Genomic DNA, 115,343 nt, shown 5'->3' with positions numbered 1-115,343 from the left:
GTGATGATGGTGCTGACCGGTGTAGGCGGCGGCATCCTGTATTTGCAGCAGGGATACGCCGTGCGCGAGTTGTTTGCCGACGACAGCTTGCGTGCGGCCTATTTCGCGCGCATCGACCTGTTGACCAATCTGCTGGCTCTGCTGTTGGAGATCTTCCTCGCGCGCTGGGCCTTCACCCGCCTCGGCACTGCGCGCCTGCTGACCCTGATGCCGCTGCTGCTGATGGCCGGGCTTGGTGCGCTGGTGCTGGTCCCCACCGCCTTCATGATCGGCCTGTTCCAGGTGCTGAGCCGCGGCGTGCGCTTCGCCTTCGGCGAGCCTGCGATGGCCAGCTGCTACACCACGCTGGACCGCGAGATCCGCTACAAGGGCAAGGGCTTCATCGACACCTTCGTCTACCGCCTGAGCGACGTTTTCACCCAGTGGTCGATCAAGGGCCTGTCACTCATCGGCGTCGGCACCGGCGGCATCTACGCCTGGGGCGCGCTGATGGCCGGCGTCACCGCCGCGGTGGGTTATGTGGTGGGACGGCAGCATGAGGAGCGGTCGAAGCGGTGAAGCTGGTGTTGGTGTTGGTTGTTGGTGTTGGTTGGAGCGGGGCTTGCTGGAGCCAGTGACGCGCGGCTTCAACCAACACCAGAAACTCATACCAACACCAGACTCAAACCAACACCAGCCATCAGGCGTGCTCGCGGATGAACCCGCGCACTTCCGGATAGACCACTTCGCGCCAGCGGCGGCCGCTGAAGATGCCGTAGTGGCCGGCGCCCTTGACGGTGAGGTGGCGCTTGCGCTCGTCGGCCAGGCCGCGGGTGAGTTCATGGGTGGCCTGGGTCTGGCCGAGGCCGGAGATGTCGTCCAGTTCGCCTTCGATGGTGAAGATCGCGGTGTCCTGGATCTTCTCGGGGGCAACGCGTTGGCCGCGCACGTGCCATTCGCCGCGCGGCAGCAGGTGCTGCTGGAACACCACGTGGATGGTGTCGAGGTAGTACTCGGCGGGCATGTCGAGCACCGCGTTGTACTCGTCGTAGAACTTGCGGTGGGCGTCGGCGTCTTCGAGGTCGCCGCGCAGCAGGTCCTGGTAGAAGTCCCAGTGCGAGCTGAAGTGTCGGCTGGGGTTCATCGCGAGGAAGCCGGCGTGCTGCAGGAAGCCGGGGTGGACCTTGCGCCGGTAGCCCGGATAGTTGCGCGGCACCTCGTGGATCACGCTGTGCTTGAACCAGCTGAGCGGCTTGGTGGTCGCGAGGTCGTTGACCTGGGTGGGGCTCTTGCGCGTGTCGATCGGCCCGCCCATCAGGGTCAGGGTGCGCGGCAGGCGCTCACCGTCGTCGGCCATCAGCGAGACCGCCGCCATCACCGGTACCGTCGGCTGGCACACGCTGACCACGTGCAGGCGCTCCGCGCCGATGTGGCGGATGAACTCGCGGATGTAGTCGATGTAGTCGTCGAGGTGGAAGGCGCCGGTCTCCGCCGGCACCATGCGCGCGTCGACCCAGTCGGTGATGTAGACCTTGTGGTCCTGCAACAGGTGCGCACGGTGTCGCGCAGCAGGGTCGAGTGGTGCCCGGACAGCGGCGCGACCACCAGCACCGGCGGATCGTCCTTGAGGTCCTCGACCGTTTTCGGGTCATCGGAGAAGCGCTTGAACCGGATCAGGCGACAGAAGGGCTTGGCCAGCGCGGTGTACTCGACGATCGGCACCTCATGGCCATGCGCCTCGACCGTCTTGATCCCGAACTCGGGCTTCTCGTAATCCTTGCCGATGCGGTGGATCAGCTCGTAGGTGGCCGCGATGCGTGGCGCGCCGGGGAACTTCGACAGAAACCTGGAGGGCTGCGAATACATCTTCGCTGCGGCGTCCGAAAACGCGATGAAGGACTCATCAGCGAACGCTGCATTTCGTGCAGGTGATAGAGCATCGCGCCGGTTTCCATACGCTGGGCAGTGCGCGCGATGTTGCAGCGCAACAGGCGCGAGCGCCAGTGGACGTTTGGCGCAGTTTGCAACGGGGCGAAGGGCTTTTCGAGGCGCCGAGCCTGTCGCGTCGGTTGGGACCGAGTCCGGTTGCTGGTTGTCGGTTGTTGGTTGTTGGCAGCAATAGCCCGGTGCCGAAGGCCAGTGGGAGCGGCTTCAGCCGCGATCTGTTGCGATGAGCCGGCGGGAAGAGATCGCCGACAGAGTCGGCTCCCACAGGTCTCGCGGTGTGCGCGCGTCGCTGCCAACAACCAACAACCAACAACCAACAAACAGCCGCTCGCCCCAATTCAGGGCGAGCGGCCCGGAATCACCTCACTCTTCGCTCTCGATCACGATGAACAGCGAGCCTTCGCCGCGGCGGACCAGCAGCAGCGTGGGTTCGCCGTCTTCACCGTCGCCGATGGCCTTGCGCAGCTCGGCGATGGTCTTCACGCGCTGGCGGTTGGCTTCGAGGATCACGTCGCCGCGCTGCAGGCCGGCACGGGCCGCGGGACCGGACTGGACTCCGGTGATCAGCACGCCGCCGTCGATCGACAACTGCTCCAACTGCTCCTGGGTCAGCTCCGACAGCGCCAGGCCCAGGCGCGACTCCTTGGCCTCGGCGGGCGCAGAGCTGCCGCCGCGCGGGGTGGCTTCGGCGGTGGCGTCCTCCTCGAGCTTGCCGATGGTGACGGTGAGTTCGCGGGTCTTGCCGTCACGCAGCACTTCGATCTTCGCCTTGGCGCCGACCGGCGTGGCGCCGACCAACGGCGGCAATTCGCCCGAGCTTTCGAGCAGCTTGCCGTTGTAGCTGAGCACGATGTCGCCAGGCTGGACGCCGGCGTCGTCGGCCGGGCCATCCGGCACCACCGAGGCCACCAGCGCGCCGCGCGGGCGGTCCAGGCCGAAGGCGCGCGCATGCTGGCCGGTCACTTGCTGGAACTGGATGCCGAGGTAGCCGCGCTCGACGAAGCCCTTGTCGGCCAGTTGCTCGGCGATCAGGTTCGCGGTGTTGATCGGGATTGCGAAGGACAGGCCCATGTAGCCGCCGCTGCCGGACAGGATCTGCGAATTGATGCCGATCACCTCGCCGCGGACGTCGAACAGAGGACCGCCCGAGTTGCCGGTATTGACCGCGACGTCGGTCTGGATGAAGGGGACGTAGGTTTCGCGCAGCTGGCGCTCGGTGGCGCTGACGATGCCCTGGGTTGCGGTGTAGCTCATGCCGAAGGGCGCGCCGATGGCGAGCACCCATTCACCGACTTCGAGCTGGTCCGGAATTGCCGGGCGCACCACCGGCAGCTTGTCGCATCGATCTCGATCAGCGCCACGTCGGTGCGCTCGTCGCTGCCGAGGACCTTGGCCTTGAACTCGCGGTTGTCGGACAGGGTGACGACGATCTCGTCGGCGTCCTTGACCACGTGGGCATTGGTCAGGATGCGACCATCGGCCTCGATGATGAAGCCGGAACCGGAACCGCGGCGTTCGGGCGCATTGCCGCCGCCGGGCATCCCGGGATGGTTGGGAATGCCAAAGCGACGGAAGAACTCGCCCATCGGGCTGTCCTCGTCGAACTGCTGCTGGAAGCGACGGTCCTCGCCGCGCACCGCGATCTGGACCACCGCATCGCGGTTGCGACGAACGATCTCGCGGAAGTCCGGCAGGGCCATGCCGCTGGTGGACAGGGCGGCCGGCGCTTCCGCCTGGACTGGCGTGCTCGCGGTTGCCGCGTTGTTGCCGGTCTGCGCGTAGAGGCCGGCACCGACGGCCAGCGCGACCAGGGTCAGGACGATGCCAACACGTGCTTGGGACATGGCTGGATTCTTGTGGGGTTGTTGGGGAACTGGACGTTTAGACCGCGAATCCGATGCAGGTTCCGTCGCCATCGGCTGCGATCAGCTGAAATTAACGAACCGGGTGTCGTACGAATGTGGGGGCGACCCGCCGGATTCATCAAGATGCGCCGGCACGTCCAATCGTCGCAATCCGCCAGGCGTCATGTGTGTCGTCAACTCACGCAGACGCATCTCGCGCTATGGTCGCTGCCATGCAAGACACCGTTTTCCGATTGCCCAGGATGCTCCATCGCGCAGCGCGCGCGCTTGCGCTGCTGCTGTGCCTGCACCTCGCCGGCTGCGCCACGCTGTGGGGCGGCGGGAACCAGGAACGGGCGCCGGTCGCGGCCGGCGAGAAGCGCGACCGCAGCCAGCAGCGCGTGCGCATCTTCATCACCGGGGTCAAGGGCGACATGCGCACCGCGGTCTCCGGCGCGCTGGAGCTCAAGGGCCTGATGTCGCGCCAGGACGCCAGCGACGCGCTGGTGCGCCGGGTCCACGCGCGCGCGGCGAAACAGATGGCCAAGGCGCTGCAGCCATTCGGCTATTACCACGCCAAGGTCGACAGCACGCTGGAACTGGAGGGCAAGACCTGGATCGCGCGGTTCAAGATCGACCCCGGCGAACCGACGCTGGTCGCGAGCGCCGACGTCTCGGTCGCCGGTCCGGGCGGCGAGGACAAGACGGTGAAGCGGGCCGTTGCGGCCTTCGCGCCGGCGCCTGAAACCATCCTCGACCACGCGGTCTACGAGGCGAGCAAGGCGAAGATCGGCGACGCGCTGGCTGAGCGCGGCTACCTCGATGCCAATCTGGTGGAAAAGCGCGTCGGCGTGCGCCTGGCGGAGCACAGCGCCCGCATCCGCCTGAAGTTCGAGTCCGGCCCGCGCTTCCGTTTCGCGCAGACGCGCTTCGAGGGTGCGCAATTCCCGGATCACCTGCTGAAAGGTTATCTGCCCTACAAGGTTGGCCAGGATTACCGCCAGGACCGGCTGGTCGAGCTGCAGCAGCGCCTGCTCGACAGCGATTATTTCGGCGAGGTGGAGATCGAGACCGACCAGGCACATGCGCATGACCAGCAGGTGCCGATCGTGGTGCGCCTGCGCCCGGCCAAGCGCACGGTCTACACCGGCGGCGTGTCCTTCGGCACCGACAGCGGCGCCGGCGTGCAGGGCGGCGCCAACCGGCGCTGGCTCAATGATCGCGGTCACAAGGCCAGCGTGCGCGCCGAAATCAGCCAGCGCCTGAACACCCTAGGCGGGCAGTATGTGATCCCGTTGCCCGGCGCGGATCGCGAATCCTGGGTCGCTTCGCTGTCCTATCGCGACGAGACCACCGACACCTCCACGCAGAAGGTGTCCAACCTGTTCCTGGCGCGCCAGCTGGAGCACGAGCACGGCTCCTTCGCCTGGGGCCTGGCGGCGCAGAGTGGCGATTTCGAAGTCGGCGAGCTGCCCGGCAGCAGCACCCTGGTGTACCCCGAGGCCCGCTGGTTCCGCCGGCTGACCGACGACTTCCTCGCGCCGCGCCAGGGTTGGTCGCTGTCGGCGGAGGCGCGCGCGACGCCCGGCGGCGGCGACGCGGCATTCGCCCAGTTCAAGGCCGAGGCCAAGCTGCTCATGCCGCACGGCGACAACCGCTGGCTGGCGCGCCTGACACTGGGCGCGCTGTGGACCGACGATTTCGATGCGATGCCGCCGCAGCTGCGCTTCTTCGCCGGCGGCGACCGCAGCCTGCGGGGTTTCGGCTACCAGACCCTCGGCCCGCCCAATGCGCTCGGCAATGTCGGCGGTGGCAAGTACCTGGCGGTGGGCTCGTTCGAGTACGAGAAGCATCTGTTCGGCGAATTCGGTGTGGCCGGTTTCGTCGACGCCGGCAATGCGTTCAGCGCGGGTGATTTCGAGATTGCCGCCGGCGTGGGCGTGGGTCTGCGCTGGCGCTCGCCGGTGGGCCTGGTGCGGGTCGACCTGGCGCAGCCGGTGGCGGGCGAGGGCGACGGCCTGCGCCTGCACCTGACCATCGGGCCCGAGCTGTGAGGCGGCTCGCGCGCTGGCTGGGCTGGTCGCTGCTGGGGATCTTCCTCCTGCTGCTGGCCACCGCCGTCTGGTTGTTCCGCAGCGAATCGGGCCTCGCCTTCCTGCTTGATCGCGGCCTTGGCGCGGCAGGCGGCAGCATCGAGTACGCCGCGCTGCGCGGCTCGCTGGCGGGTGGATTCGAGATCGACACGCCGCGGCTGGAACTGCCCGGCGTGCGTATCAGCGCGGTGCAACTGGCGATGCAGGTCAAGACCTCGCGGCTGCTCCGCGGCGAGGTGCACATTGCGTCGCTGCGACTGGCCGGCGCGCGCTACACCTTGCTGCCGGGCGAGGACGAGCCCACGCAGCCACCGGCCCGGCCGGGCGTGATTGAACTGCCGGTCGCATTGGTGCTGCGCAACCTCGAGCTGGTGGCCAATGAAATCGACCTCGGCGGCGATCAGCCGCTGGTGTTCTCGCTGGCCGCTACCGAGATCGCCCTGCGCGACGGGAGTATTTCCATCGATGGCCTTGCGCTGCGCCAGGGCGAGTTTGCTGTGCGGGCGCGGGCGGCGGTCGACACCCAGCGCGACTGGGCCGGCGAGTTCGCCAGCGAGGGCGAGTGGACCCTGCCGGCAGTGCTGCATCGCGCGCAGTTGCGCATGGCCGGCGACCTGGACGCGCTGGCGATCGAGCTGGCGCTGGACGGCGGCGGCGAGCTGCGCGTGGCTGCGGATCTCAGCCAGCCGCTCGGTGCCCTCGGTGTCCGCGGCACGCTCGGCGCCAGCGATATCGATCTCGCGAGCTTCGGCGTCGATGCGCCGGTGCGCATGCTCGACCTGGAACTCGCGGTGGACTGGATGGGAGGAAAACTCGGCGTGTCCGGCCCGGTGACCGTCGATGGCCGGCGCATCGATCTGACGCTGCAAGGACTCGAGTTCCTCGAAAACCGCGTCCGCATCGGTGCCCTGGCAGTGGCCTCGCCCGAGATAGGCCGGCTCTCACTGACGGGCGAGTGGCCCACCGATCCGTCCGCCGCAGCCGGTGCCATCGAAGGCAAGCTGGAGAAGCTGTGGGCGGGTGACTGGCGCGAGGCGCCGCCGGAACTGGCGCCGCGCATCAGCGCCGGTCTCCGGCTCGGCGGCCACAGCGCGGCCTGGCAACTGGCCCTGGACGGTACCTGGACGCGCGGCGAACAGAGCGGCCCGCTGCGGCTGGCGCTGTCCGGCACGCCCGCGCGGATCGAAGTGGCGCCCTCGCAGATCGGGTTGGCGCAGAGCCTGCTGGACCTCAGTGGCACGGTCACCCTGGGCGCAGCCACCGGGCTTGGTTTCGACCTCAAGGCCAGCGATGTCGACCCCGCGCTGCTGCTCGCCGACTGGCCCGGCACGCTCGCTGGCCAGATGCGCCTGGATGCCACGCTCGGCGCGCGCGCGGACTGGGCGCTGGCGATCGCAGACCTGTCGGGCGAGTTGCGCGCCGCACCGATCGCGCTGGCGGGCAAGCTGGAAGGTCGCGATGCGCAGCCGCTCGCCGGGCGCATCGAACTGCGCTGGGGCGCCGGCAGCGCAAGCCTGGAAGTGCCCGAGGCCGATGCGCTCTCGCTGGCGCTGAAGGACTTCGACCTGGCACGCCTCGGGCCCTGGCAGGGGCGCGTCAGCGGACGGATCGACACGCGCATGGACGCCGATCCGGTCGCCGCGACCCGCGCGCTGCTGCAGATCGACGATCTGGCCATCGATGGCATCGCGGCATCGCAAATCCGCATCGGCAAGCAGGCCGGCTGGTCGCTGGACGTTGCCAGCGACGACCTTGCGCTCGACGGCAGCCACTTCAAGCCGTTGCGCCTGACCGTGAGTGGCGACGAAGCCGCGCATCGGATCGAACTCAGCACGCGCGAGGCCCGCGGGCGGGTCGAGCTGGCGCTCGCCGGTAGCCGCCAGCTGGATGCCTGGAGCGGCACCCTGGAGCGGCTGGAGCTGACGCCGGCACGCGGCGCGCCGTGGACGCTGGAAGATACCGCGGCGCTATCGATCGGGCCGGCGCAGCAATCCCTCGGCCAGGCCTGCCTGACGGCCGCGACCGCGCGCGCCTGCCTCAGCGGCCGTCGCGACGAGACCCAGAGCGTCGTGTCGATTGCCCTCGATGGTTTGCCGCTCAAGGAGTTGCAGGCCTGGGCCGAGCCCGGCGACTGGCGCGTCGATGGCCAGCTGTCCGGCGGTGGCGAACTGACGCTGGATCCGGATGGCAAACCCGGCGGCGCGCTGCGTTTCGACATCGATGACGGCCAACTGCGCGGCACCGAGGGCTTGGACACGCCGCTGGCCTTCAATGGCCAGCTCGGCTTCGACGGCGCCAGCGCCGCGCTGGATGCCGCCATCGAACTGCCCGGCCATGGCCGCATCGACGCCCGGGCAAGCGGATTCGACCAGCCGGACGGCGAGTTCAGCGCGAAACTCGCGATCACCGACCTCAGTTTCGTCGACGGGCTGTCGGCGGAAGTGCAGGGCATGCGCGGCGGCCTGTCGGGCGAGGTCAGCGCACCGCTGTCGGATCCCACCCGGGTCCGCGGTCTGCTGGAAGGCAAGGAACTGGCCTTCGAGCTGCCGGCGCTGGGCCTGAAGGCGACTGAGAGTACCCTCGGCGTGCTGCTGGAAGGCGACGGGCTGGTGCGCGTCGACGGCGCCTTCGCGATCGCCCCGGGCCATGTGCGCATCGACGGGCTGGTGGGCCTGGGCGACAGCGACGTCTCGGAGGTGCGCATCCGCGCCGACAACGCCGGTTTCGTCGACCTGCCGGCGGTGCGCCTGGCCGGCGATGCGAATTTCCTGGTCAAGCGCGGGGCCGAGGGTTTCGCCATCGACGGCGGCATCCTGTTGCGCCAGGGCAAGATCGACCTCGACCGCTTCCAGCCCGCCTTCCCGGCGTCCGAGGACGTGGTCATCGAGGACGCGCCGCCACCACCACCGCCGCTTCCCATCAGCGCCGAGGTATCAGTCGCGCTGATCCAGGCGGTGGACCTGCGCGGCTATGGCATCGAGGCCACGCTCAACGGCGGTGTGCACCTGATCCAGCGCCCCGGCAAGCTGCCGCGCGCGACCGGCGAGATGCTGATCGGCGGCATCTATAACGCCTACGGGCAGAAGCTCGACATCGAGCGCGGCCGGCTCGGCTTCGGCGGCGGGCGCGCCGACAACCCCAGCCTCGACATCCTCGCGGTCAAGCGCGTGGACCGCCAGCGCGTCGGCGTGCAGGTGCGCGGCAACGCGCGCCGTCCGGCAATCCGGCTGTATTCGGACCCGGCACTGGACCAGTCGGAAACCCTGTCCTACCTGGTGCTCGGACGGCCGCTCGCCACCGCCAGCGGGGCCGACAGCGAGCAACTCGGCGAATACGCCAGTGCGCTCGAGACCGCTGGCGGCAGCCTGGTTGCCGGCAGCATCGGCAAGAAGCTCGGGCTCGCCGCCGGCGTCGAGAGCTTCGGCTCGGCGATCGGCTCGGCGCTGGTGGTGGGCAAATACCTCTCGCCGCGATTCTTCATCGGCTACGGCACCAGCCTGCTCGACGCCACCCAGCTGGTGATCCTGCGCTACCGCCTGACCGAACATATCGAGTTGGAAGGCATCAGCGGCGCCGAGCAGAGGGCCTCGGCGAGCTGGCGCACGGAGCGCTGACGGCTGCGTGGCGGAGCGGTTCAACGCGCAGACGCCAAGGACGCAGAGGAGCGCAGAGAAAAGCAGAGGGCTCGTCAGTTCATCGCAGGTGAATCGCTGCGGTCACCCGTGCCGAGGGCGGTGACAAGTCGCAGATCCATCACGGACTCCCGCCTGCGGCCGCCGCAGTCAGCTCGGCCGATGCGTCCTCGCAGGCGAGGAACTGCGAATGCCGCAGCCAGGCCTCGTCAGGATAGTAAGCGAACAGCAACTGCCCCTGCTTGAGGGTGTCGATAAGCTCGTGGGCGATCTCGCGGCGCACCGCCGGGCAGCCGAAGCTGCGCCCGAGGCGGCCCTGGCGCAGCGCCTGCTCCGGGTTCACATAGGGTGCGCCGTGCATGACGATGGCGCGTGGCCGCGCGCGGTCGTTGATCCCGGGTTCCAGACCGTCCATGCGCAGCGAATAGCCGTTGCCGCCCTGGTAGGTCTCGGCGGTGCGGAACAGGCCCAGGCTGGACTGGTGGCTGCCCTCGACATTCGAGAAGCGCTGCGCGAGGTTGTCGCCACTGCCGCGACCGTGGGCGACGTGCTCCGAGTAGAGCAGGCGCGCAGGCTCGAGCTCGAACACCCACAGGCGGCGCTCGGTCGACGGTCGCGAGTAATCGATCACCGCAAGGCGGTCGTCCGCCTCCGCCTCGCCGTGCGCCAGCGCGCACTGGCGCGCGCGGAGCGCGAGCTTGATCACAGCCGGATCGGCCTCGGGCGCCAGCCGCGCGAGCTTGTCGCCCAGGTCACCGGCTGCGGCGGCGCCGGCCAGCAGCAGCGCCGGCAGGGCGAAGAACGACATCAGGAAAGTGCGCATGGCCGCAACATAGCCGGCGAACGCGGCCGGCGCAGCCCTCAGCCGTCGCCTTCTTCAGCTGCGTCCAACACCGTTACCTTGCTGCCGGGGTCGACCGGCTCGTCGGTGACGATCACCGTGGCGCCGGGCTCCAGCCAGTCGTGGATCGCGGTCAGGAACGGTGGCGGCAGGCGAAAGGCGCTGACCGCCGCCGCGTCGAAGGGGCGGTGCCCCGGCGGCGCGTGCGCCGGCAGCGCCAGCTCCATCCACTGGTGCTGGCGTCGGCCTGGAACCACCGCGCTGGGCTGGCCGGCATCGCCGTCCAGCATCACCCAGGCATGCAGCCCGAAGCGTACGCCAGGCTCGATGTCGATCCGCGCCCGGGCGATCTCGCTGCCGCCGCGCAGCACCACTACGGCGGCATCGGCGCTGCTGATCAGCACCGATATCGGGCCGCTGGTGGCCAGCCCGGGGCTCAGGTGGTAGCGCTGCGGCGGGCTGTAACGGCGCGGCCGCGGCGCAGCGCCGGCGGCCTCTGTCGGCGCCAGGATGCCGCTGCCTTCCAGGTTGGGCACCGGCGTCGCACCCTCGGCGACGATCACGGTCATGCCGCGCTCGGTCACCGCGAAGAGTTTCTCGGCGAAGGCCTCGGGCAGGCGTACGCAGCCATGCGAGGCCGGACGCCCGGTGACATGGCCGCCGTGCAGCGCCACGCCGTCCCAGGTCAGCCGCTGCATGTAGGGCATCGGCGCGTCGTCGTAGAGGTTGGAGTAGTGCTCGCGACGCTTCTGCAGGATCGCGTACACGCCCGGCGGCGTCTCGTAGCCGCGCCGGCCGCTGCTGATCGTGGTGACGCCGATGCGGATCCCGTTGCGATAGACGCGGGCGCGCTGCTCCGGCAGGCTGACCACGATCACCAGTGGGCCGCCGGGTGCCAGCTCGGGCGTCCACCAGTACTCGCCGGCCTTGAGGCCATCGTCTGGCGTGGCAGCAGGCAGGACCTGCGGCAGGCACACCAGCATCCACGACGAGATCAGGGCGCGCAGCACATGTCGGCGCGTGGGTGAGACCAGCGGTTTGGACGGCACAGCATTCCCGGATCGACCTGCAGCGCCACCAGTTTCGCGACCGGAGCCCGCGGGCGCAAGCCGGGCTACTCGCGCTGGCCCACCTGGCCGAGCACGTAGCGCCAGCCGTCCGCGGTGCGCACGTAGACATCGCTGAACCACAACTTGCGATCGAAGGCCTGGCCCTCGCGGGTGCCCTTGACCCACAGTTTCGCTGTCACCACGGCGGTGTCGCCCCACACGCGGACCTGCTGCTCCAGTTCGTCCTGCTGCTCATAACTGACGCTCGCACTGCGCGCCTCGGCCAGCAGGGCCGCACGGTCGTGCACCGCGCCGTTGCCGGCGACCAACACGAAGTCGTCGGCAAGGATGCGCGCCATGGTCGCGGCATCGTTGTGCTTGACCGCGCTCTGGTACTCGCGGTCCAGCGCAGCGACGGTTTCGGCGTCATCGACCGGCGCCGCCTGGAGCGCAGTGGAGGCGAACAGCGCATTGGCCAGCAGCAGGGCAGGGGTCTTCATCGGCAGGGACTCGTTTGGGGTGCCGCGCAGTGTGTACGCGCGACCATGGCCGGCCGAGAGCCAGTTCGCCCTTTCCCCGGGGAGCCAATCAGGGCAGTGCTGCCGCCTGCTCGTCTGCGTAGATCACGATGCGATCGCGACCGGCACCCTTCGCCAGGTACAGGGCCGCATCCGCGGCGGCATACGCCCGCTGCGGGCTGCATTCGGAAAGGTGCGCGGCTCGGCACAGGCCGCCGCTGACGCTGACGCCGATGCGCTGCCCGCAGGCTTCGACGCACACGTCGTGCACGCAGCGCCGCAAGCGTTCGGCGGCTTCGATCGCCGGCTGCTGCGGACCGTCGGCGAGCAGCACCATGAACTCCTCGCCGCCGACGCGGCTGAGTTCCGCGCCATCGGGCAGCGCCTGCTGCAGCGCGCGAGCGACCGCGACCAGCACCTGATCGCCTATCGGGTGGCCGTGGCGGTCGTTGATCGCCTTGAAGTGATCGACATCGAACAGCAGCACCGCCGGGCATGCGCGACGTTGGCCGCCAGGCGCCAGCCATTCCTGTAGCCGCGCCATGCCGTGTGCGCGGTTGTGCACGCCGGTCAGCCCGTCGGTGATGCTGCTCTGGTACAGCCGCTCGCTCTGCTCGGTCAGTTGCCGGTTGGCCGCCGCCAGCTGTTCCGCCTGGGCCACGACCAACTGGTTCTGCTGGCTCAGCAGGCGGTACAGGCGGCGCGCCGTGACATGCCGCCAGCCCAGCAGCAGCAATGCCAGGGCGATCCCGCCTGCCACAAGGTAGATCAGCTGCAGCTCGCGCCGCTCGGCCTGCAAGGTCAGTTCGGCGACTGCCTTCTCCTGCTCCAGGTGCTCGTTGCGCAGGCGCTCTTCGCTGAGCTCGAAGCGGCTCAGCAGCTCCCCCAGGCGGCCGGTCGCGTTGCTGCCGAGCAGCTCGTCGCGCAGGCGGAAGCGCTCGCGCCCTGCGCGCGCCGCCGAGAGCGGGTCGCCAAGCGCGGTGTGCACCTCTTCCAGCGCGGCATGCACCTTGACCAATCGATGACGATTTCCGAGCGACTCGTAGCGCTGGCGCGCATCCTCCAGGCGCTCGAGTGCCAGCGTGGGCTTGCCCTGCAGCAGCGCGAGTTCACCGCTGCGGAAGATCAGGTGCGCGCTCATGGCCCGATGATCGGCGGCCCTGGCCAGGCCCAGGCCTTCGGCGTACGCGGCCTGCGCGTCATCCAGATGAAGCAGATTCATGTGCGCGCGACCCACCTGCAGCAGCGCGGAGGCGATCTGCACCTGGTCGCCGCCGCGGCGCACCAGGATCAGTGCGCGCTCGGCCATCGACAGGGCCTGCGCGGCGTGTTCGTCGCCAAAGTCGTTCAGGTAGCCGGCAAACGCCGTGAGCACGATGGCGACATTCGCGTCGTCGCCCTCACGCGCGGCCTCATCGAGTGCGTCGGCGTAGCGGCGCCGAGCGTCCTCGTGCAGCTCAAGCTGCTCGTACAGTACCGCGAGATTGAGCAGCGAGCGCCAGACGTTGGGCGGTGGATCGATTCGCCGGCGCATCGCCAGCGCCTTCTGTTCGTCGGTCAGCGCCGCCAGGTAGTCGCCGGCCTGGCGATTTCCGCGGGCCAGTCGCGAATAGGTGTCCGCCGCCTGCGACCAGGCGCTCAGGGATTCGAACAGGGCCGCAGCCTCGCGCAGCCGACGCTCGCCGAGATCGGCCTCGCCGCGGTTGCCGAGCAGGATGCCCAAGTGCAGCGCCGCGTCGGCGCGATGGTCGTCCAGACCGGTACGCGCCGCCAGGGCGTGCCGCGCGGTCTCGACCTCGAGCGCTTCATCGCGCTGGTTGTCGCGCATGGTCTGCTCGGACCAGCCGGCGAGCGCCTGGGCCTCGGCCTCCGGGTCCTGGCAGGCCCGGTGTGCCGCGATCGCCGTCTCCCAAGCAGCGCGCCGGCTCGCTTGCGGACTGGACTGCGCTGCCGCCACCAGTTGCGCGCGCTCAGCCGCCGGTGGACAGCCCGCCGCTGCCGGCGCCATCGCGCTGGCCCAGATCAGCATCGCATGCAGGCATCGCACTGCAGTTCGCTCGCTCATCGCGGACCGCCCCCGTTCGATCCCGCGCAAGATACTCCGGATCAGCGCGCCGCGAGGGGCATGGTCTCGGCGAGGAAGTCGATGAAGGCGCGCACCGCGGGCAGCAGGCCGCGGCGATGCGGGAACACCACATGGAAAATCCCCTGCGGCAGCGACCAGCCGGGCAACACCGGCAGCAGTTCGCCGCGTGCCAGCGCCGCACGCACCGTGGATTCCGGCAGCAGCGCGATGCCAAGGCCCGCGAGCGCCGATTGCAGCAGGACCGGGAAGCTGTGGCAGCAAAGCCGCGGCTGCAGTTCCACGCGTGACTCGCTGCCATCGGCGCCGCGCAGTTCCCAGGCATGCCGTTCGCGTTCGGCGTCGAAGGCCAGGATCTGGTGCATGGCCAGGTCTGCGGGTTTTTCGGGTGCGCCGGTGGCGGCGAGGTAGGCGGGACTCGCCACCAGCAGTTCGCACAACTCGGCGAAGCTGCGCATCACCACGCCATCTTCGCCGCTCGGCGTGGTGCGCACGCGCAGCGCGGCGTCGAAGCCTTCGCCGAGCAGGTCCACGCGGCGATTGCTGACTACCAGGTCGACCCGTACCTTGGGGTGCTGCGCGAGGAAGCGCGGCAACACCGGCGCCAGCATGGTCTCGGCGACCGCCACCGGGCAGGCCACCCGGATGCGCCCGCGCGGCTCGCTGCGGGCGCTTTCGACCACCTCCAGCGCGGCTTCGGCCTCGGCCAGCATGGCCTCGCAGTGGCGGAACAACTGTTGGCCGGTATCGGTGACCACGAAGCGGCGCGTCGAGCGCTGAAGCAGGCGCACGCCGAACTGCTCCTCGAGCGCGTTGACATGCCGCGACAGGCGCGACTTCGGCACACCCAGGGCGCGCCCGGCCGCGGCAAACCCTCCGTGGCGCACCACCATGGCGTAGTAGTAGAGGTCGTCGAGGCGGTTGGGGGGCATGCGGGGCGGGCCTGAGGCGAGCTGGGCGCGGCGGTGAAAGGTCAAACGTGAAACGTCAACCAGGGCCGTACGCCATTGACGTTTCACGTTTCACGTTTGACCCTACCACCAATTGAATCCAAAAACAGGACAAAGTGTCCGAATATCGCCTGATTATCATCCAGAAGGTCCATCCATAGCATCTATCCCATGCGCAATCCGCGCAAACCGACAAGGGAGATGCCATGAACATCCTGCATATCGACAGCAGCATCCTGGGCGAGAACAGCGCCAGCCGCGGCCTGACGCAGGCGATCGTCGACCAGTTGCGGGCACAGCACCCGGGCGCCAGCCTGACCCGCATGGACCTGGACGCCGAGCCGCTGCCGCATTTGTCGTCGCGCTCGCTGGCGGGCGCCGATGCGACCGAGTCCGCGCGTGCCCAGCGCGCGCTGGAGGCCCTGTCCGCGGCCGATGTCGTGGTCATCGGCGCGCCGATGTACAACTTTTCGGTGCCGTCGACCCTGAAGGCCTGGATCGACCGCGTCGCAGTGGCCGGCAAGACCTTCCGCTACACCAGTACTGGCCCCGAGGGCCTGCTCAAGGGCAAGCGCGCGATTCTTGCGATCACCCAGGGCGGCGTGCACGAATTCGGTGGTGCGAGCGAACACCAGGAGTCCTACCTGCGCTTCGTGCTCGGCTTCCTCGGGATCGTCGAGGTCGAGGTGGTGCGCGCGCAGGGACTCGCGATGTCCGCAGAACATCGTTCACAGGCGCTTGCCAGCGCGCGCGCCAGCCTGTCCCATATCACCCAGCTCGCGGCCTGAGGCCGCAGCGCAACCGGAGATCGACATGAGCACCCGCAAGATCGCCCGCGTGGTCCGCGGCATGCCCACCTCGGACGGAGCCGGCGTGCGCCTGACGCGCGTCATCGGCTCGCCGCAGCTGATGGACCTCGACCCCTTCCTGATGCTGGACGAGTTCGGCACCGACCGGCCGGAGGACTACATCGCCGGCTTCCCGGATCACCCGCACCGCGGCTTCGAGACCGTCACCTACATGCTCGACGGGCGCATGCGCCATCGCGACAACCACGGCAACTCCGGCCTGCTGGTGCCCGGAGCGGTGCAGTGGATGAGCGCTGGGCGTGGCCTGGTGCACTCGGAGATGCCGGAGCAGCAGGAAGGCCGGATGCGCGGTTTCCAGCTGTGGATCAACCTGCCGGCACGGCTGAAGATGAGCGAGCCGCGCTACCAGGAGTTCCCGCCGGAGCAGATCCCGAGCGTCGCGCCCGCGCCGGGAGTGGTCGCCAAGGTGATCGCCGGCGAAGTGGGCGGCGTGCGCGGTCCGGTGGAGCAGGCCGCCACCGACCCGGTCTACGTCGATCTGCACCTGCAGGCGGGCGCGAGCTTCGCCCAGCCGCTGCCGGAGCACCACAGTGCCTTCTTGTACGTCTACGAAGGCGCGCTGGCGGTCGACGGCGTGATGCCGGTTCTGGCCCAGCAACTGGCAGTGCTTGGACCTGGCGACTCCGTGGTCGTGCAGGCGACGGCCGAGGGCACTACCCGCGCGATCCTCGTCGCAGGACGCCCGCTGCGCGAGCCGGTCGCCCGTTACGGCCCCTTCGTCATGAACACCCGCGAGGAACTGGTCCAGGCGGTTGAAGACCTGCGCGCCGGGCGCTTCTGACCACCGGGCGGGAGGCCGCGGGCGCGCCCGGCGGCCTCTGCCTCGGGCAATCGGGCATGCGCGGCCGGGAGTGCGCATGGCCGGTCCGCTCACCCCTGGTTTGCGGGCCTACGCGGTGATCGCATTTCACCGCGACGCCGCCCACGGGTATCTTCGGCCTTCATTCCCCTCCCGGCTTCGCGCAGTGACCATCCAGATTCCCGCAGACCACGAACTTCAGGCCGCCGGTGTGGAAATCGGCAAGCTCCTGCTGGCGCGGCGAATGAAGCTGGCGGCGGCGGAGTCGTGCACTGGCGGCTGGCTGTCGAAGGTGGTGACCGAGATCGCCGGCTGCTCCGACTGGTTCGACTGCAGTTTCGTCGCCTACAGCTACGAGGCCAAGGAGTCGATGCTGGGTGTATCGCGGGTGACGCTGGAGAAATACGGCGCGGTGAGCCAGGAAACCGTCGTGGAAATGGTTCGCGGCGCGCTCTCGCGCAGCCGGGCGAATGTCGCGGTGGCGCTGACCGGCATCGCCGGGCCGAGTGGCGGCACGCCGGGCAAGCCGGTTGGCACCGTCTGGCTGGCCTGGGGACGCGGCCACCATCCGCCGGTCACCCAGATGGTCCACCTGCAAGGTGATCGCGACGCCGTGCGCCGGCAGACTGTCGCCGTGGCCTTCGGCGGCTTGCAGAAAATTCTGACAGCGCCACACGAAGCCTTCTGACAGGGCGTTGTCAGGGCCCTGTGGCATCATCGATCCATCCGGCGGTCAGTCTCAATCCCTGAGACGCAGGATCGGGATAACGCCGGCCCACACCCTAACGAAAGGAACTGGATCATGGACGACAACAAGCGCCGTGCGCTGTCGGCTGCGCTTTCGCAGATCGAGAAGCAGTTCGGCAAGGGCACCGTCATGCGCATGGGCGATCGCACGTCGGATGCGATCGAGGCGGTTTCCACCGGTTCGCTCGGGCTGGATATTGCGCTCGGCATCGGCGGCCTGCCGCGCGGTCGTGTGATCGAAATCTACGGTCCGGAATCCTCCGGCAAGACCACGCTGACGCTGCAGGTCGTGGCCGCCGCCCAGCGCGCGGGCGGTACCGCCGCATTCGTCGACGCCGAGCACGCCCTCGATCCCACCTACGCCGAGAAGCTCGGCGTCAACGTCGACGACCTGCTGGTCTCGCAGCCGGACACCGGCGAGCAGGCCCTGGAAATCACCGACATGCTGGTGCGCAGCAATGCCATCGACGTGGTCGTGGTCGACTCGGTCGCGGCGCTGGTGCCGAAGGCCGAGATCGAAGGCGAGATGGGCGATTCGCACGTCGGCCTGCAGGCGCGCCTGATGAGCCAGGCGCTGCGCAAGCTGACCGGCAACATCAAGCGCTCCAATTGCCTGGTGATCTTCATCAACCAGATCCGCATGAAGATCGGCGTGATGTTCGGCAATCCCGAGACCACCACCGGTGGCAATGCGCTGAAGTTCTACGCCTCGGTGCGCCTGGACATCCGCCGTACCGGCAGCGTCAAGCGCGGCGAGGAAGTGATCGGCTCCGAGACCCGGGTCAAGGTGGTCAAGAACAAGATGGCGCCGCCCTTCCGCCAGGCTGAGTTCGAGATCCTCTATGGCGAGGGCATCTCGCGCGAGGGCGAGATCATCGAGCTTGGTGTCGCCAACAACTTCATCGAGAAATCCGGCGCCTGGTACAGCTACAAGGGCGAGCGCATCGGCCAGGGCAAGGACAACGTGCGCCTGTTCCTGAAGGAGCACAAGGACATGGCCCAGGAAATCGAGACCCGCATCCGCGAAAAGCTGCTCGACCTCAAGTTGCCTGCGGTCGCCGCGGCGGATGAAGCCTGACAGCGACAAGCCGCGCCGCAGCGCACAGGCTGCGGCGCTGGCACTGCTCGCCGGGCGCGAGCACTCGCGCCTGCAACTGGCGCGCAAGCTGGCGCAGCGCGAGTACTCCGAAGACGAGATCGCCGCCGCGCTGGATGCGCTCGCTGCCGACGGCTATCTCAGCGACCAGCGCGCGACCACCGCAAAGGTGGCCGCCGGCTTGCGCCGCGGCCACGGCCCCGGCCGCATCCGCAACGATCTGCGCGAGGCCGGGCTCAGGACCGACCAGCCGATCACCGGCGACGACGGCGGCGACATCGACTGGGTAGCCCAGGCCCGTGCCCTCGCCACACGCAAGTTCGGCGACGACCCCCCCGCCGACTACACCGAATGGGCCCGCCGCGCACGCTTCCTGCAGGCGCGCGGCTTCGACAGCGCGACCATCCGCAAGGCGCTGGGGTGAAGCCGGTGTTGGTGTTGGTTGATGGTGTTGGTGAGAGTCCCGGTCGCCCCTGGCCGGTGCGCTTGTTCGCGCATCGAACCGTGACTCTCGCAAGATCGCGGACTGTGTTTTTGGACGCAAAGGACGCAAAGGACGCAAAGGAAATCAAACTCGATACAGCGCTGGGGTATCCCCGGCACTTGCTGTCTTTGCGTCCTTTGCGTCCCTTTGCGTCCTTTGCGTTCTCAATCACAGGGTCGTCATTTCGCACGGGCTGAAAATGTATGAAATTCAACACCTTGGCGCATGTTCGGTGAGAGTCCCCGTCGCCCCTGGCGGTGCGCTTATTCGCGCATCGAACTTCTTCGCGACCCGCGCCACTTTTCTTGTCCGCAAAGGACGCAAAGAACGCAAAGGAAGCGAAAGCGGTTTCCGCTCTTCTTTGCGTCCTTCGCGTCCTTTGCGGACAAAATGCTCTTCAGATCAATGAGTTATCGGATGTTCGGTGAGAGCAACGTGTCGCGGATTGCGGCCTTTCGCTCTGACCAACACCAACAACCAACACCAACACCCGCTCTGCCCCGAGTGACGCCTCACCGTGTAAACGGTTAGATTGATGGGCTCGCTCCGCGCGATCCAATTCAGGTGCATCCGATGCAAACCACCAACGAAATCCGCCAGGCCTTCATCGACTATTTCGTCGGCAAGGGGCACCGGCATGTGGCGTCCAGTTCGCTGGTCCCCGGCGGCGACGGCACGCTGCTGTTCACCAACTCGGGCATGGTGCAGTTCAAGGACACCTTCCTCGGGGCGGAAAAGCGCGACTACACGCGCGCTGCTTCGGCGCAGCGCTGCGTGCGCGCCGGCGGCAAGCATAACGACCTGGATGCGGTCGGCTACACCGCGCGGCATCACACCTTCTTCGAGATGCTGGGCAACTTCAGCTTCGGCGACTATTTCAAGCGTGACGCGATCCACTACGCGTGGGAACTGCTGACCGGCGTCTACCAGCTGCCGAAAGACAAGCTCTGGGTCACGGTCTACCAGACCGACGACGAGGCCTTTGACATCTGGGCCAGGGAAGTCGGCGTGCCGCCCGAGCGCATCGTGCGCATCGGCGACAACAAGGGCGCCCCGTTTGCCTCCGACAACTTCTGGCAGATGGCCGACACCGGCCCCTGCGGCCCGTGCTCCGAGATCTTCTACGACCACGGCGAAGGCATCGAAGGCGGCCCGCCGGGTTCGCCCGAGGCCGATGGCGACCGCTACATCGAGATCTGGAACCTGGTGTTCATGCAGTTCGACCGCTCGGTGCTCGGCAGCGCCGAGTACGCTGACGAGAGCGCCGCACGCGCTGCCTACGAGGCCGCACTGGCCGCCGGCAAGGTGGTCCAGCCGCCGACCGCCACCCGCACGCCGGCGGGCGAACTCAAGTACACCCTGACCGAATACCGCATGGCTCCGCTGCCCAGCCCCTGCGTGGATACCGGCATGGGCCTGGAGCGCCTGACCGCGGTGCTGCAGCACGTCCATTCCAACTACGAGATCGATCTGTTCCAGGCGCTGATCCGCGCCTGCGCGGCGCTGACCGGTACGGCCGACCTGGCCAATCCCTCGCTGCGGGTGATCGCCGATCACATCCGCGCCTGCAGCTTCCTGATCGTCGACGGCGTGCTGCCGAGCAACGAAGGCCGCGGCTACGTGCTGCGCCGGATCATCCGTCGCGCCCTGCGCCACGGCTGGAAGCTCGGCGTGCGCCAGGCCTTCTTCCACCGCATGGTCGCGCCGCTGGTCGAGCAGATGGGCCAGGCGTACCCGGAACTCGCGGCCAAGGCCAAGCTGGTCGACCAGGTGCTGGCGGCCGAGGAAGAGCGCTTCGCCGAGACCCTGGACAGCGGCATGAAGGTGTTCGAGCAGATCGCGGCGAAAGCCAGCGGCACGGTCGCCGGCGCCGATGCCTTCCGGCTGTACGACACCTATGGTTTCCCGGTCGACCTGACCGCGGATGTCGCCCGCGAGCGCGGGCTGAGCGTCGACATGGATGCCTTCGAAGAGGCAATGGCCGCGCAACGCGAGCGCGCGCGCAGCGCCAGCAACTTCGGCGGCGGCGTCCAGGTGACCGCCGAGCACGTCGAGGGCCTCGCGCCGACGGTGTTCACCGGCTACGAATCAGGCGAGTGCAGCGATGCCCGCGTCCTGCGCCTGCTGGTCGACGGCAAGCTGGCGCAGCAGATCGTCGGTGGCGACCGCGCCGTGGTCGTCCTCGACCGCACGCCGTTCTACGCCGAGAGCGGTGGTCAGGTCGGCGACCAGGGCCAGCTCGGGCGGCAAACGCCGCGTTTACGGTCGACGACACGGTCAAGCTCGCCGGTGTGTTCCACGGACACCTCGGCCAGTTGCGCGAGGGTGTGCTCAAGGTCGGCGACACGGTACGTGCGCAGATCGACAACGAGCGCCGCCGCGCGATCGTGCTGAACCACTCGGCCACCCACTTGCTGCACGCCGCGCTGCGCGAGGAACTCGGTACCCATGTGCAGCAGAAGGGCTCGCTGGTGGCGCCGGACCGGCTGCGCTTCGACTTCTCGCATTTCCAGCCGATCACTGCAGACCAGTTGCAGCGTATCGAGCTGCGCGTGAACCAACAGATCCGCGTCAACGCGCCGGCCGAAGTGCATCACATGGGCATGCAGCAGGCGCTCGACTTCGGCGCCATGGCGCTGTTCGGCGAGAAGTACGGCGACCATGTGCGCGTGCTGAAGATGGGCGACTTCTCCACCGAGCTGTGCGGCGGCACGCATGTCGAGCGCGCCGGCGACATCGGTTTGTTCAAGATCGTCAGCGAAGGCGGCATCTCCGCGGGCGTGCGTCGCATCGAGGCGATCACCGGCGCCGCCGCGGTCGCCTGGGTGCAGGAGCAGGAAGGCCAGTTGCGCGAACTGGCGGGCCTGCTCGGCGCTGGCGACCAGGTGATCGCCAAGGTGCAGCAGTTGCTGGACTGCATCAAGCGCGACGAGCGGGAGCTGGCGGCGCTGAAATCGAAGGCCGCCAGCGCCTCGGTGGACGACATGCTTGCGCGCGCCAGCGACGTCGGCGGCGTCAAGGTCCTGGCCGAGCGGATCGAAGGCGTCGATGCCAAGGTGCTGCGCGAGATGCTCGACAAGATCAAGCAGAAGCTGGTCGATGCCGTGGTCGTGCTCGCATCGGCGCAGGATGGCAAGGCGACCTTGATCGCCGGCGTCAGCGGCGCGGCGCTCGGCCGGATCAAGGCGGGCGACGTGCTCGGCCACGTCGCCGCTGCGGCAGGCGGCAAGGGCGGCGGTCGCCCGGACATGGCCCAGGGCGGCTGTCCGGATGTGCCGGCCCTGCAGGCGGCCCTGGCCGGGCTGAAGGAGTTCGTCGCCGCACGTGCATGAGGATCCGACAGAAGGATTGCTCTTCGTCGGTGGACTGCGCTACCATTCTCGTTTCGCGCGCCGACGGATGCAGGCGGCGAATGACATGGACAGTTGCGGGTGCGAGGTTCTGCACTCACGATATCCCGGCCCAGGCCGGGATGGCGGCAGGAGGAATGGATGCTCATCTTGACGCGTCGCGTTGGCGAGGCCCTGATGATTGGAGATCAGGTCTCGGTCACCGTGCTTGGCGTGAAAGGCAATCAGGTGCGCATTGGTATCAGCGCGCCGAAGGACGTCGCAGTACACCGCGAGGAGATTTACCAGAGGATTCGCAAGGAAGACGGCAGCGAGGGCGAGGGCCCTGAAGCCGGTTCCTGACAGTCACGGAGAGATGCCCGAGAGGCCGAAGGGGCTCCCCTGCTAAGGGAGTATGGGTGCAAAAACATCCATCGAGGGTTCGAATCCCTCTCTCTCCGCCAGATTCGACGAAGGCCGCCGCGAGGCGGCCTTCTTCGTTTCTGGCGGAGAGAGAGGGCCGAGAACCCGAGCGGGTTCGACTCGAAAGGCAGGATGCCGGGAGAGCGCGAGCACCGCGCGCAGCGCGGAGCGCAGCCCCGAAGGGGTGCCGGCCATGGATGGCCGGCACAATCGCGGACAGGAGTCCAAAGAACGCGAGCACCGCGCGCAGCGCGGAGCGCAGCCCCGAAGGGGTGCCGGCCATGGATGGCCGGCACAATCCCGTCCCGCCAGAAATGCCGGACAGCCCGCCGCAAGGCGGCCTTCTTCAATTCTGGCGGGTCAAGCGAGCGGGTTCGATTCGTGCGAGGGTCCGTAGCGGAGCTTGCTCCGCTGAAAATATCGCGACACCCTCGTCCGAAAGCCAGCCGAGCAATCTCGGCTCTAAGCCATCGGCGGCCTACCTCGTTGTGGCGTGATGGATCGGCGCGCCGGCGACCTTGCCGTCGTAGGTGCAATCGAATCCGGCAGCATCTTCGGTGATCGACCAGCGCTCTTCCTGTTCCCGGCCGTTGCGCTTGGTGTAGGACACCGTGACTTCGAACTGCTCCGGCAATTCGTTGCGCTGGATGAAAGCGATGATCTCCCCGCCTGTGACCAGAGTGGGATGGGTCTCGTCGATGAAATGCGTGCGGTCCTGGTAATGCCAGTACAGCGACACGCCCCAGATCTGCGCACCGTTGTTCTTGAGCACCAGCACGATGGCGGAATCGCCCATCGAACTCTCCGGCCGTAGGAACAGCCGCGGATCGTCCGCGGCGTACATGAAATCGGGAAGTTGTTCGGCGGGGCTGTTGCCGCGTTGCGCCGACCGCGCGATCTTGGCCATCTGCTCGCGCTGCTCGCGCAGTTCCTCGCGCTGTAACGCCAGTTCGCGGGTCTGGCCTTGAAGCCCGAGCCAGACCAGAACCAGCGCCAGAACCGACGCCATGCTGCCAAAGGTACTGGCTGCCACCGGAATCGAAAAACCCTCGCCGGAGAAGCCGGCGAGCGCCGCCACCACCAGCGAAACTCCAAAACCAGCCGCAATCCACTGATTCGTCGTGAGCATGGTCCAGTGTCCAGAATGCCGACGCGCCATCGTTGCATGTCCGGCGAAACTGCGGAACCCCCGGTCGGCGCGCGCATCCCTGATTGACAATTGCGCCATCGAGGCATTCAGGATGGCATCCAATTGTCTCCTGTGGTCAATTGGGGGCGATTCTCACTCCGCCTCGCTGGCGCCGACCCCCGGCTGACTCTACGATGCCCCGATGCATCGATTCGCGCGAATGGCAGCGGTACTGTGCGCCCTCTGGGCGAGCGCGCTGCACGCACTGGATCAGGTGGATCCCTATTTCGAATCGGTAGGCAGCACCGAGTCGATTCCCGACAACAACGTATCCGCGCTGGCGCAGGATTCGTCCGGTTTCTCTGGATCGGTACCCCCGACGGACTGATCCGCTATGACGGTTATCGCTTCGACTATTTCGATAACGATCCCGAGGATGCGGGTTCTCTGGGCGGCGACTTCGTCCGCGCCCTGGCGGCCGCGGCGGATGGCCGGCTGTGGGTGGGCACCAATGCCGACGGCGTCACCATCCTCGACCCGCAGGATGGCAGCATCGTGCGCCTGCGCGCAGGCTCCGGAGCGACCGATCTGGCCAGCAACACGGTGCGCGCACTGGCCGCTGATGCCCGTGGCGGCGTCTACATCGGTACCCGGGATGGCCTGGACTACTGGGATGCGAAGTCCAGGACGATCGAGCACCTGCGCCGGCGCTACGGGGACGGCACCACGGCCGATGACGAGCACGTGGTGGCGCTGCGGGTCGATCGCCACGGCAATGTGTGGATCGGGAGCTGGGGCGGCCTCGGCGTTCGTCGTGCCATCGGCGATGCCTTCGAACGCATCACGCTCGCGAGCGATACCGGGCGTAGCCTGGTCGGGGAGCAGGTGCAGGCGCTGATCGAGCGCGAACAGGGTGGCATCGTGATCGGCACCTCGCGCCGCGGCAGTTTCGTGTTGGACACCACGGCGACGACGCTGCGCCAGATTCCGGCGGATCCGCTAGGCGTCGCGGGTGACGACGTGCAGCCCTCGGTTCTGGCACTCCTGCAGCCCCGCGCCGACATCCTCTGGATCGCTGCATTCGGCGGCATCGACGTGGTCGACGCCGAAGATTTCCACCTGGTTCGGCGCATCCGGCCAGATCCGGCGGTCAGTTCCAGCCTGGCGCACGACCAGGTGCGCGCGATGCTGCGCGACAATGCCGGCCAGATCTGGATCGGCGGCTACGGCGGTGGGTTGCAGCGCCACGACCCGGCCAACGATGCCATCGGCGTGTTGCGCCATAGCCCCGGGCGCGCGCATACACTGAGTTCGCCGAGCGTCAGCAGCGTGCTCGAGGTCGATCCGGGAACGCTCTGGATCGGAACCCGTGGCAACGGCATCGACATCTGGGATCGCCAGCGCGGCGTGATCGCCGGCCATCGGCCGGATCCCGCTGATCCGGAGGCGCTGCGCAACGGTGTGATCTCGGGCCTGGCGAAAACCGGCGATGGCAAGCTGTGGGTCGCCACCGTGGACGGCCTGCATCGCTACGATCGCGACGCCGGCACCTTCACCCGTTTCGGAGTCGAAAGGGGCTTGCCCGATATTTACGTGCGTCGCTTGCTGGCAGCCCGCGAAGGCGGGTTGTGGATCGGCACCGACGCGGGACTCGCCCGGATGGCGGCGGGCTCGGACATCATCGAACGCCCGCCCGGCGCAGACCGCAAGCCGATCCGGGAGGACGTCAACGCGCTGGTCGAATCGGGCGACGGCCGGCTTTGGGTGGGAAGCTCTTCCGGACTGTACACGCTGACGGCAACCGATCCCGTCCAGCGGCGCGTCGCTTTGGTCGCCGGCCAGGACAATGTTCCGGTGAATGCGGGCGTGGTGGGCCTGTTGCTGGATCGGTCGGGCCAGTTCTGGGTCGACACGCCGGCTGGCCTCCATCGTGCGACCGGATTCGACGGACGTTCTGCGCGGCTGGAGCCCGTCAGTGCGCGCCTGGGTGCGGTTGGCGTGCCGTTCGGCGCGAACCTTCTGGAAGACGCGCAAGGCCGCATCTGGAGCCAGCGTTTCGTCTACGACCCGAGTCAGGACTCGCTGTACGAACTCGGTCGCGCGGATGGCGCCGACCTCGGTACGGCATGGTTCCGCGCCTATGCCAGTACCCGCGATGGGCTGCTGCTGTTTGGTGGCAGCAAGGGTCTGATGGTGGTCGATCCCGCGCGTTTTCGCCCCTGGGACTACACGCCGCCGCTGGTGGTGACCGACATCCAGGTCGGTGGTGCGCCGATTCACCTGACCAATACCGCCGAGGGCTTCGATGTCCTGCCGGGCCAGAGAGGATTCAGCGTCGAATTCGCCGCGCTCGATTACACCGCTCCACTGCGCAACCGCTACCAGTACCGCCTGGTGGGGTTCGACAGCGAATGGATCGACAGCGACGCGACCCGGCGCGTGGCCAGCTATACCCGCCTGAGTCCCGGTCGCTACACCCTGCAGGTCCGCGGCAGCGGGCGCACCGGGGTATTCAGTACCAGCGAACTGGCCATTCCGGTGCGCGTGGTGCCCGCGTTCTGGCAGACTTGGTGGTTCCTGGCGCTGGCCTCGGTGGTCGCCGGGCTGGCCATCTGGCTCGGTGTGCACCTGTACAACCTGCGCATTCAGCGCCGCGCGGAACAACTTGAGCGACTGATCGACCGGCGCACGTCCGAACTGACCCAGGCCAAGGACAGCGCCGAGCGCGCGTTGCGGCAACTGCAGAGCGCGCAGGACGAACTGGTCGCGCGCGAGAAGATGGCTTCGCTCGGCCAACTGGTGGCCGGCGTGGCGCACGAGATCAATACCCCGGTCGGCGTGGCGCTGACCGCGTCCTCGTATCTCAGCGAGCGCAGCGATGCACTGCGCGCGGCGCTCGCCGCGGGCAAGCTCAGCCGCAGCGAACTGGCGGAATTCATCGAGCAGACCCATGAGGCATCGACGATGGTCGGCCAGAACCTGGAGCGCGCATCCAGCCTTGTGCGCAGTTTCAAGCAGGTGTCGGTGGATCGCAGCAGCGACGACCGACGTCGCTTCGACCTCGGCGACAACCTGCGTGCCGTGGTCAGCAGCCTGGAGCTGACCTGGAAGCGCCGCCCGGTCCAGCTCGCCTTGAGCTGCGAGGAACGGATCGAACTCGAGAGCTATCCGGGGGCGCTTGGTCAGGTGGTCACCAACCTGATCCAGAACGCCCTGCTGCATGCCTTCGATGGCGCGCGCGGCGGCACCATGCGCCTGTCAGCCGCGCTCGCCGACAGCGAGCGTGTGCGCATCGTTTTCGAGGACGACGGCCTCGGCATCGGCAAGGAAGCTCTGGCGCGCGTGTTCGAACCCTTCTTCACCACCCGCCGCTCGCAAGGCGGCAGTGGACTCGGCCTGCACATTGTCTACAACCTGGTGACGGTCAAGCTCGGCGGCCGCATCGAGGCGCAGGGCGAACCGGGCGCCGGGATGCGTTTCGTGCTGCTGCTGCCGCTGCGGGCGCCACTGTAAGGGGTACGGGGCAGGGGCACGGGGCACGGGAAGACGTCGGGCCAGCTTCTGGTTTGAGCCAGGGTCGCGGAATTCGTCGAAGCAGTTGGTGGGCTCCGCCGGCCTTGCCGCGTGCCCTGCCCCCGCCGGCGTTCGCCGCCCTGCGGTGCATCGGCTCGCGCAGCGCGACCGGTCCGCACCCCCCGTGCCGCTATCTCCGTACCCCGCTGAAGGCCCCACGCTCGGTGCAGTTCGCATTGACCGACGGATAACTGGTGCTCGCGCGCAGGTTGATCACGACTGTCTTGTCGATGATGCGCATCTCGTCAATGGTGTAGGTCGCGGTCATGCGCGATTGGTTGGACGCGTTGCGGCAAATCCAGGTTCCGCTGCCCGTAAGGATGCCGCCTGATTGAGTCAGCGGGCCGGTGAGGTCACAGGTCAGTGCCTCGCCCAGCAGCGAGCCGCCGGTCTGGACGCGCAGCACCAAGGCCTGGTCGGTGCCGCCGATGATGATCCGGGAAGTGAAGGTGAAGGTGTCGATGTCCGGGAATCCCGCGCAGCTTGCATAGCCGGCGTAGGACCCAAGGTATTCGGCGATCAGGCTGGGCGTCTGGAAGGTGATGCGCTCGATGACCTTGCTCGCGCTCTGCCCATCGATGGTGTAGCTGACGCTGCCTGCTGTGAGCGAGCTGAAGTTGAGCGTCATCGTGCCGACATCGCGCACGGCGACCGTGGTCGGGTCGAAGGCGCCGAACAGTGCTGGCCCGCTGGTTTCGAACAGCGTTCCGGAGTAGCTCTCACCGTTGCCGCGCGGCGCGTTCGACAGCAGGTACCACACCGGCTTGCGATCCGGGCGATAGTGGAACATGACAGCCGAAATGACCTCGCCCTGCTGCAGCACCATCACGCCCCAGCCGCTTTCGCTCGGGCGCCACCACATGTCCTGGTAGTTGGCGGCAGCCGAAGCCGATGCCGCCGTGAGGAACAACCACGCGGCCAGCAGTGTGCGAAGGAATGCGGTCATCGGTCACCCGTCCGGTCGGAAAGCGCCGATGCTACGCGCGCCACGGATCTCGCGGGCCACCCGCGGATACACTCGGAACGCCCGACCAAGGAGTCCTCATCTTGCGCAAGTTCGTCTCCTGGCTGCCACTGGCGCTCTGTCTACTGTATGGCTGTAGTCCGGCTGGAATGCCTGCGCAGGAAGCGGCGCCGGACCAGCCCGTCTTGCCAACGGTCGCTCCAGCAGCGTTGCCGCGCGCGCAGGAACCGGAAGCCCCGTCGCCCCAGAGTGAAGCCCAGGCCTATCTCGACCGGGCGCGGGAGGCCGCTGAACAGCGGCATCGCGATGCGATGGCGAGTTGCGAATCGGCGTCCATCGATCGGCGAGATCTGTGCATCCAGAGCGCCGAAGACGGCTTGCTGGCCGAGATGCGCGCCGCACGCGTCGAGTACGATGCGCGAATGTCCCAGCCGGAATGAGCCGATTCCGGCGCGTTACATGCTGACGCATCTTCTTCGCGAAAGGGGCTTGACGGATGCTTATTCGCCGGACATACTTTCCTTTCTACGCGCCCGTAGCTCAGTTGGATAGAGTACCTGGCTACGAACCAGGTGGTCGGAGGTTCGAATCCTTCCGGGCGCGCCATTGCAATGAGTCGACGCCCGAACCCGTTTCGGGCGTCGATGTTTAGGGCTGGAGCAGCGGCGGCGGGGTTTGACCGCTCGCGATACTGGCCGTATCGTGTTGGATCGTGGGTGCGGTGCCGCAGGATGTACGCGGGGTATAGCGCAGTCTGGTAGCGCGCCAGCTTTGGGAGCTGGATGTCGTGGGTTCGAATCCCTCTACCCCGACCAGCCTCCGCGAGCGGTACAGTACTCGCGGTGGTGGCGTACCGCGCGGGCGGGACTACGGAGCCAAGCGCCCGTAGCTCAACCGGATAGAGCATCGGCCTTCTAAGCCGACGGTTGCAGGTTCGATTCCTGTCGGGCGCGCCAGTTGGACAAGGTTTACGGTGGTGGATGTAGCTCAGTCGGTAGAGCATCGGATTGTGATTCCGAGTGTCGCGGGTTCGAGCCCCGTCTTCCACCCCAGCCGTTTTTCGTGGGCTGTTAGCTCAATGGTAGAGCAGCTGACTCTTAATCAGTAGGTTCGGGGTTCGAGTCCCTGACAGCCCACCAACTTCTCGCCGGTCCCATCCCTGCAATCGATCATGCGAAAGTGGCGGAATGGTAGACGCGCTGGACTTAGAATCCAGTGGGGTAACCCGTGAGAGTTCGAGTCTCTCCTTTCGCACCAGGATCTCGGCAGCATCGCGCTGCCGCGTCAGTTCGTGATTTTTTGGAGGTTCCATGCAGGTTTCGGTCGAAAAGCTGGATGACTTCGCGCGCCGCGTGAAGGTCAGCGTGCCCGGCGAACGTTTCCAGGAAGGCATCCACGCGCGCATCCGCGAGCTGTCGAAGTCGGTGCAGCTCAAGGGCTTTCGTCAGGGCAAGGTACCGCCGGTGGTGATCGAGAAGCGCTACGGTGCGCAGATCCGGGACGAGGTCACCCAGAACCTGATCCGCGACACCCTCACCGAAGCGTTCCAGCAACACAACCTGCGTCCGGCGCATTCGCCGAACGTCACCCGTGACAACGCGGCCGCCGGTGAATTCGCCTACGTCGCCACCTTCGACGTGATGCCGGAATTCCCGGCCATCGAAGTTGCCGACCTCGAGATTTCGCGCGATGTGGCCCAGGCCACCGATGCCGACATCGATCGCATGATCGATACCCTGCGGCGCCAGCGCATGAGCTTCCGCCCGGTCGAGCGCACCGCGCAGGCCGGCGATTTCGTCGCCTTCGAATTCGTCATCAACGGCGAAAGCTCGCGCATCCCGGAAGAGGGCGTCGAGCGCGGCCTCACCGCGATCGGCCAGAAGGCGGTGCTGCCGGAGATCGAAGACGCGCTGGTCGGCATGAGCGCTGACGAGACGAAGACGATCTCGACGACCTTCGCCGAGGACTATCGCGACACCCGCCTTGCGGGCAAGAGCGCGTCGATCGAGATCAAGGTGACGCGTATCAACGAGGGCGTACTGCCGGAGGTCGACGACACTTTCGCCCGCAGCTTCAACATCCCCGGTGGTGTCGAGGCTTTCCGCCGCGAAGTGCGCGCGAACCTCGAGCGCGAGCTCGGCCAGGCGCTTTCCGCACGCCTGCGCGGGGCGGTCGTCGAGCAGTTGCTGAAGAAGTACGATCATCTGGGTGTGCCGAACTCGTTGGTGATGGAAGAGGCCAAGACCCTGCAGCGCCAGGCCGTCGCCGAGATGACCGAGCGCGCCAAGCGCGCCGGCCAGCCGGTGCCGCCGGAGCCGGCCCTGGACAGTCTCAAGGACATCGCCCGCCGCCGTGTGCTCGCCGCGATGCTGCTGAACGAGATCGCGGTGAAGAACGGCCTGCGCCTGGACGAGAACCGCGTGCGCACCGCGCTCGCCGCGATCGCCTCGACCTACGAGGATCCGAATGAAGTCGTGCAGATGTACCAGCAGGACCAGCGCCTGATGAACAACCTGCGCGCCCGCGTGATGGACGAGCAGGTGGCAGAATGGGTGGCTGGCCACTGCAAGGTCACTGAAGTCGAACGCACCTTCAAGGAAGTGCTGCAGCCGGGCGCCTGATCGGCTCCTGCGGTGCGCAGAAAAAGGCGCGGGGCGCGGCTCCGCGCCTTTTTTGCTTCAGGGGCCTGTTGCGGCTGGAGGGCACGAAGGCATGAGGGCACGAGGGCACGCCAGTACCTCGTCCCAGATCCAGCCTCGGCTCGCTGCGATAGTGCTTGCATTGATCTGCAGAATCACGAGCCTCCTCGTGCCCTCGTGCCCTCGTGCCCTCGTGCCCTCGTGCCCTCGTGCCCTCGTCCATGGTGCTGCGCATTGAAATCCGCTAGAACGGGCCCCATCCCAAGTTGCCGACTCCGGAGTCCCCGATGGCCAACGACATCCGCGCTTTGAATCTGGTTCCGATCGTCGTCGAGCAGAGCGCTCGTGGTGAGCGCGCCTACGACATCTATTCGCGCCTGCTGAAGGAGCGCGTGATTTTTTGCGTCGGGCCGATCGACGACTACATGGCCAACGTGATCGTGGCCCAGTTGCTGTTCCTCGAATCCGACAATCCGGACAAGGACATCAATCTTTACATCAACAGTCCGGGTGGCGCGGTCACCGCCGGCATGGCGATCTACGACACCATGCAGTTCGTCAAGCCGGCGATCAGCACCATGTGCATCGGCCAGGCGGCCAGCATGGGCGCGGTGCTGCTGGCGGCTGGCGCGCCAGGCAAGCGCTACTGCCTGCCGAATTCGCGCGTGATGATTCACCAGCCGCTCGGTGGCTATTCCGGACAGGCATCGGATATCGACATCCATGCCCGCGAAATCCTGCTGATCCGCGAGAAACTGAATCGCATCCTGGCCACCCACACTGGCCAGCCGATCGACCGCATCGCGCGCGACACCGACCGCGACTACTTCACGAGCGCCGACGACCCGCGCGCCTATGGACTGGTCGATGCGGTGCTCGATCGCCGCGCCGAAGCCACCATCAAGTCCGTCTGACCCGGCCAGCGCGCGGGCTTGAAGTCCGTGCGCCGAGCCCGGTTTCCCCGCCCGGCACGCGGAATTGCGCGCCGAAATCCCGTGATATGCTCGGGCCGGATGCGTCCCGAGGGTGATTCATTGTTGAGGTTCACGAATGTCTGACGATCGCCAGCACCGCTCCGGAGACGGCGGCAAAGTGCTGTATTGCTCCTTCTGCGGAAAGAGCCAGCACGAAGTCCGCAAGCTGATCGCCGGCCCCAGCGTGTTCATCTGCGATGAATGCGTGGAACTGTGCAACGACATCATCCGCGAGGAACTGGAAGACAAGGCGCAGGCCGGTCGCAGCAGCCTGCCCAAGCCGCGCGAGATCCTGGAAGTTCTCGACCAGTACGTCATCGGCCAGCAGCGCGCGAAGAAGATCCTCTCAGTCGCGGTGCACAATCATTACAAGCGCCTGGAGTCGCGCCAGCGCGGCGACGATGTCGAACTGGCCAAGAGCAACATCCTGCTGATCGGTCCCACCGGTTCGGGCAAGACCCTGCTGGCGGAAACGCTGGCGCGCCTGCTCAATGTGCCGTTCACCATCGCCGACGCCACCACGCTGACCGAGGCCGGTTATGTGGGCGAGGACGTCGAGAACATCATCCAGAAGCTGCTGCAGAAGTGCGACTACGAAGTCGACAAGGCGCAGACCGGCATCGTCTACATCGACGAAATCGACAAGATCTCGCGCAAGAGCGAGAACCCGTCGATCACCCGCGACGTTTCCGGCGAGGGCGTGCAGCAGGCGCTGCTGAAGCTGATCGAGGGCACCGTCGCCAGCGTGCCGCCGCAGGGCGGGCGCAAGCATCCGCAGCAGGAATTCCTGCAGGTCGACACCAAGAACATCCTGTTCATCTGCGGCGGCGCGTTCGCCGGCCTGGAGAAAATCATCCAGGCGCGCTCCACCTCCACCGGCATCGGCTTCGCTGCCGATATCCGCAGCACCCAGGGCCGTCGCAGCGTCGGCCAGGTCCTGCTGGAAGTTGAGCCGGAGGACCTGATCCGTTTCGGCCTGATCCCCGAGTTGATCGGCCGCCTGCCGGTGGTCGCCACGCTCGAAGAACTCGACGAGTCGGCCCTGGTGCGCATCCTGTCGGAGCCGAAGAACGCGCTGGTCAAGCAGTTCAAGCGCCTGTTCGAGATGGAGGGCGTGGACCTGGAGTTCCGCCCGGACGCGCTCGCCGCGATCGCGCGCAAGGCACTCGAGCGCCGCACCGGTGCGCGTGGCCTGCGCACCATCGTCGAGCAGGTGCTGCTGGACACCATGTACGACCTGCCCTCGATGACCAACGTCAGCAAGATCGTGGTCGACGAGGCCGTCATCAATGGCACCGCCGAGCCCTACCTGATCTACGAAGGCAACGCCCAGCCGCGGACGGCGGCCCAGTAAGGGCGGGGTTGCGGTGGCTTGCGCCGGACTGGCGGCGAGTGATCTTCGGATAACCTGAGTCCGGTTGTTGGTTCTTGGTTGTTGGTTGTCGGCAGCCAAGCGCGTACGCCGCAGCCCAAGCGTCAGCGGCTTCAGCCGCGATCTTTCCTGCGGCGGCCGACAGAGGCTCGCGACTGTAGCCGCTCCCACAGGCCTGCGGCCCGCCGGCATTTGCTGCCAACAACCAACAACCGAGAACCAACAACCGGGCGCCAGCCCCGCGCCCCTCGGTTCCCTCACCCGCACCATGGCTGACCGGAGCCGCTTGCATTCCCGCGCTCGGCCCCCAATTCTCGTTCCATCGAGGACGGTTCCCGTCCGGCAATGGAGAGATTCATGTCCGCATCCACGCGCCTGGACTTCGGCACTGGCGAGCGATCCCTGCCGATCCTGCCGCTGCGCGATGTCGTCGTCTATCCGCACATGGTGATTCCGCTGTTCGTCGGGCGCGAGCGCTCGATGAAGGCGCTGGAATCGGCGATGGATGGCGACAAGCAGATTCTGCTGATCAGCCAACGAGCGCCCGAGATCGACGATCCTCGCCCCGAGGAAATGTACGAGGTCGGCACCCAGGCCTCGGTGCTGCAGTTGCTGAAGCTACCCGATGGCACGATCAAGTTGCTGGTCGAGGGCCTCAAGCGCGTCGCGATCACCGCGGTCAGTGAGGCCGACGGTGTTTATCGCGCGGTCCCGGTCGAGATCGAGTCCAACATGGACCGCGAGCCGCGCGAGGTGGACGTGCTGTCGCGCACGCTGCTGTCGCAGTTCGAGCAGTTGGTGAAGCTCAACCGCAAGATCCCGCCCGAGTTGCTGTCGACCTTGGGCGCGATCGACGATCCGAGCCGTTTGCCGATACCATCGCTGCGCACCTGTCGATCAAGCTGTCCGACAAGCAGAGCCTGCTGGAGACGGCGGGCATCGGCGCGCGCCTGGAAATGCTGATGGCGGCGGTGGACGCCGAGATCGATGTGCTGCAGATCGAGAAGCGCATCCGCGGCCGGGTCAAGACGCAGATGGAGAAGAGCCAGCGCGAGTACTACCTGAATGAGCAGATGAAGGCCATCCAGAAGGAACTTGGCGAGCTGGACGAAGCGCCGAACGAGATGGATGAGCTGGCGCGCCGCATCGAAAAGGCCGGCATGCCCAAGGAAGTGGCGGCCAAGGCGCGCACCGAACTCAACAAGCTGAAGATGATGTCGCCGATGTCGGCCGAGGCGACGGTCGTGCGCAACTACATCGACTGGCTGGCGAACGTGCCGTGGAGCGAGCGCTCGCGCATCCGCAAGAACCTCGCTGAAGCCAAGCGCGTGCTCGACGAGGACCATTTCGGCCTGGAGAAGGTCAAGGAGCGCATCCTCGAGTATCTCGCCGTGCAGACGCGCGTGAAGCACATGAAGGCTCCGATCCTGTGCCTGGTCGGCCCGCCGGGCGTGGGCAAGACCTCGTTGGGGCAGTCGATCGCGCGGGCCACCGGACGCAAGTTCGTGCGCATGTCGCTCGGCGGCGTGCGCGACGAGGCCGAGATCCGTGGCCACCGCCGCACCTACATCGGCTCGCTGCCCGGCCGCATCGTGCAGAACCTGGCCAAGGTCAAGACCAAGAACCCGCTGCTGATGCTCGACGAGCTGGACAAGATGTCGATGGATTTCCGCGGCGATCCCTCGTCGGCGCTGCTGGAGGTGCTCGATCCGGAACAGAACCACAGCTTCAACGACCACTACCTGGAAGTCGACCTCGACCTGTCCGAGGTGATGTTCATCGGCACTGCGAACTCGCTGAACATCCCCGGCCCGCTGCTCGACCGCATGGAGGTGATCCGCATCCCGGGCTACACCGAGGATGAGAAGGTGGCGATCGCCAAGAAATACCTGCTGCCCAAGCAGATCAAGGCGAACGGGCTCAAGCCGACGGAGATCAGCGTCAGCGATGGCGTGCTGGTCGACATGATCCGCTACTACACCCGTGAAGCCGGCGTGCGCAGCCTGGAGCGCGAGATCAGCAAGATCTGCCGCAAGGTGGTCAAGGAGCTTTCGCTGAAGGCCGGGAAGGCGAAGGGCACGAAAGCGGCCAAGGGTGAGGCGCCACAGAAAGTCGTGAAGCTGACCAAGCCGGGCGGGCCGAAGTCGATTGCGGTCACCAGCAAGAACCTCGACAAGTTCCTGGGTGTGCGCCGCTTCCAGTACGGCCTTGCCGAGGAGAAGGACGAAGTCGGACTGGTGACCGGGCTCGCCTGGACCGAGGTCGGCGGCGACATCCTCAGCATCGAATCGTCGATCGTGCCGGGCAAGGGCAAACTGATCCAGACCGGCCAGCTCGGCGAGGTGATGCAGGAATCGGTGCAGGCGGCGCTTTCGGTGGTGCGCAGCCGCAGCCAGTCGCTCGGCATCGACCCCGACTTTCACCAGAAGTGGGATATCCACGTGCACGTCCCGGAAGGCGCCACCCCGAAAGACGGCCCAAGCGCGGGTATCGGCATGTGCACCGCGCTGGTTTCGGCCCTGACCAAGATCCCCGTGCGCTCGTCGGTGGCGATGACCGGCGAGATCACACTGCGCGGACGGGTGCTGCCGATCGGTGGACTCAAGGAGAAGCTGCTGGCCGCTCATCGCGGTGGCATCCAGACCGTGATCATCCCCGACGACAACCGCAAGGATCTCGCCGACATCCCGGCCAACGTCACCGATGCGCTGGTGATCAAGCCGGTGAAGTGGATCGACGAAGTGCTTGACATCGCACTGGTCAGCTCGCCGCTGCCGGTCGCGGAGAGCGCGGCGGCGCGCAGCGAAGAAGCTGCGCCGGCTGCCTCTGCGGAAGCGCCGCAGGCGCCGGGCGTCGTGCGCCACTGAAGCGTGCGCGCGTCCGGTGCGAGTGCTGAACCCGCGCCGTGTACGATCCGTTCCGCTTTGTTGCGTGGGCATTTCTCGCCTGATATAAAGCGCCAGCGCTGATCGTCGCACCCACCAGGCGCTGGCAAACAAGCGCCGGCTCCAGCTGACCGAACAGCCGATCGCCTCAATACTCATCACCATGATCGGCAGCCAACGCCGGCTGCCGATTCCGAAGGGAGTTTCACTGTATGAAGAAGACTGACGTCATCAACGCGGTCGCCGACGCCGCCGATCTCAGCAAGGCTGATGCTGGCCGTGCGCTCGACGCGTTCATCAACGTCGTCACCAAGGCGCTGAAGTCGGGCGACAGCGTGACGCTGACCGGCTTCGGCACCTTCGCCGTGCGCAAGCGCGCTGCGCGCCAGGGCCGCAATCCGCAGACCGGTGCGACGATCAAGATCAAGGCCTCGAAGAATCCTGGTTTCAAGGCTGGCAAAGCGCTCAAGGATGCTGTAAACTAAGCGGCTCGTCTGCTGGGTGCTTAGCTCAGCGGTAGAGCGTCGCCCTTACAAGGCGAGGGTCGGGGGTTCGATCCCCTCAGCACCCACCAAGTTTCAATGGAGCGGTAGTTCAGTCGGTTAGAATACCGGCCTGTCACGCCGGGGGTCGCGGGTTCGAGCCCCGTCCGCTCCGCCAATCCTGACACGGGCGCCTAAGGGCGCCCGTGTCATTTCCGGACTACGCATCCGCTGGCGAGTCCATTCATCGAAACAACAGGTTCCTGATCATGCTGCAGGCGATCCGCGAGAAGTTTTCAGGCTGGATTCTCATCATCATCATGCTGTTGCTGGTCGTGCCTTTTGCACTGTTCGGCATCAACAACTACTTCCAGACCCAGATCGAGACCTTCGTCGCCAAGGTCAACGACACCGAGATCACTCCGCAGCAGTTCCAGGAACGCATCGACCTGCAGCGCCGCCAGATGCGCCAGATGCTGGGCCAGGACGCCGACATCAGCTTCGTCGACACCATCGACAACAAGCGCCGCGTGCTCGACTCCCTGATCGACGAGGAACTGCGCTACCAGGACGCGCGCGCCGCCGGCGTCGAGGTCCCGGAAGCGAAGCTGCGCAGCGAGATCCTCGCGATCGATGCGTTCAAGCCCAGCGGCACCTTCGACCAGGACACCTACGTTGCGGTGCTGCGCAACATGAGCATGACGCCCGCGATGTTCCAGCAGCGCATGGTGCGCGACATGGCCTCGCGCGAGATCGTCTCGCGCCTGGCCGGCAGCGCGATCGTCACTGATGCCGAGGTCGACGCTTACCTGCGATTGCAGAATCAGACCCGCAGCTTCACCTCGGTGCAGCTGAGGTCGGCCGATGAGACGGTGCCAGTGCCGACCGAAGATGAAATCGCCAAGGACTATGAGGCGCGCAAGGACGAATTGAAGACGCCGGAAATGGTGATCCTCGATTACGTCGAGCTGAAGATGGCCGAGATCTCCGTGGCTGCGCTGAGCGAGGAAGACCTCAAGGCGCGCTACGACGAGATGAAGGATCGCTACGTGGTGCCGGAGCAGCGTCTGGCCAGCCATGTGCTCGTCGAGGTGGCCGGCGGGGCCGATGCCGAAGCGCAAAAAGCGGCGCTGGCGAAGGCCGAGTCGCTGCTGGCCGAGATCCGTGGCGGCAAGGACTTTGCCGAGGTTGCCAAGGCGAGCTCGGACGACATCGGCTCGAAGGAACAGGGCGGTGATCTGGGCTGGATCGAGAGCGGTGCCAATGACCCGGCGTTCGACGAGGCCCTGTTCCAACTGGAAGTCGGCAAAGTCAGCGAGCCGGTGCTGGGCGCGAATGGCTATCACCTGATCCAGCTGCGTGAAATCAGGGCCGGCAGCCAGCGGCCCTTCGACGAGGTCAAGGGCGAGATCGAGGCCGAATACCGCACCAGCGAACAGGAGCGGCTGTTTTCCGAAAAGGCCGGCGAGCTGGTCGATGCCATCCATGCCGACCCGCAGTCGCTGCAGGGGCCGGCCGACAAGGTCCAGCTCGAAGTGAAGCGCACCGCTCCCTTCGCGCGCACGGGTGGCGCCGACATCGCCGCAAACCCGGAGGTTGTCCAGCAGGCCTTTTCCGAACTGGTGCTCGACCGCGGGCAGACCAGCGACCTGATCGACCTCAGCAAGGACCACGTGGTTGCGATCCGCGTGGCCGAACGCAAGGCGCCGGAACCGCGCACGCTGGACCAGGTGCGCGGAGAGATTGCCGCCACCCTGACCCAGAAGGCCCAGCGCGCGCAGCTCGAGGCCAAGGCCAAGGCGTTGGAAGCGCGCCTGGCGGGCGGCGAAACGCTGGACGCGATTGCGAAGGAACTGGGCAAGACGCCGAATGTCGCCGACGCCGTCGTGCGCACCGCCGGCAACCAGGATGGGCGAATTCTCGAGCAGGTGTTCAAGATGCCGCGTCCGGCGGGTACCCCGGTGCGCAAGGCGCTCCGACTCGGCGACGACGAGCAGGCGCTGGTCGAACTGACCGCGGTCGTCGATGGCGATCCGAAGGCCGCCGAGCAGGCGGCGCGCGACGCCGCGCGCTCGCAGCTGGTGGCGCAATGGACCGAGGCCGAGACCGGCGCCTACGTCAAGGCGCTGCGCCAGCAGGCCGAGATCAAGATCGCCGAGGACCGGCTGTAAGCGTTTAGCGGGGCTGGCGATACGGGGGCGCGGGGCACGGGAAAACCGCTTGGCGGAACCCGGCCAGGCCCCCGCCGTGATTCGGGGTGCCAGGGCCTCTGTCCGCGCCCCGTCCCTCAGCCGGCAAGCAACTCGCCCATGCTGACGTGGCTGTAACCGGAATCCACGTACAGCACCTCGCCGGTTATGCCCGAGGCGAGGTCCGAGCAGAGGAAGGCGGCGGCATTGCCGACATCCTCGATGGTCACGCTGCGACGCAGCGGCGAGACCTTTTCCACATGGTCCAGCATCTTGCGGAAGTTTCCGATTCCGGCTGCCGCGAGGGTCTTGATCGGGCCTGCGGAGATGGCGTTGACGCGCGTGCCCTCGGGTCCCAGGTCCTGCGCCAGGTAGCGCACACACGCTTCCAGTGAGGCCTTTGCCAGGCCCATGACGTTGTAGTTGGGCATCGCGCGCACGGCGCCGAGGTAGCTCAGCGTGATCAGCGCGCCGTTGCGACCCTTCATCAGTTCGCGCGCACCCTTGGCCAGGGCAGCGAAGCTGTAGCTGCTGATCTCGTGCGCCGTGTTGAAGCCCTCGCGCGTGACCGCGTCGATGAAGCGGCCCTGGATCTGCTCGCGCGGCGCGAAAGCGATCGAATGCACCAGGATGTCGAATCCGTCCCAATGCCGCGCCAGTTCGGCGTACATGCGATCGACATCGCCATCGACCGCCACATCGCAGGCAAGCACTGGCCCGCCGCCGAACTCGCCCGCCGCCTGGTCGACGCGTTCCTTGAGGCGTTCGTTCTGGTAGGTGAAGGCCAGTTCCGCGCCCTGCGCATGCATCGCCTGGGCGATTCCCCACGCGATCGAGCGATGCGACGCAATGCCGGTGACCAGGGCGCGCTTGCCGCTGAGAAAACCCATGTTCTTGCTCCCGTTGGGCGGAGCAATCGCCGCGGCCACATTGGCGCCCGCAGCGGGCGGCGCAACGCAGTCAGGTATTGCCCTGCAGGTGGATGGTCTGGCCGATGCGCAGCACGCTGCGCCTGTTGAGCCCGTTCCAGCGCATCAGATCGGCCAGCCGGACACGATAGCGTTTGCTGATCGTCCAAAGCGAGTCGCCTGAACTCACACGATGCGTGCGGCCTCCGGCGTGCGGCGTGCTCGCCACCGCGACGGGGCGCGGTTCGGCGCGCGCCAGGCGCCCGGCAGCGGCGAGTTCGACGGCCCGACCGGCGGTCGATTGCGGCAGCAGCAGCGGCACCTCCGGGTCGCTCGCGCCGCGCGCATGCGCACCCAGGTTCCAGCGACGCAGATCCGCGGCGGGCACGCCCAACTCGGCTGCGAGCGCGTCCGGCGCCACTGGCAGCGGCAGGGTCACCTCGACCAGCCGAGCCCCCGCAGGCAGGCGCGGCAACTCGACACCGAAGCGTGCGGGCTCGCCGAGCAGGCAGCCGAGCGCCTTGACCTTGTCGATGTACTCGCGGGTGATGCGCGGCAGGCCGAGGTCCTCCAGCGAGCGCATGCTCGCGTAATCGCGGCCGGCAAGTGCCTTGCGCAGCCGGTAAGCGCCGGCGTTGTAGGCGGCGAACATCAGCTTCGGGTTGCCGGAGAAGGCGTCGCTGTTGATTTTCAGCAGGCGCAGTGCCGCCTCGGTCGAGCCGCGCACATCGATCCGCCCGTCGCCAGCCCCGCGTACGGACAGTCCAAAGCGCCTCGCGGTGTCGGGCATCAGCTGCCACATGCCGAGCGCGCCACCGGGACCGCGCGCGTCCGGGCGATAGTGACTCTCGACGATCGGCACCAGCATGATCTCGCCGGGCAGGCCGGCAGCGAGCGCACGCGTCAGCACATAGTCCATCAGCGGCATCATCGGCTGCAGCGATGCACCAAACCGGGCGGGCTTGGGCGCGTAGCGGCTGATCCACTTCGAGACACCCGGCGTGACTTCGCAGGGCTGCCAATGGCGCGCGAGGGCGAAGCGCTGCCAGAGATCCGGCGCCAGCATCAGGCGCGTGGCCGGAGGTACCGGCATCGGCTGCAACACGCTGGGTTCGGGCATGCTGTCGTCACCCGACGACGTGATCGCGACCGACGATTCCCGCTGCGGGCTCGTGGCGCAGCCGGCCAGCGCCAGCAGCGCGGCCAGCAGCCAGGCATGTCGAGTCCGGCGCGCCCTCAGCACGCGTTCTTCCACGCGCGCAGCGCCGCGAAAACCTCAGCGCGGCTGCCAAGCGTCGCATCGGCATACGCCTGCGCCGCGCGCACAACGATGGGGTCGTCGCAGCGCAGGAAAGGATTGCAGCGGCGCTCGTCCCCCAGGCGCATGGGGATGCTGGGCTTCCCCAGTTCGCGCAGCGCGCGCACCGTGGCAATGCGCGCCCGCAGCTCGGCATTGTCCGGGTCCACGGCCAGGGCGAATCGGGCGTTCGCGAGGGTGTACTCGTGGGCGCAGTAGACCTCGGTCTCGTCGGGGAGCGCGGCGATGCGGTCGAGTGCCGCGAGCATCTGCGCCGGCACACCTTCGAACACTCGCCCGCAGCCCAGGCTGAACAGGACATCGCCGCAGAACAGCTGGCCATCGCCGCGATAGACGATGTGGCTGCGCGTGTGCCCCGGCGTCGCAAGCACCTCCAGCGCATGCAGATCGTCGAGGACGACCCGGTCGCCATCGCCGACGATCTCGTTGAGCCCGGGGATGCGTGGATCGGCCGGCCCGATGCGGCGTGCTCGCGGCCAGCGCTCCGTCAATCGCGCCAGCCCGCCGATGTGATCCGGATGATGGTGGGTGACCAGGATCGCCAGCAGGTCCGCGCCGTGCCCGGCGAGATGGCCTTCGACCACGCCGGCATCGCCCGGGTCGACCACCGCCACCCCGCGCTGGCTCTGCAGCGCGAAGATGTAGTTGTCGGCGAAGGCAGGCAACAGGCAGACGTGCATCGGCAATGATCTGAACGGGACAGGCGGAGACGCGCCTCGCGGGGCGGGGCAAGCGCAGGGCGCGAAATGGTCGCAGAGGGGGCACATTCGGTCAATTCGCGGGCGAATTGCGGTCAGTTGGCCTTTGCGCCTCATGGGTGTGATCGATCAGGGCGATCGACTCCGGCCGTGACCGCAAGGGTTCCGTTGCCGTCACGCCGCATGTATCCGCGGCTTGCCCATCACGGGCTATGCTGGCGCCCCTTCCAGGCTGGACGCCTGCACACCGATGTTGCCGCCACCGACCGACTCGCGCCCCGATCCGCTGGCCGCGCGCTGCGCGCACGCCTGCGCGGCGCTCGTCGAGGAGCGTTGGCGCAGCCAGCCAGGCTTGGCCCTGCGCATCCAGTGCGGGGAGCCGGGGGTAGTCGAGCGTCCCGGCCGCACGCGATTCGATCTGCAGTGGTCGCCGCTCACGCGCTGCTTCACAGGTCCGTTGCGCACGCGCGCGCCGTGGCTGCCGCTGGCGGACGCTTCGCTGGCGCTGGTGGTGCTGGACTGCCTGGCGATCCGCGACGGCGACACGCTCGATAAGCTGCTCGCGGAGGTTGCCCGGGTGCTCGCCGACGACGGCCGCGTGCTGGTACTGGACATCAATCCCTGGGGCTGGCCTGGGCTGCGCCAGCGCGCACGCGGCGATGCCAGCGCGCCGAGCGCCGCGCGCGTTGCCGCCACGCTGCGCCGAGTTGGCCTGGAAGACATCGAGAACGATCGTGCGCTGTGCTGGCCAGGGCGCCTGCAGGCTTGGCTCCAGTCGCGCATGCCCGGCCTGGAGCGTGGCCGCTGGTGGCCGCTGCCGGGCGGCGTGTATGCGGTTTCCGCGCGTAAGCGCAGCAGCAATGTGATCGCGATCCCGTTCGCCCGCGACCGTCGTCGCGCACTGGTGGCCGCGCCCGAGGGCATGCGCCGTGCAGGCTGAGGCAACGCGGGCGCAGCCGGAGGCCGTCGAAGCCTGGTGCGATGGTGCCTGCTCGGGTAACCCGGGTCCCGGCGCCTGGGGTGCCGTGCTGCGCTTCCGCGGGCACGAACGCGAGCTCTGCGGCTTCGATCCGGAGACCACCAACAACCGGATGGAACTGATGGGTGCGATCGGCGTGCTCGAGGCGCTCAAGCGCGGCTGCGCCGTGCATCTGCACACCGACTCGCAATACGTCTGCAAGGGCATCCAGGAGTGGCTGCCGAACTGGATCCGGCGCGGCTGGAAGACCGCCGGCGGCAAACCGGTGCTCAATCGCGATTTGTGGGAGCGCCTGGCGGCGCAGGTGGCGCGTCACCAGGTGCGCTGGCAATGGGTGCGCGGACACAGCGGCATCGCCCTGAACGAGCGCGTGGACCAGATCGCGCGGGACTGCCTGGCGCGCGGACGCGCCGGCGGAGTGGCGGCATGAGGCAGGTGGTGCTTGATACCGAAACCACCGGCATGGACATCGAGTCCGGCAACCGCGTGGTCGAGATCGGCTGCATCGAGATCGTGCAGCGCATGGTCACCGGCCGCAGTTTCCACACCTATCTCAATCCCGATCGCGAGAGCGAGCCGCGCGCTCTGGAAGTCCACGGACTGACCAGCGAGTTCCTCGCCGACAAGCCGCGCTTCCCGGACGTGGCGGATGCCTTGCTCGATTTTCTCGACGGCGCCGAGTTGCTGATCCACAACGCCAGCTTCGACCTCGGCTTCCTCAATCACGAACTGCACCTGGCGCAGCGCGCGCTGCGCCTGGAAGACCGCCATCCGGTGATCGACACGCTGAAACTGGCGCGCGAGATGCACCCCGGCCAGCGCAACTCGCTGGACGCCTTGTGCAAGCGCTACCAGGTCGACAACTCCGGGCGCAGCTACCATGGCGCGCTGCTGGACGCGCGGCTGCTGGCTGACGTCTACCTCGGGATGACCGCGGGGCAGGGCAGCCTTTCGCTCGACGTGGCCGCGAGCGGGCAGGCCGGGCTGGTGATTGCGACGACCGGCCCGGTGCGCATTCCGCGGCGCCCGGCGAGCAGCGAGGAGATCGCGCTGCACGAGGAGCGCATCGCCGCGCTGGAGCGCAAGTCCGGCGCGCTTTCGCTGTGGCGCAGCTGGTCGAATGCGAATGAAGGCAGGATCGATTGTAATCAGGGATGACGTCGGTCGAATGCAAGTGGCAGAATGCGGCCAGCCTCATCGCCGGCCGGGGAGTTCGTGAGATGGTGCGTACGCTGATCGTCGGACTATTGCGGAACCCCGGTGCGCGCCAACTGCGCCGCCTGGGATTGCTCACCGCGTTACTGTTGCCAGGCCTGCACGCGTGGGCGGGGGCAGTGGAAGAGGTGTTCGCCCACAAGCACATGGGGCCGGCCACCTGCGCCAGTTCTGTCTGCCACGGCGCCAACCAGCGCGCGGCCGACGCGCGCATCCTGCTCAACGAGTTCAGCGTCTGGCAGCAGACCGATCCGCATGCGAAGTCCTGGGATACCCTGGGCAAGCCGGATTCGCAGAAGATCGCCGCCAAGCTTGGGCTGGGCAATCCGCGCGAAGCGAAGATCTGCCTCGACTGCCACGTCGACAACCCGCCCGAGGCCATGCGCGGCGAGAAGTTCCTGCTCAGCGACGGCGTCGGCTGCGAGGCCTGCCACGGCGGCGCCGAGCAATGGCTCGCCACCCACGATGACGCGGATCGCAAGCGCGAGCAAACGCTCGCCGAGGGTCTGTACCCCACCGAGCAGCCCGTGGCCCGCGCCAAGCTGTGCATGAGCTGCCACATGGGTACGCGCGATCGCATGATCACCCATCGCATCATGGGCGCCGGCCACCCGCGCCTGTCTTTCGAACTGGACACCTTCACCTGGCTCAACCCGCATTACGAGATCGACCAGGACTACGTCGACCGCAAGGGCGAATTCAACGGCGCGCGCGACTGGGCGATCGGGCAGGGCATCGCTGCGGTCAACCTGCTCGATATCCTGACCGACGAGAGCAAGGGCTGGACCGGCATCTTCCCGGAACTGGTGCTGTTCGACTGCCATGCCTGCCACAAGCCGATGAGCGGCCGCACCTGGGGCGCCCGCCCCGGCACCGGCCTCGGCCCCGGCGTGGTGCGCCTCAATGACGCCAACCTGGTCATGTTCCGGCATGTGCTCGGGGTGGTGGACGCCAAGGCCGCCGAGGACCTGATGGCGGCCACGCGCGCGTTGCATCAGGCGACGCTGGCCAACCGCGAACGCACCTTCGCCGCGGCACGCGCGCTCAAGGGCAAGATCGAGGCGCAGCTGGATCGCGTTGCCGCGCATGCCTTCGGCCCTGAGACGCTGGGCCAGGTGCTCGGCAGCCTGCTGCGCGATGCCGAGCGCGGCGAGTTCCGTGACTTTGCTGCCGCCGAACAGGCCGCGCTGGCAGCACAATCGGTGGTGGTCGCATTCGAGACCGCCAAGCAGTTGGGCGATGCCGATGCGGCCGGACTGCGCGCGGGTGTGGATCGAGTGTATGCCGCAGTCGAGAAGGAAGACGCATACAGCATGGCCAAGTTCGTCGACGCCCTGCGCTCGCTGCGCGCCGCGGCGAACTGACCAAAGCAACCGGCCGGCGCTCCCTGCGAGCGCCGGCCGAAGATCAGCTGACATCGTCCTTGCGGCGGACCGCCATGGGCAGGTCTAATCGCGGCCAGCGCTGACGAAACTTCCGCCATGTCCGAACTGCCGCAAATCCCTGGCTATCGTCTGCTCAAGGTACTCAAGCAGAGCAAGCGTTCGCGGACCTTCCTGGCCGAGCAGCAGTCGCTCGCACGCCAGGTGGCGCTGAAGGTGCTGAGCGAGGAGTTCTTCGACGATCCGGCCCTGCGCCAGCGATTCGTGGATGAAGGCAAGAGCGCGGCGCGCCTGAACCATCCGCATGTCCTCGCAGTGTTCGACATCGGATCTGCGGGCGGCTTCCCGTTCATCGCCACCGAGTTCGTTCCCGGCGGCACGCTGCGCGATCGCATGCAGCAGCCGATGGCGCCGGTGGATGCGTTGCGCATCGCGCGCGACTTGGCCAGCGCGCTCGACTACGCCCATTCGCAGGGCGTGATCCATCGCGACATCAAGCCGGCCAACATCATGTTCCGCGCCGACGGCGCTGCGGTGCTTGGGGATCTCGGCATCCTGAAGGCACAGTCGGGTGCCAACTCGATGCAGATCGGCAGCCCGCATTACATGAGCCCGGAGCAGATCGAGGGGCAGACCGGCGACGGACGTGCCGACCTCTACAGCCTCGGCATCGTGCTCTACGAGATGTTGACCGGGCGTCCGCCGTTCGATGCCGACGATCCCTTCGCCGTCATCAGCAAGCATTTGTCCGAGCCAGTGCCCAAGCTGCCGGAGGCGCTCGCGCTGTACCAGCCGCTGATCGACCGCACGCTGGCCAAGCGCCCCGAGGAGCGCTTCGGCTCGGCGCGCGAGATGGTGACTGCGATCGACGGCTACATCGAACCGAAGACGGTGCGCGAGCCGCGCGCCGAGGCGATGCGCGCGGGCCCGTCGCGAACCGTGCCGGTAGCCCCGGTGGCGCAGCCAGAGACTCAGCAAATGGGGCCAGCCACGGTCCTGCAGCCGGCCGTGACGACCGCGTTGAAGCCACAGCCAGCCGCCGCCCCGGCGACGCCCGCGACGCCCACGAAACCGGTGGCGGCAGCGCGCGCACCGGCACCCAAGGAGGGCAATCTGCTCAAGGCGCTGTTGCGCATCGGCATTCTCGCGCTGGTGATCGCAGCCATCATCTGGGGCGTGATCCGGCTGGTGCGCGGATCCGGGGAGCAGTCGCAGCCGGCTCCTGCGGCGGTCGCACAACAGTTGGGCGGTACCCAGGGCATGATTGAAGGCGATCTGGCCGCGGCCGAGCGGCTGATCGCGGAGAAGAAGTGGTTTGCGCCGGAGGAAGACAATGCGATGAAGCGCATCAACTCCGCGCGGCTGGCGAATGCTTCCCCAGTGCGTCTGGGAGAGCTCACCCGTATGCTCGCCGAATCGGTGGCGACCGAAGTGCTGACGTTGCGCAAGAATGGCGATACCGCGCGCGCCGCCGCGCTGGTCGCCGAAGCGCGCAAACAGGTGCCCGACGAGCCCGCGCTTAGGGCGCTCTGAAAGCTTTCCTGACGGTTTCGCGGCGCCCTTCGGCGCCGCGCATCAGATGCACTTGACCAGCAGCACCGTGATGTTGTCCGAGCCGCCGTGGTCCAGCGCGGCGAGGATCAGGTGGTCCACGGTTTCCTGCGCGGACAGCCCGCGGGCGATGATCTCGCCAATCAGGTTGTCCTCCACTTCCTCAGTCAGGCCGTCGCTGCACAGCAGCAGGCACTGGCCCGGCTGCAGCGTGCCGCGCAGCCTCTCGATCTTCAGCTGGTCCGGCATGGTCACGCCGAGCGCCTGGGTCACCACATTGCGGTGTGGATGCGTGCGTGCCTGCGCAGCGCTGATCGCGCCCTGATCGATCAGCTCCTGGACGTAGGAATGATCCTGAGAGATCTGGCGCAAGCTGCCGCCGTTCCACAGGTAGACGCGGCTGTCGCCGACCCAGGCCACTTCGTAGTCGTGGTTGCGCACGCGCACCGCGACCACCGTGGTGCCCATCGGGCGCTCGCTGCGCTTCTCGATGGTGTGCCGGAGGATTTCTTCGTCGGCCGACTGGATGGCCGGGGCCAGCGCCTGACCCTTGGTCACCTCGCGGATCACCACGTCGCGCGCGAGCGCGCTGGCTACCTCGCCGTGCTCGTGGCCGCCCATGCCGTCGGCCACCAGCCACAAACCCATGTCAGGGTCCGCGCAATAGGTGTCCTCGTTGTGCTCGCGCCGCAGCCCGGTATGCGTCCCGTGTCCGAATTCGATCATGATGCTCGGTCGCGCAAGAAGGGCGGTCAATCGGCGGCCGCGCCCGCGGCGATTCGCCGGGCACGGAACGGAACGGAAAACTGTCGGATCAGAGTATGCAAGCAAGGCCTCCCTCGCCGATAGGATGCCGTGCGCCTCCACGGCTTGCAACACGCCGATAACATCGGATTCCTGGCAAACGCAGGCTTGCGCCGAAAGGGGACACTGCATTTTCGAAGCGGGGGTGGAAAGGCGGGGCAGGGGTCAGGGGACGCGGACCGCGACATGCCGGAACTTTGCGGTGAGTTGGGTCCCTTGCCCCCTTCCCCTTGCCCCGCTCTTGACACGAGTCCGGCGTGGGCGATCGAGAACTCGCCGACACCGGGCGCTTGTCGCCGCGCCCGCCGGAACGTATGCTCCGCCCCCTTCACCGCGCAGCCCCGCAAGGGACTGACGACGCCCGTTCAGGAGAGGTGTCAGAGTGGTCGAATGAGCCGGATTCGAAATCCGGTGTACAGCTTGCTGTACCGTGGGTTCGAATCCCACCCTCTCCGCCAGAAGCAAGCCCCAAGGTGTTGAATCTTGGGGCTTTTTTGTGCCCGGATTTCGGCCGTTCTACACGCCTTCCCCTACGCGGATTGATGGCGATAAGTGGTGCATCCGCCTACCGCTTGTCGGGAAGTTTGCCAGCCAGCCTGTCCTACAACCTCTGATCCCGCTGAATCTCGGAGATCACCATGGCGGCAAGCTCTCTGACCTAGTCAGGGCTGAACCGTGCCGGGGAAGAGCCGGGCGCCTGCTCGTTGCGCAACACGACTTCTACGCGTGCGGGCCGTGCGCCAAGAGACCCACCGGGCGCCGGGCTTTGGGCGCTTCCGTAGTTGATCGCGCCGGCCTGCGCCTGGACCTGCGCAAGCTCCTTCTCTTTCACGATGACCTTGTCGAGCGCCCGCTCGGTTTCTTCCAGCGCTTCGCGCCTCAGCTTCGACGTGTTGCGCTCGGTTGCCATCTCCGCATTCTGTGCCGCGCGATCCCAGTACATCGTGTTCACGCCGATGGCATCAGCCAGCGCGCGCCATTCTTCGGACAGCTCGATGGTTTGCGCTCGCTGATCTTGCATTGCCTCGGACGTGCGGCGGGATGATTCAACGATTCGTTCCGAGGATTGCTCGGCCTTCGTCGCCGCCTCCTGGAAAGTGTCCCCGGTCTTTTCCGCTTCCTCCCGGGTTCGCCTCCAAGATTCTGTCGCTTTGTCGCCAGACTCGGCGATCGTCTCGCCGGCCTTGAGTGCCGATGTCGCCACCGGCTGCGAGCTGCTCGACCACAGTAGTGAAGTCGCGCGACTCGATCCCGGCATCGCGCAGCGCCTGGCTGAACTTGCTGCTCGGATCCGACAGGGAGCTGAAGACGTTGCGTAGCGCCGTTCCGGCGCGCTCGCCGCGGAATCCCTGGTCTGCAAGTGCGCCGATAATCGCGCTCGTTTCCTCGATGCTGAGCCCCGCCTGGTTCGCCAACGGCGCGACGTAGCTGAGGGCGTTGCCGAGCTGCTGCACGCTGGTCTTGCTGCTGTCTGCCGTGGCCGCCAGTACGTCCGCCACGCGTGCCGCATCACCGGCGCCGAGCCCAAACTGGGTCATCGTGGTGGTGAGATACTCGGAGGCCTGCGCAACCGATAGTTGCTGTCCTTGCGCGATCGCAAGGGCAGGATTGAGCACTTGCATGGCTTCGGTAGCGCTGTAGCCAGTGCGCGCCAGCTCGGCGAGTCCATCTGCTGCCTGAACGCTGCTGAATCGGGTGCGTTCGGAGGCCGCCACCGCGGCCGCCTCCAATGCTTTGAACTCGTCGCCCGTTGCACCCGTGACCGCCTCAACCGCGGCCATCGCTTCCTCGAACGTACCCGCCTGTTTCGCCTGGTCAACGAAGAAATTGGCCACGCCCTTGAGTGCACCGAATGTCTTCCCGGCGAGTTCCAGGCCCTGGTTGAACTCGGTCAGATCCGTGCGCAGTCCGGAGGACCAGTTCAACGTCGGATGTGTAGTCGGCCATGGTTATCCTCTGCGTTGCGAAGCGATCAAATGCCGCCTCACGCGCGCGCAAGGTGCTACGCGCGGCGGCTGCCGGGGTTTTTCAGCAGGGGGGGGCACTCGCCGGCTAATCCCCCTTTGCGGCGCCGCCGCTAACTGGTTCCGAGGACGATCTCGGGGCGAGCATCGGGGCGCCGCCGGACGATGAGGCCGTCGCACTCGAGTGCTGCAAGCAGGGACTCTTCTTTGCGCTCCATGGAATCGAGCTCGGCTGCAAGGGTCTCCAGGCGCTGCTTCCGGTCTGCGCTCGTGATGCCGGCGCCGGCATCGGCGCACAAGGCAGCGAGCCCCTTGGCGAAGGCGTCGCCAAGGCACAGGGCGACCATGCCGGCGGGAGACATTGCGCTCAGCGTCTGGAAGGCCGTCACGGCGTGGAAATTCTCAGCAAGGAGATTGGCGCGAAGCGCCTTGCGGCGAACTTCGTCAGTTCCGTGCGAACCGATGGCGGAGACTCGTTCGGCGATCTCGTCGGCGCTGGGTGGAAGCGCCTTGGTCTGGCGCACCTGCGCCTTCAGTTCCGCGATTTGGACCCGCAGCGCGTCAATCGGCTGCATCTGTTCTTGAGTGGGTCGGCGAATCAGCACGTTCAGGCTCCCATTATTTCGACGACGCGGCGGCTCGCGAGGCCGAGGGCCGTCGGCTCGTCAAGCTGGAAACTCTCGCCTGGTCGGTACGTCCTGCCATTTGACTTCAACGTCCCGATCAGCAACTTAACCAGTACGGTCCTGCCCGCGTCGCCTTCGCTTACGCCGTAGATTCGCTCGAATTCGTTCAAGCGCCGGACCAGCGCATCGGCCGCACGAAGGTCTTCGCGAAGCTCTCGACTGGCTTCCGTTTCATTCCGAATCTCGGCGCGCGCCTGGTCGCAACTGGCGAGTGCGTTAATCCACCCGGGCGATTGCTCGGGACGTCTGCGAATGGGCTCGTTCTCATACTCTTCGATCGACCTCACTGCGTTTGCGAGGCTGGTGTTCTGCCGCACGAATCTTGGCATCGTGCACGGCGACCAGAGCACGTAGCGTGTCGCACTGGTAGCGCAGCGCGACGAGCTTGCTGTGTGGCGTGGCGTCGAGCTTGCGCGGCAAAGTCCGGATCATCGGGGCGGCGACGGGCGCGCGGCGGTCACGGCCGGCAGACGGTCGGCACCGTCGTCTTCGAAGCTGTCGGGATTGGTGGGGTCGGCGAGTTGTTCGGAGCGGCGCATGTTGTCTCCGTCAGTAGTTGGCGACGCGGCGGGCGACGGCATCGACGCTGGGCTCCGCTGCATTTGCCGCCTCGGCCAGGAAGAGGTCGAGCCTGTTGGGCCGTGCGGTGGGTGCGCTCTCCGTCGGCGCCGTGGCGAGCAGGCGGGCGGCGGTGTCCGGAGATAGGTCGGTTTCAAGCGCCAGGTGCTTGGCCATCGAAGCACGGTCCTTGGCTTCCGGCAACGAGAGGATCGCTTTGCAGCGTTGGCGCTCGGCGGTGCGCGCGGCGGTCGCCGCGGACTGGTAACCTGCGTTGTAGTCTCCCCAGGCCTCGCGCATTTCTTCAGGACTGGCGCCCTGTGCGACCAGCTGCGCCACCATCTCGCGGGGCATGCTCACGGTGTTCGCCTTGATGCCGGCGAGCACAGACTCAGCGCTCATTGGTAGCTCACGATGCGCTGCGCGAGCGCTTCGACTTCGCCAGCATCTGCACGCGGCTCCGAGCTTGGCTCGGTGGGCGTTGAGCCGGCGCCAGGGGTGAAGTCCGGGATGCGCGGCTCGCGCGGCCTGGATCGCTTGTCCAGCCTCGTAGCTGCGCGGTCAACTGCGGCGTGGTAACTATCGGTCTGGAACTGCGCCAGCTCGATCATCGAATTCAGGTCCATCCCATCCCTCGCTTGGGTAGCTAACGATTCGCCTCACCAGCACATCGGTCGCCCACTGCCGGATCAGGTCAGCGGGCGTCGTGCGCTGCTGGAGCGCGGTCTCTCGGATGAACTCCCAGACGTCGGCCGGGAGAACGTCCGCCAACGTGGCTACTTTCGGGCGCGGCGGCGCCGGCGTCATTGCCCTGTATTCACCTCGCGAGCGCTCGCCAGCAAGGTAGGTGTCGAGTTCGCCCAAGTCGTAGAGCACACGCCTGCCAGATCTCTCGAACAGCGGTCCGCGCTCCTGGTGGCGCCAGGCCTTCAAGGTGCCAACCGTTGTCCGAAGGTAGTCGGCCGCCTCTCTTGGGTTGAGCAGAACGCGGAGCTTGGTCACGGCTGCGACTCACATCAGCGGGCGAAATGGGCAGGCGGCAAAAGGACGCCCGGTCTGGTGGTGGTGAGGCCTTAGGGCCGGAAAACTGTCGAAAACCGCGGCTCTGCGCACCCGTGGGGAGCTGGGCGCCGCGGGAGGACCCGCGGTCACGTTGGTTCGATGCCGGCCACGCGGCCGGCGCCGAATTGCTCCAGGGCATCGGCGCGCGCTTCGTCGGCGGTTACGGGTGAAGGGTGAACAGCGGTGCAGCGGTCGCCGCTGGTGAATCGGATGCGCCAGGCGCGGCGCGTCTCGGCTGGTGTCTCGGTTGTCTCGGTTGCCTGTTCCGCTGCCGAGACACCGGAGCCCGCGCCGTTGCTGGTGTCTCGGTTGTCTCGGTTGTCTCGGTCATTTCCTTTTTTACGCGAGAGCCTTTCGCCGTTCGTCGGCTTTTCCTGCATCGGATCGAATACGTTCGCGTCATTGCTGTTCTGAGCCGAGACAGCCGAGACAGCCGAGACAGCGCGCCCCGCTTGGGTTTCTCGTGTCTCGGTGGTGGCACGCACTCCCGAGACAGCCGAGACAGCCGCAAGGATCTTCGGGAGGTCAAGCATCGCCGTCGCTCCAGATGGCGGGGCAAATGACGTACACGCGATCCTTTGCCCCCGGTAGTCGTTCGCTGCGGGTGGCTGCCCCGTCTGCATCACGCTTCAATGCGCCGCAGTCCGCGAGCGCCTTCGCGACGGCCCGATGGTCGAAGCCCTTGCACAGCTCAACTTTGAACGCCTCGCGCAACACAAGGAACTCTGTCCCGCTGCCGTCTGCCGCTTCACGACGGAACCCGGCCCGGTTGATGGTGGCGCGGTTGTCGGTCTCGTCCATCGGTGCAAAGCGGCTTTCGCCGTGCGCCTCCAGGAAGCGGCGAACCTGCGCCAGCATTGCTGCGGGTTCGGCGGCGCCAGTTGTCCCGCGTGCGCCGAGCCATGCGCGGAAACAGACGGCGGCGGCTTGGGCGGCTTCGCCCTCGGTCCATCCTGTGAGCCCGTACTCCGTCGCCAGTTCGCCAGCAGCGGCCACCAGCGCGAACCGCTGCGCCACGCGGCGGACCTGCCCGGCAGCATCGGCAGGCGCGAGTGTGGCGGCGATGGCATCGCGTGCCGTGCGGAGGGCTTCGCGTGCCTCCCCGTGGCGGCTCGCCAGCTCGGCGACGAATGCCGGCCCCGCGTGCCCGTAGTGCGTCGCGGCGGCGTCCTTGAGCGCATCGGCGAAGGCACCCGGGCGCATGCCCGCCGGCAATCGCTCGAACAGCCCGAGGCCTGCACCAGCATCGGCCGGAAGGTCGATAACGCGGACCTCTTGCCCGGCCCTGGTACGCCCGCCAGCTTCGGCGATCAGATCGGCCAGGCCGATTTCACCCGTCGAGAGGAACAGCAGGCGCCAGCGCGCGGCGGCCCTCGCGGTGCCGTCGCGGTGCGCGCGGCTCTTGCCGCTGCCGTTCGCGAGCATGTACGCCGTTGCGCCGGCCACCTTGGGCAGTAGCTCGCTCATCTCGTCCACGGTTAGGAGCAGGTCAGAGTGTTGGGCCGCGATCCCTTCGAGCGCGTTATCGGTCGCGCGCCAGGTGCGCAGGTAGTCCGGCGGCCCCCAGGCTGACGCGGCGAGCAAAAGCGCCGTGCTCTTGCCGGTGCTCGATTCGCCGCGCAGGTGAAGCCCGCCCCCTTCGGCGCCGAGCAGGCCCAGGCATGGCGCGGCGAAGCTCGCCGACAGCGCCAGGACAAGCCGACTATTTCCGGCTGCCGGCGTCGCGACCTTGGCGCGCCATCCTTCCAACGTGCCACCGATCCCGAGCCGCAGGCCTTCGGCGTGCGCGCCCTGGTAGAAGATCGGCTCCGCGCGGGTGTCGCCCTCGGTGCGGTGCGGATAGACGAACGCGGCCCCGTGCCAGCCGGTGCGAGCGACCGCGCGCGCCGTGATCTCGGGGCGGCTCCAGGCTATGTAGTCGATCAGCCGGCGGCGGTCCTGCGGATGGCTGGCGATCTCCACGCCCCCGCGCAGCAGTGCCCCGCGAAGTTCCTCGCCACTGCCGGCCAGCATCTCGCAGGGCATCGCCCATCGGTGCGCGCGGGCGTCCCGGTCGGCCCATTCGAGCAGGCGGCCCCACTCGCTGCCGTGCTCGTCGCGCGTGTTCGCCGTGATCCGAAGCGGCGAGCAGATCCACACCGGCGGCTGCGGGCGCTCCTCGCCGGTTTCCTCGTCGCGCTTCACGCCGTGCCAGTAGACGCCAGGGCGGCAGCCCTTGATGAACTCCACGACTTCGAACCGCGGCAGCGTCGGCGGCTCCGCCGGCCCTGCGTGTTCGCTCGCGCCTTCGATCCACTTGGCGAGCGCGGCCGGCTCGATTCCCACCACGTCGGCGGCGTCGAAGCCTTCCGCCAGGTCAGCACCAGCGAGCGCGGCGAGCGCGTCCAGGTCGGCGACGGCAACCGATGCGGCGCCCGCCTCGCGGAGCAATCGCGCGACCTCCGCGGCGTACTTCGCGCCCGGTTCGTCGGCATCCGGCCAGATGGTGCAGCGGCGCCCAGCCAGCGGCGACCAGTCCGCATGCTTCGCGCCGTTCGATCCGCCCGCGCTGGTGATTGCCACGAATCCCGGCAGCAGATCGCCGGCAGCGTCGGCGGCCTTCTCGCCCTCAGCGACGATCACGGGCGCATCCGGGCGCGCGGCGAGCCGATCCAGCCCATAGAGCGGGCGAGGCGTCGGGCAGCCCTTCCAGCGCCACCGAAGCGCGCCAGCCTCGCGCCACAGGGTGAGCGGGCGCATTTCCTTGCCCGTCTCGGTGTTGAACCGGAAGACGGCGAACAGCTCGCGGCCGTCCGCGTTCCGGTAGGTCCACCATGTGGAAGGCGCGGGCATGCCGCGCGGCGTGGTTGGCATGGGTGGCGCGTCGGCTGGTATCGGCGCGACGAGCTCGCCGGCCTCGACCTTCGTCGGCTTCGGCGCGCGCGGCGCTTTGGGCGTCGGCGCGGAGTGTCCGCGGCCCATGCCGACAGCTTCGGCGATGGACTCGAAAGAGCATCCCGCGTGGCAGTGCAGCAGCACGCGCCCGCCGGCCCCTTCCGTGACTGATAGCGAGGCGTTGCGGTCGTCGTGAGCAGGGCATCGCGCGGCCCATCCGTCGCCCGACTTGCGCACGCCTTCCAGGCGCCCGAGCACGTCCGCGACGGTGGTTCGCTGGCGCGCCGGATCAGGCGGCATCGTGCACCCCACGCTGCCGGCGCAGCGCCAGCACGGCACCTTGCAGCGTGGCCCGGTCGCGGTCGCCCAGGCGTGCAAGCTCGGGGTGGTCGGCGGATTGGAGCCGCAGCAGGCGCAGCGTCCCGGCATCGTCGATGGTTGCGAGCACCACATCGCCGGCCACGCAGTAGTGGAGCAGGCGCGCGGGATCGCGCGGCGTGGCGACTACGGGCGGCGTGGTGCCGGCGTAGGCGTCGCGCGGCTGACCGTACAACTGGCGCAGGCGGTCCATCGTCGCGGCGGCCATCAGGCGGCGGCCTTTACTTCCGGCATGCCGGCGCTGCGCTCGGCGACCATGCGCCGGATCAGCTCGCGCACCTGGTCATCCGTGGCGCCCGCGGCCTTGGCGCGCTCCCAGGCTTCGACCTCGGCGAGAACCCACACGTTCTTGCGGGCGTTGAACCTGACGCGGGGCGGATAGAGCCCGGCCACTTCCAGTTGCCGGCGGCGCTCGCGCTGATACGGTCCGCGCTCGTCGAGTTCGGTCGCTTGAATGAACTTGCCGTTGTTGCGCATGTCTTGACATCCGTGGTTGAACACGGGCGCCAGTGTCTTTGCATTGAATCTAAAAAAACCCCCGAGTGCGGAAGCTCAGGGGTTTTTTATCTTCACTCGGGGATTTTTCCCTTAATAGCCGCCGATAGAAGTTCCTCCAGTGTCTTGGCAGCCAATGGGACGGTTCCCGATTTCCAGAATCGACCGGCTTCCTTTTCGATGGCCTGCCGCAACTTGTTGGCCTGCACTTTGTCGCTGCTCTTTGCGCGGAGATCGTGCGCGCCGGGATCTGCCAGCAGCGATACGGCAGCGCGCAGGCATTGTTCTCGCTTGGCGGCGTGCGGGTTGTCCCGTGGCGCCTCAACCAGCAGATCACGCGGGCGAATAAATAGGTCCGCGAGGGTCAATCGGCACGGGTGATCAAGCGTCATCAGTGCCGAGCCCGGTATCTCTGGCCAGGGTGGGTTCTTACCAACAAAGCCAATGAGCTTTGCGATATCTGGCAATCGCAACAAGTCCATAAGGCCGCCGTCTTGAAACTCCGGTATCGGATCATTGAGGACAGCCCAAAAGCCCGACAGCACGTAGCTTCTACTTGGAGCCGTTCCGTCAGAGAAGTTGCAGGGCGAGGCAGACATTCCGTCCGCATCCAGATACACCGGCAACCACTCGTCCCTGATCTTTTGCCGAACGGCTTCGGCCTCGATCGGCGAAAGCAGACCGATTCGGATGAACTCGGGGAATAGATTCAGATTCATGCAGTGCTCAGGTAATTTGCCACCTTCACCTCACCGGGGGCGGTTTGCCGCCCCCGTCCCGGACTCTCTCGGCTACAGTCAGACGGCGCGCTGCGCGAGCACTGCATCCACCTCGCGCTGGATCTCGATCCAGAACTGCCGGACCTTCTGGCGCGCCTTGGCGCTGTTGCACACGACCAGCGCCAACGCCGGGCCTTCCATGTGGCGATGCCAGCAGGTAAAGGGCCGCTCTGTGTTCATGCGCCCCCCATCCGGTTGAAGGCCACACGGGCATCGGCCAACAGCTCGGCAACCGTCCACAGGTATTCTTGTTGTTGGTCGGCGTTAAGTTCGTGGAAAGCCTCGAACCCCCCGCCAATCGCCGCCTGCATCAGCGCGTTCGCTTGGGTGATTCGCTGGTAAAGCACTTCAATCGGGCGCTCTCGTTCTACTGCGTAGCACTCTCGATTCCCGGCGCGCGCCGCGCCGGCTGTATCTTGTTGCGTTGCCATGGTCGCCGTTCTCCTTTGTTGGTCGGCGGTTGTGGAAGTCGCGGCAGGGTGCAGCAACACCCTGCCGCGGCGCTATCTCACCCGGCGAGACTGCCGGGCGATTTCTTGAATTGGGTCACGTTGGTCGCGGTAGCCGGCACGGTGGCCAGGAAGTCGGACCACGCCTGCATCAGCTTGGTGCGCTTGGTGAACAGGTCGCCGCGGCGATAGGCCGCCTCTACCTTGGATTCAATCGCATGCGCGAGCGCCATCTCCACGACCTCGGCGGGGAAGCCCGTGCGCTCGGCGGCCCAATCGCGGAACGCGGACCGGAAGCCATGCACGGTGATGCCTTCGCGCTTCATGTCCTTTTGCAGCAGCTTGCGCGCGCTCTCGGGGTTCATCGCCTGCGCTCGCTTGCCGGTGCCGGGGAACACGTAGCGGCCATCCTTGGGCATGCCTTCGAGCATCGCCACCGCGGCCGGCGACAGTGCCACGCGGTGTTCCTTGCCGGCCTTCATGCGCGCGCCGGGAATCGTCCAGGTGGCCGCGTCTAGATCGAACTCCGACCACTCGGCGGCGGCGGCCTCGCCCACGCGGCAGGCGGTCAGGATGACCAGCTCCAACAGGCGCGCGGACTGGCCGCGGCGCTGGCGTAGCTCGACCATGAATGCGGGAACGTCGCCATAGGGCATCGCCGCTTGGTGCTCCACCTTCCGCACCTTCGCCGGGGCGGCTAGCAGGTGGTCCAGGTGGCCACGCCAGCGCGCCGGGTTGTCGCCCTTGCGGAACTGGCGGACGGTCGCCCAATCGAGCACCGCTTCCATGCGCTGGCGGGTGCGCGTCGCGGTTTCGGTCTTCGTGGTCCAGATCGGTTCGAGCACCTTCACCACAAGGTCGGTTGTGATCTCGCCCACCGGCAGCGCGCGCAGCTCGGCGGCATAGGTGGTCAAGGTGTTTTCCCACTGCTGCCGGTGCTTGGCGTTACGCCAGGACGATTCGTGCGCGGCGATGTAGCGCTCGCAGCAGTCGCCGAAGGTCAGGGCCTTGGCCTTCTCCACGCGCTGCGCCGTCTGCCGCTGGCGCTTCATGTCGATGGGGTCGCGGCCATCCGCCAGCAGGCCGCGGCACTCGGCGGCCTTCTCGCGTGCCCGCTTCAGCGGGACCGCCAGGACGGAGCCGAGCCCAAGCTCGCGGACCTTGCCGGTCTGGCGGTCGCGGTAGCGGAAGATCCAGGACTTTGTGCCGCCCTTGGCGATGTTCAGCACCAGCCCGGCGCCATCGGTATAGCGGCCCGGCAGGCGCAGCGAACGCACCTGCAAATCCCCGAGCCGTTCAATCGATTTCGCCATTTTTGCCGCCTTCCCCGACGCTCTTTCCCCACGCCTTCCACTACATCTTGGGGTGGTTTTTGGGGGTTGTCAATGGCGAAGTTTGGCGGACGTTTCGGGCGTCACGTCGCCTAGGTTACTGTTTCAGCGACAATCACTTAGGCCGCGAATTGGTTGATCGTGGGGGAAAAAGTTAGGCGGACACCCTCTCCGCCAACAACGAAGCCCAGGCAGACGCTGCCTGGGCTTTTTTGTGCCCGGGCCAACGGCGGAAACGTCGCCCACGAAGCCGGGTACAGCACGGGCGGAACCGCGCCGTCGGCGCAGTCGATGGCGGACTCTCGTTCGTTGCGGCTCACCCGGTGCCGTCGCTGCGCGCAACCTGCGCGCGGAAACCCTATCCTTGACTTTTGACGGCGCCTTGTCGCCAGACCGACGGATCCGGAGCCTGCCCATGATTCTCAGGTACCTTCCTTTCGCGACAGCGCTCGTGCTCGCCGGCCTTGCGGCTCCCGGGCTGGCGGCGGACGCGCCCACTGTCAGCGGCGAGTTCGCACTGGGCGAAAGCACGCTTGCGCCCGGCCATGTCACGGCCCTGCGTGGGCGCGACTCCAAGGATCCGCGCAAGGAAGGCACGGTGGTGTTCCTGACCAAGGTTGCGATGGACCAGGTCAGCCTGACTGGCCAGCGCGACGCCTATGTGCTGGCGATCAACGATCCCGCGCTGGAGGGGCAGGACTATCTGACGGTGTCGCTGTCTCCGGATGGCGAGGTCTCGGCGAACGCGCGGCTAGGCGGCGTGCAGTACATCGACGGCAGCGGCACGGTCATGCGTCAGCCCGGATCGCTCAAGGCCGAATGCCCGGTCAACTCGGCGGCCCGCGTGGAATGCCATGTGTGGACAAGCAAACCGGTCGAGGTGGAAGCGGGGAAGCGTTGGACCCTCGACCTTCGGTTCGCTGCGCCGGTGATTGCGCGGCTCGGCGGCAAGTCACTGCCCGCCGACGGCGGAGAGCCGGGCAAGGCGCTCCGGGCTTTCGTCGAGGCGCTGCAGGGCGACAGTCTGGAAGCGATCTTCCAGTTGATGAGCGCAGACCGGGTCGCGCAGCACAACGCCGACTACAACACGCCCGAGGAAAACCTCGCGTCGCTGAAGGACATTTGGTCGGCTCGCCTGGCGGGCGAGGTCAGGATCACCGGCGGCGAACAGGCCGGCGAAGAAAGAGCCTTCGTGCAGGCAGAGGGCGAGTTGTACCCCGGCGTCAACATGTTGTTCGAAATCGACATGACCCGGCGGGACGGGCGCTGGGTGGTGAACGACGGCGGCTCCGTCGGCATGCTCGACTGAGCAAGCCTGCGCCCCGCGCCTGCGGGCAGGCATTCCGAGGCGCTGGACGGGCATGGCGAACACGGACTGCGGGGCGCTGGCGTCCTGAGCGGGAATCTACCTCCGGCACGTGGTGAGGCGAGGTCGCACCCTGGCGACCTCGCCGACTGGTTTGCCCCGAGGTGGCGATCAGGCGTTCATGAACCCCAGGTCCGGCGTGGCGAAATTCCCGAGCAGCGGGAAGATCGCGCCGAGTGCTGCCGGGTCGGTGACGCCCATCCATTTCGCCAGTGTCGCCGCCACCTGGTCGACCGCGGTGGTGGGGATGTACTGGCCGCGCGAGAAGCTGAAGTCGCGGGCGGCGGTATCGTTGCTGTTGACCACCAGCTTCGGATAGGTGCCGTAGAGCGCGTTGCCGCGTACCGCATCACCCACCACCAGCAGGTTACCGCCCCAGGCGTGGTCGGAGCCGCTGCCATTGCCGGTCAGGGTGCGGCCGAAGTCGCTCATGGTGAATGTGGTCACCTGGCTGCGCGCGCCGATCTCGCCCAGCGCGGTCCAGAACGCGCCGAGCGCCTGGTTCAGCGTGGTCAGGAGTTCGCCGTGGCCGGTGGTGGCAGTGGCGCCGCCGGCCTCGAACATGCCCTGGTGCAGATCGAAGCTGCCCATGCGCACGTAATAGACCTGGCGGGTGGCGCCGAGGGTACGGCTGACCTTGACCATGCGCGCCACCATCTTCAGCTGGTCGGCCAGGCTGTTGCCGGCAGGGAACACCGCCTGCACGTTGCCGCTGCCGTCCGGGGCATCGAGCAGCGCGCCGATGCTCTCGCCAACCGCCAGCGAGCGCCGCGCCACGCTGCTGTAGCCGCGCACGAAAGGATGCGCCGCGCTGTCGTCGAGCAGATCGTTGAGCACCGCGCGGCGCGCCGCATTGAAGTTGCTGGTGCTGGTGGCGTTGTAGTTGTCGATCAGGTCCACCCCGGCGCTGGACAGCTGGTAGGGCATGATCTGGTCGCCGATCAGGAAGCGCGCCGCTCCCGCCACCGAGATCGCCGGCGACAGGCCGTTCGCCAGCACGCCGCCCGCGGTGCTCTTGGCCACGCGGCCGCCCCAGCCGAAGCGCGCCATCGGGTGGCTGCCGGCGGACATGCCGAGATGCCACTGAAGCTCCTGGTCGTTGTGCGAGAAGAGTTGCGGCGGCTTGGGTGCGCCGGCATCGTATTCGGCCTTGGTGATCGGCTGCACCAGCGGCCCGGCGTTGCACACGAAGGCCGCCTTGCCTTGGTTGAACAAGGTCTGGATCCCGCTGTGGGCCTGCGTATTGGCGCCGTTGGTGGCCGTGAAATCGGTGCCGGACGGGTGCAGTCCGAATCCGATCGGCTGGTTGCTCGGGCTGATCGGTAACAGCTCGTTGAAGCCGATCGCCAGGCCATTGGTGTTGCTGCTGCCGTAGACCCCGCCGCGGGTGCTGCGGTAGGTGTCGTAGCGGCTGCCGCCGGCCTCGCTGTCACGCGGTACCAGCCAGTTGTAAGAATCATTGGCGCCGGCGAGGTAGATGCACACCAGCGCCTTGTAACCCGGCGCCGATTGCGCCATTGCGCGCGGCAGGAAGGCGAGTTGCGGTACCAGGCTGGCCACCGATCCCGCAGCGAAACTGCAGCCGAGCTTGCGCAGGAACTCGCGACGGCTGTGATTGGCATAGCGTCCCATGGCGATCGCTCCTTACTGCTGCACCGCGAACTCGGACGAGATCGCGATCAAGTGGGTCAGGCTGAGCACCTTGCGGCGATGGTCTGCAGTGGCCATGCCACCGTCCAGCAGGGCGACCAGCTTGGTTTTCATCGTCGCGCTCATGTTTCCGTACATCAGCTTCTGGTTGAGGGCCTCGACCAGCGCGTCATTGGCCGTCGGCAGGGCGTCGATGGCAGCCACTGGCAGGTGCGCCGAGTTGTTCGGCGTGGTGAAGTTGGTCGCGCTGGCACTGTTGGTGTTGTAGCCGTTGAAGATCCGCCGCCACATCTCGTCGGAGAAGCTGATGAAGGTCGATTCGTTGAGGATCTGGAACTCGGGCGAGTACAGGCCGGCCTCGGCGATTTCGCCAGGCTGCTGGTAGTCGGGCTCGTAGAAGTTGAACACCGAGGGCGCGCGCAGCGGCATCTGGTTCATGCCGCGCTCGATGCCGCTCAGCCCATTGGCGCCGGTGGTGCCGTTCTGCACGCCGAGCGCGCGCAACACGGCGGTCAGGCGCAGCAGTGGCTCACGCACCTTGCCGAAGGTGCTCGCCGGCTGCGGCGCACGCGCCTCCGGATCGAGCAGGATGGCCTTGACCACCGCGCCCAGGTTGCCGCGAGTGCCGCTGCCGTCGTCCTCGAACACCAGCGCCACGCGATCGATGTAGCCCGGCGAGGGGTTGCTGGTGGTCAGGCGCTGGATCAGCTGGCGCGCCACCATCGGCGGCAGGTTCGGGTGCATGAACAGACTGTCCAGCAAAGTGGCGATCTGGCCGTTGCAGTAGTCGATGCAGGCCTGCTGGTCGACCCCGGGCGTTCCGGTATGGCAAGCCACCGGGCTGGCATTGACCGTGATGCCGGCGAGCAGGGTCTTGTGGTCATTCGGCGCCGGCAGCACCGCGTAGTTGTTGCCGGAGGTGGCCGAGCGGCCGGTGTCCGCATAGCGCGGGTAGCACACCATCGGCGCGTAGGTGTCCGGATGCGCCAGCGCGGTCACCGTGCCCGGGATCGCATAGCGGCCGGGTGTGGAGAAGAACAGCGTGGTCGAGAAGTTGGCTGCCGTCGTGCCCGCCGTGGTGCCGCAGTTGCGGTTGATGAACACCGTGCCGATGGTTGCCGGGCCGGTACACTGGTAGCCCAGGCCGGTCAGCACGCGGGCGGTATTGGTGACCAGGTCCTGGGTGTAGGTCGGCGTGGCCACGCCGTTGCGCAGGATCGGCGAGAAATCGCGGTTGCGTTCGACCAGGCCGATCGAGAACAGCTGCATCACCTCGCGGGCGTAGTTCTCGTCCGGCTGGACCAATCCCGCCACCAGGTTGTTGCTGCCATCCAGCGTCCAGTCTGTCTTCTGGTTCCGCAGATGGGTCAGGAAGGCGCCCATCATCGGGCTGTAGGTGACGTCGCGCAGCAGGTTGCGGTAGTTGCCGAAGGCATTGCGCAGCAGGATGTCGTTGTACTCGGCCACCCCGATCGGATTGTTGTCCAGCGTGCCCGATTCACTCAGCACCACGATCTGCGACAGCGCGAAGGCCACCCGCTGGCGCAGCTGGTCGGGGGCATACAAGGCCGAGTTGAACCAGCGCTCCAGGCGGTAGGCGCGATAGAACTGCGCATTGCGCGGGTCGATCAGCACTTGGGCCGCGATCTGCTGCTCGATGGTCGGGCGCTGCAAGGTCGGCGCCAGCGCCAGCTGCGCGTCGATCCAGGCCGCATAGCCCAGGCTGCGCACGCTGGCGATGTCGTTGGCGGTCGGGCCGAAGGTGGCCTGGGTCAGGAAACGCGCGGCGTCCTTGTCCGTGGACGGGCCGCAATCGCTGCCGGTGAGGGTCGACAGGCGGGTCAGGTTCATGCTGCCGCTGCCGAATCCGGCGACCGTGCTGTTCCAGCTCCAACTTGCGCGGTCGGCGTCGATCGCGGTGAAGGTCATCGTGCCCCAGGGCTGGCTGATTACTTGGGCAGGGTTGAAGTTGGGCGGGAACTGCGCGCCCGAGGTGATCGTCGCGGTCAGCGTGGCGCTGTTGCCGTTGATCGGTCCGAGCGCCGTCATCCAGCGCTGCTCGCCATTGAGGTAGGCGTACCAGATCGCCAGCAACTGGCGGTTGCTGCCGCTGCCGAGGACCTCGGTGAAGATGCCGTGGCCGCTCTGCGCCGGGTCGTACCAGGAGCCGCTGTGGCAGGCGGCAATGCTGCCGTTGGTCGACTCGAAGGCGCTGGCCGGCTGAGTCAGCCGTTGCAGTGGCATCGAGCCGTTGTTGAAGCCCGCGTAGCTGGTGGTCCAGGTGGCAGTGCCACGATCCTTGTTGTCGAAGCTCAGCACCAGTTCGCCCCAGGGCTGGATCTGGGTGGAGCTGGGCACGAAGCGCGGCGGGAAATCGCCGCCGGTGGTGATCGACAGCGGGATGCGCGCCTCGTTGCCTGTGGTGTTGCCCACGCCTATCAGCCAGCGTGCCTGCCCGCCCTGGTAGGTGAACCAGGTGGCGAGCAGCACCGGCTGGCCATTGCTGACGATGTGCTGCAGCACAAAACCATGGCCGTTCTGCGCCGGGTCGAAAAAGGTGCCGCTGACGTCGGCGCCGATCGAATACACCGCCTTCAGCCCGGGGCTGGGGCTGTCCTTGGCCATTGCCGGCCATCCGAGGACGAGGTGGCCCAACACGGCCAGCAACCCGATCCGTCCCAACCATCGCGCCTTCATGCGACCTCCCGTTCAGACATGTGAACTCGATCCGGCGCGCGTGCACGGCGCCGTCCCCGATGCCGACAACGGACGGGGCAGCCATCGGTTGACACGCATGCGGCGCGACAATGCGCGTGCAGGTCCTGTGAAAATTGGACGCCGCCGGCGGTCCGCCGGTGTCGCCCGCCGCCAGGATGTCCCATTTGCCACACTTTCCCACTTTGCCCGCGTCGGCCGATCCCCTAACATTGGCCCCATGAGCCTTCAGCCCATCACCATCCTGTTCGCCGACATCGCGGGCAGTACCAAGCTGTTCGAGAAGCTCGGCGACGTCGGCGCCCGCTCGATCACCTCCGCCGTGCTCGGTGTCCTGACCGAGATCACGCAGCGCCATGGCGGCCGCGTGATCAAGACCATCGGCGACGAGCTGATGTGCACCTTCCCTGGCCCGATGGCGGGGTTGATGGCCGGAATCGACATGCAGCGCCGGGTCGCTGGCGATGTGGTCTGGCAGCGCGATTTCCTCGCGGTGCGTATCGGCCTGCACCACGGCGAGGCGCTGCTGGAAGATGGCGACGTCTACGGCGACGCGGTCAACACCGCCGCGCGCATGACCCAGATGGCCAAGCGCGAGCAGATCGTCACCACCCTGAGCACCGTCAAGGGCCTGACCAACAGCTCGATCATCCGCACCCGTCACTTGGGCGATGTGCGCGTGGCCGGCAAGCTGAATCCGGTCGAGATCGTCGACGTCATCTGGCAGGAAGACACCTCCAACGTCACCATGGTGGCGCGTGCGATCCGCCTTGAAGACGCACCGGCGGGCGCCAAGCTCAGCCTGCGTTACCGCGGCCAGCTGATCGAGATCTCCAGCCTGTCGCCGCCCTTCGGCCTCGGCCGCGATCCGAACAGCTCGCTGGTGATCGACAACGAATGGGTGTCGCGCAACCACGCCACCATCGAGTTCCGCCGCGGCTATTTCGTCCTGACCGATCGCAGCACCAACGGCACCTACGTGCGCCTGGGCGACGACGACGAACTGCGCCTGCACCGGGATGAGTTGCAGCTGCGCAAGGGCGGCAAGATCAGCCTCGGCCAGGCGGTCGACAAGGACCCCACGGACGTCCTCTACTTCCAGTGCGCGGGGTGAGCACGCGCTTCTAGGCAGCGAATGCTGCCTGCGCGTGCGAACGCCCGGCGGCTACGCCGACGGGCCGGGGCGAGTTCGATCAGATTGCCTTGTGGCCTGCGCTTTTTGGCGGAATGCTGGCTGCGCGTGCGAACGCCCGGCGGCCATGCCGACGGGCAGGGGAAAGTCCGTCGGGCGTGTAGCCCGGAGTACGCGCGGAGCGCGTTCTCCGGGTGCTTGCCGCAGGTACCCGGAGAACCGCTGCGCGGTACTCCGGGCTACGCCGATGCAATCATGCGGTGCTTGCCGTTGCGGGTCTGCGAGCGGCGGGACTCAAGCGCCGGATAGCTTACTGCGTGCGGTGGGTCACGTCGTCGATGTAGACGTATACGGTGTAGCTGGTTTGCGCGCGGTAGAACCAGATCGCGTCCAGTGTCACCGAATTGGCGGTGATCGCGCCGTTGCCATTGACCCAGGCGTCCCACTGCGCAGCATCGTCGAGGCGCCATTCCAGGTAAGTCCAGGTGTTGGCTGGAATCGACTTCGCGACCGAGCGCTCGGTGCCGTCGGAATCGTCGATGCCCAGCGCCGCAGTCAGACCGCTGCCTCCGGAGTAAACCCAGAAGCCCACGTAGCCATTGGCGCGAGTCAGCGAGCTGTTGGCTGACGGCGAGCCGCCGCCCGACAGGAAGCGCACCGCCCAGTTGCCGCTGCTGGACGCGTTGTCGACCAGCATCAGCTGCTCCGACCAACTGCCGCTCTTGCGGACGCTGGAGACCCGCTCGGCAGTCGAGGAAGTGCTGATTCCGGCGGTACTTCCCGAGTATGCGGGCGAGGTATCGAAGTGGCCTTCGCTGGTCTCGAAGCTGTCGAGAACGCGGGTCACGCTCTGCGCCGGGTTCAGCAGGCTGTAGTAGCGGCGCCAGTCCCAGTACTGGCCGGGATCGGTATGGCTCTGGTTGGAATAATGCTGGTGGCCCTTGATCTTCGTGCTGGTCGGAAGCACGACCAGCCCGCTCGACGCGGTGCCGTTGTAGGCCGAGGTGCACGGGATCGCGTAGCGCGCGCAGAAATGGCGCGTCAGCGCGGCCGAGGCGTTGTACATCGCCGTGGTGTACCAGGATGCATTCGCCACATAGCCTTCGTGTTCGATGCCGAGGGTATAGCCGTTGTGGGTGCCCACGTGGTGCGCCGCGCGCGATTCGCGCACCATCTGGGTCACCTGGCCATCGCTGCTGCGGATCAGGTAATGCGCTGACACACTGTACGGGTTGCTCTGGAACCAGCTGATCGAGCCGGCGTAGCTGCCCTGCATCGTGTGGATGGTCACTGCCGACGCTGCGGCGCTGCGCGTGGAGTTGTAGGGAGACGCCACCCAGAGGGCCGGCGCGTAATCGGTGCTCTTCGCGCCCTCGGTCAGCTTCAGCGTGCTGCTGGTGGCGTCAAAGACCTCGCCATCGGCCTGCACGCGGTCTCCTTCCAGGTCCAGGCGCACGAAGGGCGCGCGCTGGCGCTTGAGCGCATCGATATCGAAGGCGCGTTCCCACTCGACTGCCTTCTCCGGCACCAGGATTCCCTGGTCATCCGAACCACGGTCCGCCGCAAGCAGCACGTCGAAAGCGTAGGCCTCGGCGGCGAAGGCACTGATCGCCGAGCGCTTGGTCTGGTCGATCGCCGACAGGCGCATCAGTTCCGGCACCAGGTCTTCCATGCGCTGGGCCCGGGCGCCCCGCTCGCCGATCCACTGCGACAGCAAGGCCGCAGTCGCCAGGATGTTTGCCTCGGCGCTGTCCATGATTCGCTGCTTGCTCAAACCGGATGCCTGGGCGGCCTGCGACAGCACATCGGCGAAGCCGCCGCTGCCGTCGCGCAATCCCATCACGCCATAAGCCGGCGGCTGGTGCGCATGGCTTTCCCGGGTGGCGTCTGGGAGGATGTGCATCCAGCGGCTCGCGCTCATTGCGATCGCTTCCAGGCTGCCCGTGGGCAACTGCGGGTACTGCGCATAGGCCTTCGCAAAATAAGCCGGAAACGCGGCGCGGTGCGCACGCAGGTCGGCCTCGTTGGCCTGGATCATCTGCTCGACGCCCGGCGCCTGCGCGCGCTGCGGCGCCACTCCGGCGAAGGCGGACGAAAGACCAAGCGCAAGCGCGCACGCCAGAGCGTGCCTGGTGTAGCTGGACGTCATGAGTTTTCCCCAGTGTGTTTGACCCGGACTCCACCGACCACGCCGCGCCCCCGCGCGGCTGGCGTCGCCTGGGTCTCTCCCCAGAGGCAGGCGACAGCGAAGCGGCGCGGATTATCGAAGCGCCACCCGGGTTGTCGCAACAGTTACTGGCGCAAGCAATCTGACGGAGAACCGCACCGGATCAAGCACAAGATCGGGTCCGCCGCGGGCTTGCGATGACGGCGCGCGGTACGCCAGGGGTTTCCTAGTGTGGTGTTCCGTAATTAAGTTGAACTAAGTCACTGATCCGCAGTCTATGCTTCATCATCGACTTAGGATCTACCAATGGCCAGGAATGGTCGCCCGCCTCTGGGTTTGCAACTGAGCGACGAGGAGCGGACCGAGTTGCGGTCCCGGCTCAATTCGCGCAAGGGTGCTACGGACGAAAAGTTTCGGATCAGGATCATCCTGGCTTTGGCCGGTGGTGAGTCGAGCAGAGTCATCGCCGAGCGGATGAAGACGACGGCGCAGACCATCTCCAAGTGGCGGCGGCGCTTGAGGCGTTCCGGCTGGCGGGATTGGGGGACGCCCCGCGCGCAGGCCGCGGTCGTCGCTTGAGCGATGAGCAGGTGCAGGAGGTGATCGATCGCGTCCGCCAGACAAAGCCCGAGAATTCAACGCATTGGAGCGTGCGCCAGATGAGCGAGGCGACCGGAGTTTCGGCGACTTCGGTGCATCGAATCTGGCGTGCATTCGTCCTCAAGCCACACCTGCAGGACACCTTCAAGCTGTCGACGGATCCGCACTTCGTCGACAAGGTGCGCGATGTCGTCGGGCTATACCTGACTCCACCGGATCGCGCGTTGGTCCTCTGTGTGGACGAGAAGAGTCAGATCCAGGCGCTGGATCGAACGCAGCCCGGACTGCCGTTGACGTTCGGCAAGCCGGCGACACGAACGCACGACTACAAGCGCCACGGAACCACCTCACTGTTCGCGGCGCTGGACGTCGCCACGGGGAAAAGTCATCAGCCAGCTCAAGCGACGCCATCGCAGTGCCGAGTTCCTGCATTCCTCGGGGTCATCGACGCCGCGGTGCCTGCCGACCACGACGTGCATCTCATCATGGACAACTATGGCACCCACAAGACCGATGCCGTGCGCGCTGGTTCGCTGCACGTCCGTGCTACCACGTCCACTTCACGCCGACGTCCGCGTCCTGGCTGAATCTGGTAGAGCGGTTCTTCTCCACGCTGAGCGAGAAGTGGATCAAGCGCGGCGCCCACACCAGCGTGAAGGATCTGGAGCAGTCGATTCGCGCCTACCTGGCGCGCCACAACGAGGACCCCAAGCCATTTGTGTGGCACAAGAGCGCCGACCAGATCATCGATGCCGTCGGTCGTGCGGCCGCGAGACTGGCGTGACTTATTTATGCTTAATTACGGAACACCACACTAGTGTGGTGTTCCGTAATTACCTTGAATTATTTCCGCGCCTTTTGCGCCGATGCGGCGTTGCTCGTCGTCGCCATAGCCCTGCTATGACCTCCGGTTCCGGCCCGCAACCAGTTGCGGGCGTTCAAGCCGGCGCGCGGCATGCCGCGCAAGCCGCCGGCTTTCACCCTCCTCTCGCCTTGCCTCGCCGCAAAATTCATCGGAAATTTCTTCAACTTAATTACGGAACACCACACTAGGGCGCAATCCAGAGGTCGCGCTGATTGCCATCGCGCGGCATCTCGACCCACTTGAGTGCTCCGCGATGGAATCGAATGCGGCCGCTGCGGCGCTGCTGACCATCGGCACTGATATCGAATCCGTAATCCAGGCGCCAGCCGATCTGCCCGTCCTCGCGTGCCAGCCGCAGCTGTTGCAGCGCCACCGTCGCATCGAGCAACTGGACCCCCGCCTCGCGGCAACTGCGCACGGCGACCGCCATCGCGCGCTCGTGCATCGCCCGCAGCAACTGCCAGCCGATTACAGCTGTGGCGAGCAGCAGCATTGCGATCAGGGTAGCGGCAGCGGACATCGGTAGGAAGACCGGCAACGGGGGCGCGGATCATCGCATCTGTTTCGCGCACACGGTATCGCGGTACACGCGGCCGGGCGGCCATCGGGGGCAGACCGATGCGCAGCACCTTGAGGCGGCAAGTGCCCCCAACCCCTCGCGACCTCAGGAAGTATCCGGGCTAGAATCGGCCTTTCCGACCTGAAGGACCGTGACAGCCGCGTGGGGCCAATTTCCATACCAGGCTATGCGATAGAGCGGGAACTCGGGGTCGGCGGCATGGCGCGCGTCTATCTCGCGATCCAGACGTCGCTCGAGCGCCGTGTCGCGCTCAAGGTCATGGCACCTGCGCTGGCGGCTGATTCGAGTTTTTCCAAACGCTTCCTGCGCGAGGCGCGCACCATCGCCTCGCTGACCCATCCGCATATCGTTGCGGTCTACGAGGTGGGCGTCACCAACGACCACCTGCATTATTTCTCGATGCAGTTCCTGCCCGGCGGCGACTTCGCGCAGCGCATGCGCAAGGGTGTCGAGCAGGGCGAGATCATCCGCGTGCTCACCGGCATCGCCAAGGCGCTCGGCTTCGCGCACCAGCAGGGCGTGGTGCATCGCGACGTGACCCCCGGCAACATCATGTTCGATGCCGCGGACACCCCGCTGCTGACCGATTTCGGCATAGCCCGCGCGCTCAGCGGGTCGACCCGGATCACCAGTACCGGCGTCAGCATCGGCACCAGCAATTACATGAGTCCGGAGCAGGCGCGCGGTGGCGAAGTCGATGCCCGCTCGGACCTCTACAGCCTGGGCGCGCTGGCCTTCGAAGCGCTGACCGGGCACCCGCCGTACCAGGGCCCGGATGGCTTTGCAGTCGCCTACGCACACGTGTTCGAGCCGATACCGCGGCTGCCGCAGGACCTGAGCCACTGGCAGGCATTCATCGACCAGGCGCTGGCCAAGGATCCGAAGGACCGCTACGCATCGGCCGACGAGTTCATCGCCGCACTGCAGCGCGTGCCGGCCGCGGCTCCGCCAACGCCCAGGCCGGTCGCTGCCCGCAATGCGCAAGCTCCGGCCAATGTGCCGGTTGCCGCCTCGGTGCCGGTTCGCAGCGCGAGTGCGGCGATCGACAACCTTGCGCGCCAGGTCGGGCCCGCGCCGGAGCGTGCGGCAGGCGGATCCTTCCCGACGTGGGCGCGAATCGCCCTGCTGGCGGTGTTGCTGGCAGGCATTGGCGCCACCATCTATGGTCTATGGCTGCGTCCGCGCGGTGCCACGCCGCCGGCGCCCATCGCGGCGACCACGCCACCGGTCAAGCCGGTACCCGCCAAGCCTGTCGCGCCGCCACCGGCCGATACCCCGGCACCGGCGTCGGTCGGCGAGTTGCCGGTAAACGCGGGTATCGCGCCGCCGGTCGATGGTGAGGTGATCACCGGCGTCATAGCCACGGATCCGGCCGGCGTCCCAGCCGGACTGCCCCCCGACGCGGCGGCCTTGCCGGCGCCGGCAGCCGATTTCGTCGTGCCGACGCCAGCCGAACGGATCCAGACCTTCCTCGAACTCGGCCAGGCGCTGCTCAGGATGCAGCGATTGCTGCTGCCGGCCGAAGCCAATGCGGCACTTTTCTACTCGCGCGTGCTGACGCTGGAACCCGGCAATGAGTCGGCCCGCGCGGGACTCGCGGCGGTCGTCGATGCCTATCTCGCGCTCGCGGATGAATCGCTCGATGCTGGCCGGGTGGCGGAGGGCAGGGAGCGCCTGGATCGCGCGCGCCAGGTGGCGCAAACCCCGGGCCTGGATACCGCGGCGCTGCTCGCGCGGATCGACGGGCGCTGGAACCAGCGGGTCGGGCGCCTGCGCGAGTCGGCGCGCACGGCGCTTGCCGCCTGGAAGGGCGCGGAAGCGGAACTCGCATTGAACCAGGCGCTGGCGCTGGTGCCGGGCGACGCCGAGCTGAAGAAATGGCTGGCCGAGGCCAAGGTGATCGGCAAGCCCGGGTATCGCTTCCGCGATGCCGCGGGCACGCCGGAGATGGTGATCGTCGGCGCCGGCGATGTTCTGCTGGGCGGCGCGAAGCGCGGCGGTGATATTGCCGCGAAGGTCGCGCAGCCCTTCGCGGTGGCCCGTCGCGAGGTCAGCGTCGCCGAGTTCCGCGCTTTCGTCGAGGCGGCGCGCCATACGGTCACACAGGAAGGCTGCCGCAATCGCGAGGGCGGGTTCTTCTCTGTTTCGCGCGATCGCACCTGGCGCGAACCGGGCTTTCCCCAGGGCGGCGATCACCCGGTGGTGTGCGTCGGCTTCAATGATGCAACCGCCTATGCAAAGTGGTTGTCGCAAACCACCGGGCAGAACTACCGCCTGCCGTCGGAGGCCGAGTGGCAGTTGCTCGCGCGTCAGGTCAAGGTCAAGGGCTGCGCCAGTGGCAATCGCGCCGACCAGAGTTACCGCAAGGCCGAAGGTGGAAACGGTGCGCAGTCCTGCGACGACGGCCACGCCTACACCGCGCCCGTCGGACGCTTTGAGGCTTCGCCGGCGGGCCTCTATGATATGGAGGGCAATGTGCGCGAATGGGTGGCGGATTGCGCCAACGACACGCACGCGGGACGCAGTCCGGGTCAGGCGGCGCGCAGCAGTGGGGATTGCAGCAAGCGCATGATCATGGGTAGCGCGTGGCACAGCGACAAGGACGAGGCGGCGACGATCTCACGGCGCGCCGAATCGCGCGACTGGTTGAGCAACACCGTGGGGTTCCGCCTGGCGCGCGATCTGGCGCAGCCGGCTTCCGCGCAGCGATGACGCATCGCCGCGGCCCTATCGGACACATCCTGGGGGACGAATGAAGTTACTTTTTCCGAATGGCGAGCATGCACCGGTGGAGCTTGATTCCGGTCGCGCCGTGCTGGGCAGCGCATCCGACGTGGACATCGTGCTGCTCACGCCAGGAATCGCGCCGCGCCACGCAGAGATCGAATTCGCGGGTGTCGGCGCGAAGATCAGCGCGCTGCATCCCGAAAACGCGGTCACCGTGAATGGCAAGCCGGTCACGGCCAGCACCGACGTGAAACCGGGTGATCTGGTCACTTTCGGCAGCGTGCGGGCCCGTGCAGTGGCGGTGGAAAAGGCGTCGAGTGCGCCGCCGCCGCGCCCACGCGAACCGGAGGTGGATGACGATGGCCGCACCAAGGTGCGCATGGCGCTGCCGAAGTTCGTGCTGCGTGGCGTCTCCGGCGTCACCTTCGGCAAGATCTTCCCGGTGACCAACAGCGCCGTGATCGGCCGCCAGAGCGAGTGCGAGATCTCGATCCCGTCCGAGGAGGTCTCGCGCCGGCATGCCGAATTGCGCGTCACTCCGGATGGCGTGATGGTCGAAGACCTGGGTTCGTCGAACGGAACCTACGTCAATGACCGTCGCATCACGCGCCAGCTGATGAAAGCGGGCGACGAGCTGCGTCTCGACACCATCCGGTTCCTGTTGCTCGCCCCGGGCCAGGAAATGGGTCAGCAGGGTGCGCGCAACGAAGCGCCAGCCGTGGCGCCAGTTGCGCCCAAGCAGGCCGCCAGCAGCAGTCGCACCGGGCTCATGTGGGGCTTCCTCATCGTTGCCGCATTGACGCTGGGCGTCCTCGTGGCGCGCATGGCGGGCGTGTTCTGATCTTTGCCGCGCTCTTGGGCTCGCGCCCGGCGCGGGGTCAGCCACGCTTGCGCCAGCGCAGCGACAGGTCGATGGCGCGCAGGTGCTTGGTCAGCGCGCCAATCGAGATGTAGTCGACGCCCAGCTGGCACAGTTCGGCCAGGCGCGCGTGCTCCACGCCGCCCGAGAGCTCCAGTTCCACGCCGGGAACGCGTTCGGCGATAGCCTGGCGTAACTCGTCCGGTACCAGCTCATCGAGCATGATCCGGTCGGGCCCTGCCGCCAGCGCTTCACGGTACTCGGCCAGGCTCTCGACCTCGATCTCCACTTCCAGCGACGGCGACAGCTCGCGCGCGCGGCGGATCGCGGCGCCGATTCCCCCGGCGGCGATGATGTGGTTCTCCTTGATCAGCACGGCGTCGTAGAGACCTAGCCGGTGATTCTGTGCGCCGCCCACGCGCACTGCGTACTTCTGTGCATAGCGCAGGCCCGGCAAGGTCTTGCGCGTGTCGAGCAGGCGGGTGTTGCTGCCCGCGGTCAGCGCCACGTAGGCGGCCGTCGTGGTGGCGGTGCCGGACAAGGTCTGCAGAAAATTGAGTGCGCTGCGCTCGCCGCTGAGCAGGGCGCGCGCTTCGGCTTCGATTTCACACAGCACTTCACCGGCGGCGAGATGGTCGCCATCGTGGTGGCGCCAGTCGATGCGGGCATCGGGGTCGAGCATTCGCAGGCAGGCATCGAACCAGGCGCTGCCGGCAAGCACCATGGCTTCGCGCGCGACCACCTCCGCGCAACCGCGCGTGCCGGTCGCAATCAACGCCGCACTGGCGTCACCGCTCCCGATGTCCTCAGCGAGCGCGCGCGCAACATCGCGCGCGACGATATCCGCCGCCGGTGCACCGACGGTCAGCGGCCGCCGCGGCAGTTGCGCATCGCCCATGTCGATCAGGTCGACTCCGGCAAGGCTGCGCCGTCTGGGCCCTGGCTGACCGAGGTCTTCAGGCGTTCGACAATCGCATCCAGTGCGCGGTCGAACAGGGGCACGTCGTCGAGCAGCATCGCCTGGCCATGGCGCAACTCGGATGCGAGGGCCCACAGGGTCTTGTCCGCGACCTTCAGGCCCTTGCGGTTGACGAACAGGTACTTGTTGCTGATCGGGCTGATCCACGACAGCTTGGCGCGTTCGCCGCGCCCTTCGGCATGACGGAACTCAATCCAGGTTCCGACCTTGATCGAGCGCGCCAGCTCGTAGAACTGATCCTTGATTTCCGATTCCGGATCGACGACTGCCTCGCTGCTCTCCGGCTGGCGCGCCAGTTCGTCGACGAAGTTCTCTTCCACGCCGGTTGCTGGATCGCCGGGTCCACGGGCAAGCTCACCCCCCGATCCACCCGGCGGTGCCGCGTCAGCCAAGTCGGCTGCGTCGCCCGGGCGTTGGCTGTCCGGATCCAGCTGGAGCGCAAAGAAGGCGTTGAGGTCGCCAAGCAGTTGGCGCACATCGTTGTCGTGGTAGGCCACCATCGCCAGACCCTGCCGCAGAGCCTTTTCCAGCTCCGGCACCAAGGCGCGCAGCCGGCCGCGATCCGCGTCACTGGACTTGTCCTGCGCCGCCCAGACGAGTTCGTCGGCTACGCGCAGCGAGGTCTTCCAGGGGTGCGAACCTTCGCCCTGGCGCAGGATGGTCAGGACCAGCACATTGGCCCAGGGCCGGGTCAGGATGTGGCGGATCACTTCGGGCAATCGACGGCCCTCGATGCGCGACAGGATCTCGCGTGCGGCGGTCTTGCGCGCGCCTTGCAGGCGTTCGCGGCCGCGCGCAGCCTCGGCTGCACGCAGTTCGGCCACCTCCGCGCGCTTGCGCGAAGAGCTGATGAACTCGCGGAAGTCCTTCAGCAGGCGATCGAAGATCTGTACATCGTCGCTGAAGTCCTTCAGCAACTGCTCGACGACACTCTTGACCTTTTCGTAGAAGCGGCCGTCCTTGTCGCTTTCCTCGCTCCAGGCCAGGCCTGACTGCGCCAACTCGTCGAGTAACTGGCGCGCGGGATGTTCCTTGCGCGCGAATAGCGCCTTGTCGAGGATTGCGCATTTCAGATACGGAATCTGCAGGCGCGCCAGCAGGGCCTGGATCTCGGCCGGCAGATTGCGATCCTGCAGGATGAATTCGAACAACATGCTGACGAGGTCGATGGTGTCCTCGTCCACCTCGGCAACACGATGCTTCTCGCTCCCGCTGTTGAGCCGCTTGAGGTGGCCGACCAGATCCTCCTTGATCTGTGCCGTCGGGAGCACCGACATCATCGGACCCAGGTGGTGCTGGGACGGGAAGGCCATCGCCTGGCTTTGCAGGATGCTGAGCGCGCTGACCAGATCGTGGGTTGCGAAGGGTTGTCCGCCGGTCGCCGGTCCTGTCGCTCCCGGCATGCCCGGGGTGATCGCCCGGCGCGAGGCCAGCAGCGAACGCACCGTGTTGTAGAGCTCGATCTGCAGCTCCGCCTCGGCATAGGCTGCAGCCGAGTACACGTTCTGGGCGGGCGCTGGCTCATCGCCGGCGGCGGCCACCGGCAAGTCCGCGGGTGCAGCCATGCCCTGCGGCACCGGTGCGCGTCGCGGCGCCGATGATTGCAGGGGGAACTTGAGCTGCGGCAGCACACCCGCGTGAATCAGCAGCTGATTGATTTCGTCGTAGAGCACGTCAAGGTTGCCCATGACATGCTTGTCGAACAACTTGAGGATCAGCAGCTTGACGTTGAGGTCGACATCCAGCTCGCCCTGAGTGGACTGGAAAGTCACGCACAGGCAGCGCGGCGACAGTGGGTTGTTGCTTTCGTCCACCTTGTTGCCGCCAGCGAGCACCGACATCCGCTGTTCCAGGGCGTAGAGCTGCTGCGCGAGGCGATTGTTCGCCTTGCCCACCATCGCCGACACCGCCAGCGATTCTTCGAGTTCCTTGTCCTCCAGCAGGGCCAGCCCTGAGGGCGCGGCCGGGGCGGGAGCGCTTTCGCTCGGGCGCGCGCCCGAACCCAGGTTGCCGAACTCGCGGGTCAGTTGCTCCTGGAACAGGCGTTCGACCAGCTGGCGCTTCTTGCGCACCTCGCGCATGCCATCGAAATAGCGCGTCTGGATGGTGTTGTTTTCGGCCTTTTCAGCCAGATCGAACAGGGTGTCGTCGACACTGTCGAACAATGCGCCGACCAGCAGCGCAAGGCGCTTCTGTGCGATGCCGCGACAGGTCTTGATCAGATCGCCGACGCGGTCGAACTGCTGTGTCTGGGCGGCCTGGCGCTGCTGCAGGTCGACCACCTTGTTGTCGGTGCCGTTGGTCACGTGCATCCCCCTGGATGAGGCTGCCGGTTCCCGGGAAGCCTGATGTCTCGAGGCGCAGGGTAACTCATGCATCTGTCCTCGTTGTTGCCAAGAGTAGAAATCTGGAACTACGTCACAGTTTACTCAAGCCTCAGTTGGGGAACCCGCTGAACTGCGTGGTGCCGATACCATCCTCTGGTAGTAGGACCGGAATGTCGTCCTCGACGCGGTACACCACCTTGGCATCGTCAGTGATCAGCCCGGATTGCAGCGGCTCGGCGACCGGGCGACCCTGGACATCCAGCACGCTGCCGCGGGCGACCTCACCGTTCAGCCAGGTCAGCTGATCCTGCCGCATCAGGCGCAGGGGGCGCCTTGACACAGGACAGCACAGAATCTCGAGCAGGCGCCGGTCGATGGCCATCGGGTTTGGTGCGTTGCGACAGGACCGCTAACATAGCGCGCTCCCCCGGCTATCTCCAGAAGCGACCGTGGAACCGATCTTGCCGCAGGTGGGTGTGGTGATGGGCTCGCGCTCGGACTGGGAAACCATGTCCGCTGCTGCAGAACTGCTGGATGAACTGCGCATTCCGCACGAGGTGCGGGTGGTGTCGGCGCATCGCACGCCCGATCTTCTGTTCAGCTACGCCGAAGAAGCCGAGGAGCGTGGTATCCGCGTGATCATCGCCGGCGCCGGCGGCGCCGCGCACCTGCCGGGCATGCTGGCGGCCAAGACCTGGCTGCCGGTGCTCGGCGTGCCGGTGCAGTCGCGGGCGCTCAACGGCATGGACTCGCTGCTGTCGATCGTGCAGATGCCGGCTGGCATCCCGGTGCTCACCCTGGCGATCGGCCAGGCCGGCGCCAAGAACGCGGCGCTGGCGGCGGCGGCGATCCTCGCGCTGACCAATCCGCCACTCGCCGCACGCCTTAATGCGCTGCGCCAGGCGCAGACCGAACGCGTGCTCGCTGAGCCCGATCCGCGGCGGCCGGCATGCGAATAGGCGTCATTGGCGGCGGCCAACTGGCGCGCATGATGGCGCTGGCCGCAGCGCCGCTCGGCGTGCGCGTGCATGCGCTGGATCCGGCGGTGGACGCCTGCTCCGGCGAGGTGGCGCCGCTGGAAGTGGCGGCTTTCGACGACCTCGCTGCGCTGCATCGTTTTGCCGATGTCTGCGCCGCGATCACCTTTGATTTCGAGAACGTCTCGGCCCCGGCGCTGCGCGAACTGGCGGCCGTTCGTCCGGTGCGCCCGAACCCGCTGTCGCTGGCGACGGCCCAGGACCGCGGCTCGGAGAAGGCGCTGTTCGCGCGCATCGGCACCGGCGTGGCGCCGTTCGCGATCATCGACGACGCCAGCCAGATCCCGGCGGCGATGGCATCGGTCAGCTTCCCGGCGATCCTGAAGACGCGTCGCTTCGGCTATGACGGCAAGGGCCAGATCAGCGTCGCCGACGCGTCGCTGCTGGAGGACGCCTACACCCGGCTGGGTCAGGCGCCCTGCGTGCTGGAGACCCGCATCGGTTTCCAGCGCGAGCTGTCGATCGTGGCCGTGCGCTCGCAGGACGGCGAACTGCGCTGTTACCCGCTGGTGGAGAACATCCACGTCAATGGCGTGCTCTCGGTGACGCTGGCACCGGCCCGGGTCGGGCCCGAGCTGGTCGCGGCCGCCGAGTCTTGCGCCGCACGACTGGCCGAGGCGCTGGACTATGTCGGCGCCTTCGCGATCGAGTTCTTCGAAGTGGACGGACAGCTGCTGGCCAACGAGATGGCGCCGCGGGTGCACAACAGCGGCCATTGGACCATCGAAGGCGCGGTGACGAGCCAATTCGAGAACCACATCCGCGCGGTGGCCGGCCTGCCGCTGGGCGACACCACGCCGCGCGGGGTGTCCTGCATGCTGAACTGGATCGGCGAGTTGCCCGACCGCAACCGGGCACTCACGGTGCCGGGACTGCACTGGCACGACTACGGAAAGTCGGCACGCGCCGGGCGCAAGGTGGGCCACGCAACGATCACTGCGGGCGACACGGCGGAGTTGCGACGGCGGCTCAAGCTGGCCGCCGAGTTGCTCGGGCGGCAGGCACAGATCGAGCCGGCGCTGGCGCGTCTGACGTAGGCCGGTGTACGGCGCAGCTGCCTCGAAAGTACCCGGAGAACGCGCCAGGGCGCGCACTCCGGGCTCCGCGAAGCATCGATCAGCGCATCTGCGCCGAGACGAAATCCCAGTTGACCAGGTTCCAGAAGGCCTCGACGTACTTCGCGCGCAGGTTGCGGTAGTCGATGTAGTAGGCGTGTTCCCACACATCGCAGGTCAGCAGCGGCTTGTCGTCGCCGGTCAGCGGGGTGGCGGCGTTGCTGGTGCTGGCCAGCGCCAGCGAACCGTCGGCGCGCTGCACCAGCCAGGCCCAGCCGGAGCCGAAGGTGCCGATCGCGGTCTTGGTGAACTCTTCCTTGAACCTGTCGAAGCTGCCAGCGTCGATGGCCGCTGTCAACGCGCCCGTCGGGGCGCCGCCGCCGTTCGGCTTCAGGCAGTTCCAGTAGAAACTGTGGTTCCACACCTGGGCCGCATTGTTGAACACGCCGCCGGAGGACGAACGCACGATCTCTTCCAGGCTCTGGTTCTCGTGCGCGGTGCCCTTGATCAGGTTGTTCAGGTTGGTGACGTAGGCCTGATGGTGCTTGCTGTAGTGGAAATCGATGGTTTCCGGCGAGATATGCGGCACCAGCGCGTCGCGGGCGTAGGGCAGGGCGGGGAGTTCGATGGCCATGGGGCGATCCTCGTGGAGGGTGACGGGATTGGGGATGCTAGCGCCTGAGCCGTTGATGCGGTGTCAGGTGTTGGTGTTAGTTGTTGGTGTTGGAAGGACTCGTGGTACTTCGCTCGCGGACAGGCTGATATCCCAGAGCGCCGCTGCGTTGCCTTTTCCAACACCAACACCAGCAACCAACACCGCTTCACCCGTATCGCCCCGGCGCCGGATTCAAATACCCGCACGCGCTGCAGGTGCGCTTTTCGGTGGACGAGTAGAAGCGGTCGAATACGGCACCGAACTGGGTTTCGATGTTCTCCAGTGCGAAGAATTCCTCGTACAGCTTGTGGTTGCAGCGTTCGCAATACCACAGCAGGCCGTCGAGTTCATGCGCCAGGCGCTTGCGTTCGATGACGAGGCCAATTGAACCAGCCATGCGCTGCGGCGAGTGCGGGACTCGTGGCGGCAGGTAATAGATCTGGCCGGCGCGGATCGGCACATCCTGGGCGCGACCCTCGTGCTGGATCTTCAGCACCATCTCGCCTTCGAGCTGGTAGAAGAACTCCGGGCCGTCCTCGACATGGTAGTCGGTGCGCGCGTTCGGCCCACCGACGATCATCACGATGAAGTCGCCCTGCTCGATGCACTTGTTCGCCACCGGCGGCTTGAGCAAATGGCGGTGCTCGTCGATCCAGGCGTTGAGGTTGATCGGGGATGGCCACATGGGATTCGTCCCGGGGTTGGTTCGATGAGTGGATCGGGCTCGTGGGTCACAGACCCGCGCGTACCGCCGGCGCCTGCGCAACGCACTTGAGTTCGATGGCGATCGGCGTCGGCAGGGCGCTGATGCCCAGCGTGGTGCGGCAAGGCGCCTGCTCCGGGTCAGGGAAATACTCGGCCCAGATCCGGTTGTAGACCTTGAAGTCGCGCGCCATGTCGGTGAGGTAGACGGTCACGTCGACCAGATCCGACCATTGCGCGCCACAGGCTTCCAGCACCGCACGCACGTTGGCGAACACCGAATGGCACTGCGCGGCGATGTCGTACTCGACCAATGCGCCGCCGGCATCGTGCACATTGCCCGGGATCGAGTTGTCCTCAGGCGAGCGCGGGCCGATGCCGGACAGGAACAGCAGATCGCCCACCCGCCGTGCATGCGGATAGTGGCCGACGGGCTTCGGTGCGGTGCTCGTGTGGATGCTGGCGGTCATGTATGGGGTGTGAGTAGTCAGTAGTGAGTAGTCAGTAGCAGCCGCTCGCTTGCGCAAGCCCGCGCAACCGCCGGATTTTACCCGCTACTCACTACTCACTACTCACTACTCACCACTCACACCCTCAACGACACATTCTTCGGCTCGGTAAAGAAGCGCATGCCGTCGAGTCCGCCCTCGCGGCCGAGGCCGGAGTGCTTGACGCCGCCGAAGGGCGTCCGCAAATCGCGCGCCATCCAGCAGTTGATCCAGACGACGCCGGCTTCCAGTTCCGCGGCGACGCGGTGCGCGCGCGAGAGGTCCTGGGTCCACACGCTCGCGGCCAGGCCGTAGCGGGTGCTGTTGGCGTAGGCCAATGCCTGCGCCTCGTCGTCGAAGGCGGTGATCGTCGCCACCGGGCCGAAGATCTCTTCCTGGTTGACGCGGCAGTGTGCGTCCAGGTGGTCGAACACCGTCGGCGCCAGGAAATAGCCGTTGGCGCAGCGACCTTCGACGGCCACCCGTTCGCCGCCGGTCAGCAGGCGTCCGCCTTCCTCGTGCGCCAGGGCGATGTAGCTCTCGACCTTGTCGCGGTGCGCGGCTGACACCAGCGCGCCAATGTCGCTCTGCGGGTTGCGCGGATCGCCCACGCGCAGCTGGCGCACGCGCTCGACGAAAGCCTCGCGGAAGCGCGCAAGCAAAGGGCGCTCGACCAGGATGCGCGAGCCGCACAGGCAGATCTGGCCCTGGTTGGAGAAGGCCGCGCGCACGCATTCGGCCACGGTGCGCTCGAAGTCGCAGTCGGCGAACACCACGGTGGCGTTCTTGCCGCCCATCTCGAGCGAGAGCTTCTTGAACTGGGTTGTTGTCGCGCTGGCGATGGCGGCGCCGGTGGCGGTGCTGCCGGTGAAGGAGATCGCCTTGATCTTCGGGTGCGCCACCAGCGGCTGGCCGCAGCGCGGCCCGCTGCCGTGCACGATGGCGAGCACGCCCGGCGGCAGGCCCGCCTGCTGCACGATCTCGCCGAGCAGCCAGGCGGTTACCGGGGTGATCTCGCTCGGCTTGGCGATCACGCAATTGCCCGCCGCCAGCGCCGGCGCAATTTTCCAGGTCAGCAGGTACAGCGGCAAGTTCCACGGGCTGATGCAGCCGACGATCCCGAGCGGCTGGCGCAGCGTGTAGTTCAGCGTGCCGACTTCGCCGACATGGCTTTCGGAGGCAAAACTCTCGGCCATCGAGGCAAAGAAGCGGAAGTTGCTGACCGCGCGCGGAATGTCGACGCTGCGCGCCACATGGACCGGCTTGCCGCTGTCGCGCGACTCTTCTTCGGCAAAAGCATCCAGCTGCGATTCGATCAGGTCAGCGATCCGCCGCAGCATCGCCGCGCGTGCACTCGGCGCGGTCGCCGCCCAGCCGCGCTGCGCCCGCTGTGCCGCAGCGACTGCGGCATCGATGTCAGCCGCGCCGGAATCGGGCACCTCGGCATAAACCTGCCCCGTCGCGGGTTCGGTCACCGGCAGCCAGGCGCCGGAAAGCGGCGCGCAGTAGTCGCCGTCGATGAAATTGGTCAGGCGCAGCAGGGAATCACGCATGGTTCGGGACGAGGGCACGAGGGCAAGAGAGCACGAGGGCACGGGAAAGCGGGTGCCGGGCCATTTCGTGCCCTCGTGCCCTCTTGCCCGCGTGCCCTCCCGTCACGGTCATGCGCCAGGCGTCATGCCGCTTGAGTGTCACCACCCGCGAGCATATCGCTCACAGGCACAGCGTGCGTCCGCCATCGACCGCGAGGCTGACGCCGGTGATGTACCCGGCGGCCGGCGAAGCGAGGAAGGCGATTGCCGCGGCGACCTCGCCGGCGTCGGCGAAGCGGCCCATCGGTACCACCGACTTCATGCCGGCGGCCACCGCGTCCTCGCTGGCGCCGCTGGACTTCATCTTGCCGGCGATCAGCCCGTCGAGGCGCGCGGTCCGGGTGAAGCCGGGCAGCACGTTGTTGACCGTGATCCCTTCCGGCGCCAGTTCGGTGGCCAGGGTCTTGGCCCACGAAGCGACCGCGCCGCGCACGGTATTCGACACGCCCAGACCCTTGATCGGCTCGCGCACGGACGTGGAAATCACATTGACGATGCGGCCGTAGCCAGCCGCGCGCATGCCCGGCAATGCCAGCCGCGTCAGCAACTGGTTGCACAGCAGATGCTGGCCGAAGGTGTCGAGGAAGGCCTCCTCGCTGGCCAGCTCGATCGGCCCCGGCGGCGGCCCGCCGGTGTTGTTGACCAGGATCTGTGCCGGGAACTGCGCCAGCCAGTCGCCAGCGATCCGCGCCAGCGCCGTGCGGTCGGCGTAGTCGGCGACCAGCGCGTGGTAACGGCCGCGCCGAATCGCCGTCAGTTCGACCAGCGTCGCATGCAGGCGCGCTTCATCGCGCCCGATCACGGTGACATCGGCACCCAGTTGCGCCAGCTCAAGCGCCGCGGCGCGGCCGATGCCCTGGCTGCCGCCGCCGATCAGGGCGTGGCGGCCGGTGAGGTCTAGTTGCATGGGTGTCTCCAGTGGATCGACTGCGGCAGTCTAGTGTGAGATGCGGGTTGTCGGTTGTCGGCAGCAAGAGCCGGTGGTCGGGAACCTGTGGCTTCAGCCCTTCTCCGGCGGCCGCTGGAAAGATCGCCGACAGAGTCGGCTCCCACAGGTGTCGCGGCGTGTGAGCTTCGCTGCCACCAACAACCAACAACCAACAACCGCTCCTAACGCATGCCCCGCATGCGCATCCGGAACTCGACGCCGCTCATGTCGGGCAGGTTGGCGGCGCTCGCTTCGCCCTGATGCAACTCGGCGACGAGGCGGACGATGTAGAGGCCAAGGCCGAGGTGTGGGGACATGGTGGCGCGGCCGTCGCGCACGCTGATGAGCGAATCGAACAAACGGTCCTGCATCTTCTGCGGCAGTGGCGGGCCGTTGTTGGACAGCACCAGATCGATGCTGCCGATGATCTTCACTTCCAGTGCCAGGCGAATCGAGCCGCCGGGTGGGCAGAAGCCGAGGGCGTTGTCGACCAGCTTGTCGAGCGCCTGGTGGATCAGTTCGGGTGCGCCGTGGAAGGGCAACGGATTCTCCGGCACCGCAAGGGTGAACTCGCGGTCCTCGGCCAGGTCGCGATAGCCGGCCGCGGCGCCGATCAGGAATTCGCGCAGGTCGAAGTCCTCGGCCTCGGCGCCGGCGATCGCGCTCTCGATGCGGCTGGCCTGCGACAGCGTACGCAGCAATGCGCCGAGGCGTTCGGCGCCGGAGCGCGCGCGCTCCGCGTAGATCCGCGCCGATTCGGTCATCGCCTCCTGTTCCAGGTTTTCCAGCGAGGACTTGACCACCGCCAGCGGGGTCGCCAGCTCGTGCGAGAGCTTGCCGCCCAGGGTGCGCAGGTAGTCGGTGTAGGCGCTGACCTGGTCGAGCAGGCGGCCGAAGCTGCGCGAGAGGTCGCCGATCTCATCGACCGCACTGGAACGCGGGAAGTTGCCGACGACGCGACCTTCCGCGGTCAGTGCGTTCTCGGCGGCGTTGCGCAGTTTGCGGATGCGGTAGGACAGGTAGCCGGCGTAGCCGAACAGGATCGCTGCCGCGACCAGCATGGTCAGCAGTCCGCCGAGCAGCAGGCTGCCGAGCGCGCGGTTGGTCCATAACAGCAGCGCGTCAGAGGTCTCTTCCAGCATGACCACGCCGACCACGTCCGAGCCGTGCAGCAGCGGCAGGGCCACGGTCAGGATCACGCTCGCCTGGCTCGCCGCCGGCCGCCAGGTGGCGCCCGGGGTGCCGGTCAGCGCAGCGTCCACCTGGGTGGTTGTCAGGCGCAGCAGGTTGTAGGCGTAGCCGTCGCCGCTGGCCATCTGCGGCGCCAGCAGGTGACGGTAGACCAGCGCGCGCAGCCAGCGCAGGAAGGAAAGTTCGTGGTCGTCATCGGAGGTGTCGCTGCCCGGGCGCAGGCTGCCGCTGCGCGCCAGCACATAGCCCTCGCCGTCGAGCACCCGCAGCCGTGCGTTCTCCGGCACCAGGCTGCGCAGCAGCGGGCTCTCGCGCCACAGCGGCGCGAGTGCCCGGTAGCGCAGGCCGCGAGCGGCGCTGCTGGCGCTGGCACGCGGCAAATCGGCGCCGATGACCGGGTAGTCGCGCACATCCAGCGCCAGTTCCAGCCCTGGATCCGCCACCGGCACGCGCAGTTCCACCCGATAGCCGCCCGGCCCTTCGGTCCACGCTGCCGGCAAGTCGAAGCTGGGCTGGCGGCCATCCGCGCCCGGCATCGGCTGCGCAGCGGTGATCCCGTCGCCCATACGCGCGACGCGCCAGCGGCGTTCGCCATAACGATCGCGCAGCCACAGGTCGATGTGGTCCGCATGCTCTCCAAGGGTGCCGTCGGCGGCAGCGGCGACCGGCGTGTCGTCGTCCACCTCAAGCCATAAATTGATCGCGCCCGGGCCGCGGCCCACGTACAGGCGTGCGCGCAGGCCGCCTTCGCTCGGCAACAGTTCGGGCTCGACATGCCAGGAGCCCCAGTCGTCCGGGTAGCCGTCGGTGGCCACGTCGATGTTCATCGGCCGCGCATGCAGCACCGCGGGCGCGATCAGCGCGGCGCGCAAATCGCCATCCGCCGCCGGCAAGGCGCTGGCGAGCGTGCGCGCAGACGCCATCACCGCACGCTCCTGGCTCTGCCTGAGCGTGGTTTCCATCTGCACCACGAAGCGCCAGCCGGCCAGCGGGAACACCGCGGCCACCATGGCGATCAGCAGCAGCTTGAGGCGTAAGGGCATGCGTGGGCGGGACGACAGGAAGGTGCGGAGTTCAACCGAAAGCGCGCCGCGACGCAAAGGAGCTTCCGGGGCAATTGTCCCGCGGCCCTGGCAACCGACCGGCGCGCGGTCTTCGCGATCATCCGCGTGACCTCACGAAATTTCCGGGCTAGTCTGCGCCCCCATGCGCCGGGCCCACCCATGATGCCGAATTACCTGAGCCATCTGCCCGAATTCGCGGCCTTTTTCGCGATGGGGATGCTGTTGCTCGCGGCGTTCTGGTCGCTGTACACCCTGGCCACGCCGCACAGCGAACTCGAACTGATCCGCGCCGGCAGTGTCAGCGCCGCGGTGATGCTGGCGGGTGCGATGCTCGGTTTCGCCATTCCGGTGGCAGTCGCGATGGCGCGCAGCGAGGATCTGTGGCAATTGGCGCAATGGGGCCTGGTGGCGCTCCTCGTGCAATTCGCCACCTATCTTGCGGCGCGACTGCTGCACCGCGATTTGCACGCGGCGATCGAGCAGGACCGCGTGTCCGTCGCGTTGTGGGTTGCCACCCTTTCGCTGTGCACAGGCATCGTCAATGCCGGCGCGCAGCTTGCCTGAACTTCATTCCTGACTTGTCGAGGTTGCCATGACTGATCTGACCGCTGTGTTCAACACCTCCCGCGGCACCATCCGTGTCAAGCTGACGCCTGACCTGACGCCGCTGACGGTCGCCAGCTTTGCCAACCTGGCGAAGCGCGGCTTCTACAACGGCCTGAATTTCCACCGCGTGATCAGCAATTTCATGATCCAGGGCGGCTGTCCGGAAGGTAGTGGACGCGGCGGCCCGGGCTACCGCTTCGGCGATGAATTCGCCAGCTCGCTGCGCCACAACAAGGCGGGCATCCTGTCGATGGCCAATGCCGGCCCGGGCACCAACGGCAGCCAGTTCTTCATCACCCACGGGCCGACGCCGCACCTGGACGGCAAGCACAGCGTGTTCGGCGAAGTGATCGAGGGTCAGAACGTGGTCGACGCGATCCGCCAGGGCGATGCGATCAACTCGATCAGCATCGAGGGCGATGTCGATGCCTTCCTCGCCAGCCCGAAAGTGGCCGGCAAGGTGGCCGAGTGGAACACCGTGCTCGACAGCCGCCGCTGAAACCGCGATGAGCATCAAGAGCGACCACTGGATCCGCCGCATGGCGGAGCAGCACGGGATGATCGAGCCCTTCGCGCCCGAACAGGTGCGCTACGGCGGCGACGGGCAGCGCCTGGTCAGCTACGGCACGTCGAGCTACGGCTACGACGTGCGCTGCGCCGACGAGTTCAAGATCTTCACCAACATCAACTCGACCATCGTCGATCCGAAGAACTTCGACGAGCGCAGCTTCGTCGACTTCAAGGGCCCGGTGTGCATCATCCCGCCGAACTCCTTCTGCCTGGCGCGCACAGTGGAGTACTTCCGCATTCCGCGCAGCGTGCTCACGGTGTGCCTCGGCAAGAGCACCTACGCGCGCTGCGGGATCATCGTCAACGTGACCCCGCTGGAACCGGAGTGGGAAGGCCACGTGACCCTGGAATTCAGCAACACCACTCCGCTGCCGGCCAAAATCTACGCCAACGAGGGCGTGGCGCAGATGCTGTTCTTCGAGTCCGACGAGGTCTGCGCCACCAGCTACCGCGACCGCGGCGGCAAGTACCAGGGGCAGTTGGGAGTGACGTTACCGAAGACGTGACACGAGATGCGCGGCGGCCGGTGCGGTCACCGCCGCCCGCGGACCGATTACGGTAGCGCGACATCGCAGGGAGCATCTGGCGACACGCCGCAAGACGTCCCGCGACGGATTTCGCTGGCGCGATACGCTCCGGATGTCTCGCGACGCACCGCTCGAGGTATCGCGTGACCCGACTCCGGTGTCGCGACACTCAGGGCCGTCAGCCCTCGAAACCGTTGGCGAACACGGGATCCGCTGCTGGATCCGTCAGCGTGCATCCGCTGAGGGTGGCGGTGTACGGGCCCTGCGCGGCGAGGAAGCCGTCGAAGTACACGAAGTAATCCACCCCGGGCTGCGCCGCGAAGCTGATCACCTCGGTGCCGAGCCCGCCCGTGGCATCGGCGGCCGCGAGGCAGCTGCTGTCGAGGAACTGGGTGCTGCCCGGATCCGCGATGGGGCAGGTGGTGGCCGCGTAGACAGCCGGATCCGACTGGTTGGCACCCGAGAATCCGCCCACCACGGTCACTGTGGCCGTGCACGGGCTGGCCACTTGCAGCTTGACCACCTGTTCGGTCGCCTGGCCCGAGGCGGGCAGCAGCGAGGCGCCGGGCTGCCCGGCGCAGGCATTCAGATCGTACTGGTTGCCGAAGCTGGCGACGGTGTTGCCGCTGATGCTCGGCGACAGCTCATAACCTGCGATCTGATCGCAGCGGTCGACCGGGGCCGCCGAGAGCGCCGGTGCCACGGCTAGCCAGGTGACGATCGACAGTCGGTTCCTGCGCATCGAGGGATCTCCGCAACTGCGCCCGCGAACATGCGGCGTCGCGACAGGATTGCGCAGCGCCGTCACCCGGGCAAGTCCGACTCGCCGATTGTCTGCATCCCGGCGGCGCATCCGGACGCCCGTCGCGCAGACAGCGGGACCTGCCTTTCGTCCTGGTTCCCGGGGCGGGACTGCTGGCACTGGCCGCGCCGTCCCGGCGCTCGCCAGACTTTCGCCGGTCCAGGCAAGGAAGACACGTCATGCAGGTCGCGGCGAGGATGCGGGAACCGCTCGCACGAGTGGTCGGATGGATGCTGGCCGGGCTGTCCGGCGCGGTGGCGGCAGTACCGGTCGCACTGCCGGTGGACTTCAGTTGCGACCGGTTTTTCGTCACCCCGACGACCGCCGGCGGCGAGACCCTGCGGCTGTACACCGATACCGGTGGCGGCCTGTGGCTGGCCGAATCCAGCGTGAACCGGCTGCAGCTCGACGTGGTCAGCCTGCGCGACGGCGATCGCGAGATGCGCCTGGCCGCGTTCCCGGCCTTCGCCCCAGGTCAGGGTATCCCGGCGCTGGACCCTGATACTGACCGGCGCGACGGCCCGGCGAAGGGGCGGCTGTACGTCCTGCCGCCGGATCCGCGTGTGAACTTCGGCGATGGCATGCTCGGTCAGGACTGGTTCGGCGGCCGTCGCTGGACCTTCGACTATGCACAAGGTCGTTTGCTGGCCGATGCGGCGCCGATCGATGCGAGCGCGCCGCACAGCGTGCCGCTGGGATTCCCGGTGGACGAAGACGGCCAGCGCAAGACCCATTTCCCGAGCATCGTGGCACGCGTCGATGGCGTCGAACTGCCTTTCCTGTTCGACACGGGGGCGACCATCTCAGCCTCCGCCGACGCGGCGAAGGCGATCGGTGTTGGATCTCCCGGCGACTGCGCCACCAGCTTCATCGTCGCCAGCCTGTTCGATGCCTGGCGCAAGGCCCATCCGGACTGGCGCGTGGTCGAGAACGCCGATCTGCGCGGCGGCGCCACCAAAGGCGAGGCGATGATCGAAGTGCCGCAGATGGAGATCGCCGGCCACCGCGTCGGCCCGGTCTGGTTCACCCGGCGCGCGGATTCCAACTTCCACGAGTACATGTCGGGTTTCATGGACCGCAAGGTCGATGGTGCCCTGGGTGGCTCGCTGCTGCGCTGGTTCGTGGTCGATGTCGATTACCCGGCAGCGCGGGCGCGATTCACGCTCATCGAGGGTCCGCGGCCGGCGCCGGTGCGTTGAGGCGCCCGGCAGTTGCGCCAAGCACAGATCGGCGAAGCTCCGGCTAGCCCGTCGCCCCCGAAGCCAGCGCCGCCAGCGCTTCGCCGCTGACCCGCTGGACCGTCCAGTCGCTCATCGACTGCGCGCCCAGGCTGCGGTAGAACTCGATGGCCGGCGAGTTCCAGTCCAGCACCCACCACTCGAAACGCCCGCAGCCGCCCGCCAGCGCGATCCGCGCCAGCGCCTGCATGACCTGTCGCCCGTAGCCGCGACCGCGGAAGGCCGGTCGGATGTACAGGTCTTCGAGGTACAGCCCGGGCTTGCCGAGGAAGGTCGAGAAGTTGTGGAAGAACAGGGCGAAGCCGGCGACTTCGCCGTCGGCCTCCACGATCAGCGCCTCGGCGCGCGGCTGCGCACCGAACAGATGCGTTTCCAGCAGATGCGCCGTCGCTTCGACCTCGTGCAGCAGGCGCTCGTAATCGGCCAGCTCGCGGATCAGTTGCAGGATCAGCGGGCAGTCGTCGATGGTGGCAGGGCGCAGATGCATGGCCAGCTCAGGGAGAGGTGAGGGCGACCACGATAGCCAACCGCCTTCCCGTTGCGCATCGATCTGCGATGATCAAGGCGAGGGCGCAGTAGCGATCCATCGCACCGAACCCGCTCTTGCGTGCCCTCGCTCCCTCGTGGCCTGAAGTTCGATACGCGAATCTGCGCATCGACAAGGGCGGCCGGGGCTCCCGACCGCCGGCCCCACTGGAGATCGCGCAATGCCCGACGTCGAGCGATGGTTGGCCACCGGTGGCTGGCTCGGCTGGCGCGGCCGGCAGATCTACGTGCGCAGCGTCGGCAGCGGTGAACCGGTCCTGCTGTTGCACGGCTTTCCGACCTCCTCTCTGGACTGGCATCGGCTGGAGCCCCTGCTCGCCGATCGCTTTCGGCTGATCTCCTTCGATCTGCTCGGCTTCGGCCTGTCGGACAAACCGGCGGACGGCGATTACCGCATCGCCGCGCAGGCCGACCTGGCCGAGGCGGTGCTGGTGCATTTCGGCATCGACCGCTGCCGGGTGCTGGCGCACGACTACGGCGATACCGTCGCCCAGGAACTGCTGGCGCGCCAGATCGATGGCAGCAGCCGCTGGACTTTGCAGCAACTGTGCCTGCTTAACGGTGGACTGATTCCGGAGTGCCATCGCCCGCGGCTGATCCAGAAGTTGCTGGCATCGCCGATCGGGCCGCTGGTCGCACGCCTGACGCGATATCCGCGCTTCGCCGCGGCGATGCGCAAGATCTGCAAGCAGCCGCTCGACGACGCCGAACTGGGCGCGATGTGGTCGCTGATCGAGCACAAGGACGGCCGCCGGGTGATGCCGCAGCTGATCGGCTACATGGCCGAACGCCGCCGCCATCGGAAACGCTGGGTGTGTGCGCTGGCGCACGCGCCAATGCCGCTGCGCCTGGTCGACGGCATCGACGACCCGATCTCGGGACTGCACCTGGTGCAGGGCTATCGCCGGCTGGTGGCGAACGCCGATGTCGTGGAACTCGCCGGCGTCGGCCACTATCCGCAACTGGAGGCGCCGGCAGCGGTCGCGGCTGCGTTCGTCGAGTTCTCCGACCGGCTCAAACGCCCGGTTTGACGAAACTCCGGGTCGAGTTTGCGCATTCGTCTAGGATGGACCCGTCGTCCGAAGGAGTGCTTTGCGATGCGCGACCAGCAGGATCCGCGATTCGTCAGCCGGCTGACCAAGGAGACGCTGGCGCTGGTGCTGGCGGGCGGGCGCGGGACGCGCCTGAGTGCGCTGACCGACTGGCGCGCCAAGCCGGCGGTGCCCTTCGGCGGCAAGTTCCGCATCATCGATTTCCCGTTGTCCAACTGCATCAACTCCGGCATCCGCCGGATCGCCGTTCTGACCCAGTACAAGTCGCACTCGCTGATCCGCCACATCCAGATGGGCTGGGGCTTCCTGCGCGGCGAGTTCAACGAGTTCGTCGAGCTGTTTCCCGCGCAGCAGCGGGTCGACGAGACCTCCTGGTACGCCGGCACCGCCGATGCGGTGTTCCAGAACATCGACATCCTGCTGTCGCACGCTCCGCGCTACATCCTGGTGCTGGCCGGCGATCACATCTACAAAATGGACTACGGCACGATGCTGGCCGAGCATGTGCATCGTGGCGCCGACTTCACTGTGGGCTGCATCGAGGTGCCGCTGGTGGAAGCGAGTGCCTTCGGGGTCATGGCGGTGGACGCCGACATGCGCATCCGCCAGTTCGCCGAGAAACCGGCGGCGCCGGAGCCGATTCCCGGGCGCAGCGACGTGGCGCTGGCGTCGATGGGCATCTATGTGTTCAACACGCAGTTCCTGATCGACCAGCTGGTCAGCGATGCGGCCGACAAGTCCTCGAGTCACGACTTCGGCAAGGACATCATCCCGAAGGCGATCCACGCGCACTCGGCGCTGGCTTACCCATTCCGCGATCGCGAGGATCGCAGCCGCCAGGCCTACTGGCGCGACGTCGGCACCGTCGAGGCCTTCTGGAAGGCGAACCTGGAACTGCTCGATCCCTTGCCGGAGCTGAATCTCTACGATGGCGACTGGCCGATCTGGACCTACCAGGAACAGGTGCCGCCGGCGAAGTTCGCTGCGCAGGACGGGCGCGCCGGATGCGCGCTGGATTCGATGGTCTCGGGCGGTTGCCTGGTCGTCGGCGCCACCGTGCGCCGCTCGCTGCTGTTCTCGAACGTGCGCGTCGAAATGGACGCCGAGATCGATGAATCGGTGCTGCTGCCGGACGTCTCGGTCGGGCGTGGCTGCAAGATCCGCCGCGCGGTGCTCGACAAGGGCTGCCGGATTCCCGATGGCATGCACATCGGCTTCGATCCGGTGCGCGACGCCGAGCGCTTCCACGTGATCGCCAACGGGGTCGTGCTGGTGACGCGCGACATGCTCGGGCAGTTGCGCTACGTGCCGCTGTGAAGGTCCTGTTCGCGGCCTCCGAGGTCTATCCGCTGGTCAAGACCGGCGGGCTGGCGGATGTCGCCGCCGCGCTGCCGGCCGCGCTGGCGCGGCAGGGCATCTCGATGCGCGTGATCATGCCGGCCTATCGCGGTGTGCCGGCGCGTTTGCGGGACGCGCGAGCGATCGCCACCGTCGAGGTGCGCGGGCAGGCGCTGACGGTGCTCGCCGGCACCCATCCGGACAATGGCGTGCCGCTGCTGCTGCTCGACGCGCCGGCGCTGTTCGACCGCGCCGGCGGGCCCTATGTCGACGCCGATGGACACGCCTTTGGCGACAACGCGCTGCGCTTCGCGACCTTCTGCGAGGCGGTGGCAAAGATCGCCGGCGGCGCAGCGGGCGGCGAGCTGGCGGCCGACCTCGTGCATCTCAACGACTGGCACACCGGCCTGGTACCCGTGTACCTGGCGCAGGGCGCCGCGCGGCCGCGCAGCGTGATGACCATCCACAACCTCGCCTATCAGGGCATTTTCGATCACCCGCAATACCGTGCGCTCGGCCTTCCGGAGGATCTGTGGCACCCGGAAGGCGTCGAGTTCTATGGCGATTTCTCCTTCCTGAAAGCCGGCCTGCAACTGGCCGACGCACTGACCACGGTCTCGCCCACCTATGCGCGCGAGATCCAGACGCCTGAGTTCGGCGAGCGCCTCGATGGCGTCCTGCGCGCGCGTTCCGCGGTGCTCACCGGAATCCTCAACGGCATCGACGAGAACGTGTGGAACCCGGCCACCGATCCGCTGATCGCGCAGCGCTACGACGCCGCCACGGTGGACGCCGGAAAGCGCGCGAACAAGGCCGCGCTGCAGCGTGAGCTGGGGCTGGTGCAGGGCGATGACCCGCTGCTGGCCTTCATCGGCCGACTCGCCCACCAGAAGGGTGCGGACGCCTTGCTCGCCGCGCGCAGCGAACTGGACGCGCTGCCGCTGCAGCTCGTCGTGCTCGCCTCGGGCGATCGCGGCCTCGAACGCGGATTCGCCGAGTGGGCGGCGTCGATGCCGGGTCGGGTCGCCGTCAGCACAGCCTACGACGAGGGCCTGGCGCACCGCATCGAGGCCGGCGCCGACATGCTCATCATGCCCTCGCGCTTCGAGCCCTGCGGCCTCAACCAGATGTACAGCCAGCGCTACGGCACCCTCCCGCTGGTCAGGCGCGTCGGCGGCCTGGCCGACACGGTCGACAGTTTCGACCAACCCGATGGCACCGGCATCCTGTTCGAACACAGCGATGCTGGCGGCGTCGCCTACGCCGTCCGCACCGCCCTCGACTGCTGGCGCCAGCCCGAGGTTTGGACACGCCTGCAGGCCAACGGCATGGCGCGCGACTGGTCGTGGACTGAGTCTGCGCGGCGGTATGCGGAGCTGTATCGGGCGCTGTTGCCGGTACGATGACGCCTGCTGCGACGCGGCACGGCATCAAGGCTCGGCTGCATACACCCCGGCATTCCGCTCCGGATAGCTCTCGTACACATGCTCGAACAGGGCTGAGCATTTCTGCGCGTACAGCGGCCGGTCGTAACCTGCGGGCAGTTGGTCGAGGGTGTCTTCGATGGCGAGTTTGAGGGTGGAGCGCGCCGCCGACTTCTGCCGCCAGTTGAGCACCAGCAGGGTCTTGAGCCGCGCCAGCAGTTCGCGGGCCACTTTCTTGACCTCGTCGCGTTCGGCGGTGGTGAGCGCCGGTGCGGGGCGGGTCAGGATGTCGAAGATGACCAGTTCTTCCTCGCTCAGGTGCTCACGGATGTGGCGCTGCTGCTCGTCATTCAGGCTGTTGGAGAGGTTCAGCAGCTCCTCGAAGAGCTGTTCGATATTACGGCTGCCGTTGTTGTAGCTCTCGATCAGCGCCTCGAACTTCTCGGCGAAGTCGGCGCGCGTGCGGTTGAGGCGCACGAGCTTTTCGAGCCGCGCCTGGATCGCCGCCTTCAGCGCCTCCAGGTCGGTGTTCTTGTGCTTCGATTCCTTGAAGCGCTGCGCCAGCGCCTCGAAGTTGATCTTCGACAAATCGATGGCCGGCGGCCCATCCTGCCGGATTGCGGTGCCGGTGATCGACTCGTCCAGCACGCCGGCGATCTGAGCGAGGATCGCCTGGATGTCCGGCGGGTTGGGATTGAGTCGGGCCCGAATGACGGCCGCCAGGGTGGCGATGCCGGACACGCGCGCGGAGAACTCGATGGCCGCGGGATCAGGTTTGACGGCGCGGTACAGCGTGGCGACGAGCTTCTCGTGTCCCAGGAACTCGCGGCGCCGCGCATCGGGGCCGATCAGCGCGTTGACGGCGTCCTCGACCGCCGCCAGCCGCTGCAGGCTGCCCAGCGGCAATGCCTCGATCCCTGCGAAGTCGACGCCGTGGCCGGCGCAGAAGGCGGTTACCGCAGCGACAGCCGCACCGAGCGCCGCGGCCAGCTCGGACTTGTCCTTGACCGGGTTGGCGCCGCCCTTGCCGGCGCCGTAGATGGCCAGCGCCCGCTCCAGCGACGCGAACACATTGGCGTAGTCCACGATCACGCCGCTGTGCTTGCCCGGGTACACGCGGTTGGCGCGGGCGATGGTCTGCATCAGCGTGTGGTTGCGCATCGGCTTGTCGAGGTACACGGTCGAGCAGCTTGGCGCGTCGAATCCGGTCAGCCACATGGCGCAGACGAACACCAGTTGCAGCGGGTCGGTGGTGTCCTTGAAGCGCTCGTCCAGGCTTGGCTGCGAGTCGTTCATCCGCCGGCGGTGCGGCTCGATGTCGAGGCCGAGCTTCTTCATCTGCTCGATCTCGTTCTGCCCGGGCGAGACGATCAGCGCCATGTCGGTGCTGCTCAGCACATCCAGCCGCGCTTTCAGCTCAGCGCGGCGCAGATCGCGCCGGGCCTGGTCGGGGCTCGTCTCGCCACCGCGCGGCTGGTAGCCGAGTTCGCCGAGCTCCTTCTGCACCCGCGCCGTCTCGGCGGCCCAGTGCTTCCTGACCTTGTCATGCATCCGCAGCGCGGTGGCCTTGTCGATGGACACCACCATCGCCTTGCCCAGGAATCCGCGGCCGAGGAAGTGCCGCACGATGTCCTGCGCCACCGTCTCCAGCCGGTCGTCGCGGGTGATCAGGTGGTATTGCCGCCCCAGCACCTTTTCGAGCTTCGCTTCCTGGTCGGCATCCAGCTCGGCATCCTCGATCAGGCGGTAGATGTCGTCGTTGAGGTCGGGGTTGACCAGTTCCAGCTCCGGCGTGCGGTTCTCGTAGTAGAGCGGCACCGTCGCGCCGTCCTCCACCGACTGCTGGAAATCGTAGATCGAGACATAGTCGCCAAACACCTCCCGCGTGCGCTCCTCGCCGGCGATCAGCGGGGTGCCGGTGAAGGCCAGGAACATCGCCTTGGGCAGCGCCGCGCGCATGTTCAGCGCCAGCGTGTCGTACTGGCTGCGATGCGCCTCGTCGGTCAGCACGATCACATCGGAACGGTCGGTCAGCGCCTCGGGCGTCTGGAACTTGTGCACCAGGGTGAACACATAGCGGTGGTTGCCTCGCAGCAGTTCGCGCAGGTGCGCGCCGCTGCTGGCGTGGCAGGCATCGCCCTCGGCCTCGCTCACCGCGCCCACGGTCTTGAAGGTCTTGGCGATCTGCTGGTCCAGCTCCACGCGGTCGGTGACCACCACGAAGGTCCAGTTGCCGGCCAGTTTGCGCAGCACCTTCTGCGCGAAGAACACCATCGAGAAGCTCTTGCCGCTGCCCTGGGTCTGCCAGAACACGCCGCCGCGCCCGTGGCCCAGCTTGCGCGCCTCCAGCATGGATGCGATGGCATTGTTGACGCCGAGGAACTGGTGGTTCTGGCCGAGCACCTTGACCAGACCCGCCTTGTGCTCGGAGAACAGCGTGAAGTTCTCCACCAGGTCGAGCAGGCGCGCGCGGTCGCAGCTGCCGCGCAGCATCACCTCCAGCGACACCCGGCGCGGCTCGTCCTCGCGCGCGATGCGCTTCCACTCGAAGAATCGCTCCCAGTCGGCGGTGAGCGATCCCACCCGGCTGTCGCTGCCATTGCTGGCAATCAGCAGCGCGTTGAACCAGAAGAGCTGCGGGATCTGCTGCTTGTAGTGGGTCAGGTTCTCGTCGAAGGCCGCGCGCGCCGGCACACCGGGCTTCTTCAGCTCGACCACCACCCAAGGCAGCCCGTTGACGAAGCCGACCAGGTCCGGGCGACACGTGTACAGGCTGCCGACCACGCTGAGTTGGCTGGCCAGCAGGAAATCGTTGCGCTCCGGGTGCTCCCAGTCGACCACCCGCAGTCGCTCGGTCTTCTGCCCGCCGTGCTCGCGGTCCGGCACCGAGACCGGGATGCCGTCCTTGAGCAGCCGGTAGATCTCGCGATTGGCCGCCGCCAGGCTCATCGCCGAGCGGTCGCGCACCAGTTCATCGATGGCGTTCTGGATCGCCTCGGCTGGCAGACCGGGATTGAGCTGGGTGAGCGCCGCGCGCAGCCGCGGAGTGAGCACCACCTCGCCTTTGGTTTCGCGCCCCAGCGTACCGCCCGCGCCAAGGGACTCGTCCACCGCCGACACCGTCTGCCAGCCGATCTCGGCAAACAACCCGATGGCGGGTTGCTCGACGAGCTGGTCTTCGGTGTAGGGGTGGGCGGTCATGCAGTCGCCTTGTCGCTCACGGGCCGGTCTGTCGGCACGGTGTAACGCTGTTCCGGGTGGTTTTCCATCGCCGGGATGGTGTAGGCAAGCAGACCTTCGCCGACCATGGGGCCGAGGAACTCACGGACCAGGTGCTTGTGGTCCCGTCCACCAAGCAGCGTCGCCAGGTCTCTGGCGCTGAGGGCGCGCCAGGCACAGAGGTCACGGATCAATGTCCGCAGGGTGTCCTTGCGTGGCTTGGCCCCGGCGGCGGGGATCCTGGCTCGCAGCGTAGCCGGCAGATCTGGCGAGAGCTGGTGTGTATCCGCCGGTAGCTGGTGTGTATTTGGGGTGGGGTGGTGTGTATTCGGGGCGGGGTGGTGTGTATTTGGCGTGGGGTGGTGCGGATTCCCCGTGATCCCGGGGGAACGGTCGACGAGAGACTGGGCTGCGAACACCACGCTTGGGACATAGTAGGTCCGGCTACCCGCGCCCTTCATCTCCAGCAAGCCCAGGTCCCGCAGGCGGCGCAGGTGGAATGAGGCGTTCAAGGTATCGGTCCGGTTGATGGCCCGATACGCGGCGTTGTCGATGGCACCCAGTTCCCGCACGAACACCAGGGCGCGGGACTCTTCGTCGCTGATCGGTTCCCCGGTGAGCCTGCGCAACCAGATGAGATCGTCCGGCCCCAGGAAGTGATGGAACAGGAAGGTGGCGACAAACTGGTCAGGGCGCGACGACTCGAAAGTGGGAGGCAACAGGTCGTGGGCGAGCATCAGTTCGCGCATGGCGCGAATGCCGCTGCCCTTGGTCTCGGCGATGTTCACCTCGTGCAGCACGGCGGCAATGCGCGGGTTGCGGGTTTCCGAGCCGTGGCGTAACGGATGATCTGGATTGCGCCGTGGATGCGGTAGCTGCGGTGCATTACGGCGTTGACGATGGCCTCGCGGATCACCCGCAGCGGCAGCGCGGGTTCGTCTTCGCGCGCCAGGGCGCCTTCGGGCAGCGAGAAGGACTGGAGCAGTTCGTCGCGCACCGTGCTGGTGGCGCGGCGGATGGCGGTGAACAGCGGCGCGCGGATCTCCAGGGTGTCGAAGCGGTGATCCGGGTTCTCCACCCATTGCCGGCCAGGCACCCGGATGTAGTCGATGCGCATCATCGGAAAGCAGCGGCGCAGGGCCATGGTCGACCCGAACAGCACGATGCCGGCCACCGTCGGCTTGAGCAGGCCGTTCTCGCGCTTGGCACAACCCAGCGCGCGCAACAGGTCGTCGTCCGACCAGGCCAATTCCTCGGCGTCCGGATTAATCGCACGGCGTTGCTGCCGGTAGTCATTGATGGCGGCGGGATCGATGTCGCTCATGTCGGCATCGGGCAACACGGCCGCGTCGAAGGTATCCGCCTGGTGCCCGGCGTACAAAGCCACCAGATCGTCTTCCGTTCCCTCCTGGTCGGTCGGGCCGACGCGCCGGAAAGCGCCGCGTGGCAACCCCAGGTTCTGGATGAAGATCGGCTTTTCGGTGGGCGCCGCCTCAGGCACGAAGACCACCACGACGGTCTTGCCATTCAGTGCTTCGACCGACACCCGCGGCCGGATGGGCCGGTTGAAGACGACGGCGCACTGGCTCGCAAGGTCCGACTGCAACTGGTCCGGATCGACGATGCCGTCCACCCGGTAGGCGTTGGAGAACAGGTCCTGCGGGTCGCGGCTCACGCCCAGCAGCAGATAGCCACCGCCAAGGCCAGGTTCATTGGCGAAGGCGCACACCGTTTCCATGATCGAGCGGTCGACCTGGCGTGCCTGCTTGGCCTCGATGCGGTGCGACTCGTCGAGCGCGGCGAGTTCCTGCAGCAGGTCTTCGGCGGTGCGCATCATGGCGCGAGGGCCTCCACATCGATCTGGCCCGAGAGAAGGCGGGGCAGCAGCAGGTCGCGGGTGCGGCGTAGGTTTTGGGTTTGACGCTGGAGCGCGAGAATTTGTTCGGCCATCGGCCCGGCGATGGCTTCAAACCGCTCGACGAGTCGGCCCGGTGGCTGCAAAAACGAGATGGTCTTGAAAACGCCTCGACTGATTTCCTTGAAGGTCGCGCCCGACGCCATCCGCTGAAACGTCGGCACGTTTTCCGTCAGCCAGTGGAAAAGGAAGTAGAGCGGCACGCGCTCGTTCGGCAGGCAGGTGATGAAGCCTTGGTTGGTGCAAGCCTCATGCGTGTTGATCGCGATTGCTCCAATGGTGGCCCGACTGGTGAGCATCACGCTGCGCGCAGGGAACATTCGCGCCGAGCTCTGCGCGAGTCCGCGCTCGGTAATGTGGTCGCTGGAATCGTCCATGAACATCGCGCCTGCGCCGGTCAGGTCGCTTGGTGAGTACCACTGAATTGTGCCGCCTTCCCAGAAGCCCACTTCCTTTCGTGATGGCGTTCCACCGCCGGAGATCGCGAATGCCTCGGCTACCGTCGTCACCTCCCACCCCAGCGGAATCTCGCCGAGGGGGAAGGGATGCGGGGGATGGACTCGGAGCCGGGGAAGCGGAAGTGGACGAACCACTCGCGATAGAGGGCGCGGGCCATCGACTCCAGGATCTTGATGCGCCGCTGGCTGTTTTCGATCAGTTCGTCGTAGGCCGACAGGATGCCTGCGATGCGCTGCTGGATCTGAAGGGGGGGGAGTGACACCTCGAAATTCCGAAGAATCTCCAAGTTGATGTGCGGAACGCCAGAGGCGAATGCAAGGTTCTGGATCGTCTGAACCGTGCTGGGAGACGAGAAGAAGTAGTAAAGGAAAAGTGCGTCTGCCTGGAGAGGGTCAGGCGTTAGTTTCATCTGGCTCTGAGAGATGACGAAGCGTCTGAATGGTGAGTCGAGTGGAATAAGCCCAACTTGGCCAATTGTCCCTCGCTGTGTGAAAACCAAATCACCTGGGTGAGCGTTATTCGGAAGAAGCTCGTCTGCTTTTTCCTCCGAAACCCATACGAAATCCTCGAATGAGAATCGAGCGCTCCCCGAGATGTTCGTGCCGCGAATCACCGGTACGCCGGAATCAGCATAGTGCCTAGTTGAGAGCTTCGATCCGAATGGTCCGCCATTCAAGGCCCACCGCTTGTCGCGATAAACAAGCCCCTCTCCCCTCGGGAGAGGGGTTGGGGGTGAGGGCGAAAGGGCTGGAAGGGGCGCATGCAGCGCGTTCCAGATGGATTCCAGTACGGCTTCGGTTTGCACCAGAACGTCGTTGTTCCAGAAGCGTAGCGTCCGTACACCGGACTCACTGAGCGTCTGGTCGCGCTTCGCATCCCGAACGGCCTGTTCCGCGTGCTGGCCACCATCCAGTTCGATGCAAAGCCGCGCTTCGTGGCAATAGAAGTCGAGGATGTACGGTGGATGCGGATGCTGTCGGCGAAATTTGAAACCAGCGAGGCGGCGATCGCGCAGCAGGGACCAAACCAGACTCTCGGCGTCGGTTTGCCGTTGCCTGAGTTCGCGGGCGAACGTGATGTGCTCGGCGGGAATGTCTCGGCGGGAAGTGGTGACTGAAGGCGCCCTCACCCCCGGCCCCTCTCCCGGGGGGAGAGGGGAGAAATGCTCGGTCAGCTTGGCCGCGGTTTCCGCGCCGCCGAGGGTCAGGTCGGGGGCCTCGCCGCGGTAGAGGCGCACGAGGTTGGCGATGAAGCCGATCTGCGCCGGTGTCCAGTCGCGGTGGGCGCGGTCCACCTGGCGGTAGATGTGGCGGGCGTCGATGAAGAGCACGGTCTCGGCGCGCGCGGTGCCGACCTTGCTGCGGTCCAAAAACCACAAGGTGCAGGGCAGCGTGACCGTGTAGAACATGTTCGGGCCGACGGCGACCATCACGTCCACCGCGCGCGCCTCGATCAGTTTCTGGCGCAGTTCCTGCTCGCTGGCGCGCGCGTCGGAGGCCGAGTTGGCCATCACGAAGCCGGCGCGGCCGATGACGTTGAGCGCCGAGTAGAAGAGCTGGATCCACAGGTAGTTGGCGTTGTCGGTGCGCGGCAGGCCGAAGGGAAAGCGCCGGCCGGGGCCGACCATGTCCTTGAGCCGCTCCTTGTCCACCGCATTCACGTTGAACGGCGGGTTGGCCAGCACGAAGTCGAAAGCGCCAGTGGCCGCGTGCGGATCGTCGTAGTAGCTGTTGACGTTGCCGCCGTGGCGGATGTCGCCCTCCAGCCCGTGCACCGCCAGGTTCAGGCGGCACAGGCGGCCGGTCTCGTCGGTCTTCTCCACGCCGCAGATGGACAGCTCCGCGGCCGGATTGCGCTGATGCTCCGCCACGAAGCGCGCCGACTGCACGAACATGCCGCCCGAGCCGCAGGCGGGATCGAGGATGCGGCCGTGGTAGGGCTCAATCACCTGCGCGAGCAACTGCACGATGCTGCTTGGGGTGTAGAACTCCCCGCCGCCCTGGCCCTCGCTCATCGCGAACTCGCCGAGGAAATACTCGTAGATCCGGCCGAAGGCATCGAAGTCCAGCGTGGCCGGGATCTCCGAGATCTTCTTCAGCAACTCCTTCAGCAGCGTGCCGGTGAACAGATTGAAGGTCTTCGGCAGCACACCCGCCAACTGCGGGTTGTGCCGCTCCACCTCACGCATCGCCGCATTGACCTTGCCGCCGATGTCCGCCGCCTCCGGCAGCGTCAGCAGGTAGTCGAAGCGCGCCTCCGGCGCCAGGTAGAGCACGTTGTCCGCGTGGTAAGCCGTGGGCTCATCGACCCGACTGCCGCGGCGCGAGGACGTCCCCGCCGCCTCCAGCTTCGCCCGCTGCGCGGCAAACCGCACCTCCGCAAAGCGCAGGAAGATCAAGCCCAGGATCGGCCCCGAGTACTCCTGCGCCTTCAGCCCCGAGTTGGCGCGGAACTGATCCGCAGCGTCCCACAGGCGCTTTTCGAGCGAGACGGCGGCGGAGTTCTTCTCGGTGGGGGCAATCCAATGCATGCGCGGCGGGTCCTGTTCCGGTGTCGAGGTTAACGACAGGCTGCAGGCAAGCTCGTGTCAGTTGCTCGATGAAGTCGGGGCGATACGTGGTTGGCGGAGGGCGTGGGATGGCGCGGGCCGTCCTGGCCCGCGTCCTGCGGACTCGCTGCGCTCGCGCCCTCTCGGATTTGGCGGAGGGAGTGGGATTCGAACCCACGGGCCACTTTCGGGGCCGCCGGTTTTCAAGACCGGTGCAATCAACCGCTCTGCCATCCCTCCGGTGCTGCAAGTATGCCGCTAATTCTGGCGGCCCTTCGGCGCCGCGGATCATAGCCGCTTGGGCGTTGGCGGTGCGCGCCTGGATTCGGCAGTGGCGTTTGCGGCCGTGCGGATGGATGCTTGGGGGATGGGCAGGCAGAAGGGAGGCGGAGATGGGCGATGGGATGTTGACGCTGGACGGCGGCTGCGACTGCCGCGCGATCCGCTACCGCATGACCGGCGCGCCGCTGATCGTGCACTGCTGCCACTGTCGCTGGTGCCAGCGGGAGACGGGCAGTGCCTTCGCGCTGAACGCGATGATCGAGAGCGATCGGGTGGAGACGCTCGCGGGTGAGCCGGAGATGGTGCTGACACCCTCGGCCAGCGGGCGTGGGCAGCAGGTCGCGCGGTGTCCGGTGTGCCGGCTGGCGCTGTGGAGTCACTACAGCGGCGGCGGGCCCTTCTTCAAGTTCGTGCGGGTGGGCACCCTGGACGATCCGGACCGGCTGTCGCCGGATGTGCACATCTTCGTGGCGAGCAAGCAGCCCTGGGTGCAGTTGCCGCCCGGCGCGCCGGCTTTCGACGAGTACTACGACGCGAAAACAGTCTGGCGCGCCGACAGCCTGGCGCGGCGCGAGGCGCTGCTGCCGGCGATCCGCGCCTGGCGCGGGGCGCAAGCGCAGGAGGCGGGACGATGAGCATCTGGCTGGTGGTGGGTTTGCTGCTGTTCCTGGGCGTGCACTCGCTCGGGATGCTGGCGCCGGGCTGGCGCGCGGCGATGGTCGCGCGGCTGGGCGCCAATGGCTGGAAGGGCGTGTATTCGCTGCTCTCGCTGGCCGGGCTGGTGCTGATCGTCATCGGCTGGCGCGAGTCGCGCGCGGAGGCGGTGTTGCTGTATGCGCCGCCGCTGTGGACGCGCCACCTGGCGGCGCTGCTGATGCTTCCGGCCTTCGCCCTGCTGGTGGCGTCCAAGTACGTGACCCGCACCTGGCTCAAGGCGCGCGTCGGGCACCCGATGGTGCTCGGCACCAAGGTCTGGGCGCTGGCGCACCTGCTGGCCAACGGCATGCTCGCGGATGTGGTGCTTTTCGGCAGTTTCGGGCTGTGGGCGGTGCTGCTCTACGTGCATTCGCGCCGCGAGGACCGGCGCCTGGGACGCGGCTACCCGGCGCGTGGCTGGCAGCGTGATGCGCTCGCCTGGGCAATCGGCACCGCGGTCTGGGCGGTGTTCGCCTTCTGGCTGCACGGCTGGCTGTTCGGGGTGCGCCCGCTGGGCTGAGTCGCTGGCCGAGGAGCTGGATCAGGAGCCCTCGACGCAAAGACGCAAAGGGCAGCAAGCAAGGAAGCCGAGGGAGTCTGGGCCTGGCCGAGGACGCTTCAATTCGATGCTCTCCTTTGCGCCCTTTGCCGTCTTTGCGTCCTTTGCGTTCCAGGCTCTTTTTGGCTTTGCGCCTGACGGTCGGCGCAGTCCAAGCAGGGTCGCCAAGTACCCGGGGAACGCGCTGCGCGCGTACCCCGGGCTACGCGTCCGCGATCACCCGGTTGCGACCGGCGGCCTTGGCGCGATAGAGCGCGGCATCGGCGCGCGCGATCAGCGACTGTGGGTCATCGTCACCCTGTGGCGTCGCGCCGGCGACGCCCAGACTGATGGTGACGTAGCCGGCGACCGGCGAGTGCGCATGCGGGATCGCGCGCTCGGCCACGGACTGGCGCAGTGCTTCGGCCAGCGCAGCGGCGCCGGCCGCGCCCATGCCGCGCAGCAGCACCGCGAACTCCTCTCCGCCGGTGCGCGCGAGCAGGCGCTCGCCGGAGACGGGCAGTTGCGCCAGCCGGTCGCGCAGGATGCCAGCCACCTGCTGCAGGCAGGCGTCGCCGGCCGGATGACCGTAGTGGTCGTTGTAGGCCTTGAAGCTGTCGACATCCAGCGCGATCAGCGACAGCGGCTGGCGCGTGTACGCGGCGACATGCCAGTCATGCCCCAGGTGCTCGACGAAACCGCGGCGATTGCCGACGCCGGTCAGCGGATCGGTGCGTGCCAGGCTTTCGAGCTGGCGATTGGCGTCCGCCAGCGCGGCGGTGCGCTCGGCCACCAGTTGGTCCAGGCGCGCAGCGCGCTGGCGCAGCGCCAGGGTGCGCGCGCGCACGCCGAGCGCCAGCGCGAGCAGCGCCAGCAGGCCGGCGCCCAGGCGCACGCGCAGGTCGGCATGCCAGGGCGCCGGGCGTGAGATCGCCAGCCGGGTGGGTGTCGTGGTCCACGGGCCGCCGTCCAGGCGCGAGGCGAGTTCCAGTTGCCATTGGCCGAAGGGCAGGGCGCTGAGCAAGATCTCGCGCGTGTGGCCGACCTCGATCCACGGCCCGTCGAGGCGATAGCGGAACTGCAGGCGCTCGCCGCCCGACAGGCTGGGCGCCGCATAGCGCAGCGCCAGGGTGGCCTCGCCCGGGCCGATCGTCAGCCCGGCGCGCCAGTCCAGCGTGCGGCCGTCGATGCGCGCCTCGACCAGGTCCACGGCCGGACCGGGCACCGGCGTGCGCGGTGCGATGCGTGCGGGGTCGACCACCGCCACCCCGGAGATCAACGCGAACAGCAGCCGGCCCTGCGCGTCGATGGCGCAGGCGGATGCGCCGCCGCCATTGGTCTCGGACACCGGCATGCCATCGCGGCGGGTGTACAGCGTCGGGCTCAGCAAACGACCTTCGAACTGGTCCAGCGCGGCCCGGTCGATGCTGCTCAGGCCGCGGTTGCCGGCCAGCCAGAGCCGGCCGCGCCCGTCCTCCAGGATGCACGACACGAAGTCCTCGGCCAGTCCGTCCCGGGTGGTGAAGCGCTGCACGCGACCTTCCTGCACCCGGTGCAGGCCGCCGCCGTAGGTGCCGATCCACAAGACGCCGCGCGGATCCTCGTAGACCGCGCGCACGAAGCGGCTGCCCAGGCCCTCGGCGCTGCCGATGCTGCGCAGCGCGCGGTCGTCGCGCCAGAGCACGACCCCGGCATCGCTGCCGATCCACAGCCCACCGCCGCGCGCAGGGCGGATCGTCGAGATCTCGGACTGGCCAAAGCCGGGGACCGCCTCCAGCGCGCCCGCCAGCGGACCGCGGAACAAGCCCTGCGAGCCGCCCGCCCAGAGTTGCCCGAGGGCGTCCAGGTGGAGCGCGCGGATTCGCTGCTCGCCGGGCAGGCGCCAACGGCGCAAGGCCTTCCCCTGGGCGTCCAGGTGGGCGATGCGGCCGCGGCCGTGACCGGCAATCACGCCGGCCGCGCTGTCGGGCACCAGCGACCACACGCAGGCGCCATCGACTTCCGGCAACTGGAAGACCTGCAGCGGCGCCGGCGGCCGCTGGCGGTACAGGCCGCCGCAGAAGGCGCCGATCCACAGGTCGCCGCTGACGCCCGGCATTACCGCCATGGTCGGCGCGGCCAGCGGCGTGCCGGGACCGCCGATGCCGCCGACCTGCGACGGGCTCCAGCGCGCCAGGCCCTGGCCATCGCCGCCGATCCACATCGCGCCCTCGCCGTCGGACAGCAGCACGGGATTGCGCAAGCCCGGGGCAAGGTCCACAGGCTCTGGTGTCTGGCTGCCGGCCGGGACGCGCCAGACGCCCTCCGACTCGGTGCCGATCCAGTGCGCGCCCGCGGCATCGACGGTCAGGCTGTGGACCCGCAGCGCTTGCGTCGGATAGGCGAGTCGGGGCTCGGCCAGCGGGTCCAGGCGCCAGAGCTGCGCGCTTGCGGCCCAGACGCCACGCGCGTCGGCCAGCAGGCGCAGCACCTCACCGCCATCGGGCAGTTCGAAGGGCGCCGAGGCGCCGGGCGGCAGGATGCGCTTGCGGTCAGTCAGCCACAGGCCGCCCTGGGCATCGACAGCCGCGCTGGTGACCGCGTCCAGGCCGGCGGGCAGGATCGGCTGGGCCTGCAGGCGCTCGTCCAGGCGGAAGGCCCCGTGGTCGCCCACTGCCACCAGCTCGCCCGCGCCGGTCAGCATCAACTGGCGCATGCGACAGGCATCCTGGCAGCCGCCTTCCGGCCGCAGGAAGCGCTCGCCAGGATCCAGCCGCCCGACTCCGGCATTTTCGGTGGCGATCCACAGCCGGCCCTGCGGATCCTCCAGCAGCGCGATGATCCGATCGCTTGGCGGGCCGTCGGTCGCATGGCTCGCATGGCTGCGGAAATTGTGGCCGTCGTAGCGCACCAGCCCGCCGTAAGTGCCGATCCACAGATAGCCCGCGCGGTCCCGCAGCAAGGCGGTCACCGAATTCTGCGGCAGCCCCTGGTCGCTGTCGTAGCGGCGCAGGTCCGGCGCGAAGCGCGCTTCCAGCATGGTCGCGGCAGACGCCGTGGACCAGGCGAGGGTCGACAGGATCACCAGGCACACCACGATGACGGGGCGCGGCAGGCGCAAGAGCACTCCGGTGGTCGCGACGGGAATGCGATTTTGCCCGACTGTGCGGGCATTTCCGCAACGCTGGCGGGCGTATGCGGCCGGGCGAGCCTTGGCGCGCGGCCCGGGCGCGTGCAGCATCGGCACATGAAGCGCGAGTTCACCATCGAGCGCGGCGAATGGCTGGCGCGGGCACTGATGCCGCCGCTGCTGGCCGGTGCGGTGCTGGCCGGCATTTACGTGTCCGCGTTGTTCGACCAGCCGCCCGGGTTCTCGCTGGCCTTGGTGGCCGTGATCCTGGCGCTGGTCTACGTGCTCGCCGAAGCGCTGCGCTGGCTCTCGCGCGGGCTGCAGCGGCGCTGGCCGTGGCAGCAGCGCTTCGGCCTGCGCCTGGGGCTGCAACTGGGTACGAGCCTGCTGCTGTCGGCCGGATTGCTGTTGGCGCTGTATCTGCCCGCAAAGCTGGCCGAGATCGCGGCCGGATCGAATGACACGATTGCGTGGCCGCACCTGGCGTTCACGCTGCTGGTGGCACTGGCCTTTGGCGGCGGCCTGGCGCTGCAGCAGCTGGTGTTCGATCTGCTCGCAGAATGGCGCCGCAGCGAGCGCGCCGCCGAGGACGCGCGGCGCCAGGCCCTGCGTGCGGAACTGGATGCGCTCAAGGCGCAGCTCAATCCGCATTTCCTGTTCAACAGCCTGAATGCCTTGCACGCGCTGATCGACCAGGATCCGGCGCGGGCGCGCGAGCTGGTGCTGGAGCTGTCGGACGTGCTGCGCTACGTGCTGCGCGAGGGCGCGCAGGACCTGGTGCCGCTGGCGCAGGAGCTGGACTTCGTGCGCGGCTGGCTGCGCATCCTGTCCGCGCGCCATGGCTCGGCGCTGGCGGTGGAGATCGACCTCGTCCCTGCACCCGGCGAGCGCCTGCCGCTGCTGGCGCTGCAATTGCTGATCGAGAATGCGGTGCGTCACAACCGCGTCGATCCCGACGCGCCGCTGCGGGTGCGCCTGGTCCGCGCGGATGGCGGGGTGCTGGTCGCCAACACCTTGCAGCCGCGACGCAGCGCCGAGCCGGGCGCGGGCCTGGGGCTGCGCAATCTCGCGGCGCGCTGCGCCGCGCTCGGGCTGCCGGCGCCGCGCGTGGAGCAGGCTGGGGGCGAGTTCCGCGTGCGGCTGGGGCTGGCGCGGGCGTGAGTGCGCAGGCGGGAGTTGCGGTCGCCTCCGGCGCGCCAGTTCGCGCATCGAACCGGAGGGCACGAGGGCATGAGGGCACGAGGGCACGAAAGAGCGCTCCTTCGCACCGAAGTGGCTGTTTCGTGCCTTCGTGCCCTCGTGCCTTCTTGCCCTCCATGCCCTTGCGATCCACCCGGGATCCCCGACCATGAATGTGCTGATCATCGAGGACGAACCGCTCGCCGCGCAGGCCCTGGCGCGTTTGCTGCGCGAGCTGGCGCCGGAGCTGCGGCAGGAGCCGCCGCTGGCCACCGTCGCCGCGGCGCTGGCACGGCTGGCCGCGGCGCCCGTGCCGGCGCTGGTGATGCTCGACGTGCACCTGGCCGACGGGTTGTGTTTCGAGCTGTTCGACGCGCTGCCGGCGGACACCCCGGTGATCTTCACCACCGCCTACGACGAATACGCGCTGCGCGCCTTCGAGGTCTACGGCCTGGACTACCTGTTGAAGCCCATCCGTCGCGAGCGCCTGGAGCTGGCGCTGGCGAAGTGGCGCCGCCTGGGCGGCCGGACGCCCGCCGCGCGGCCATCGGCGGCGCAGGTGGCCGAGCAGTTCCGCGCGGCGCAGCGCTGGCGCGAGCGCTTCCTGGTGTCGCAGGGCAGCGCGATGCGCGCGGTCGCGGTCGACCAGGTGGCCTATTTCGTCAAGGAGCATGTGGTGCGCCTGGTCACGCGCGAGGGCCACGGCTACACCCTGGACCAGACGCTCGACGAACTCGAAGGGCAGCTGCCGCCGGCGCGCTTCTTCCGCCTGAACCGCCAGGTGCTGGCGCAAATCGATGCGATCGGCCTGGTCCACCGCGGCAGCAAGGGCCGGCTGGAGGTGGACCTCAAGCCACCGCTGGCGGCGCCCGCGGTGGTCAGCCAGGAACGCGCCAGTCTGTTCCGCGACTGGCTGGACGGCTGCGGCTGATTCGCCGGTGCGAGATCCGGTTTCGCGCCGCCGAAATCCGGTTTCAGGCCGATCCCGCTCGCACCCGTCGCGCGCTTCGTCGATGGTGGCCGCAGTTCCCGATGGAGATGACGATGCGTACCTGGCTGGTGGCCCTGTCCTTGTCCTGCGCGAGCCTGGCCTGGGCCGATGACGCGGCGCTGCGCGCGCACCTGTCGGCGCGGCAGCAAGCGATCGAACTGAAAGACGGGCGCCTGGCCGGCGCGGGCGCTGCCGGGCTGGTCAAGGCCGCTGGCGAGGCGCGCTTCGTGTTGATCGGCGAAGATCACGGCTTTGCCGATGTGCCGGAGTTCAGCGGTGCGCTGGTGCGCAGCCTCGACGATCGAGCCCCCGGCAAGCTCATCGTCGAGGTCGGCCCGCACAGCACGCGGCGCATTGCCGCCGCGCTGGCGACAGGCCGCGACAGCTTCGACGCGCTCAACCAGCGCTATCCCGGCGCCTGGCCATTCCTGAACCAGCAGGAGGACGTGGATCTGGCCGAGCTGTTCGTTGCGCACGGGGCGCAGCATCTGGTCGGCATCGACCAGGAATTCGTGCTGTCACCGGCCCTGCACCTCGACGCGCTGATCGAGGCCGCCCGCGGAGAGCCGCGCGAGCGGCTGGAGGCTGCCCGCAAGCGCGTGGTCGAGGCCGGCGAGGCGATGGTGGCGCAGCACGATCCCTCGCGCATGCCGCTGCTGGCCCTGTCCCCCGACGAGTGGCGCGAGCTGCGCGACGGCTACGCGCGCGGCACGGACGGCTGGCAACTGCTCGAAGACCTGGCCGCCAGCACTACTATCTACCAGGACCAGCAGACCGATCCCTACGCTTCCAACCACGCCCGCGCGCTGCTGATGAAGCGCGAGTTCATGGCCTGGTACCGCGGTGCCGGTGCGGCGCCGCGCGCGCTGTTCAAGCTCGGCGCCTACCACGCTGGCCGCGGGCGCTCGCCGGTGGGCGTCCACGACATCGGCAACCTCGCCTCCGAACTGGCGGAATCCGAAGGCGGCCGCAGCCTGCACATCCTGGTGCTGGTGGCCGGCGGCACGGTCAACCGCTGGCTGCCCTTCGTCGAGGACGAGTCCGCGCGCACCCAAGCCTATGATGCCGCCGAAGCCTTCACCGCACTCGGCGCCAGCGCGCTGCTGCCGCTGGCCGCCACGCACCCGCTGTCGCTGATCGACACCGAGGCGCTGCGCGGCAAGTCCTGGCCGCAAGGCACCCCGGCCGAGCTGCGCGAGCTGGCCTGGCGTTGGGATCGCATCGTGCTGGTGCGCGAGGGTCGCGCCGCGACGCACTGAGGCTTGCCGCTAGCGGTGCGGATCCACCCACGGCTCGCCGCGATAATGGGCGTGCTGCGCCATCCGCAGCATCGCGTGGTCGTCGGGCGAGTCGCCATAGGCGTGGATCGCGCCATAGCCGCCGGGTTCCACCGCAGCGAGCACGCGCTCGCGCTTGGCGTCGGCGACGCACTGCTCGCCGCGGTAGCGCCCGGTGAGCCGCCCGTTCGCGACCTCCAGTTCCGAGCACAGCCAGCGCAGGCCGTGGCGGCGGCACCAGGGAGCGAGGTAAAGGTCGAGCGCGCCGGAGACCACCAAGATCTCGTCGCCGCGCGCGCGGTGCCATGCGATGCGGGCCATGACCTCGGGCCGTTCGATGGTCGCCAGCACCTCGTCCGCGAAGCGCGCGCCTTGCGCCTGCGCGTGCGTCAGCGGCATTCCGCCCAGGCCCACGCGCACCGCGCTGGCGCGGATCAGGTGACCTGACACCCAGCCCTTGCGGTAGCCCAGCGCCAACGGCGCCAGCAGCGGCACGCCCCACGGCACGCGCCAGCGCGGCGCGGCGTAGCGGATGAACTCGGCGAAGGTGTCGCGCGTGGTGATGGTGCTGTCGAAGTCGAAGAGCGCAAGGTCCAAGCGGGTCTGTGGGCGGCTGCGATGGCGGCGACGATATCGGAACGGGCGTCAAGAGCCCGAACATTCCGTAGGATTTTGATTTAGAGGTGTTGAATTCGGATGGCAGGAGGGCACGAGGGCAGGAGGGCACGAGGGCACGCAAAGGCACTTCTTCGCGCCGAGCGGGCTCTTCCGTGCCCTCGTGCCCTCGTGCCCTCGTGCCCCCGTGCACTCCAGTTCGATCCGCGAACAAGCGCACCAATCTGGACTCGCCGCAACCTCTCCGCGATGCGAGACTCACGTGTCCCGGAACGGGAGAGCCGCCATCAAGCCATCGCGAGTCCTTGCCTTTGCCCTCGCCGCACTCGGGGTCTTCCTGCTCGTGCTGGCGCTGGTCGTGTTCGAGTCGGGCGCCGACGGCGCGATGCGACTGGTCGCGGGGCTGCTCGTCGCCGGCGCCCTGGCCTGCGGGATCTACGCGGCCGTGTTGTTCATGCGTCAGCCGCGCCCGGCCCGCGAGCCGGTCCGGCACAGCACAGGACAGCGCCTGGCGCTGCTGCTGATCGGTGCCTTTGCGCTGGCCGTGGCGGGGCGTTCGGTCGTCACCGGCAAGCATGATGTTTCGCGCAGCAGCCGCGACGTGGTGCGCGCCGAGCAGCCTGGCCAGTTCTGGCAATCGGTGGCGATCTACCTGGCCGGTGGCGTGGTCTGCATCTACCTGGCGCTGCGACGGCCGCGCGACTGAGGTGGGTCAGGCGGGCACGCCAAGCCGGCGATACAGCGTGCTGCGGCTGATCCCGAGCTGGCGCGCGGCGCGGCTGACGTTGCCGCTGCAAGCCTCCAGCGCGGCGCGCATGCTGGCTTCCTCGATCTCCTCCAGGCGCCCGGTCGCCGAGGCTGGCGCTGGCGGCGACGCCGCTTCGCTGCGCAGCCAGGCGGGCAGGGCATCCGCTTCAACGGTATCGCCGGGCTCGCTGAGCGCAACCAGGGTGGCCAGGCAAGCCACCAGCTGGCGATAGTTGCCGGGCCACGGGCAGGCCGCCAGGATGTCGAGCGCCGCGGGCGCCAGTGTGCGCGCGCCGGCCGTGCGCAGCCACAGCGCCTGCACCAGCGCGCGGCGGTCGGCGTGCGCGGCCAATGAAGGCAGCGCCACCGCGTGGTGCGCGATGCGGTAGTAGAGATCGGCGCGGAAGCGGCCCTCGCGGACCAGCGCCGACAGATCGCGCAACGATGCGCAGACCAGCGCGAAATCAAGCCTGACCGCGCGGCCGCCGCCCAGCGGCGTCAGTTCGCGCTCCTGCAGCACGCGCAGCAGCCGCGGTTGTAGCGCCAGCGGCATGTCGCCGATCTCGTCAAGGAAGAGCACGCCGCCATCGGCCTGGCGCAGCAGGCCCGGATTGCCCTGGCGTCGCGCGCCGGTGAAGGCGCCGTCTTCGTAGCCGAACAACTCGGCCTCGATCAGCCCCTCGGGCAGCGCCGCGCAGTTCACCGCCACGAACGGCCGCCCGGCGCGCGCGCTGCGCCGATGCAACTCGCGCGCGAACAACTCCTTGCCGGTGCCGGTCTCGCCCTGCAGCAGCACGGCGAGGCCGGCGTCCAGCACGCGCCGAGCCTGGCGCAGCGCGTGCTCGAGGGTGGCATCGAGCAGCATCTCGCCGCCGGATGCCGGTGAGGATGCCGGAGTGGGCGATGGCGCCGTGCTCGGGCGCACGCTGCGGCGCGGCGGGGCGGCGTCGTCCAGGCGTGCATGCAACATCCGGCCATGGCGGTCGCTGGCCATGCCGGCGCGTTGCAGCGCCTCCGGGCTGTCCTCGAACAGCTCGCTCCAGCGCACGCGGCCGATGTCCTTGCGTTCCAGCCCGAACAAGCGCAGCCCGGCGGAACTGGCCGCCACCAGCCGCTGGCCGCGAAAGCCGAGCAGGCCCTCGTGGGCCGAGCCGAGCAGCGCCGGATCGTGGTGCAGGCGCAGCACCTGGCAGCCCTCCACGCTGGCGTCGAAATAGCGATGTTCGATCTGCGCCACGGCCAGCCGCACCAGTCCCAGCGCGTGCAGGTGTTCGATCTGGGCATCGCCGGACAGGTCCAGCACGCCGGCCAGGCGGCCATCCGGATCGTGGATCGGCGCCGCGGTGCACGACAGGATGCGGTTGGCGGCGAGGTAATGCTCGCCGCCGTGTACGCGCACCGCGGTGCCGGCGGCAATGGCGGTGCCGATGGCATTGGTCCCGGTGGTGCCCTCGCCCCAGCAGGCGCCCGGCATAAGCGCGACGCGGCCGGCACGGTCGAGAAATTGCGGACTTCCCGCGGCATCCAGGATCCAGCCATCGGCATCGGTCAGCAGCACGATGCTGGTGGCGGCGCGAGCCTCGCCGGCCAGCGCCGCCAGCTCCGCGCGGGCGGCGCGCCGGAGCAACTCGTTGCGTTCGCGCAACTCGCGCAGCCGCGGATCCGGCAGGGGCTCCACCGCCAGGCGGCCTTCGGCAGCCAGTCCCAGGCGGCGGCAGCGCTGCCAGGATTCCAGGATCGGCTCGGGCAGGCTGCCCGGTGCGCGGTCGCGGTCGAAGAACTGCGCGCGCGCCTGCGCCGTGCGCTGCTGGTGCATTGCGGTGGTCATGCCCGAGCCTCCCTGTCGCATTTTGCGACACCCTGGCCAACTGCTGTACCGATACACACCACACTAGGCCCCACTTGGCAAGCGATGTCGATCCTGCGATGCATCAGAAAACGCTCCAAGTGCATGAATTGAATGACTGTGCACCGCAGCATCAATGGGGTTGGCATTGGCTGTGCAGTGGCGTGGGCATCCGGCATCCAGCCGGCAATCCAGGGAGGAAACCCATGAGCCAGGTCGCCATCGCCAAGCCGGAGGCCGTCGCGCCGTCCGCCGTCTTCAAGTCGCGCTACGCCAATTTCATCGGCGGCCAGTGGGTCGCCCCGGTGGGTGGCCAGTATTTCGACAACCTGACGCCCGTCACCGGGCAGGTGTTCACCCAGATCCCGCGCTCCACCCGCGAAGACGTCGAACTGGCGCTGGACGCCGCGCACGCGGCGCGCGAACGCTGGGGCCGCACCTCCGCGACCGAGCGCGCGAACATCCTCAACCGCATCGCCGACCGCATCGAGCAGAACTGCGAGCGCCTGGCCTACGCCGAGAGCTGGGACAACGGCAAGCCAATCCGCGAAACCCTGAATGCCGACGTGCCCCTGGCGGTCGACCACTTCCGCTATTTCGCCGGCGTGATCCGCGCCCAGGAAGGCGGCATCAGCGAGATCGACCACGACACCATCGCCTACCATTTCCATGAGCCGCTGGGCGTGGTCGGCCAGATCATCCCGTGGAACTTCCCGCTGCTGATGGCCACCTGGAAGCTGGCGCCGGCGCTGGCCGCCGGCAACTGCGTGGTGCTCAAGCCCGCGGAACAGACGCCCGCCAGCATCCTGGTGCTGGTCGAACTGATCGCCGACCTGCTGCCGCCGGGTGTGCTGAATGTGGTCAACGGTTTCGGCCTGGAGGCGGGCAAGCCGTTGGCGTCCAGCCCGCGGATCGCCAAGATCGCCTTCACCGGCGAGACCACTACCGGCCGCTTGATCATGCAGTACGCCAGCCAGAACCTGATCCCGGTGACCCTGGAACTCGGCGGCAAGTCGCCCAACATCTTCTTCGCCGACGTGATGGCGGAAGACGACGATTTCCTCGACAAGGCGATCGAAGGCTTCGTGCTGTTCGCCTTCAACCAGGGCGAAGTCTGCACCTGCCCCTCGCGCGCGCTGATCCACGAATCGATCTACGACCGCTTCATGGAGCGCGCGCTCAAGCGCGTCGCGGCGATCCGCCAGGGCAATCCGCTGGACGCCAACACCATGGTCGGCGCGCAGGCCTCCAGCGAGCAACTGGAGAAGATCCTGAGCTACGTCGACATCGGGCGCCAAGAAGGGGCCGAGGTGCTGATCGGTGGCGAGCGCAACCATCTGTCGGGAGACCTCGCGGGCGGCTACTACGTCAAACCCACCGTGTTCCGCGGCCACAACCGCATGCGCATCTTCCAGGAGGAGATCTTCGGGCCGGTGGTGTCGGTCACCACCTTCAAGGACGAGGCCGAGGCGCTGGCCATCGCCAACGACACGCTGTATGGCCTGGGCGCTGGCGTGTGGAGCCGCGATGCCAACCGGCTGTACCGCATGGGCCGCGCGATCCAGGCCGGCCGCGTCTGGACCAACTGTTACCACGCCTACCCGGCGCATGCGGCCTTCGGCGGCTACAAGCAGTCGGGCATCGGTCGCGAGAACCACAGCAAGATGCTCGACCACTACCAGCAGACCAAGAACCTGCTGGTCAGCTACTCGCCCAAGGCGCTCGGCTTCTTCTGAGCCAGGACCGGCCCGCGGCCCGGACTCGGGCCGCGGCGCCCATGGAGACTCCGATGGAACTGGTTCCGCGCGTCGTTCCCACGCTGGCGGCGCTGGCACTGATCGACCGGCTGCGCCAGCGCCACGGCGCGCTGATGTTCCACCAGTCGGGCGGCTGCTGCGATGGCTCGTCGCCGATGTGCTACTCGCAGGGCGAATTCCTCGTCGGCGAGGGCGACATCCATCTCGGCGAGATTGGCGGCGCGCCGTTCTACATCAGCCGTCCGCAGTTCGAGTACTGGAAGCACACCCAGCTCATCATCGACGTGGTGGAAGGCCGCGGCGGCATGTTCTCGCTCGAGAACGGCGAGGGTGTGCGTTTCCTGGTGCGCTCGCGGATCTACGCCGAGGACGAAGCTGCGCGGCTGGCGCCGGTGCGGCCGGCTGCCTGAATCGCCGCCGCGGTTGTCCAGTTCGGCGTGCCTTCACTCCGGCAGAACGGACTCGAATGAATCCGCCGGCGTGGAAGCGTCCGCTCAGCCGCGCCGCAAGCGCGCCGGCGCCAGCCGCCCGGCCGCCGGCGTGGCCAGCAGGCGGTCGAGCGTGGCCAGCACCTCGTCGATCTGGATCCGGTCCATGACCCCGTCGTACTCGATGCGCGTACTCCACCGCACTTGCGACAGGTCTTCGATCCCGCGCGCCTTGCGCACCAACTCGGGGAAGCGGTTCACGCACCACTGCAGGCTGCGGTAGGGCCCGCTGCGGCGCGGGTCGGTGGCCGCGTGCAGGCCGATCACCGGCACGCCGAGCGCACTGGCCAGGTGCGCCGGACCAGCATCCGGGGACACCAGGACCGTGAGTCGCTGCAGCAGCGCCAGCATCTGTTTCAGGGTGTCCTTGCCGACCAGGTCGACGCAGTGCGCGTCCGGCGCGAGCGCCTGGATCCGGTCGGCCATCGCGCGCTCGGCCTCGCTGCGCCCGCCGAGCAGGACCACGCGCATGCCGTGGCGACGGTGCGCGTGGCGCGCCAGTTCGGCATAGCCCTGCGCGTGCCAGGAGCGCTGCAAATGGCTGGAACACGCGCTGATGCCGAGCAGCGGCGCA

94 protein-coding genes, 11 tRNA genes and 4 pseudogenes (2 of these 109 cut by a window edge) are annotated in these 115,343 nt (G+C 67.5%); 56 read left to right on the top strand and 53 right to left on the bottom strand.

Annotation, left to right across the window (positions count from 1 at the left end):
* Positions 1-558 carry the final stretch of an MFS transporter gene (locus IPK27_03530; protein ID MBK8066710.1) on the top strand. Its footprint begins 699 nt before the window's first position, so the window shows 558 of its 1,257 coding nt (coding positions 700-1,257); the start codon falls outside the window, past its left edge; the stop codon is at positions 556-558.
* Positions 559-679: 121 nt separating this feature from the next.
* Here IPK27_03530 and phaZ read toward each other — a convergent pair.
* From phaZ to IPK27_03515, 3 genes and pseudogenes are all read right to left on the bottom strand, one after another.
* Positions 680-1,919, bottom strand: a pseudogene (gene phaZ, locus IPK27_03525) (polyhydroxyalkanoate depolymerase).
* 370 nt (positions 1,920-2,289) lie between these two features.
* A complete protein-coding gene (locus IPK27_03520) occupies positions 2,290-3,249 on the bottom strand; it encodes a PDZ domain-containing protein (GenBank protein ID MBK8066709.1) in 960 nt (319 codons plus the stop codon).
* Positions 3,177-3,770: a trypsin-like peptidase domain-containing protein gene (locus IPK27_03515; protein ID MBK8066708.1), complete on the bottom strand. Its 594-nt coding sequence runs from the start codon at positions 3,768-3,770 to the stop codon at positions 3,177-3,179. Before IPK27_03515 ends, IPK27_03520 begins: the two co-directional genes overlap by 73 nt.
* Before the next feature lie 263 nt (positions 3,771-4,033).
* Here IPK27_03515 and IPK27_03510 point away from each other — a divergent pair, with 263 nt between their 5' ends.
* Entirely contained in the window at positions 4,034-5,824 is a 1,791-nt protein-coding gene (locus IPK27_03510; GenBank protein ID MBK8066707.1) for an outer membrane protein assembly factor, read from the top strand.
* Entirely contained in the window at positions 5,821-9,477 is a 3,657-nt protein-coding gene (locus tag IPK27_03505; GenBank protein MBK8066706.1) for a translocation/assembly module TamB domain-containing protein, read from the top strand. Before IPK27_03510 ends, IPK27_03505 begins: the two co-directional genes overlap by 4 nt.
* Before the next feature lie 139 nt (positions 9,478-9,616).
* Here the strand turns inward: IPK27_03505 and IPK27_03500 are convergent, their stop codons facing one another.
* The 5 genes from IPK27_03500 to IPK27_03480 all read right to left on the bottom strand — a co-directional run bounded on the left by IPK27_03500 (position 9,617) and on the right by IPK27_03480 (position 14,918).
* Positions 9,617-10,318: a murein L,D-transpeptidase catalytic domain family protein gene (locus IPK27_03500; protein MBK8066705.1), complete on the bottom strand. Its 702-nt coding sequence runs from the start codon at positions 10,316-10,318 to the stop codon at positions 9,617-9,619.
* Between the two features lie 38 nt (positions 10,319-10,356).
* Positions 10,357-11,385, bottom strand: a complete 1,029-nt coding sequence (locus tag IPK27_03495; protein MBK8066704.1) for a L,D-transpeptidase family protein — start codon at positions 11,383-11,385, stop codon at positions 10,357-10,359.
* Positions 11,386-11,450: 65 nt separating this feature from the next.
* Entirely contained in the window at positions 11,451-11,885 is a 435-nt protein-coding gene (locus tag IPK27_03490; GenBank protein ID MBK8066703.1) for a nuclear transport factor 2 family protein, read from the bottom strand.
* Between the two features lie 88 nt (positions 11,886-11,973).
* Entirely contained in the window at positions 11,974-13,968 is a 1,995-nt protein-coding gene (locus IPK27_03485) for a diguanylate cyclase (GenBank protein MBK8066702.1), read from the bottom strand.
* 41 nt (positions 13,969-14,009) lie between these two features.
* Positions 14,010-14,918 carry a LysR family transcriptional regulator gene (locus IPK27_03480; protein MBK8066701.1) on the bottom strand — a complete coding sequence of 303 codons (909 nt, stop codon included), beginning with the start codon at positions 14,916-14,918 and terminating at the stop codon, positions 14,010-14,012.
* Between the two features lie 224 nt (positions 14,919-15,142).
* On the opposite strand from IPK27_03480, the gene IPK27_03475 reads away from it, so the two are divergent.
* From IPK27_03475 to IPK27_03435, 9 genes are all read left to right on the top strand, one after another.
* Positions 15,143-15,724, top strand: a complete 582-nt coding sequence (locus IPK27_03475) for an NAD(P)H-dependent oxidoreductase (protein ID MBK8066700.1) — start codon at positions 15,143-15,145, stop codon at positions 15,722-15,724.
* Positions 15,725-15,749: 25 nt separating this feature from the next.
* The gene (locus tag IPK27_03470; GenBank protein ID MBK8066699.1) at positions 15,750-16,586 is read left to right on the top strand and encodes a pirin family protein; all 837 of its coding nucleotides are present in this window, start codon (positions 15,750-15,752) and stop codon (positions 16,584-16,586) included.
* A 76-nt stretch (positions 16,587-16,662) separates the two neighbouring features.
* Positions 16,663-17,292: a CinA family protein gene (locus IPK27_03465; protein ID MBK8066698.1), complete on the top strand. Its 630-nt coding sequence runs from the start codon at positions 16,663-16,665 to the stop codon at positions 17,290-17,292.
* 114 nt (positions 17,293-17,406) lie between these two features.
* Positions 17,407-18,429 carry a recombinase RecA gene (recA, locus tag IPK27_03460; GenBank protein MBK8066697.1) on the top strand — a complete coding sequence of 341 codons (1,023 nt, stop codon included), beginning with the start codon at positions 17,407-17,409 and terminating at the stop codon, positions 18,427-18,429.
* Positions 18,419-18,871, top strand: coding sequence for a regulatory protein RecX (locus IPK27_03455; protein ID MBK8066696.1), 453 nt, complete (start codon positions 18,419-18,421; stop codon positions 18,869-18,871). The genes recA and IPK27_03455 overlap by 11 nt, the downstream gene beginning before the upstream one ends.
* Before the next feature lie 633 nt (positions 18,872-19,504).
* Complete coding sequence (alaS, locus tag IPK27_03450) at positions 19,505-21,325, top strand: alanine--tRNA ligase (protein ID MBK8066695.1); 1,821 nt, start codon at positions 19,505-19,507, stop codon at positions 21,323-21,325.
* Positions 21,223-22,263, top strand: coding sequence for a hypothetical protein (locus tag IPK27_03445; protein ID MBK8066694.1), 1,041 nt, complete (start codon positions 21,223-21,225; stop codon positions 22,261-22,263). Before alaS ends, IPK27_03445 begins: the two co-directional genes overlap by 103 nt.
* 159 nt (positions 22,264-22,422) lie before the next feature.
* Positions 22,423-22,623, top strand: coding sequence for a carbon storage regulator CsrA (gene csrA / locus IPK27_03440; GenBank protein MBK8066693.1), 201 nt, complete (start codon positions 22,423-22,425; stop codon positions 22,621-22,623).
* 7 nt (positions 22,624-22,630) lie between these two features.
* A tRNA-Ser gene (locus tag IPK27_03435) sits at positions 22,631-22,724 on the top strand.
* Between the two features lie 437 nt (positions 22,725-23,161).
* Here the strand turns inward: IPK27_03435 and IPK27_03430 are convergent.
* On the bottom strand, positions 23,162-23,812 hold the full coding sequence (locus IPK27_03430; GenBank protein MBK8066692.1) for a hypothetical protein: 651 nt from the start codon (positions 23,810-23,812) through the stop codon (positions 23,162-23,164).
* Positions 23,813-24,046: 234 nt separating this feature from the next.
* Between IPK27_03430 and IPK27_03425 the strand changes: the two genes are divergently transcribed.
* On the top strand, positions 24,047-27,325 hold the full coding sequence (locus tag IPK27_03425) for a hypothetical protein (protein ID MBK8066691.1): 3,279 nt from the start codon (positions 24,047-24,049) through the stop codon (positions 27,323-27,325).
* 190 nt (positions 27,326-27,515) lie between these two features.
* Here the strand turns inward: IPK27_03425 and IPK27_03420 are convergent, their stop codons facing one another.
* Positions 27,516-28,331, bottom strand: a complete 816-nt coding sequence (locus tag IPK27_03420; GenBank protein ID MBK8066690.1) for a hypothetical protein — start codon at positions 28,329-28,331, stop codon at positions 27,516-27,518.
* 101 nt (positions 28,332-28,432) lie between these two features.
* Here IPK27_03420 and IPK27_03415 point away from each other — a divergent pair, with 101 nt between their 5' ends.
* The 15 genes and pseudogenes from IPK27_03415 to IPK27_03345 all read left to right on the top strand — a co-directional run bounded on the left by IPK27_03415 (position 28,433) and on the right by IPK27_03345 (position 38,872).
* A complete protein-coding gene (locus tag IPK27_03415; protein MBK8066689.1) occupies positions 28,433-28,789 on the top strand; it encodes a hypothetical protein in 357 nt (118 codons plus the stop codon).
* Positions 28,790-28,878: 89 nt separating this feature from the next.
* Positions 28,879-28,955: transfer RNA gene (locus tag IPK27_03410), tRNA-Arg, on the top strand.
* A gap of 132 nt (positions 28,956-29,087) precedes the next feature.
* Positions 29,088-29,164: transfer RNA gene (locus IPK27_03405), tRNA-Pro, on the top strand.
* 64 nt (positions 29,165-29,228) lie between these two features.
* A tRNA-Arg gene (locus IPK27_03400) sits at positions 29,229-29,305 on the top strand.
* A 20-nt stretch (positions 29,306-29,325) separates the two neighbouring features.
* Positions 29,326-29,401, top strand: a tRNA-His gene (locus tag IPK27_03395).
* Between the two features lie 12 nt (positions 29,402-29,413).
* Positions 29,414-29,488, top strand: a tRNA-Lys gene (locus tag IPK27_03390).
* Between the two features lie 34 nt (positions 29,489-29,522).
* Positions 29,523-29,606, top strand: a tRNA-Leu gene (locus IPK27_03385).
* Between the two features lie 53 nt (positions 29,607-29,659).
* Positions 29,660-30,970 (top strand): trigger factor, encoded by a 1,311-nt coding sequence (locus IPK27_03380; protein MBK8066688.1) that lies wholly within the window; start codon positions 29,660-29,662, stop codon positions 30,968-30,970.
* Between the two features lie 305 nt (positions 30,971-31,275).
* Entirely contained in the window at positions 31,276-31,902 is a 627-nt protein-coding gene (gene clpP / locus IPK27_03375; GenBank protein ID MBK8066687.1) for an ATP-dependent Clp endopeptidase proteolytic subunit ClpP, read from the top strand.
* Between the two features lie 136 nt (positions 31,903-32,038).
* The gene (clpX, locus tag IPK27_03370; protein ID MBK8066686.1) at positions 32,039-33,316 is read left to right on the top strand and encodes an ATP-dependent Clp protease ATP-binding subunit ClpX; all 1,278 of its coding nucleotides are present in this window, start codon (positions 32,039-32,041) and stop codon (positions 33,314-33,316) included.
* Between the two features lie 462 nt (positions 33,317-33,778).
* Positions 33,779-36,201, top strand: a pseudogene (gene lon, locus IPK27_03365) (endopeptidase La).
* Between the two features lie 230 nt (positions 36,202-36,431).
* Complete coding sequence (locus IPK27_03360; GenBank protein MBK8066685.1) at positions 36,432-36,704, top strand: HU family DNA-binding protein; 273 nt, start codon at positions 36,432-36,434, stop codon at positions 36,702-36,704.
* A 14-nt stretch (positions 36,705-36,718) separates the two neighbouring features.
* Positions 36,719-36,793: transfer RNA gene (locus IPK27_03355), tRNA-Val, on the top strand.
* A 9-nt stretch (positions 36,794-36,802) separates the two neighbouring features.
* A tRNA-Asp gene (locus IPK27_03350) sits at positions 36,803-36,879 on the top strand.
* 91 nt (positions 36,880-36,970) lie between these two features.
* A complete protein-coding gene (locus tag IPK27_03345) occupies positions 36,971-38,872 on the top strand; it encodes a SurA N-terminal domain-containing protein (GenBank protein MBK8066684.1) in 1,902 nt (633 codons plus the stop codon).
* 116 nt (positions 38,873-38,988) lie between these two features.
* On the opposite strand, the gene IPK27_03340 is transcribed toward IPK27_03345, so the two are convergent.
* From IPK27_03340 to gloB, 3 genes are all read right to left on the bottom strand, one after another.
* Positions 38,989-39,780: an enoyl-ACP reductase gene (locus IPK27_03340; protein ID MBK8066683.1), complete on the bottom strand. Its 792-nt coding sequence runs from the start codon at positions 39,778-39,780 to the stop codon at positions 38,989-38,991.
* 70 nt (positions 39,781-39,850) lie between these two features.
* Complete coding sequence (locus IPK27_03335; protein MBK8066682.1) at positions 39,851-41,053, bottom strand: transglycosylase SLT domain-containing protein; 1,203 nt, start codon at positions 41,051-41,053, stop codon at positions 39,851-39,853.
* On the bottom strand, positions 41,035-41,796 hold the full coding sequence (gene gloB, locus IPK27_03330; protein ID MBK8066681.1) for a hydroxyacylglutathione hydrolase: 762 nt from the start codon (positions 41,794-41,796) through the stop codon (positions 41,035-41,037). Before gloB ends, IPK27_03335 begins: the two co-directional genes overlap by 19 nt.
* Before the next feature lie 268 nt (positions 41,797-42,064).
* Between gloB and IPK27_03325 the strand changes: the two genes are divergently transcribed.
* From IPK27_03325 to IPK27_03305, 5 genes are all read left to right on the top strand, one after another.
* Positions 42,065-42,754: a hypothetical protein gene (locus IPK27_03325; protein ID MBK8066680.1), complete on the top strand. Its 690-nt coding sequence runs from the start codon at positions 42,065-42,067 to the stop codon at positions 42,752-42,754.
* Entirely contained in the window at positions 42,744-43,223 is a 480-nt protein-coding gene (rnhA, locus tag IPK27_03320; GenBank protein MBK8066679.1) for a ribonuclease HI, read from the top strand. The genes IPK27_03325 and rnhA overlap by 11 nt, the downstream gene beginning before the upstream one ends.
* Positions 43,220-43,951 carry a DNA polymerase III subunit epsilon gene (gene dnaQ / locus IPK27_03315; GenBank protein ID MBK8066678.1) on the top strand — a complete coding sequence of 244 codons (732 nt, stop codon included), beginning with the start codon at positions 43,220-43,222 and terminating at the stop codon, positions 43,949-43,951. Before rnhA ends, dnaQ begins: the two co-directional genes overlap by 4 nt.
* Positions 43,948-45,372: a cytochrome c family protein gene (locus IPK27_03310; protein ID MBK8066677.1), complete on the top strand. Its 1,425-nt coding sequence runs from the start codon at positions 43,948-43,950 to the stop codon at positions 45,370-45,372. Before dnaQ ends, IPK27_03310 begins: the two co-directional genes overlap by 4 nt.
* A gap of 117 nt (positions 45,373-45,489) precedes the next feature.
* The gene (locus tag IPK27_03305) at positions 45,490-46,923 is read left to right on the top strand and encodes a serine/threonine protein kinase (protein ID MBK8066676.1); all 1,434 of its coding nucleotides are present in this window, start codon (positions 45,490-45,492) and stop codon (positions 46,921-46,923) included.
* Positions 46,924-46,965: 42 nt separating this feature from the next.
* Here the strand turns inward: IPK27_03305 and IPK27_03300 are convergent, their stop codons facing one another.
* Positions 46,966-47,667, bottom strand: coding sequence for a serine/threonine-protein phosphatase (locus IPK27_03300; protein ID MBK8066675.1), 702 nt, complete (start codon positions 47,665-47,667; stop codon positions 46,966-46,968).
* Between the two features lie 446 nt (positions 47,668-48,113).
* Between IPK27_03300 and IPK27_03295 the strand changes: the two genes are divergently transcribed.
* Positions 48,114-48,203 (top strand) — tRNA-Ser (locus IPK27_03295).
* 200 nt (positions 48,204-48,403) lie between these two features.
* Here IPK27_03295 and IPK27_03290 read toward each other — a convergent pair.
* From IPK27_03290 to IPK27_03220, 15 genes are all read right to left on the bottom strand, one after another.
* Positions 48,404-48,766 carry a hypothetical protein gene (locus IPK27_03290; GenBank protein ID MBK8066674.1) on the bottom strand — a complete coding sequence of 121 codons (363 nt, stop codon included), beginning with the start codon at positions 48,764-48,766 and terminating at the stop codon, positions 48,404-48,406.
* Between the two features lie 25 nt (positions 48,767-48,791).
* Positions 48,792-49,670, bottom strand: a complete 879-nt coding sequence (locus tag IPK27_03285; GenBank protein MBK8066673.1) for a phage tail tape measure protein — start codon at positions 49,668-49,670, stop codon at positions 48,792-48,794.
* Positions 49,671-49,822: 152 nt separating this feature from the next.
* Positions 49,823-50,314, bottom strand: a complete 492-nt coding sequence (locus tag IPK27_03280; GenBank protein MBK8066672.1) for a hypothetical protein — start codon at positions 50,312-50,314, stop codon at positions 49,823-49,825.
* Positions 50,315-50,316: 2 nt separating this feature from the next.
* Entirely contained in the window at positions 50,317-50,682 is a 366-nt protein-coding gene (locus tag IPK27_03275; GenBank protein MBK8066671.1) for a hypothetical protein, read from the bottom strand.
* 262 nt (positions 50,683-50,944) lie between these two features.
* Entirely contained in the window at positions 50,945-51,355 is a 411-nt protein-coding gene (locus IPK27_03270; GenBank protein MBK8066670.1) for a hypothetical protein, read from the bottom strand.
* The gene (locus IPK27_03265) at positions 51,352-51,579 is read right to left on the bottom strand and encodes a hypothetical protein (protein MBK8066669.1); all 228 of its coding nucleotides are present in this window, start codon (positions 51,577-51,579) and stop codon (positions 51,352-51,354) included. Before IPK27_03265 ends, IPK27_03270 begins: the two co-directional genes overlap by 4 nt.
* Positions 51,533-51,955, bottom strand: coding sequence for a helix-turn-helix domain-containing protein (locus IPK27_03260; GenBank protein MBK8066668.1), 423 nt, complete (start codon positions 51,953-51,955; stop codon positions 51,533-51,535). The genes IPK27_03265 and IPK27_03260 overlap by 47 nt, the downstream gene beginning before the upstream one ends.
* 146 nt (positions 51,956-52,101) lie before the next feature.
* Positions 52,102-52,548 carry a hypothetical protein gene (locus IPK27_03255; protein ID MBK8066667.1) on the bottom strand — a complete coding sequence of 149 codons (447 nt, stop codon included), beginning with the start codon at positions 52,546-52,548 and terminating at the stop codon, positions 52,102-52,104.
* Positions 52,541-55,189 carry a DUF927 domain-containing protein gene (locus IPK27_03250; GenBank protein MBK8066666.1) on the bottom strand — a complete coding sequence of 883 codons (2,649 nt, stop codon included), beginning with the start codon at positions 55,187-55,189 and terminating at the stop codon, positions 52,541-52,543. Before IPK27_03250 ends, IPK27_03255 begins: the two co-directional genes overlap by 8 nt.
* Complete coding sequence (locus IPK27_03245; protein MBK8066665.1) at positions 55,179-55,475, bottom strand: hypothetical protein; 297 nt, start codon at positions 55,473-55,475, stop codon at positions 55,179-55,181. Before IPK27_03245 ends, IPK27_03250 begins: the two co-directional genes overlap by 11 nt.
* Positions 55,475-55,744, bottom strand: coding sequence for a hypothetical protein (locus IPK27_03240; protein ID MBK8066664.1), 270 nt, complete (start codon positions 55,742-55,744; stop codon positions 55,475-55,477). Before IPK27_03240 ends, IPK27_03245 begins: the two co-directional genes overlap by 1 nt.
* 92 nt (positions 55,745-55,836) lie before the next feature.
* On the bottom strand, positions 55,837-56,481 hold the full coding sequence (locus IPK27_03235) for a hypothetical protein (GenBank protein ID MBK8066663.1): 645 nt from the start codon (positions 56,479-56,481) through the stop codon (positions 55,837-55,839).
* Positions 56,482-56,559: 78 nt separating this feature from the next.
* Positions 56,560-56,721: a hypothetical protein gene (locus IPK27_03230; protein MBK8066662.1), complete on the bottom strand. Its 162-nt coding sequence runs from the start codon at positions 56,719-56,721 to the stop codon at positions 56,560-56,562.
* Positions 56,718-56,972, bottom strand: coding sequence for a hypothetical protein (locus IPK27_03225; protein ID MBK8066661.1), 255 nt, complete (start codon positions 56,970-56,972; stop codon positions 56,718-56,720). Before IPK27_03225 ends, IPK27_03230 begins: the two co-directional genes overlap by 4 nt.
* A 77-nt stretch (positions 56,973-57,049) precedes the next feature.
* Positions 57,050-58,303: a tyrosine-type recombinase/integrase gene (locus IPK27_03220; protein MBK8066660.1), complete on the bottom strand. Its 1,254-nt coding sequence runs from the start codon at positions 58,301-58,303 to the stop codon at positions 57,050-57,052.
* Positions 58,304-58,736: 433 nt separating this feature from the next.
* On the opposite strand from IPK27_03220, the gene IPK27_03215 reads away from it, so the two are divergent.
* Positions 58,737-59,630 carry a hypothetical protein gene (locus IPK27_03215; GenBank protein MBK8066659.1) on the top strand — a complete coding sequence of 298 codons (894 nt, stop codon included), beginning with the start codon at positions 58,737-58,739 and terminating at the stop codon, positions 59,628-59,630.
* A 168-nt stretch (positions 59,631-59,798) separates the two neighbouring features.
* Here the strand turns inward: IPK27_03215 and IPK27_03210 are convergent, their stop codons facing one another.
* The gene (locus IPK27_03210) at positions 59,799-61,319 is read right to left on the bottom strand and encodes a DUF1501 domain-containing protein (protein ID MBK8066658.1); all 1,521 of its coding nucleotides are present in this window, start codon (positions 61,317-61,319) and stop codon (positions 59,799-59,801) included.
* Positions 61,320-61,331: 12 nt separating this feature from the next.
* Positions 61,332-64,034, bottom strand: coding sequence for a DUF1800 family protein (locus IPK27_03205; protein MBK8066657.1), 2,703 nt, complete (start codon positions 64,032-64,034; stop codon positions 61,332-61,334).
* A gap of 238 nt (positions 64,035-64,272) precedes the next feature.
* Here IPK27_03205 and IPK27_03200 point away from each other — a divergent pair, with 238 nt between their 5' ends.
* Complete coding sequence (locus IPK27_03200; protein MBK8066656.1) at positions 64,273-65,166, top strand: adenylate/guanylate cyclase domain-containing protein; 894 nt, start codon at positions 64,273-64,275, stop codon at positions 65,164-65,166.
* Positions 65,167-65,494: 328 nt separating this feature from the next.
* Here IPK27_03200 and IPK27_03195 read toward each other — a convergent pair whose 3' ends face one another.
* The gene (locus IPK27_03195; protein MBK8066655.1) at positions 65,495-67,105 is read right to left on the bottom strand and encodes an N-acetylmuramoyl-L-alanine amidase; all 1,611 of its coding nucleotides are present in this window, start codon (positions 67,103-67,105) and stop codon (positions 65,495-65,497) included.
* A gap of 552 nt (positions 67,106-67,657) precedes the next feature.
* Between IPK27_03195 and IPK27_03190 the strand changes: the two are divergent.
* Positions 67,658-68,735, top strand: a pseudogene (locus IPK27_03190) (IS630 family transposase).
* Positions 68,736-69,000: 265 nt separating this feature from the next.
* On the opposite strand, the gene IPK27_03185 reads toward IPK27_03190, so the two are convergent.
* Positions 69,001-69,336 (bottom strand): DUF3301 domain-containing protein, encoded by a 336-nt coding sequence (locus IPK27_03185; GenBank protein MBK8066654.1) that lies wholly within the window; start codon positions 69,334-69,336, stop codon positions 69,001-69,003.
* Between the two features lie 258 nt (positions 69,337-69,594).
* Here IPK27_03185 and IPK27_03180 point away from each other — a divergent pair, with 258 nt between their 5' ends.
* On the top strand, positions 69,595-72,108 hold the full coding sequence (locus IPK27_03180) for an SUMF1/EgtB/PvdO family nonheme iron enzyme (protein MBK8066653.1): 2,514 nt from the start codon (positions 69,595-69,597) through the stop codon (positions 72,106-72,108).
* Between the two features lie 40 nt (positions 72,109-72,148).
* Positions 72,149-72,964: an FHA domain-containing protein gene (locus IPK27_03175; GenBank protein ID MBK8066652.1), complete on the top strand. Its 816-nt coding sequence runs from the start codon at positions 72,149-72,151 to the stop codon at positions 72,962-72,964.
* A gap of 37 nt (positions 72,965-73,001) precedes the next feature.
* On the opposite strand, the gene nadC is transcribed toward IPK27_03175, so the two are convergent.
* The 3 genes from nadC to IPK27_03160 form a co-directional block, all read right to left on the bottom strand.
* Positions 73,002-73,880, bottom strand: coding sequence for a carboxylating nicotinate-nucleotide diphosphorylase (nadC, locus tag IPK27_03170; protein MBK8066651.1), 879 nt, complete (start codon positions 73,878-73,880; stop codon positions 73,002-73,004).
* 5 nt (positions 73,881-73,885) lie between these two features.
* Complete coding sequence (locus IPK27_03165) at positions 73,886-76,273, bottom strand: DUF1631 domain-containing protein (protein MBK8066650.1); 2,388 nt, start codon at positions 76,271-76,273, stop codon at positions 73,886-73,888.
* Between the two features lie 124 nt (positions 76,274-76,397).
* Positions 76,398-76,664 (bottom strand): hypothetical protein, encoded by a 267-nt coding sequence (locus IPK27_03160; protein ID MBK8066649.1) that lies wholly within the window; start codon positions 76,662-76,664, stop codon positions 76,398-76,400.
* Positions 76,665-76,746: 82 nt separating this feature from the next.
* On the opposite strand from IPK27_03160, the gene purE reads away from it, so the two are divergent.
* Together purE and IPK27_03150 are read left to right on the top strand one after the other, a co-directional pair.
* Entirely contained in the window at positions 76,747-77,247 is a 501-nt protein-coding gene (gene purE, locus IPK27_03155; protein MBK8066648.1) for a 5-(carboxyamino)imidazole ribonucleotide mutase, read from the top strand.
* Positions 77,238-78,362 carry a 5-(carboxyamino)imidazole ribonucleotide synthase gene (locus IPK27_03150; GenBank protein MBK8066647.1) on the top strand — a complete coding sequence of 375 codons (1,125 nt, stop codon included), beginning with the start codon at positions 77,238-77,240 and terminating at the stop codon, positions 78,360-78,362. The genes purE and IPK27_03150 overlap by 10 nt, the downstream gene beginning before the upstream one ends.
* Positions 78,363-78,441: 79 nt before the next feature.
* Here the strand turns inward: IPK27_03150 and IPK27_03145 are convergent, their stop codons facing one another.
* The 6 genes from IPK27_03145 to IPK27_03120 all read right to left on the bottom strand — a co-directional run bounded on the left by IPK27_03145 (position 78,442) and on the right by IPK27_03120 (position 84,979).
* Positions 78,442-79,014 carry a superoxide dismutase [Fe] gene (locus IPK27_03145; protein MBK8066646.1) on the bottom strand — a complete coding sequence of 191 codons (573 nt, stop codon included), beginning with the start codon at positions 79,012-79,014 and terminating at the stop codon, positions 78,442-78,444.
* A 187-nt stretch (positions 79,015-79,201) separates the two neighbouring features.
* Positions 79,202-79,720: a 3-hydroxyanthranilate 3,4-dioxygenase gene (locus IPK27_03140; protein MBK8066645.1), complete on the bottom strand. Its 519-nt coding sequence runs from the start codon at positions 79,718-79,720 to the stop codon at positions 79,202-79,204.
* A 46-nt stretch (positions 79,721-79,766) separates the two neighbouring features.
* On the bottom strand, positions 79,767-80,207 hold the full coding sequence (locus tag IPK27_03135) for a RidA family protein (protein MBK8066644.1): 441 nt from the start codon (positions 80,205-80,207) through the stop codon (positions 79,767-79,769).
* Between the two features lie 116 nt (positions 80,208-80,323).
* Entirely contained in the window at positions 80,324-81,778 is a 1,455-nt protein-coding gene (locus IPK27_03130) for an aldehyde dehydrogenase (GenBank protein ID MBK8066643.1), read from the bottom strand.
* A gap of 160 nt (positions 81,779-81,938) precedes the next feature.
* Positions 81,939-82,724, bottom strand: coding sequence for an SDR family oxidoreductase (locus IPK27_03125; GenBank protein MBK8066642.1), 786 nt, complete (start codon positions 82,722-82,724; stop codon positions 81,939-81,941).
* Positions 82,725-82,927: 203 nt separating this feature from the next.
* The gene (locus tag IPK27_03120) at positions 82,928-84,979 is read right to left on the bottom strand and encodes a histidine kinase (GenBank protein MBK8066641.1); all 2,052 of its coding nucleotides are present in this window, start codon (positions 84,977-84,979) and stop codon (positions 82,928-82,930) included.
* A 183-nt stretch (positions 84,980-85,162) separates the two neighbouring features.
* On the opposite strand from IPK27_03120, the gene IPK27_03115 reads away from it, so the two are divergent.
* The 3 genes from IPK27_03115 to IPK27_03105 are packed head-to-tail and all read left to right on the top strand — an operon-like array spanning position 85,163 to position 86,682.
* Positions 85,163-85,564 (top strand): DUF350 domain-containing protein, encoded by a 402-nt coding sequence (locus IPK27_03115; GenBank protein MBK8066640.1) that lies wholly within the window; start codon positions 85,163-85,165, stop codon positions 85,562-85,564.
* Positions 85,565-85,592: 28 nt separating this feature from the next.
* On the top strand, positions 85,593-86,105 hold the full coding sequence (locus IPK27_03110; GenBank protein ID MBK8066639.1) for a peptidylprolyl isomerase: 513 nt from the start codon (positions 85,593-85,595) through the stop codon (positions 86,103-86,105).
* A 7-nt stretch (positions 86,106-86,112) separates the two neighbouring features.
* Complete coding sequence (locus IPK27_03105; GenBank protein ID MBK8066638.1) at positions 86,113-86,682, top strand: dCTP deaminase; 570 nt, start codon at positions 86,113-86,115, stop codon at positions 86,680-86,682.
* 199 nt (positions 86,683-86,881) lie between these two features.
* Here the strand turns inward: IPK27_03105 and IPK27_03100 are convergent, their stop codons facing one another.
* A complete protein-coding gene (locus IPK27_03100) occupies positions 86,882-87,445 on the bottom strand; it encodes a hypothetical protein (protein MBK8066637.1) in 564 nt (187 codons plus the stop codon).
* Positions 87,446-87,723: 278 nt separating this feature from the next.
* On the opposite strand from IPK27_03100, the gene IPK27_03095 reads away from it, so the two are divergent.
* Positions 87,724-88,704: a hypothetical protein gene (locus IPK27_03095; GenBank protein ID MBK8066636.1), complete on the top strand. Its 981-nt coding sequence runs from the start codon at positions 87,724-87,726 to the stop codon at positions 88,702-88,704.
* A 43-nt stretch (positions 88,705-88,747) separates the two neighbouring features.
* On the opposite strand, the gene IPK27_03090 is transcribed toward IPK27_03095, so the two are convergent.
* Positions 88,748-89,230, bottom strand: coding sequence for a GNAT family N-acetyltransferase (locus tag IPK27_03090; GenBank protein ID MBK8066635.1), 483 nt, complete (start codon positions 89,228-89,230; stop codon positions 88,748-88,750).
* Between the two features lie 220 nt (positions 89,231-89,450).
* On the opposite strand from IPK27_03090, the gene IPK27_03085 reads away from it, so the two are divergent.
* From IPK27_03085 to glgA, 3 genes are all read left to right on the top strand, one after another.
* Entirely contained in the window at positions 89,451-90,320 is an 870-nt protein-coding gene (locus IPK27_03085) for an alpha/beta hydrolase (protein ID MBK8066634.1), read from the top strand.
* Between the two features lie 66 nt (positions 90,321-90,386).
* Positions 90,387-91,658: a glucose-1-phosphate adenylyltransferase gene (glgC, locus tag IPK27_03080; GenBank protein ID MBK8066633.1), complete on the top strand. Its 1,272-nt coding sequence runs from the start codon at positions 90,387-90,389 to the stop codon at positions 91,656-91,658.
* The gene (gene glgA, locus IPK27_03075) at positions 91,655-93,085 is read left to right on the top strand and encodes a glycogen synthase GlgA (protein ID MBK8066632.1); all 1,431 of its coding nucleotides are present in this window, start codon (positions 91,655-91,657) and stop codon (positions 93,083-93,085) included. The genes glgC and glgA overlap by 4 nt, the downstream gene beginning before the upstream one ends.
* A 24-nt stretch (positions 93,086-93,109) precedes the next feature.
* Here the strand turns inward: glgA and IPK27_03070 are convergent, their stop codons facing one another.
* From IPK27_03070 to IPK27_03050, 5 genes and pseudogenes are all read right to left on the bottom strand, one after another.
* The gene (locus IPK27_03070; protein MBK8066631.1) at positions 93,110-96,304 is read right to left on the bottom strand and encodes a type I restriction endonuclease subunit R; all 3,195 of its coding nucleotides are present in this window, start codon (positions 96,302-96,304) and stop codon (positions 93,110-93,112) included.
* Positions 96,301-98,156 (bottom strand): annotated as a pseudogene (locus IPK27_03065) (putative DNA binding domain-containing protein). Before IPK27_03065 ends, IPK27_03070 begins: the two are co-directional and overlap by 4 nt.
* Positions 98,156-98,746: a restriction endonuclease subunit S gene (locus tag IPK27_03060; protein ID MBK8066630.1), complete on the bottom strand. Its 591-nt coding sequence runs from the start codon at positions 98,744-98,746 to the stop codon at positions 98,156-98,158. The pseudogene IPK27_03065 and the gene IPK27_03060 overlap by 1 nt, the downstream one beginning before the upstream one ends.
* Positions 98,743-101,226, bottom strand: coding sequence for an N-6 DNA methylase (locus IPK27_03055; protein ID MBK8066629.1), 2,484 nt, complete (start codon positions 101,224-101,226; stop codon positions 98,743-98,745). Before IPK27_03055 ends, IPK27_03060 begins: the two co-directional genes overlap by 4 nt.
* Before the next feature lie 168 nt (positions 101,227-101,394).
* A tRNA-Ser gene (locus tag IPK27_03050) sits at positions 101,395-101,484 on the bottom strand.
* A gap of 152 nt (positions 101,485-101,636) precedes the next feature.
* Here IPK27_03050 and IPK27_03045 point away from each other — a divergent pair.
* Complete coding sequence (locus tag IPK27_03045) at positions 101,637-102,161, top strand: GFA family protein (GenBank protein MBK8066628.1); 525 nt, start codon at positions 101,637-101,639, stop codon at positions 102,159-102,161.
* Positions 102,158-102,742 (top strand): NnrU family protein, encoded by a 585-nt coding sequence (locus tag IPK27_03040; protein MBK8066627.1) that lies wholly within the window; start codon positions 102,158-102,160, stop codon positions 102,740-102,742. Before IPK27_03045 ends, IPK27_03040 begins: the two co-directional genes overlap by 4 nt.
* Before the next feature lie 241 nt (positions 102,743-102,983).
* Here the strand turns inward: IPK27_03040 and IPK27_03035 are convergent, their stop codons facing one another.
* Complete coding sequence (locus tag IPK27_03035; protein ID MBK8066626.1) at positions 102,984-105,860, bottom strand: diguanylate cyclase; 2,877 nt, start codon at positions 105,858-105,860, stop codon at positions 102,984-102,986.
* Positions 105,861-105,986: 126 nt separating this feature from the next.
* On the opposite strand from IPK27_03035, the gene IPK27_03030 reads away from it, so the two are divergent.
* From IPK27_03030 to IPK27_03020, 3 genes are all read left to right on the top strand, one after another.
* On the top strand, positions 105,987-107,030 hold the full coding sequence (locus IPK27_03030) for a histidine kinase (protein ID MBK8066625.1): 1,044 nt from the start codon (positions 105,987-105,989) through the stop codon (positions 107,028-107,030).
* A 187-nt stretch (positions 107,031-107,217) separates the two neighbouring features.
* Complete coding sequence (locus tag IPK27_03025; GenBank protein ID MBK8066624.1) at positions 107,218-107,979, top strand: response regulator transcription factor; 762 nt, start codon at positions 107,218-107,220, stop codon at positions 107,977-107,979.
* Between the two features lie 113 nt (positions 107,980-108,092).
* Positions 108,093-109,298 carry a hypothetical protein gene (locus IPK27_03020; GenBank protein ID MBK8066623.1) on the top strand — a complete coding sequence of 402 codons (1,206 nt, stop codon included), beginning with the start codon at positions 108,093-108,095 and terminating at the stop codon, positions 109,296-109,298.
* A gap of 9 nt (positions 109,299-109,307) precedes the next feature.
* On the opposite strand, the gene IPK27_03015 is transcribed toward IPK27_03020, so the two are convergent.
* Positions 109,308-109,913, bottom strand: coding sequence for an HAD family hydrolase (locus IPK27_03015; GenBank protein ID MBK8066622.1), 606 nt, complete (start codon positions 109,911-109,913; stop codon positions 109,308-109,310).
* Positions 109,914-110,193: 280 nt separating this feature from the next.
* Between IPK27_03015 and IPK27_03010 the strand changes: the two genes are divergently transcribed.
* Entirely contained in the window at positions 110,194-110,637 is a 444-nt protein-coding gene (locus tag IPK27_03010) for a hypothetical protein (GenBank protein MBK8066621.1), read from the top strand.
* A gap of 6 nt (positions 110,638-110,643) precedes the next feature.
* On the opposite strand, the gene IPK27_03005 is transcribed toward IPK27_03010, so the two are convergent.
* Positions 110,644-112,506 (bottom strand): sigma-54-dependent Fis family transcriptional regulator, encoded by a 1,863-nt coding sequence (locus IPK27_03005; GenBank protein MBK8066620.1) that lies wholly within the window; start codon positions 112,504-112,506, stop codon positions 110,644-110,646.
* Positions 112,507-112,730: 224 nt separating this feature from the next.
* Between IPK27_03005 and IPK27_03000 the strand changes: the two genes are divergently transcribed.
* Together IPK27_03000 and IPK27_02995 are read left to right on the top strand one after the other, a co-directional pair.
* The gene (locus IPK27_03000) at positions 112,731-114,260 is read left to right on the top strand and encodes an aldehyde dehydrogenase family protein (GenBank protein MBK8066619.1); all 1,530 of its coding nucleotides are present in this window, start codon (positions 112,731-112,733) and stop codon (positions 114,258-114,260) included.
* Positions 114,261-114,301: 41 nt separating this feature from the next.
* Complete coding sequence (locus IPK27_02995; protein MBK8066618.1) at positions 114,302-114,691, top strand: DUF779 domain-containing protein; 390 nt, start codon at positions 114,302-114,304, stop codon at positions 114,689-114,691.
* A gap of 84 nt (positions 114,692-114,775) precedes the next feature.
* Here IPK27_02995 and IPK27_02990 read toward each other — a convergent pair whose 3' ends face one another.
* Positions 114,776-115,343, bottom strand: partial view of a glycosyltransferase family 9 protein gene (locus IPK27_02990; protein MBK8066617.1) — the 3' portion only. 518 nt of this gene lie beyond the right edge of the window; only the last 568 of its 1,086 coding nucleotides appear in the window; its start codon lies off the right edge, out of view; its stop codon occupies positions 114,776-114,778.

It is taken from the genome of Rhodanobacteraceae bacterium (assembly GCA_016713135.1).
Lineage (GTDB): Bacteria > Pseudomonadota > Gammaproteobacteria > Xanthomonadales > SZUA-5 > JADKFD01.
Note: the sequence above shows the minus strand (reverse complement) of the source record. Positions and strands in the feature narration are given on the sequence as shown.

Coding starts and splice junctions, on each gene's coding strand:
- IPK27_03515 (MBK8066708.1), bottom strand. CDS start 3,770: ATGTCCCAAGCACGTGTTGGCATCGTCCTGACCCTGGTCGCGCTGGCC.
- IPK27_03510 (MBK8066707.1), top strand. CDS start 4,034: ATGCTCCATCGCGCAGCGCGCGCGCTTGCGCTGCTGCTGTGCCTGCAC.
- IPK27_03500 (MBK8066705.1), bottom strand. CDS start 10,318: ATGCGCACTTTCCTGATGTCGTTCTTCGCCCTGCCGGCGCTGCTGCTG.
- IPK27_03490 (MBK8066703.1), bottom strand. CDS start 11,885: ATGAAGACCCCTGCCCTGCTGCTGGCCAATGCGCTGTTCGCCTCCACT.
- IPK27_03485 (MBK8066702.1), bottom strand. CDS start 13,968: ATGAGCGAGCGAACTGCAGTGCGATGCCTGCATGCGATGCTGATCTGG.
- IPK27_03480 (MBK8066701.1), bottom strand. CDS start 14,918: ATGCCCCCCAACCGCCTCGACGACCTCTACTACTACGCCATGGTGGTG.
- IPK27_03475 (MBK8066700.1), top strand. CDS start 15,143: ATGAACATCCTGCATATCGACAGCAGCATCCTGGGCGAGAACAGCGCC.
- IPK27_03470 (MBK8066699.1), top strand. CDS start 15,750: ATGAGCACCCGCAAGATCGCCCGCGTGGTCCGCGGCATGCCCACCTCG.
- IPK27_03465 (MBK8066698.1), top strand. CDS start 16,663: ATGGCCGGTCCGCTCACCCCTGGTTTGCGGGCCTACGCGGTGATCGCA.
- recA (MBK8066697.1), top strand. CDS start 17,407: ATGGACGACAACAAGCGCCGTGCGCTGTCGGCTGCGCTTTCGCAGATC.
- IPK27_03455 (MBK8066696.1), top strand. CDS start 18,419: ATGAAGCCTGACAGCGACAAGCCGCGCCGCAGCGCACAGGCTGCGGCG.
- alaS (MBK8066695.1), top strand. CDS start 19,505: ATGCAAACCACCAACGAAATCCGCCAGGCCTTCATCGACTATTTCGTC.
- csrA (MBK8066693.1), top strand. CDS start 22,423: ATGCTCATCTTGACGCGTCGCGTTGGCGAGGCCCTGATGATTGGAGAT.
- IPK27_03430 (MBK8066692.1), bottom strand. CDS start 23,812: ATGCTCACGACGAATCAGTGGATTGCGGCTGGTTTTGGAGTTTCGCTG.
- IPK27_03420 (MBK8066690.1), bottom strand. CDS start 28,331: ATGACCGCATTCCTTCGCACACTGCTGGCCGCGTGGTTGTTCCTCACG.
- IPK27_03380 (MBK8066688.1), top strand. CDS start 29,660: ATGCAGGTTTCGGTCGAAAAGCTGGATGACTTCGCGCGCCGCGTGAAG.
- clpP (MBK8066687.1), top strand. CDS start 31,276: ATGGCCAACGACATCCGCGCTTTGAATCTGGTTCCGATCGTCGTCGAG.
- clpX (MBK8066686.1), top strand. CDS start 32,039: ATGTCTGACGATCGCCAGCACCGCTCCGGAGACGGCGGCAAAGTGCTG.
- IPK27_03360 (MBK8066685.1), top strand. CDS start 36,432: ATGAAGAAGACTGACGTCATCAACGCGGTCGCCGACGCCGCCGATCTC.
- IPK27_03345 (MBK8066684.1), top strand. CDS start 36,971: ATGCTGCAGGCGATCCGCGAGAAGTTTTCAGGCTGGATTCTCATCATC.
- IPK27_03340 (MBK8066683.1), bottom strand. CDS start 39,780: ATGGGTTTTCTCAGCGGCAAGCGCGCCCTGGTCACCGGCATTGCGTCG.
- gloB (MBK8066681.1), bottom strand. CDS start 41,796: ATGCACGTCTGCCTGTTGCCTGCCTTCGCCGACAACTACATCTTCGCG.
- IPK27_03325 (MBK8066680.1), top strand. CDS start 42,065: ATGTTGCCGCCACCGACCGACTCGCGCCCCGATCCGCTGGCCGCGCGC.
- dnaQ (MBK8066678.1), top strand. CDS start 43,220: ATGAGGCAGGTGGTGCTTGATACCGAAACCACCGGCATGGACATCGAG.
- IPK27_03310 (MBK8066677.1), top strand. CDS start 43,948: ATGACGTCGGTCGAATGCAAGTGGCAGAATGCGGCCAGCCTCATCGCC.
- IPK27_03305 (MBK8066676.1), top strand. CDS start 45,490: ATGTCCGAACTGCCGCAAATCCCTGGCTATCGTCTGCTCAAGGTACTC.
- IPK27_03300 (MBK8066675.1), bottom strand. CDS start 47,667: ATGATCGAATTCGGACACGGGACGCATACCGGGCTGCGGCGCGAGCAC.
- IPK27_03290 (MBK8066674.1), bottom strand. CDS start 48,766: ATGCAAGATCAGCGAGCGCAAACCATCGAGCTGTCCGAAGAATGGCGC.
- IPK27_03270 (MBK8066670.1), bottom strand. CDS start 51,355: ATGAGCGCTGAGTCTGTGCTCGCCGGCATCAAGGCGAACACCGTGAGC.
- IPK27_03265 (MBK8066669.1), bottom strand. CDS start 51,579: ATGGACCTGAATTCGATGATCGAGCTGGCGCAGTTCCAGACCGATAGT.
- IPK27_03255 (MBK8066667.1), bottom strand. CDS start 52,548: ATGCTTGACCTCCCGAAGATCCTTGCGGCTGTCTCGGCTGTCTCGGGA.
- IPK27_03250 (MBK8066666.1), bottom strand. CDS start 55,189: ATGCCGCCTGATCCGGCGCGCCAGCGAACCACCGTCGCGGACGTGCTC.
- IPK27_03245 (MBK8066665.1), bottom strand. CDS start 55,475: ATGGCCGCCGCGACGATGGACCGCCTGCGCCAGTTGTACGGTCAGCCG.
- IPK27_03240 (MBK8066664.1), bottom strand. CDS start 55,744: ATGCGCAACAACGGCAAGTTCATTCAAGCGACCGAACTCGACGAGCGC.
- IPK27_03235 (MBK8066663.1), bottom strand. CDS start 56,481: ATGAATCTGAATCTATTCCCCGAGTTCATCCGAATCGGTCTGCTTTCG.
- IPK27_03230 (MBK8066662.1), bottom strand. CDS start 56,721: ATGAACACAGAGCGGCCCTTTACCTGCTGGCATCGCCACATGGAAGGC.
- IPK27_03225 (MBK8066661.1), bottom strand. CDS start 56,972: ATGGCAACGCAACAAGATACAGCCGGCGCGGCGCGCGCCGGGAATCGA.
- IPK27_03220 (MBK8066660.1), bottom strand. CDS start 58,303: ATGGCGAAATCGATTGAACGGCTCGGGGATTTGCAGGTGCGTTCGCTG.
- IPK27_03215 (MBK8066659.1), top strand. CDS start 58,737: ATGATTCTCAGGTACCTTCCTTTCGCGACAGCGCTCGTGCTCGCCGGC.
- IPK27_03210 (MBK8066658.1), bottom strand. CDS start 61,319: ATGGGACGCTATGCCAATCACAGCCGTCGCGAGTTCCTGCGCAAGCTC.
- IPK27_03205 (MBK8066657.1), bottom strand. CDS start 64,034: ATGAAGGCGCGATGGTTGGGACGGATCGGGTTGCTGGCCGTGTTGGGC.
- IPK27_03200 (MBK8066656.1), top strand. CDS start 64,273: ATGAGCCTTCAGCCCATCACCATCCTGTTCGCCGACATCGCGGGCAGT.
- IPK27_03195 (MBK8066655.1), bottom strand. CDS start 67,105: ATGAGCGCGAGCCGCTGGATGCACATCCTCCCAGACGCCACCCGGGAA.
- IPK27_03185 (MBK8066654.1), bottom strand. CDS start 69,336: ATGTCCGCTGCCGCTACCCTGATCGCAATGCTGCTGCTCGCCACAGCT.
- IPK27_03180 (MBK8066653.1), top strand. CDS start 69,595: ATGGCGCGCGTCTATCTCGCGATCCAGACGTCGCTCGAGCGCCGTGTC.
- IPK27_03175 (MBK8066652.1), top strand. CDS start 72,149: ATGAAGTTACTTTTTCCGAATGGCGAGCATGCACCGGTGGAGCTTGAT.
- nadC (MBK8066651.1), bottom strand. CDS start 73,880: ATGGGCGATGCGCAACTGCCGCGGCGGCCGCTGACCGTCGGTGCACCG.
- IPK27_03165 (MBK8066650.1), bottom strand. CDS start 76,273: ATGCACGTGACCAACGGCACCGACAACAAGGTGGTCGACCTGCAGCAG.
- IPK27_03150 (MBK8066647.1), top strand. CDS start 77,238: ATGCGAATAGGCGTCATTGGCGGCGGCCAACTGGCGCGCATGATGGCG.
- IPK27_03145 (MBK8066646.1), bottom strand. CDS start 79,014: ATGGCCATCGAACTCCCCGCCCTGCCCTACGCCCGCGACGCGCTGGTG.
- IPK27_03140 (MBK8066645.1), bottom strand. CDS start 79,720: ATGTGGCCATCCCCGATCAACCTCAACGCCTGGATCGACGAGCACCGC.
- IPK27_03135 (MBK8066644.1), bottom strand. CDS start 80,207: ATGACCGCCAGCATCCACACGAGCACCGCACCGAAGCCCGTCGGCCAC.
- IPK27_03130 (MBK8066643.1), bottom strand. CDS start 81,778: ATGCGTGATTCCCTGCTGCGCCTGACCAATTTCATCGACGGCGACTAC.
- IPK27_03125 (MBK8066642.1), bottom strand. CDS start 82,724: ATGCAACTAGACCTCACCGGCCGCCACGCCCTGATCGGCGGCGGCAGC.
- IPK27_03120 (MBK8066641.1), bottom strand. CDS start 84,979: ATGCCCTTACGCCTCAAGCTGCTGCTGATCGCCATGGTGGCCGCGGTG.
- IPK27_03115 (MBK8066640.1), top strand. CDS start 85,163: ATGCCGAATTACCTGAGCCATCTGCCCGAATTCGCGGCCTTTTTCGCG.
- IPK27_03110 (MBK8066639.1), top strand. CDS start 85,593: ATGACTGATCTGACCGCTGTGTTCAACACCTCCCGCGGCACCATCCGT.
- IPK27_03105 (MBK8066638.1), top strand. CDS start 86,113: ATGAGCATCAAGAGCGACCACTGGATCCGCCGCATGGCGGAGCAGCAC.
- IPK27_03100 (MBK8066637.1), bottom strand. CDS start 87,445: ATGCGCAGGAACCGACTGTCGATCGTCACCTGGCTAGCCGTGGCACCG.
- IPK27_03090 (MBK8066635.1), bottom strand. CDS start 89,230: ATGCATCTGCGCCCTGCCACCATCGACGACTGCCCGCTGATCCTGCAA.
- IPK27_03085 (MBK8066634.1), top strand. CDS start 89,451: ATGCCCGACGTCGAGCGATGGTTGGCCACCGGTGGCTGGCTCGGCTGG.
- glgC (MBK8066633.1), top strand. CDS start 90,387: ATGCGCGACCAGCAGGATCCGCGATTCGTCAGCCGGCTGACCAAGGAG.
- IPK27_03070 (MBK8066631.1), bottom strand. CDS start 96,304: ATGACCGCCCACCCCTACACCGAAGACCAGCTCGTCGAGCAACCCGCC.
- IPK27_03055 (MBK8066629.1), bottom strand. CDS start 101,226: ATGCATTGGATTGCCCCCACCGAGAAGAACTCCGCCGCCGTCTCGCTC.
- IPK27_03045 (MBK8066628.1), top strand. CDS start 101,637: ATGGGCGATGGGATGTTGACGCTGGACGGCGGCTGCGACTGCCGCGCG.
- IPK27_03040 (MBK8066627.1), top strand. CDS start 102,158: ATGAGCATCTGGCTGGTGGTGGGTTTGCTGCTGTTCCTGGGCGTGCAC.
- IPK27_03030 (MBK8066625.1), top strand. CDS start 105,987: ATGAAGCGCGAGTTCACCATCGAGCGCGGCGAATGGCTGGCGCGGGCA.
- IPK27_03025 (MBK8066624.1), top strand. CDS start 107,218: ATGAATGTGCTGATCATCGAGGACGAACCGCTCGCCGCGCAGGCCCTG.
- IPK27_03020 (MBK8066623.1), top strand. CDS start 108,093: ATGCGTACCTGGCTGGTGGCCCTGTCCTTGTCCTGCGCGAGCCTGGCC.
- IPK27_03005 (MBK8066620.1), bottom strand. CDS start 112,506: ATGACCACCGCAATGCACCAGCAGCGCACGGCGCAGGCGCGCGCGCAG.
- IPK27_03000 (MBK8066619.1), top strand. CDS start 112,731: ATGAGCCAGGTCGCCATCGCCAAGCCGGAGGCCGTCGCGCCGTCCGCC.
- IPK27_02995 (MBK8066618.1), top strand. CDS start 114,302: ATGGAGACTCCGATGGAACTGGTTCCGCGCGTCGTTCCCACGCTGGCG.